The sequence below is a fragment of the Mucilaginibacter sediminis genome (assembly GCF_051903035.1).
Taxonomy (GTDB): Bacteria; Bacteroidota; Bacteroidia; order Sphingobacteriales; family Sphingobacteriaceae; genus Mucilaginibacter.
On the sequence record NZ_CP170602.1, the window covers coordinates 5,648,880 to 5,764,222 of the forward strand.

84 protein-coding genes (2 of these 84 cut by a window edge) are annotated in these 115,343 nt (G+C 42.5%); 39 read left to right on the forward strand and 45 right to left on the reverse strand.

Features of this window, described 5'->3' with window-relative positions; genetic code table 11:
• Positions 1-707 carry the 5' portion of an SDR family NAD(P)-dependent oxidoreductase gene (locus ACFGVS_RS23400; RefSeq protein ID WP_439695785.1) on the reverse strand. 262 nt of this gene lie to the left of the window's left edge, so the window shows 707 of its 969 coding nt (coding positions 1-707); the start codon lies at positions 705-707; its stop codon lies beyond the left edge, outside the window.
• A gap of 247 nt (positions 708-954) precedes the next feature.
• Between ACFGVS_RS23400 and ACFGVS_RS23405 the strand changes: the two genes are divergently transcribed.
• From ACFGVS_RS23405 to ACFGVS_RS23415, 3 genes are all read left to right on the forward strand, one after another.
• Positions 955-2,136, forward strand: coding sequence for a formimidoylglutamase (locus ACFGVS_RS23405; protein WP_439695786.1), 1,182 nt, complete (start codon positions 955-957; stop codon positions 2,134-2,136).
• A gap of 56 nt (positions 2,137-2,192) precedes the next feature.
• Complete coding sequence (locus tag ACFGVS_RS23410) at positions 2,193-3,365, forward strand: redoxin domain-containing protein (protein ID WP_439695787.1); 1,173 nt, start codon at positions 2,193-2,195, stop codon at positions 3,363-3,365.
• A gap of 172 nt (positions 3,366-3,537) precedes the next feature.
• Positions 3,538-4,671: a redoxin domain-containing protein gene (locus tag ACFGVS_RS23415; RefSeq protein ID WP_439695788.1), complete on the forward strand. Its 1,134-nt coding sequence runs from the start codon at positions 3,538-3,540 to the stop codon at positions 4,669-4,671.
• A gap of 96 nt (positions 4,672-4,767) precedes the next feature.
• On the opposite strand, the gene purD is transcribed toward ACFGVS_RS23415, so the two are convergent.
• The gene (gene purD, locus ACFGVS_RS23420; RefSeq protein WP_439695789.1) at positions 4,768-6,042 is read right to left on the reverse strand and encodes a phosphoribosylamine--glycine ligase; all 1,275 of its coding nucleotides are present in this window, start codon (positions 6,040-6,042) and stop codon (positions 4,768-4,770) included.
• A 449-nt stretch (positions 6,043-6,491) separates the two neighbouring features.
• Between purD and ACFGVS_RS23425 the strand changes: the two genes are divergently transcribed.
• Positions 6,492-8,225: a discoidin domain-containing protein gene (locus ACFGVS_RS23425; RefSeq protein ID WP_439695790.1), complete on the forward strand. Its 1,734-nt coding sequence runs from the start codon at positions 6,492-6,494 to the stop codon at positions 8,223-8,225.
• Between the two features lie 477 nt (positions 8,226-8,702).
• Positions 8,703-8,951 carry a 4a-hydroxytetrahydrobiopterin dehydratase gene (locus ACFGVS_RS23430; protein WP_274211333.1) on the forward strand — a complete coding sequence of 83 codons (249 nt, stop codon included), beginning with the start codon at positions 8,703-8,705 and terminating at the stop codon, positions 8,949-8,951.
• Positions 8,952-9,619: 668 nt separating this feature from the next.
• Here the strand turns inward: ACFGVS_RS23430 and ACFGVS_RS23435 are convergent.
• From ACFGVS_RS23435 to ACFGVS_RS23445, 3 genes are all read right to left on the reverse strand, one after another.
• Complete coding sequence (locus tag ACFGVS_RS23435) at positions 9,620-10,228, reverse strand: murein L,D-transpeptidase catalytic domain-containing protein (RefSeq protein WP_439695791.1); 609 nt, start codon at positions 10,226-10,228, stop codon at positions 9,620-9,622.
• A 599-nt stretch (positions 10,229-10,827) separates the two neighbouring features.
• The gene (locus tag ACFGVS_RS23440; RefSeq protein ID WP_439695792.1) at positions 10,828-11,694 is read right to left on the reverse strand and encodes a Rid family detoxifying hydrolase; all 867 of its coding nucleotides are present in this window, start codon (positions 11,692-11,694) and stop codon (positions 10,828-10,830) included.
• 366 nt (positions 11,695-12,060) lie between these two features.
• Positions 12,061-12,303, reverse strand: a complete 243-nt coding sequence (locus tag ACFGVS_RS23445; protein WP_439695793.1) for a hypothetical protein — start codon at positions 12,301-12,303, stop codon at positions 12,061-12,063.
• Between the two features lie 734 nt (positions 12,304-13,037).
• Between ACFGVS_RS23445 and ACFGVS_RS23450 the strand changes: the two genes are divergently transcribed.
• Positions 13,038-14,786, forward strand: a complete 1,749-nt coding sequence (locus ACFGVS_RS23450; RefSeq protein WP_439695794.1) for a response regulator — start codon at positions 13,038-13,040, stop codon at positions 14,784-14,786.
• A gap of 294 nt (positions 14,787-15,080) precedes the next feature.
• On the opposite strand, the gene ACFGVS_RS23455 is transcribed toward ACFGVS_RS23450, so the two are convergent.
• From ACFGVS_RS23455 to ACFGVS_RS23475, 5 genes are all read right to left on the reverse strand, one after another.
• Positions 15,081-15,584, reverse strand: coding sequence for a hypothetical protein (locus ACFGVS_RS23455; protein ID WP_439695795.1), 504 nt, complete (start codon positions 15,582-15,584; stop codon positions 15,081-15,083).
• A 446-nt stretch (positions 15,585-16,030) separates the two neighbouring features.
• Complete coding sequence (locus tag ACFGVS_RS23460) at positions 16,031-19,195, reverse strand: SIR2 family protein (RefSeq protein ID WP_439695796.1); 3,165 nt, start codon at positions 19,193-19,195, stop codon at positions 16,031-16,033.
• Between the two features lie 1,331 nt (positions 19,196-20,526).
• On the reverse strand, positions 20,527-20,691 hold the full coding sequence (locus tag ACFGVS_RS23465; RefSeq protein WP_439695797.1) for a hypothetical protein: 165 nt from the start codon (positions 20,689-20,691) through the stop codon (positions 20,527-20,529).
• 40 nt (positions 20,692-20,731) lie between these two features.
• The gene (locus ACFGVS_RS23470; protein WP_439695798.1) at positions 20,732-21,181 is read right to left on the reverse strand and encodes a DUF6934 family protein; all 450 of its coding nucleotides are present in this window, start codon (positions 21,179-21,181) and stop codon (positions 20,732-20,734) included.
• 1,589 nt (positions 21,182-22,770) lie between these two features.
• On the reverse strand, positions 22,771-23,046 hold the full coding sequence (locus ACFGVS_RS23475; protein ID WP_439695799.1) for a hypothetical protein: 276 nt from the start codon (positions 23,044-23,046) through the stop codon (positions 22,771-22,773).
• 233 nt (positions 23,047-23,279) lie between these two features.
• Here ACFGVS_RS23475 and ACFGVS_RS23480 point away from each other — a divergent pair, with 233 nt between their 5' ends.
• Entirely contained in the window at positions 23,280-24,233 is a 954-nt protein-coding gene (locus ACFGVS_RS23480) for a hypothetical protein (protein ID WP_439695800.1), read from the forward strand.
• A 106-nt stretch (positions 24,234-24,339) separates the two neighbouring features.
• Here ACFGVS_RS23480 and ACFGVS_RS23485 read toward each other — a convergent pair whose 3' ends face one another.
• Together ACFGVS_RS23485 and ACFGVS_RS23490 are read right to left on the reverse strand one after the other, a co-directional pair.
• Entirely contained in the window at positions 24,340-26,037 is a 1,698-nt protein-coding gene (locus tag ACFGVS_RS23485; protein ID WP_439695801.1) for a GH39 family glycosyl hydrolase, read from the reverse strand.
• Positions 26,038-26,127: 90 nt separating this feature from the next.
• Complete coding sequence (locus tag ACFGVS_RS23490; protein WP_439695802.1) at positions 26,128-26,808, reverse strand: GNAT family N-acetyltransferase; 681 nt, start codon at positions 26,806-26,808, stop codon at positions 26,128-26,130.
• A gap of 65 nt (positions 26,809-26,873) precedes the next feature.
• Between ACFGVS_RS23490 and ACFGVS_RS23495 the strand changes: the two genes are divergently transcribed.
• The 12 genes from ACFGVS_RS23495 (at position 26,874) to ACFGVS_RS23550 (ending at position 48,465) form a co-directional block, all read left to right on the forward strand.
• On the forward strand, positions 26,874-27,503 hold the full coding sequence (locus tag ACFGVS_RS23495; protein WP_439695803.1) for a hypothetical protein: 630 nt from the start codon (positions 26,874-26,876) through the stop codon (positions 27,501-27,503).
• Between the two features lie 208 nt (positions 27,504-27,711).
• Positions 27,712-27,996, forward strand: a complete 285-nt coding sequence (locus tag ACFGVS_RS23500) for a hypothetical protein (RefSeq protein ID WP_439695804.1) — start codon at positions 27,712-27,714, stop codon at positions 27,994-27,996.
• A gap of 281 nt (positions 27,997-28,277) precedes the next feature.
• Complete coding sequence (locus ACFGVS_RS23505) at positions 28,278-28,796, forward strand: RNA polymerase sigma-70 factor (RefSeq protein WP_439695805.1); 519 nt, start codon at positions 28,278-28,280, stop codon at positions 28,794-28,796.
• A 196-nt stretch (positions 28,797-28,992) separates the two neighbouring features.
• The gene (locus ACFGVS_RS23510; RefSeq protein ID WP_439695806.1) at positions 28,993-30,087 is read left to right on the forward strand and encodes a S41 family peptidase; all 1,095 of its coding nucleotides are present in this window, start codon (positions 28,993-28,995) and stop codon (positions 30,085-30,087) included.
• 44 nt (positions 30,088-30,131) lie between these two features.
• Positions 30,132-31,244, forward strand: coding sequence for a helix-turn-helix domain-containing protein (locus ACFGVS_RS23515; protein WP_439695807.1), 1,113 nt, complete (start codon positions 30,132-30,134; stop codon positions 31,242-31,244).
• 225 nt (positions 31,245-31,469) lie between these two features.
• Positions 31,470-32,552 (forward strand): FecR family protein, encoded by a 1,083-nt coding sequence (locus ACFGVS_RS23520; RefSeq protein WP_439695808.1) that lies wholly within the window; start codon positions 31,470-31,472, stop codon positions 32,550-32,552.
• Between the two features lie 189 nt (positions 32,553-32,741).
• Positions 32,742-36,113, forward strand: coding sequence for a TonB-dependent receptor (locus ACFGVS_RS23525; protein ID WP_439695809.1), 3,372 nt, complete (start codon positions 32,742-32,744; stop codon positions 36,111-36,113).
• Positions 36,114-36,117: 4 nt separating this feature from the next.
• Complete coding sequence (locus ACFGVS_RS23530; RefSeq protein ID WP_439695810.1) at positions 36,118-37,593, forward strand: RagB/SusD family nutrient uptake outer membrane protein; 1,476 nt, start codon at positions 36,118-36,120, stop codon at positions 37,591-37,593.
• 113 nt (positions 37,594-37,706) lie between these two features.
• Entirely contained in the window at positions 37,707-39,905 is a 2,199-nt protein-coding gene (locus ACFGVS_RS23535) for an alpha-N-acetylglucosaminidase (protein WP_439695811.1), read from the forward strand.
• Positions 39,906-40,638: 733 nt separating this feature from the next.
• Positions 40,639-43,584 carry a beta-galactosidase gene (locus ACFGVS_RS23540; RefSeq protein ID WP_439695812.1) on the forward strand — a complete coding sequence of 982 codons (2,946 nt, stop codon included), beginning with the start codon at positions 40,639-40,641 and terminating at the stop codon, positions 43,582-43,584.
• Between the two features lie 190 nt (positions 43,585-43,774).
• Positions 43,775-44,902 (forward strand): acyltransferase family protein, encoded by a 1,128-nt coding sequence (locus ACFGVS_RS23545; RefSeq protein ID WP_439695813.1) that lies wholly within the window; start codon positions 43,775-43,777, stop codon positions 44,900-44,902.
• A 248-nt stretch (positions 44,903-45,150) separates the two neighbouring features.
• On the forward strand, positions 45,151-48,465 hold the full coding sequence (locus ACFGVS_RS23550) for a GH92 family glycosyl hydrolase (RefSeq protein WP_439695814.1): 3,315 nt from the start codon (positions 45,151-45,153) through the stop codon (positions 48,463-48,465).
• On the opposite strand, the gene ACFGVS_RS23555 is transcribed toward ACFGVS_RS23550, so the two are convergent.
• The gene (locus tag ACFGVS_RS23555; RefSeq protein ID WP_439695815.1) at positions 48,462-49,466 is read right to left on the reverse strand and encodes a LacI family DNA-binding transcriptional regulator; all 1,005 of its coding nucleotides are present in this window, start codon (positions 49,464-49,466) and stop codon (positions 48,462-48,464) included. The genes ACFGVS_RS23550 and ACFGVS_RS23555 overlap by 4 nt on opposite strands.
• A gap of 201 nt (positions 49,467-49,667) precedes the next feature.
• Here ACFGVS_RS23555 and ACFGVS_RS23560 point away from each other — a divergent pair, with 201 nt between their 5' ends.
• The 3 genes from ACFGVS_RS23560 (at position 49,668) to ACFGVS_RS23570 (ending at position 53,208) form a co-directional block, all read left to right on the forward strand.
• Positions 49,668-51,197, forward strand: a complete 1,530-nt coding sequence (locus tag ACFGVS_RS23560; protein ID WP_439695816.1) for a glycoside hydrolase family 28 protein — start codon at positions 49,668-49,670, stop codon at positions 51,195-51,197.
• Between the two features lie 275 nt (positions 51,198-51,472).
• Positions 51,473-52,342: an inositol oxygenase family protein gene (locus ACFGVS_RS23565; RefSeq protein ID WP_090643896.1), complete on the forward strand. Its 870-nt coding sequence runs from the start codon at positions 51,473-51,475 to the stop codon at positions 52,340-52,342.
• 269 nt (positions 52,343-52,611) lie between these two features.
• The gene (locus ACFGVS_RS23570) at positions 52,612-53,208 is read left to right on the forward strand and encodes an RNA polymerase sigma factor (protein WP_439695817.1); all 597 of its coding nucleotides are present in this window, start codon (positions 52,612-52,614) and stop codon (positions 53,206-53,208) included.
• Positions 53,209-53,621: 413 nt separating this feature from the next.
• On the opposite strand, the gene ACFGVS_RS23575 is transcribed toward ACFGVS_RS23570, so the two are convergent.
• The gene (locus ACFGVS_RS23575; protein WP_439695818.1) at positions 53,622-54,911 is read right to left on the reverse strand and encodes a serine hydrolase domain-containing protein; all 1,290 of its coding nucleotides are present in this window, start codon (positions 54,909-54,911) and stop codon (positions 53,622-53,624) included.
• 256 nt (positions 54,912-55,167) lie between these two features.
• Here ACFGVS_RS23575 and ACFGVS_RS23580 point away from each other — a divergent pair, with 256 nt between their 5' ends.
• The 8 genes from ACFGVS_RS23580 to ACFGVS_RS23615 all read left to right on the forward strand — a co-directional run bounded on the left by ACFGVS_RS23580 (position 55,168) and on the right by ACFGVS_RS23615 (position 72,645).
• Complete coding sequence (locus ACFGVS_RS23580) at positions 55,168-56,169, forward strand: FecR family protein (RefSeq protein ID WP_439695819.1); 1,002 nt, start codon at positions 55,168-55,170, stop codon at positions 56,167-56,169.
• Positions 56,170-56,376: 207 nt separating this feature from the next.
• Complete coding sequence (locus ACFGVS_RS23585) at positions 56,377-59,694, forward strand: SusC/RagA family TonB-linked outer membrane protein (RefSeq protein ID WP_090641967.1); 3,318 nt, start codon at positions 56,377-56,379, stop codon at positions 59,692-59,694.
• A 20-nt stretch (positions 59,695-59,714) separates the two neighbouring features.
• Positions 59,715-61,307, forward strand: coding sequence for a RagB/SusD family nutrient uptake outer membrane protein (locus tag ACFGVS_RS23590; protein WP_090641971.1), 1,593 nt, complete (start codon positions 59,715-59,717; stop codon positions 61,305-61,307).
• 85 nt (positions 61,308-61,392) lie between these two features.
• On the forward strand, positions 61,393-63,612 hold the full coding sequence (locus ACFGVS_RS23595) for an alpha-N-acetylglucosaminidase (protein WP_439695820.1): 2,220 nt from the start codon (positions 61,393-61,395) through the stop codon (positions 63,610-63,612).
• 18 nt (positions 63,613-63,630) lie between these two features.
• Positions 63,631-64,830: an acyltransferase family protein gene (locus tag ACFGVS_RS23600; RefSeq protein ID WP_439695821.1), complete on the forward strand. Its 1,200-nt coding sequence runs from the start codon at positions 63,631-63,633 to the stop codon at positions 64,828-64,830.
• A gap of 52 nt (positions 64,831-64,882) precedes the next feature.
• Positions 64,883-67,168 carry a GH92 family glycosyl hydrolase gene (locus ACFGVS_RS23605; protein WP_439695822.1) on the forward strand — a complete coding sequence of 762 codons (2,286 nt, stop codon included), beginning with the start codon at positions 64,883-64,885 and terminating at the stop codon, positions 67,166-67,168.
• Positions 67,169-68,303: 1,135 nt separating this feature from the next.
• Entirely contained in the window at positions 68,304-70,958 is a 2,655-nt protein-coding gene (locus tag ACFGVS_RS23610; protein WP_439695823.1) for a family 78 glycoside hydrolase catalytic domain, read from the forward strand.
• A gap of 244 nt (positions 70,959-71,202) precedes the next feature.
• Entirely contained in the window at positions 71,203-72,645 is a 1,443-nt protein-coding gene (locus ACFGVS_RS23615) for an arabinose isomerase (RefSeq protein WP_439695824.1), read from the forward strand.
• Positions 72,646-72,768: 123 nt separating this feature from the next.
• Here the strand turns inward: ACFGVS_RS23615 and ACFGVS_RS23620 are convergent, their stop codons facing one another.
• The 6 genes from ACFGVS_RS23620 to ACFGVS_RS23645 form a co-directional block, all read right to left on the reverse strand.
• Positions 72,769-74,316: an FAD-dependent monooxygenase gene (locus tag ACFGVS_RS23620; RefSeq protein ID WP_439695825.1), complete on the reverse strand. Its 1,548-nt coding sequence runs from the start codon at positions 74,314-74,316 to the stop codon at positions 72,769-72,771.
• Between the two features lie 41 nt (positions 74,317-74,357).
• On the reverse strand, positions 74,358-75,176 hold the full coding sequence (locus tag ACFGVS_RS23625; RefSeq protein ID WP_439695826.1) for a helix-turn-helix domain-containing protein: 819 nt from the start codon (positions 75,174-75,176) through the stop codon (positions 74,358-74,360).
• A 141-nt stretch (positions 75,177-75,317) separates the two neighbouring features.
• A complete protein-coding gene (locus ACFGVS_RS23630; RefSeq protein WP_439695827.1) occupies positions 75,318-76,052 on the reverse strand; it encodes a pirin family protein in 735 nt (244 codons plus the stop codon).
• Between the two features lie 68 nt (positions 76,053-76,120).
• Positions 76,121-76,723 (reverse strand): isochorismatase family protein, encoded by a 603-nt coding sequence (locus tag ACFGVS_RS23635; protein ID WP_439695828.1) that lies wholly within the window; start codon positions 76,721-76,723, stop codon positions 76,121-76,123.
• A gap of 142 nt (positions 76,724-76,865) precedes the next feature.
• The gene (locus ACFGVS_RS23640; protein WP_090641999.1) at positions 76,866-77,447 is read right to left on the reverse strand and encodes a Crp/Fnr family transcriptional regulator; all 582 of its coding nucleotides are present in this window, start codon (positions 77,445-77,447) and stop codon (positions 76,866-76,868) included.
• 651 nt (positions 77,448-78,098) lie between these two features.
• Positions 78,099-78,995: a LysR family transcriptional regulator gene (locus ACFGVS_RS23645; protein ID WP_439695829.1), complete on the reverse strand. Its 897-nt coding sequence runs from the start codon at positions 78,993-78,995 to the stop codon at positions 78,099-78,101.
• A gap of 109 nt (positions 78,996-79,104) precedes the next feature.
• On the opposite strand from ACFGVS_RS23645, the gene ACFGVS_RS23650 reads away from it, so the two are divergent.
• Complete coding sequence (locus tag ACFGVS_RS23650; RefSeq protein WP_439695830.1) at positions 79,105-79,656, forward strand: hypothetical protein; 552 nt, start codon at positions 79,105-79,107, stop codon at positions 79,654-79,656.
• Positions 79,657-80,339: 683 nt separating this feature from the next.
• Complete coding sequence (locus tag ACFGVS_RS23655) at positions 80,340-80,867, forward strand: DUF1016 N-terminal domain-containing protein (protein WP_439695831.1); 528 nt, start codon at positions 80,340-80,342, stop codon at positions 80,865-80,867.
• A gap of 653 nt (positions 80,868-81,520) precedes the next feature.
• Here the strand turns inward: ACFGVS_RS23655 and ACFGVS_RS23660 are convergent.
• The 4 genes from ACFGVS_RS23660 to ACFGVS_RS23675 form a co-directional block, all read right to left on the reverse strand.
• Positions 81,521-82,069, reverse strand: a complete 549-nt coding sequence (locus tag ACFGVS_RS23660) for a hypothetical protein (RefSeq protein ID WP_439695832.1) — start codon at positions 82,067-82,069, stop codon at positions 81,521-81,523.
• Between the two features lie 187 nt (positions 82,070-82,256).
• Complete coding sequence (locus ACFGVS_RS23665; RefSeq protein ID WP_439695833.1) at positions 82,257-82,691, reverse strand: hypothetical protein; 435 nt, start codon at positions 82,689-82,691, stop codon at positions 82,257-82,259.
• 205 nt (positions 82,692-82,896) lie between these two features.
• Positions 82,897-84,777, reverse strand: coding sequence for a metallophosphoesterase family protein (locus ACFGVS_RS23670; protein WP_439695834.1), 1,881 nt, complete (start codon positions 84,775-84,777; stop codon positions 82,897-82,899).
• On the reverse strand, positions 84,767-87,535 hold the full coding sequence (locus ACFGVS_RS23675; protein WP_439695835.1) for a hypothetical protein: 2,769 nt from the start codon (positions 87,533-87,535) through the stop codon (positions 84,767-84,769). Before ACFGVS_RS23675 ends, ACFGVS_RS23670 begins: the two co-directional genes overlap by 11 nt.
• An 834-nt stretch (positions 87,536-88,369) precedes the next feature.
• Between ACFGVS_RS23675 and ACFGVS_RS23680 the strand changes: the two genes are divergently transcribed.
• The 3 genes from ACFGVS_RS23680 to ACFGVS_RS23690 are packed head-to-tail and all read left to right on the forward strand — an operon-like array spanning position 88,370 to position 91,459.
• A complete protein-coding gene (locus tag ACFGVS_RS23680; protein WP_439695836.1) occupies positions 88,370-88,906 on the forward strand; it encodes a hypothetical protein in 537 nt (178 codons plus the stop codon).
• Positions 88,878-90,131: a hypothetical protein gene (locus ACFGVS_RS23685; RefSeq protein WP_439695837.1), complete on the forward strand. Its 1,254-nt coding sequence runs from the start codon at positions 88,878-88,880 to the stop codon at positions 90,129-90,131. Before ACFGVS_RS23680 ends, ACFGVS_RS23685 begins: the two co-directional genes overlap by 29 nt.
• Positions 90,128-91,459 (forward strand): hypothetical protein, encoded by a 1,332-nt coding sequence (locus ACFGVS_RS23690; protein ID WP_439695838.1) that lies wholly within the window; start codon positions 90,128-90,130, stop codon positions 91,457-91,459. Before ACFGVS_RS23685 ends, ACFGVS_RS23690 begins: the two co-directional genes overlap by 4 nt.
• A 239-nt stretch (positions 91,460-91,698) precedes the next feature.
• Here the strand turns inward: ACFGVS_RS23690 and ACFGVS_RS23695 are convergent, their stop codons facing one another.
• Positions 91,699-94,551, reverse strand: coding sequence for an SMEK domain-containing protein (locus ACFGVS_RS23695; protein WP_439695839.1), 2,853 nt, complete (start codon positions 94,549-94,551; stop codon positions 91,699-91,701).
• A 130-nt stretch (positions 94,552-94,681) separates the two neighbouring features.
• On the opposite strand from ACFGVS_RS23695, the gene ACFGVS_RS23700 reads away from it, so the two are divergent.
• A complete protein-coding gene (locus ACFGVS_RS23700) occupies positions 94,682-96,070 on the forward strand; it encodes a caspase family protein (protein ID WP_439695840.1) in 1,389 nt (462 codons plus the stop codon).
• A 409-nt stretch (positions 96,071-96,479) separates the two neighbouring features.
• A complete protein-coding gene (locus ACFGVS_RS23705) occupies positions 96,480-98,618 on the forward strand; it encodes a KAP family P-loop NTPase fold protein (RefSeq protein WP_439695841.1) in 2,139 nt (712 codons plus the stop codon).
• 37 nt (positions 98,619-98,655) lie between these two features.
• On the opposite strand, the gene ACFGVS_RS23710 is transcribed toward ACFGVS_RS23705, so the two are convergent.
• The 9 genes from ACFGVS_RS23710 to ACFGVS_RS23750 form a co-directional block, all read right to left on the reverse strand.
• Positions 98,656-99,744 (reverse strand): hypothetical protein, encoded by a 1,089-nt coding sequence (locus tag ACFGVS_RS23710; protein ID WP_439695842.1) that lies wholly within the window; start codon positions 99,742-99,744, stop codon positions 98,656-98,658.
• Positions 99,745-99,766: 22 nt separating this feature from the next.
• The gene (locus tag ACFGVS_RS23715; RefSeq protein WP_439695843.1) at positions 99,767-100,774 is read right to left on the reverse strand and encodes a hypothetical protein; all 1,008 of its coding nucleotides are present in this window, start codon (positions 100,772-100,774) and stop codon (positions 99,767-99,769) included.
• 12 nt (positions 100,775-100,786) lie between these two features.
• Complete coding sequence (locus ACFGVS_RS23720) at positions 100,787-102,103, reverse strand: hypothetical protein (RefSeq protein ID WP_439695844.1); 1,317 nt, start codon at positions 102,101-102,103, stop codon at positions 100,787-100,789.
• Positions 102,104-102,177: 74 nt separating this feature from the next.
• Positions 102,178-102,741, reverse strand: a complete 564-nt coding sequence (locus ACFGVS_RS23725) for a hypothetical protein (RefSeq protein ID WP_439695845.1) — start codon at positions 102,739-102,741, stop codon at positions 102,178-102,180.
• Positions 102,742-103,594: 853 nt separating this feature from the next.
• The gene (locus ACFGVS_RS23730; protein WP_439695846.1) at positions 103,595-103,969 is read right to left on the reverse strand and encodes a hypothetical protein; all 375 of its coding nucleotides are present in this window, start codon (positions 103,967-103,969) and stop codon (positions 103,595-103,597) included.
• 61 nt (positions 103,970-104,030) lie between these two features.
• Positions 104,031-105,098 (reverse strand): DUF932 domain-containing protein, encoded by a 1,068-nt coding sequence (locus ACFGVS_RS23735; RefSeq protein WP_439695847.1) that lies wholly within the window; start codon positions 105,096-105,098, stop codon positions 104,031-104,033.
• A gap of 5 nt (positions 105,099-105,103) precedes the next feature.
• Positions 105,104-105,271, reverse strand: a complete 168-nt coding sequence (locus tag ACFGVS_RS23740; protein WP_439695848.1) for a hypothetical protein — start codon at positions 105,269-105,271, stop codon at positions 105,104-105,106.
• 4 nt (positions 105,272-105,275) lie between these two features.
• Entirely contained in the window at positions 105,276-105,410 is a 135-nt protein-coding gene (locus tag ACFGVS_RS23745) for a hypothetical protein (RefSeq protein WP_439695849.1), read from the reverse strand.
• 70 nt (positions 105,411-105,480) lie between these two features.
• The gene (locus tag ACFGVS_RS23750) at positions 105,481-106,020 is read right to left on the reverse strand and encodes a hypothetical protein (protein ID WP_439695850.1); all 540 of its coding nucleotides are present in this window, start codon (positions 106,018-106,020) and stop codon (positions 105,481-105,483) included.
• 517 nt (positions 106,021-106,537) lie between these two features.
• Between ACFGVS_RS23750 and ACFGVS_RS23755 the strand changes: the two genes are divergently transcribed.
• The gene (locus ACFGVS_RS23755; protein WP_439695851.1) at positions 106,538-107,224 is read left to right on the forward strand and encodes a hypothetical protein; all 687 of its coding nucleotides are present in this window, start codon (positions 106,538-106,540) and stop codon (positions 107,222-107,224) included.
• 52 nt (positions 107,225-107,276) lie between these two features.
• Complete coding sequence (locus tag ACFGVS_RS23760) at positions 107,277-107,582, forward strand: hypothetical protein (protein WP_439695852.1); 306 nt, start codon at positions 107,277-107,279, stop codon at positions 107,580-107,582.
• Between the two features lie 53 nt (positions 107,583-107,635).
• Here ACFGVS_RS23760 and ACFGVS_RS23765 read toward each other — a convergent pair whose 3' ends face one another.
• From ACFGVS_RS23765 to ACFGVS_RS23815, 11 genes are all read right to left on the reverse strand, one after another.
• A complete protein-coding gene (locus tag ACFGVS_RS23765; RefSeq protein ID WP_439695853.1) occupies positions 107,636-107,812 on the reverse strand; it encodes a histone H1 in 177 nt (58 codons plus the stop codon).
• Between the two features lie 60 nt (positions 107,813-107,872).
• Entirely contained in the window at positions 107,873-108,862 is a 990-nt protein-coding gene (locus tag ACFGVS_RS23770; RefSeq protein WP_439695854.1) for a hypothetical protein, read from the reverse strand.
• 24 nt (positions 108,863-108,886) lie between these two features.
• Entirely contained in the window at positions 108,887-109,954 is a 1,068-nt protein-coding gene (gene traM / locus ACFGVS_RS23775; RefSeq protein WP_439695855.1) for a conjugative transposon protein TraM, read from the reverse strand.
• 36 nt (positions 109,955-109,990) lie between these two features.
• Complete coding sequence (locus ACFGVS_RS23780; protein ID WP_439695856.1) at positions 109,991-110,212, reverse strand: hypothetical protein; 222 nt, start codon at positions 110,210-110,212, stop codon at positions 109,991-109,993.
• The gene (gene traK, locus ACFGVS_RS23785) at positions 110,209-110,835 is read right to left on the reverse strand and encodes a conjugative transposon protein TraK (RefSeq protein WP_439695857.1); all 627 of its coding nucleotides are present in this window, start codon (positions 110,833-110,835) and stop codon (positions 110,209-110,211) included. The genes ACFGVS_RS23780 and traK overlap by 4 nt, the downstream gene beginning before the upstream one ends.
• A 56-nt stretch (positions 110,836-110,891) precedes the next feature.
• On the reverse strand, positions 110,892-112,109 hold the full coding sequence (gene traJ, locus ACFGVS_RS23790) for a conjugative transposon protein TraJ (RefSeq protein ID WP_439695858.1): 1,218 nt from the start codon (positions 112,107-112,109) through the stop codon (positions 110,892-110,894).
• Positions 112,110-112,119: 10 nt separating this feature from the next.
• Positions 112,120-112,767, reverse strand: coding sequence for a TerB family tellurite resistance protein (locus ACFGVS_RS23795; protein WP_439695859.1), 648 nt, complete (start codon positions 112,765-112,767; stop codon positions 112,120-112,122).
• Positions 112,764-113,438: a hypothetical protein gene (locus ACFGVS_RS23800; protein WP_439695860.1), complete on the reverse strand. Its 675-nt coding sequence runs from the start codon at positions 113,436-113,438 to the stop codon at positions 112,764-112,766. The genes ACFGVS_RS23795 and ACFGVS_RS23800 overlap by 4 nt, the downstream gene beginning before the upstream one ends.
• Positions 113,425-114,117 (reverse strand): conjugal transfer protein TraI, encoded by a 693-nt coding sequence (locus ACFGVS_RS23805; RefSeq protein ID WP_439695861.1) that lies wholly within the window; start codon positions 114,115-114,117, stop codon positions 113,425-113,427. The genes ACFGVS_RS23800 and ACFGVS_RS23805 overlap by 14 nt, the downstream gene beginning before the upstream one ends.
• A gap of 62 nt (positions 114,118-114,179) precedes the next feature.
• Positions 114,180-114,560 carry a hypothetical protein gene (locus ACFGVS_RS23810; protein WP_439695862.1) on the reverse strand — a complete coding sequence of 127 codons (381 nt, stop codon included), beginning with the start codon at positions 114,558-114,560 and terminating at the stop codon, positions 114,180-114,182.
• A gap of 71 nt (positions 114,561-114,631) precedes the next feature.
• Positions 114,632-115,343: the final stretch of a TraG family conjugative transposon ATPase gene (locus ACFGVS_RS23815; protein ID WP_439695863.1), read on the reverse strand. Its footprint extends 1,754 nt past the window's final position; the window shows 712 of its 2,466 coding nt (coding positions 1,755-2,466); its start codon lies beyond the right edge, outside the window; its stop codon occupies positions 114,632-114,634.

The following is a 115,343-nucleotide window of genomic DNA, read 5'->3' on the forward strand; positions in this document are numbered from 1 at the left end:
GATTGATAGGTGCGATTTTCGGCGCTGATAATGTAGCGCTCGGCGGTGATATCGCTGTTCATGAGGCCAACCATACATTTGGCTACATCTGCTACATCAACAAAGCCAATGGTGCCGGCAGTGTAAAATTTAAGCCCCTTACGGATGGTTTCAAACAAAGCACCGCTACCAACTTTGCCCGCGCTTGCCCCAATAATAAGCGATGGATTTACAATTACAGCATCCAAACCTTCGGCAATACCGCGCCATACTTCCATCTCGCTTTCCAGCTTTGATATGGCATAACCATCATTTTCTGTTGATTGCTCCAGGTGGTGGTTTTCGGTAGTAAGATCGCCGGGTTTGGCCAGGCCGATGGCGGCTATCGAGCTTACGTGCACTATTCGTATGCTCTTTTCGGCACATAAATTAACCAGGTTGGCCGTGCCGGTCACATTAGTATTGATCATCGCCTTTTTATCAGCTGATTTCAATGATACCCATGCCGCACAATGATAAACCTGGGTTACGCCAGCCAAGGCATTTTCCAAAGCAAAAATATCAAGTATGTCGGCCTCAACCCATTCAATTTTCGATTGAAAAGGAGCAAGCAACGCCGGTATATTTGAAGTAGCCCGTTTGGTGCAACGAATGTTTGAGCCAGATGTAACCAGCAGTTTCGCCAGTTCTGCCCCGAGAAAACCTGTTGCGCCAGTAATTAGAATCATATATGCGGATTTCAGATGTGCAAATATGTTCATAAATGTGCAGATTTCAGATGTGCAGATATGCAGATGAAGAATTTTGATTTATGAGTGCCTGTTTGGTTTGTTATTCGTCAATTCTACTCATTCATTAATTCTGAAAATTCAGTTCAGACAAAAAATGTTCACCTGAAATCTGCCCGTCAATCATTTGCACATCTGCCCGTCAATCTGCACATTTGCACATCTGCATATTTGCACATTAAACATTATGTCCTTAGCTGATTTTTTTAAACCCATCGATCTGAAAAAGATCACTCCTAAAAAGGGCTACTATACCAGTCAGCTTGGCGATAAAATTGTGCATTATTCTGTCGATTTTCCCGACCTGGAAGAGAAAACCGACCTGGCCATCATTGGCGTTATGGACGACCGTAATGCTACCGATAACCAGGGCTGCGCCCTTGGCCCCGACTATATCCGCGAAAAACTTTACCAGCTTAATGAAGGTGGCTATAACTTAAAAATTGCCGACCTGGGCAATATCGCAGCAGGCGCATCAGTTACCGATACCTACTTTGCGCTTAAAACCGTGGTATCCGAACTGGTAAAAAAAGATATTATCCCCATTATTTTAGGTGGCGGGCAGGATTTAACTTACGCCCAATACCTGGGTTACGAGGATTTGGAACAGAAGGTTGACCTGGTGGTAGTAGATGCCCGTTTTGACCTTGATGAGGACGAAACCCCGGCCGGATTGGAAACAACATCGCAATCATACCTCAACAAAATATTTTTGCACGAGCCTAATTACCTTTTTAATTTTAGCAACCTGGGGTACCAAACTTATTTTGCCAGCCAGGAAAGTTTGCGGGTGATGGATAAGCTTTATTTTGATGTACACCGCCTTGGCGAACTAAGCGGCAACATTGCTGTAACCGAGCCCGCCATTCGCAACGCCAGTATGGTAAGCTTTGATGTGGGGGCCATCCGATCGGCCGATGCTGCAGGCAACGCCAATGCTACCCCCAACGGCTTTAACGGGCAGGAGGCCTGCCAGCTATGCCGGTACGCCGGTTTTAACGATAAGCTAAGCTCGATAGGTTTTTACGAGTTTAACCCGGCCTACGATAGTAACGGCCAAACGGCTATGTTGCTGGCGCAGATGATTTGGTATTTTATTGATGGGTTTTACGGCCGTAAGCGCGATTTTCCGCTCAATCCAAAATCGCAATACCTTATTTACAAAACCAGCCTGAAGCATGAAGACCAGGAGGTTGTATTTGTAAAAAGCAAAAAATCCGACCGCTGGTGGATGCAGGTGCCCTACCCAACAGGGGGCTCAAAAAACGAACGCTTTCACCTGGTGCCCTGCAGTTATGCCGACTATAAAACGGCCACATCCGGCGAGTTGCCCGACCTTTGGTGGCGCACTTATCAAAAATTAAACTGATAATTGCAATTATAGCAGCATTTTAACGTTATCAATCCTTATAGTTTTTAACACTGATGAAGAAAATATTTTTTTTAATTATAACCTTATTACCGGCCATTGCATATGCCCAAAGTACCGATACCTTTACTATAAATGGTAAATTGGGTAATATAGGCGCGCCTGCAAAAGTTTATTTATCGTATCAGCTGGGCGCCAACAGCGTTATTGATTCGGCCGATATTGTAAATGGTGTTTTTAGTTTTAAAGGTTCGATGCTAAACCCGGTTAATGCCACGCTGGTGGTTGATTACAAAGGCCTGGGAATAGAGAAGTTTACCCAGCAATATAGCGATGGCCGGGCATTATCAAAAAATGCCGATAACCTTAACTTTTTTATTGATAAAGGCACGCTGACTATTACCAGTAAAGATTCTGTTTCAAAAGCGCAGATAACCGGCTCGCAGCTTAACCTTGATAATATTAAACTACAGGCCCAGCTGAAAAGTATCAACCTGCGCGGTGAGCATTTGATGGCCGAAGTGAAGGCCGCTACACCTGAGCAACAAAAGTCGCCCGCATTTCAGAGTGCTATACAAAGTAAGTATAAAGCATTGCAAACGCTGCAAAGCTATACCTTAAAAAGCTTTATAACCGATAATCCTAATAGTTACCTAAGCCTGCTGGCTTTAAGTTCGGTAGGTGGCCCGGCTCCTGATCCCGGTGAAATTGAGCCTTTGTACAACTCGCTTTCGGCCGATGTAAGAAATACCGAAGCAGGTAAAGTGATGAAAGCGCAGCTTGATGCCCTGAGGGTTACGGCAATAGGTGCCACAGCGCCCGATTTTGTGCAAAATGACGTGAATGGTACGCCGGTTAAACTTTCGTCATTCAGGGGCAAATATGTTTTGCTTGATTTTTGGGCTTCGTGGTGCGGACCCTGCCGCCAGGAAAATCCTAACGTGGTGCGTAACTATAATAAGTATAAAACCAAAAACTTTACCATTGTTGGCGTATCGTTAGACAGGGCCGACAGCAAATCGGCCTGGCTTGCGGCTATCAAAAGCGACGGATTGGACTGGACCCAGGTATCTGACCTTAAGTATTGGAATAACGCTGCCGCGGCCCTTTATTCGGTAACCTCCATCCCACAAAACTACCTGATTGGCCCCGATGGAAAGATCATCGCCAAAAATCTTCGTGGCGAAGACCTTGATGCCAAGCTGGCTGAGCTTTTTGGGAAGATATAGGTTGGTGAGTGGTGAATAGTGAGTGGTTGATTAGGTTATTCTATGAGCTAATGCAGCTATAATCGCAAAGTTCGGCAACATTTGAGTAAATTCAAAACAATGTAACTTTTTGTTGACTATAAGTAATATATAGTTTTTACATATTATATTGCAGTTTAAACTTTATCGCTTTATGAAAAAGATAATATTATTTGCGTTAACTACTTGGCCTGCTATCGTTTTTGCCCAGGATAACAAGTATGATATACAAGGTAAAATAGGTGATTTTAATGCTCCTGCCAAAATGTACCTGGAATACAGGTTCCCGAAGGGTAAACCCATTTATGATTCATGTACCGTGGTTAATGGTAAATTCCATTTTGCAGGCTCGGTTGGTGCAGCACCACTTAACGCTTATTTATTGTTTAACTCAAAAGGTACCGGCACGGGTAAGGCCGATGGCTATCGGGCCATTTATCTTGAACCTGGCTTAATTAATGTAAACGCTGTGGATAAAATTGAAAACGCCACAGTCGACGGCCCTAAAACCAACCAGGAAAACGAAAAGTATCAGCTGTTACAAAAGCCTGTAAACGATGCTTACACTGCTTTGGAGGAAAAGCAGAAAGCAGCTACGGCTGAGCAAAAAGCATCTCCGGAATATCTCAAAAAAGAGAAAGCTGATGAAAAAGCGATAGACAATTTAAGCGCGGCGACAGATAAAAAATTCATCCAGGAAAACCCTAACTCAATCATCAGCCTGAATGCGCTTGAAACTTTGGCCTACAGTGCCGATTATGTTGATCTTAAACCTTTATATGACGCCCTAACGCCTGCTGTAAAAAGTACCGACGCAGGTAAGGCATTAGGCGAGAGGATGCCTAAGCTTAAGGCTGTAGCCCTGGGCGCTGTTGCACCGGAATTTGCCGAGGCTGATACCAGCGGAAAAGTTATCAACCTGTCTTCATTCCGCGGGCAATATGTTTTGATTGATTTTTGGGCATCATGGTGTGGCCCCTGCCGCAGGGAAAACCCCAATGTGGTAAAAGCTTATAACCATTACAAAGGTCAAAAATTTACCATCCTGGGCGTATCGCTTGATAAGCCAAATGCTAAAGACAAATGGTTGGCTGCCATTCACAAAGATGGCCTAACCTGGACCCACGTTTCTGACCTTAAATTCTGGGATAGCAAAGCGGCGGGTTTATACGCTGTTCGTGGCATCCCACAAAACTTTCTGTTAGATCCCAACGGAAAAATAATTGCCAAAAACCTGCGCGGCGACGACCTGGAAGATAAACTTGCCGAGATTTTTGGGAAAATATAGTTTGGTGAGTGGTTGATTGAGTTAGATAAGGTTGATTAAGTTAGCCAGGTAAAAACCCAATCAACCACTCACTTAATCAACCTAATCAACTGCCCTCTAAAGAAGGTCAAATCCAATGTCTTTCCTGAAGTACATGCCGTCGTAATAAATACGGCTGGCATCGGCTGTGGCTTGTTGAAGGGCGTTAAACATGTTGTCTTGCAGAGTAGTTATTGCCAAAACTCGGCCGCCTGTGGTAATCACGTTTTCGCCGTCAAGGCTGGTGCCTGCGTGAAATACTATACTGTCGCGCACGTTTTCGGTGCCGGTTATTACTTTGTTTTTTAGGTATTCGCCGGGATAGCCGCCTGCTACCATAACCACGGTGGCGGCAGTTTTCGGCGAAATAATCAGCTCTTTTTCGTTAAGGTTACCTTCGGCTACGCCTTGCAGCAGGTCAACAAAATCGCTGTCAATACGGCGCATTACGCTTTCTGTCTCCGGGTCGCCCATGCGGCAGTTGTATTCTATCACCCAGGGTTCGCCATCTTTATTCATCAGGCCTATAAAAATGAAGCCTTTGTATGGGATGCCATCTTTTTTCAAACCCTCTACCGTTGGGATGATAACTAAATCTTCAACCTTTTTAATATAGGCGGCATCTGCAAACGGTACGGGCGAGATTGAACCCATGCCGCCGGTGTTCAGCCCTGTATCGCCTTCGCCAATACGTTTATAGTCTTTAGCTTCGGGAAGTATTTTGTAGTTGCTGCCATCTGTCATCACAAAAACAGATAGTTCAATGCCTTGTAAAAACTGCTCAATAACCACGCTCGAGCTGGCATCACCAAATTTGGCTTCGGCCAGCATCTGGGTAAGCTCCAGTTGGGCTTCTTCAAGCGAGGTGCAGATAAGCACACCTTTTCCGGCGGCCAGGCCATCAGCTTTAAGTACAACGGGAAGGCCGGCGGTGGCCAGGTAAGTAAGACCCTCTTGCAAAGTATCTTTAGTGAAAGTTTTATAAGCAGCCGTAGGGATGTTATGCCTTTGCATAAACTGCTTGCTGAAATCCTTACTGCCCTCTAATTGGGCTGCTTCCTGTTGGGGGCCTACAACGGGTATATTTTTTAATTGCTCGTCGGCCAAAAAGAAATCATGAACGCCTTTTACCAGTGGCTCCTCGGGGCCTACCAGTACCAAGTTGATGCCTTGTTCCAATACCAGTGCCTTAATGCCCTCAAAATCGGTAACCTTAATGTTAACGTTGGTGCCGTACTGGTGAGTGCCGGCATTGCCGGGGGCTATAAAAAGCTTTTCACATTTAGGGCTTTGCGCAATTTTCCAGGCGAAGGCACTTTCCCTTCCGCCCGAACCGAGGATCAGGATATTCATGGGGGCAAAGATAGTTTTTTTGGATGAGTAGCATTACTATGGGTGTTCGCTTTTTTGAGTGGATACAGGTGGTGTTCGGGCTTTGTTTGTTAATTTGTTGTTTTACAGTTGTTTAGGCGTTCGGGTTGTTTAAGGTGCAAAAATAACTTTTGTTGATAATCAATTAGTTATGTATTTTGGTTTAGTTTGCCCCGAACACCTGTTTTGAATAAAATTTCGAATTTTCCGGGCAACATTACGGTGCGATGTTTGGTACCTGCCGACTCCCGAAATGAACCCAATGGGCACCCGCTGACCCCCGGTAATACACCGCAGTATACCTGCAATCACCCTATCGGCACTGCCAGAAAAAAAATATTTTTGCGTATTGACGGGAATAAAATATTGAGATATATTTACGTTAAATAGCAGCCGCGCTACCTCGTGTTAATAACCTGCCAACCTTTATCATGAGTAAAATTTTGCGCATATTGCTTCTAATAATTGCTACTTTATTTGCGGGCTGCAACAAAGATGTAGTAGAAATAAACACAAAATCTACAATTACGTCTAACAGCCAAAGCCTGAAAATATCGCCGGTACATACCGATATTCCTGTTGTGAGCATTTCGGCATCATCAACCTATCCTACGTGGGACGCATCAAATGCAATTGACAGTAATACTGCTACCAGCTGGAGCTCGGCCAGGCATTTAAGTTCAAATGGTGTGGAGTTTGTTCAATTTTATTTTAGCGGAGCCGTTGATATAAATTACGTGAAGCTTACCCCAAGGTACGGCAGCAATAATGCAGGCTTATGCTTCCCCTTAAATTTTACAATTTATTATTACACGGGTTCATCATGGGTGGCGGCAAAGGCGTTCACTAATTTTGCTAATCCGCAAAAAAGCGATAACTATGATTTGCCGGTGACCATACCGCTGCCGGTTACTGTGCATGCCAGCGGCATAAAAATAGAAGTTACCGGGCTACGCGCCGATGGCCCCAACTATTATTTCCAGCTGGCGGAAGTTGCCGCGGGATTTGATGACGGCTTCAATCATTTTAAATGGACCGGCAATGATAACGCGGTCAGGCAAAACCGGATTAATAACGCCGGTTCGGACTCATTTAATCCCGACCGCATTTTCAATTGGACACAAGACGACCGCGACCCCATAATCCGGGGCACAACCAACGCTATTAATCCTAATATTTATGCGCCAAACATAGTTTATAACGGCGGCAACTGGCATATTTATTATGGTGGCTGGGACAATACATCTGCAAAAAACGACCGGATATTTACAACGGTTACTTATGACGATTTTTTAACTTTTGGCACCCATACCTTAGTGATTGGCAATGGCGACAGGCGCCATGTAAACAACGAAACTGTATTAAAGAAGCCAGATGGCAGCTGGCTGATGTATTATACTTCGTTAGCTCAAAACTCGGTTGCCAACAAGCCCAGCTTTGCAACCTCGACCGATGGCATTGCCTGGGCCCCAAATACCGGCTCGGGCAATGCCTTTTTAAATATGGCCAATTACCCTAACTGGGCCACTGCTGATGTAAACGGATCAAATGTTGCCTATCTTGAAAACGGCATCTATCATTTGTATTTTAATGATTTTGCAACCAGGCCCAAAGCGGTCCATCATGCGGTAAGTACCGATGGGATAAATTTCAATTACACCGGCGATGCGCTGGCCGAGAATCTTGTTGCACAGGACGTAAAAGCCTTTACGTACAACAATGCCACTTACTATTTAATGGGAATGCACCATAACCGGCAGGAATTAAGATACAGCCTAAGCAACAGCCTTACCAGTTTTCCGGCCAGCAGCTTTTTGCTGGGCAATTACAATGCAGCCGATTTATATATTGTGTCGATGGGGTTTGTAACCAATGCCAACAGGTTATACGGCATTATTTATGGCGCAGGGCCTACCGGCGATTTGAGCCACAATTCGTTACACGCCAGGTGGCTTACAAAAAAAATAATTTTTATAAGCGACAGAACAAACGCCCGCTGGGGCGATATTGAAAGAGCGCACGGGCCCAACCAGGTTGTACTATACATGAGTACCGTGATGGAAACCGGCCGCTTTTATGTTTACGATACCGACGGCACCACCCTGCTGTATACCAGCCCGCAGGTTACTATGCGGTCGGGTGATGTGTGGACGTATAATCAATAATTGATTAGTGGTTTTTCCTTTTTTATGTTTATTTTAAGGACGACCTTTTTCACCGCCTTGCACATGATGATCATTGTAGCCTTTATTTTTGTCAAAATCGGCTCGAAGCGCGTTATCGGGGGCTTCACCAGTTTTTTGCTTTGTTTATTTTTAGCGCCGGCAGGCTGGTATCTTGTTTTGTCATCAAGGCGATTGGATGACCAGGTGTCAGACGCTACGTTGATAATTGCGTTTAGTCCGGTAAAAAAGGAAGTATAATTTGCTGCAGAAATACCTTCTGATAGAAGGTGTTGTTATTTATACCGAAGTAAATAGATTTATTTGCCACATCAAATAGTTCAATGCCCACCATCCTGCCTCGGGGCTTTTTTCAGGTAGCCCGCATGGCGCAGTTGAATGATTAAGATTAGATACTTATCAGATATAAATAAAACACGATGTTATTTCGCCTGTTAAACAGAGGGAGGTAAAATAAAAATGATGTGGCAGGAAATTGATAACAAGCTTTACAGGGCATTTAAATTTAAAGATTTTTCGGAAGCATTTTCTTTTATGACCCGGGTGGCCTTGCTGGCCGAATCGAATAATCATCACCCCACCTGGAAAAATGAATGGAATAAAGTTGAAATCTGGCTGTCGACCCACGACCAGGGAGATATCGTTACTGATAAGGATAGATCGTTAGCCTCCTCTATTGATAAAATATTGGAAGGTGTTTCGGTTTAAGGTTTTTGTATTCTGCGAGATCCTTTTGCAGATGAATCTATCAGAATGCCGGTTACAAAATAGTTCATAGCCCGGTACGCGGCCTCAGGGTCCTTTTTTCAAAGAGACCCTGACGGGACATAAGAGCCCCTCAAAGCAATTGAGCGTTTTCAAACCCGTAGGGGTATAACATTTGTAGAAAAGATAGAAAAATAATGCCCGTGCCGTAGGTACGGAACTTATGTGGCGTACCTACGGCACGCAAAAATGTTAAATTACGATTGCTACAAATGTTTTGCTCCGATGGAGCAGCCTGTCATTTTCTTAACTTAATAGCTTGAAGGAGAGGAACCAGAGGGAGGATGCCTGTTGTATTGAAATAGTTCATCGCCTTGCATGCGGCCTAAGGGGCTTTTTTCAAAGAGACCCTGAGAGGACATAACTTCGGTGTTGGACATTCGAAATTCAGTGTTCGATATTATTTTCACTTTTATCCCCTCAGGTGCTCTCGCAGAGGAACCTGAAGGAGAATTCCTATCGTATAAAAATAGTTCATAGCCCGGTATGTGGCCTCGGGGTCCTTTTTCAAAGAGGCCCTGAGAGGACATAAAGTTGAATTTTTTACCTTTTGACTTAGTACTTAAGACTTTGGGCTAAATACAATCCGGCAATTTATCGTTGACACGTCACTAACTATATATCCACATCAGCATCCGTTTTTTTTGCTTCCTGATCAGCGCATCGACAATTTTAAGGGTGTTGTTTGATATGGCGGGGCAGCCCCAGCCTTCGGGCGTACCGTTGGGATATACATCGGCCTCGGCAACTTTTTCCCAGGAGTGGAATACGATTTGCCTGATCAATGCATTATTATTGGTGCTCTCCAACCCGGTTAAAAAGTATTTTACGTGGATGCCCCAGGCGCTGTAAGCCCGGCCATTAATCTGGTATTTTCCCAGGGCGGTACAATGGCTGCCATCACTGTTGCTGAAAACGGGTTTATCCTTTGTCCACACGCCCGACCATGGTGCACTGGCACAGCCATGGCTTACCAGGCCGGTAATCATGGTATCGTTTTTGCGAAAATCCCAAACCATAAAGCGCTTAACGCCCGAGTGTAGGCTCATGTCTATCAAAATACAGTAACGGGTATTGTAGCCTTTCTGTTTGCAAAAAGCAAGGCTTTGTTTGGCCTTTTGCCTGGTACGGTTAACGTCGATATGCGGGGCAGCAGCGTTAGCGGCTGCGGTTAACAGCAGGAACTGCAATAGGGCGAGGAATTTAAGATAAGGTTTCACCGGTAATTAATAAATATTGTGATGATGTGAAACGTTTGAAAGAAGCGATTAGTATTCAGGGGGTGCGTTTTAAATTTTCCGGGCCTTTTGGCCTCTCAGGTTCTCTCAGAGAGGAACCTGAGGGAATGGATGCCTGATGTGTAAAAATAGTCCATAGCCCGGTACGCGACCTCAGGGTCCTTTTTCAAAGAGATCCTGAGAGGACACAAGCGATTAAGCATTTTCAATCCCGTAGGGGTATAAGATTTGTAGAAAAGATAGAAAAATAATGCCCGTGCCGTAGGTACGGAACTTATGTGGCGTACCTACGGCACGCAAAAATGTTAAATTACGATTGCTACAAATGTTTTGCTCCGATGGAGCAGCCTGTCAATTTATTAACTTAATAGCTTGAAGGAGAGGAACCAGAGGGAGGATGCCTGTTGTATTGAAATAGTTCATCGCCTTGCATGCGGCCTAAGGGGCTTTTTTCAAAGAGACCCTGAGAGGACATAACTTCGGTGTTGGATATTCGAAATTCAGTGTTCGATATTATTTTACTTCTGTTTTTCCTTAACTTAATAGCATTAAAGAGACCCTGAGGGGACATCATGCAATAATTAGTTATTAAAGCCTGCAACCGCCGCAATCTCAATCTGTGCCTGGCGTGGTAACTCCTTAACGGCTATGCAAACCCTGGCCGGGAATTTATGGTGAAAATATTTGCTGTAAACAGTGTTGGCAGCAGCGTAGTTATCCATGCTGGTAAGGTAGATGGTTACATTGACCAGGTCCTGGTAGTTAAGTTTATTTTTACGCAATACCTTGCCAAGGTTTTCCATTACCTGTGTTGCTTCTGCTTCAAATCCGTTGCTTACCAGTGTGCCGGTGTTATCAATTCCAATCTGCCCGGATATATACAATGCATCGCCGTAAATATAAGCATCAGAAAAGGGCAGGCCTGTTTTAGTTTCGCCGGATTTAGCCTTCCCATTATTCTGTTGTTGAATTTCTGTACCTTTCCTGTCAACCTGCACCCAGTATTCAACTATTTTTCCGTTGTAAACCCTGTAAACTGCGCTTCCTATTTCAGTTACAGGCAGCCCTGTAGATTTAAATTCGTCCACATCCCCAATTTGATTACCGGTTTGTTTCCAGCGGGCATAAACTTTGTCGTTACCGGCAATAAGTTCGGTAATTTCAAATTGGTAACGGCCATAGCTTTGCAGGAATTCATTGACATGCTGCCTGTAGTTTTCCGGTGTCCTGACAACGGTCTCCGGGTGCTCTGCATTAAGCTGATGTGCTTTTACCGAATCTGCCATAAATTCTGCAGCCCTTTCGGGTGATTTTCCGGAACGGACGATTTCTAAAAAATCCCTTACTGTTTTTTCTGATTGTTGTGTAGTGCTCATAGTTGTATTTTGTGCTTTGCTGCCAAAGGATATTGCCAATAAAAGCAATAGCGTAATGGTGTAGTTTTTCATGATCCTGAGTTTAAATTAACGCAACAAATTTGAGCAAATATTTAAAAGCATAACAGATACAGTTTTTGCTTATTTGAGCATAACAGATTGGTTTTTGAAGCATAAAGTGCGGGAGAGGATGCGCCTGTACGTTGAGATGGCTCATTCACCTGGCATGCGGCCTCAGGGTCCTTTTTCAAAGAGACCCTGAGGGGACAAAAGGACAAATAATATCGAACACTGAATTTCGAATGTCCAACGCCGAATTTTTCCTTCATTATTCGATATTGGACATTCGGTGTTCGATATTAAACCGACCTTAATTCCTTAACTTAATAGCATTAAAAAGGGCCCGGGCGACAAAATTGTTTTGAGTGCTATCTATTATCAAACAGCCGTAATCAGCGCAGCTCCGGCTTCGTCGATGTGTACGCGGCAATCGGCAATAGAAATATGGTGTTTGAATTTGCCTATGGGTTCAATCCAATCGCGCGAGGTAAAAACAGGGGCCTGGATGTTTACGGATTCTACCAGGATCTCTTGGCCATCCAGCACCAGCCGCCAGCATTTGTCATGGCCGTTGCTTTCGGTATTAAAACGGATTTGGGCAAGGTTAACTTGTATATTCATTGTCAATAGGGGTATTGTAAATAATGATGTAGAAACGCCTGGCTTTAAGGATTATTATTTTGACGGATGGGGCGTTACCAAATTGTTACAAAATCTTGTTTACAGCCTCCGCAGCTCAAAATTCAACATATCATGGTAGGCGCAAAGGATTTATCGGGAACCTTTGTATTGGTAATGAATAGCTGATAGATCCTTCGTACTTACCTATGGCAAATTGAAAGGCGGAAGTCATCCTGAACTTGTTTCAGGATCCCATAGGACAGGTAGCCGACATGTTGTACACCTTGCATTTGGGGTGCTAAAACAAGCATGACATTGGGGGATTAAATCGTTGTCATTCCTCCTTCATAATTTACCTAAATTTGATAACTACCCACGACATATTGGGTTTTAGACAAACATTGGCTTTGAACGCCGGCTACGACTCACCCCGGCTACGCTACGCTGGCCGACCCTCTCTCCGGCTTACGCCGCAAAGAGGGTGAAGCTCAATTTTGGTTTTTCACCCCTCTATGCGACGCAGTCGGAGAGAGGGCAGACGGGCGCAGCCTCGTCGGGGTGAGTCGTCGCAGCCATGCCCATTCCCATTACAATTTTTCAAGAATATATAAGTACTTTTACAAAGTCAAATACTTGTTACGTACTGTTGTAAGTGCTTCACTTACAACAGGTAAAATTCTTTTGGCAAAATACAAACATCACATTTAATCAAAGCAGCAGGCCTGCTTACCCCTATGGATAAAATTACCGATAAATACCATCAGCCGGTTAATGCGGGCGCTACGCGCCAGGATCTTTTGTTTGATTTAAAGGAAGTATCCAAACGCACTTACCAGCTGGGGCTTTCGGCCTTGTCGCTGGGGGTGTTTTTGTCGGTTTATGATGCCTTTATCGGCATGTATGTGTCGTCATTTTTGCTGGCTTGCTTTTGCCTGGCTATTTTAATGTTTGTGGTATTAAAATGGCAGGATGCAATTAAAGACCTTACCATCTCCATATTTTCGGTCATCTGCGGGTTGTTGGTGTGCCTGGTGCTGCTTGAAGGCTTGCAAACCGACCAGTACCTCTTCTTTTTCCCTGCCCTGATAGCCGTACCGCTGGTTGTCGACCTGAAGCATAAGCACGCCAAAAAGCCCGGCATTTTTGTGGGTATCATGATTTTTGCTTTTGTTGCCTGTATTGTTATTGGCAATTACGTACCTCCGCTGGCCAGTTTTACACCCGGCCAGGCAGCGCGGCTGGCCCTGGTTAACCGCTTTACGGCGCTTGGCTCAACTATTGTGCTGGCGGCGTTGTACACGTTTTTCGAAAAAAAGTATATCGAAGAGATTGTTACCCAAAGCAACCGGGTTATCAATACCAAAACCCAGTTCCTGGCCACTATGGGGCACGAGCTACGCACCCCCTTAAACGGCATCATCGGTATTGTAAACCTGCTGAAACAGGAAAACTCGGCCACGCGCCAGGCCGAGTATATCAGCATCCTCCAAAACTCGGCCGACCATATGCTGCAGCAGGTAAATGATATCCTCGATTTTAACAAGATAGAAGCCGGCAAACTGGAACTGCACCCCGTCACCATAAATTTAAGCAACTTTTTGCTCAACGTATGCCTGCCCTTTAAAGTGCTATCGGCAAACAGCAATGTGGAGGTACTGGCCGAGATTGACCGGCAACTGGATACCCTGGTACTGGCCGACGATATGCGCCTTACGCAGGTGCTCAACAATATTTTTGCCAACGCCCTTAAATTTACCGGCAACGGCTACGTAAAGCTAAAAGCCACCTGCCTTAAAAAAACCGACAAGCAAATAGCCGTCGACTTTGTGATTGAAGATACCGGCATCGGCATTGATAAGGCCGACCAGGAAAAGATTTTTGAGGGCTTTTGGCAGGTGTACCACGAAGGCACCCGCGAGCTTACCGGCACCGGCCTGGGCCTTACCATTTGCAACCGCATATTGCAGATGATGGGGTCCAAACTATCGCTCGAGAGCGAAAAAGGCATGGGCAGCAAGTTTTCGTTCGGTTTAACGTTTAGCATTGCCGATGCGGCGCCGCTTCCTATACCGCTAAAGCCCGCAGCAGGCAACGGCGACCTTAAACTGCTAAGGGTACTACTGGCCGAGGACAATAAAATAAACATGATGGTAGCCAAAAAGGCCCTCACCAGCTTTGGCGCCACGGTTGATGCCGCCTACGATGGCATGGAAGCCCTGGCCCGGCTGGAAGATTTCCCCCACTATGATGTGGTACTGCTCGACCTGGAAATGCCGGTAATGAACGGCTACGAAGCCGTGTTCGAAATTAAAAAGAAATACCCGCAGGTACCCGTTATCGCCTTCACCGCCTCGCTGGTAGACCAAAAAATGCTTGCCGACCTGCTGGCCAGCGGCTTTAACGATTGCATCCTGAAACCCTTCAACCCGCAGCAGCTATCAACCGTTATTAAAAAACATACGGGGATTAAGGAAGGGGTGTAGGGTGATTTCGGATGTCGGATGTTCGATTTCGGATTTTTTATTTTAGGATTTAAGAGAGCCTGGCCCGTGCGATTCCCTCCCCTGGGAGGGTAGGGAGGGGTTTCTCCACCCTGCAAATCCCAGTGTTATCACTAAACAAAAACGGTGTCATTTCGAACGAACCAGAAGGGGCTTGCGCGCAAGAGGTGAGGAGAAATCTTTAACGCCCTGCATTCCGATAGGCTGGTTGTGATGCAGGGGGGCACACTCCGGTATTACCGGGGCGGCAGCGGGAATACTTACGGTAGCGATGGGTTAATCTGTTTTTTGTAATGTAGCATATACCTCCAGTAATTTATCCAGCTCGGCCTTTGATTTGCAACTGCCAAAGGCGTGTATGTATGCAGGCCAGTCGGTGCCGCTGTTGCTTTTGGTAATTAGTTGAACCTGGTATTTACCGTTGCAATCATTAAGCGTCCAATTCTCATTGTTGCCAAACAAGTAAGCTTTGGTTTTCTGCTCTTTACAACTGTCATTTGCGGCAGGGAACATGGCAGGGTTGTTACCCATATAAAAGCCGCCTTCAAACCCTGTTCTATTGGTAGTATCGGCGGGATAAAAGTAATAAACCGAAAAATCTGGACCCTTACTTTTTTTAATGATATAACCAGCCGGCAACCCGATGCTGTATTTTAATCCGGGTATTTGTTTCGTGGTCAACGTTTTTTTAAAGGCGTTATCGGGCAATTTATGAGCGCCGGGTTTGCAGGCAATTAATGTAAATAATAGATAAATAATTGTGATTTGGTACTGCTTCATTTTGTTTAGGTATACAAAGCCAAGTTAATGTAAATTATGGATAGCCCGGTTGCCGAGGGAGACAAATTACCTGTCGCTGGCCATTTGTTTTCTGTCCCCTCAGGTTCTATCAATGAGGAACTTAAGGGACGATGCCCGTTGTATCCAAATAATTCATCGCCTGGTATGCCGCCTCAGGGTCCTTTTTCAAAGAGACCCCGAGGGGACAAAAGGGAGTGGTAATATCGAATAATGAATTTTGAATGTCCAACATCGAAGTTTTTCTTTCATTATTCGATGTTGGGCGTTCGGTGTTCGATATTTAAATCCTCCTTTTTCTGTCCCCTCGGGTTCTCTCAACGAGGAACCTGGGGGACGATGCCCGTTGTGTTCAAATAATTCATCCATCGTATGCCGCTCAGGGTTCTTTTTCAAAAGGAGACGAGGGAACAAAAATCGAAACTTTTCTAAGATTCTATTTTTTCTATCAATTCTGCTCTTATTCCTTTGATAAAAAAATGTAACTTAATTTTAAATTGATCACCAGCTTTTGGATGAAATTTTAAATACGATTCTTTCATAAGTCTACATCTCAATTGCAACTCTGAAACCTTCAAGTTTGTAAATCCACGTTGCGTATTGAAAATTAAGCCTGTGAAAATGCTTTGAGACCCATCTTCCTCAATCCACAATTCATGTAAATCAGGATTAAATGAAGTATCCATTGAAAATATATTTTGTACATTTTCATCTGCATAATTAAAATTGCGATTGTAAGATTCCGCTATGTACGAGTAAAAATAATACCTGAGGGTTTCATACTTGCGAAAATCGTATCCTCCTTTTACTAGTTTAAAGAACTTAGATCTATTATCGAATACATTTAAATTTCTTCCATAGTATTTAAAAAGCAACTTGGCAACCTCATCATTATGGGTCAAGCTTTCAAGTTCCGCTATAAGCTTAATTGATTCGTTTGTTTTTTCTTTTTCTTGTAAATAGTTATACTTTAAAACTAATGAATAAGGTCGCGTTTCTTCACTTTCATATAATTCGTCTAAATATTCTTGCATAGAAGTATTTGACGGACTGGCTGCTGTTTCTAAATGTTTATAGTACTTATATTTGAGTTTAAAAATTCTGTCAACATTTTCATAGACTGCATTTACAGCCCAATCCAATAACTCTTGAATTTTAATATGTAGTAATAAAAGATCGTTTCGCTCGGAATCTATGTTATTTAACACCCATAATTCTAAGTTAATATAGTCAATATAACTGAAGGAACTTCCTGGATCATCTAAACGTTTTATTTCGAATAATTCTCTCGCTTCTTCAATATTAACAATTGTATTGGGATAGTTATTTTGATCAAAATATAGCTTAGCCAGTTCATAATGTAAAACAGCTCTTCTGTGAATCAATTTGCTATTACGGTAATCTAAAAAACCCTCGGCAAATCTGATTTTTTCGATGCCTTTTTTTATTGCAGACATGTTCTTTCTAAGCTGCAAATTAATTGCGTAATAGAGCACAAAATGTGGATTGCTCTCAAATATTTTATCTGCTATATCAAAGAGTCTATTTATTTTCTCGTGAGATAAAACATGGTCATCTCTAATTGCTTTTATGAGATTTACAAAAAGTTGTGCATTAAAATCATTATCTACTAGGTTTTCGACTACCCTCTTTATTTTATCGTTCAGCTGATCTTGCGTTTTTAATATTTTTTTTATCAAATGTTGAGATATGATTGAATGCCGTGTTCTAAAGTATAAGTCGGGTGTTAGCGCGGTATCCAGATATTCTTGTATGATAATACCCTTTGAATCATATTTTAGCACCTCATTGTCGAAGTCTGTCCAGTTTTTAGAAACTAAGCGCATCAATAGTCCTGACGGCATAAGTAATTTATATTGATACAGAATTGACGTATATAAAAATGCGTCTTTTGCCGTTTTAGATAATTGATGATAGGCACTTAGAATTATATCCTCAAAACTATTATTTGTAATTAAGGATATTAAAGATATAAATGTGTCGCCGCCAAAATCTGATGTTATTTGATTTACAATTTTCTTTTTCTCCGAAACATCGCGGAAATGAACCAAGTTCAATTGATCGAGTTTGCTTACCAATTCTGTTGCCTCAATGTTGTTTATTTTAGAATCAACGTTAATGATATGTGTATTTTTGTATTGGTAGTTTTTAAAAAATCTAGTTAATATATTTTCTCTTATGGAAACAATAAAATAAATATTAAACATTGAAAATTGTTCAATACTAACTTTATTTCTGAAGTCCATTAATTCTTTAAAGCTACTGTCAATCTCAATTTCGGAATATGTAATAAAAATTAGCTTGGCGAAAGTCAATGAGAATAATTCACCAATATCTTGCGGGCGTAGTAAAGAAAGATCCTGAAATTCAAAAGCCACGCAGCTAATTGTTGCATCCGTAGTTAGACTATGTAATAGCCTATAAGCAAATGTTGACTTACCGGTGCCAAAACTTCCTGTTAGAAATATTACAGGTACTATTTTTTCATGATTTTTATTTATCAAGTCTAATACCTCTCGTTTCACCGTGTCAAGTTTTCCTGATTTTACGACATCAATGTTTTTTCTAACGATGTCGTACGACGGCCGCTCTCCTTGATAGAATTGTACCGGATTAGCTGCAGGCAATCTTGATGTGTCACTTAATTGAATTATATTATTACCTAAAGCAAGTTTAAGTTTAGAGGGTAGGCTAATACTTTCGTTATTGATATTCTTAAATGCAATTGACTTTCTACTTACGATTGTAGCCGCGTTCTCCTCCTCCCAAATTTTGTATTTCTCTAATAGTGTTTGTACGTCCTGTTTAATTACAAAAATCCCCTGTTCTTTTAAGAAGTCGAGTCGTCCAAGTTGAATAAAGGGATCGAAGCAGATTATTGGCTTTTTGTATCTGTAATTAAAGCTATCGAAATATTTAAGAATATAATTAGAAACATGGTCTGTGAACGAGTAACCAATCGTCATGAATTTGGCATCTGGTGGCAAATCTGACAGTGGCTTTAGCGTAGCGTTGTAAAATTTTTTGGACGATAGGAAGTCTTTACTGGAGAATACTAAAGGGTACTTGTTTTTATTGCTAATGCAGCCATTTAGTTTTGTGTACCTAATATGTGAATTCGTCAGTTGGGTATGTGTTTCTGAGACATTACGAACAACTTTGACTTTTCTGTTCTCATGTGTTGTATTTTCGATTTCGTCGAAAGCCCGCTCTAATATTAAATCAACATTCGTTGTTATAATTTGATTCCAATTTGCTCCTGCGATAATTTTATGTGACTCTGTAGGGGTAAGCTTGTTCAAAACCGAAACTATATAATTATCGAAATCTTCTCGATTAAATTTGGGGTTGGCACTTATAATATCTGTAAATTCAATTAGATCAGATATGCCCAAACTTACACCGAGTTTGTCTTCGTAATAATCAATGAGCGAGCGCCCAAGAAATTGCATTTCCGTTACTGATGCGCCCGCCCCTAAAAATAAGGTAACGTCGCCCTTTTTTATCGAGGGGAATAAGTCATCGTGTAAATATCTACGTAAATCTTCGTTATCGTCTAAAATGTGATCCATGTTTAAGGTCTTAGTAAAATTGGCGACCTCAATGTATGAAATAGTTAATGATAAAGCCTAATATAAAAATAAAGATGTTAAGCTAGGCCTTTGCTGGTTTTCCAAACCGCACTTTGTTGGAGTTGCCCTCTAACAAACTCGTTACCCTTTATGTTGTAGCAGGAAACCGATGCATCATCCGCAGTGGCATAAAATCGGGTCGGCGAACATTTAAAACCTCCAGCCTATTGATGTTGTTACCGGCCAGTATACGGACAGCCAACACACACACATACAAATATTAAAGTCATTTCACATGCCGATTTTGTTGGCGACAACGCCAACAAAGTGCAAACAGTTGATATGACGTTAATAATCAATGATTTGAGGTAAATATCATTCATATTAATCAACATTCTCGAGAATTACTAACATGTGTTTAATTCATTGATTATCAGCATTTAAAAACTAAACCTAATAAATTGCTAACATTTAAACATTAACATTCCCCTCTAAATCGTTAAACGAAAGATATTTTGATAAAATATCAATACACTATGTTGATGGATTTAGTTTTACATAGACTTAATCATCCAGTATCTTTACAAATAGAAAAGGAGCCGTAAAGCCCCTTAACTGCAAAACTGAAGGTCAGCCAGCAAAGCTGATTGAAGTACAGACTAAACATATCACAGCAAATGTTATGGTGAATCTGGGAAACCTCAAAGGTCTGAACTTTGAGGTTTCTTTTATTAGTCAAACTTACCCTATCGTTATCACTTATCCAAGGGAAGTTTTAATTGGGTTGTTAACGGCTACTAACCATTTGCAGATGCAATTGTTAATCATATTGCAATAATCGCAATACCCTCGATTTTGGCGCAAATGTTGCGAGGCAGCCTGCAAATTAGGCTACTTGTGCCTTTATAGTCGAAAGCATATCGTGAAGCCCAGGTTTGGCCAATGCCAAGGTTTCTTGCTAAAACATTTTAGCACTATAGCCATCTTTTGAAAGACCAATACACCCCTTAATAACCTGCACGAAGATCAGTACAGCTTGTATGTAGTTTAGCCCCTACGCAAAGTTCGGCGGCTGATATGTCACCCTTTCAGGGCTGTGTAGCCGGATTGTTTTTGAGTACGGCGCTTGTTTAGTACAAGACATCGTTTAAAAGAAATCCGTCTATTACTGCCGAACGGGAATTTTCAGAATATAATTAATGGTAATGATTAGATTAGAATATACTTATCCGTCAGACAGATCGATAGGTTTGCTATAATTACAAATGCCACTAAAAAGAGAAAAGGCCGGATTAAATATCCAGCCTTTAATTTATAAACCGTCAAATACGCTATTTCTTTTTTTTGCCCGGCAAACCAATCCTTTGAATGGTCTTGGTGGCTTCCTCGACCTTTTTTACCACGAAAGGATCATTAGCATGACTTTTAACCTGGTCGCTGACAGTACCGGCACCAAATCCTTTTTTTACAGATAAGCTATTTGTTATCGTTGCCATTTTATTTCCTTTTCTTCTTTAGTTATCCAAATTTAATCAATTATATACGCTTTACCAAAAAAGCATCATAATTATAACTGTTGGGTTCAAAATCCCACCAGTCGTTATCTTTAAGTCCGTACACCTCAAAATCTATACTGATTTCTTGCCATAAGCTTGTTATACCCATTTGATAAAGCCTTGTACGGGACGGCGTACTGCCTTTGGCATAGATGTAATGGTTACCATGATGGTTACAAAACTCCGCAATAGTGTTGGCTACAGTGGCCAATACTATATCTCTGTCCTGATTATTACTAATTACGGTATCGTCCAATTCTCCGGTATCGGTATTTAGATCGCCAAATGCTAAATTATAAATAGCCGGGTTGGTATTTGGGATACGGGAAAAAGTAACCATTTTACTAACTCGTCCATTGGGCCCCTCGCTATAAAATTCATAATCATGATAATCATTACTGTTAAAATATTGATAGCGTTCTAAATTCATTTTATGGCATTCCGTAAATAATCGGTTTTAAAAATAATATTATTTAGCCGGTTTCTTTGTAACTGTAGCTTTGCTCTTTATTTTTTTAAGCTACCCTATTTTAGCACAAGGTATGCGCGGCTGCTTGCAGGTTAAGTCACTTGTAACAGCCCTCCCGCGGCCATGAGCGGGCCGGTGTTGTAGTTTCTACAAAGTGTTTTCGTAACCCACAAAACGTGAAGTAAAGCATAGCACTGGCTTAGTGACATATTTTGCTAAATCGTTCCCCCGAAAGCAAATAGTTCATTAACCCCTCCCTGCCTTTGCCCGCATTGCTATCGCGCCCCTCCCGTGGGGAGGGAATTGGGAAAAGAGCCTTTGGGATTCGAAAGGGCATCGTGTTCCTCAAAGTGTCGGCAGAACAGCTTCGGGCGAAAACGGGCAAAACAATGCGGGGTGGTGCGGCTGCAGGGCATAGGAAGTTTTTGCATGCGCGCGGGAAAAGGAGCCTCGGGGCAAAATAATTCCAGCCCAGGTTTTGCCCGTTTTGCAGGGCAGAGGCCAGGAGCGCTAAGCATTTCTGGTGACTTGAATTATTCGCTGTCGTTTGTTTTTTATAGGTGCTCATTATCTCGCTACGCTCGGTCTTTTGGTCCTTTTTGTTTCAAGACAAAAAGGACTAGGCCCTCCCGCGGCCATGAGCGGGCCGGTGTTGTAGTTTCTACGAAGTAATTTCGTAACCCACAAAACATGACGCGGAGCAAACAATAGTCTTTGTTTTGCTAAATCGTTCCCCGGAAAGCAAATAGTTCATTAACCCCTCCCTGCTTTTGCCCGCATTGCTATCGCGCCCCTCCCAAGGGAGGGAATTGGGGAAAAAGCCTTTGGGATTCGAAAAAGTTCTCGTGATCCCCAAAGTGTCAGCAGAACAGCTTCGGGCGAAAACGGGCAAAACAATGTGGGGCTGTGCGGCTGTAGGGCATAGGAAGTTTTTGCATGCGCGTAGGGGAAAGTGCGTCGGGGCAAAATAATTCCAGCCCAGGTTTTGCCCGTTTTGCAGGGCAAAGGCCAAGAGCGCCGAGAAGCATTTCTGCTGACTTGAATTTTTTGGTCCTTTTTGTTTCAAGACAAAAAGGACTAGGCCCTCCCGCGGCCATGAGCGGGCCGGTGTTGTAATTTCTACAAAGTATTTTCGTAACCCACAAAACATGAAGTATAGCGATGTTGCTGGCGAAATGACATGGTTTTTGTTTTGCTAAATCGTTCCCCCGGAAAGCAAATAGTTCATTGACTCCTCCCTGCCTTTGCCCGCATTGCTATCGCGCCCCTTTAGGGACCTACTGTGTGTACACATCTTTAAAACAAAAGAAAATGTCATTTCGAACGAGGTACGAGGAGAAATCCTATACGTCATGCATTCAACCACGCAAGTTTGCAAGCATGACGTATAGGATTTCTCCTCACGCCAACGCTCAATGCCCGCCCCAGTTCGTTCGAAATGACATTTTTCTATTTGTTGATAAGTTTCCAAAAGATGTGTACACACGGTAGCCCGGCGGGAGGGAATTGGGAAAAGCAAATTCGGAATTCCCGGATTTTACAATTTATAATCACATAGAATTATATACCCCGCAGCCTGCGTTAGGGATGGCAGCGGATACCGGCCCGGCGCCTAAGGCCGGTGTAGTATGAGCGTACAGCCCGGGCCCCGTTTCTACCAACGGGGGCAACGCCCATATGATTTTTTTTATGGTGTAAGTTTGGTGCCATAACGGTGCCGGTTTGGTGCTGCGGCGGGTTGGTTTGGGATGTTTCGGGGGTGCCGGAGGTGGGGCAGAAGTGTTGCTATTTTGGGCTTTTTCCTGTTTTAAGTGTGAAAATAACACTTAATAACCTGCCAAAAACTGGTCGTTTTTTAAGGAAATTACCGGTTTGAATTTGTGTGCTATTTTTGTGTTTTTTTGGGAACTTTTTGAAACTTTTTTGGATATTTCTACACCATTTTAAAGCTTTTTGTATCGTACATAAAAATCGGGGCGATGGAGGGTTTTTAAAACCAACGCCGGTTTTGCCCGGCTATTTTGTTATATTAGCGTCGCAACTATTTTAACCATTGCCCTTGAAAAACAAGCTGATTTTTGTACTGGTACTCCTGCTGGCATGCACGGCCGCCCATGCCAGTAAGCCACACGCCGATACGGTGAAAACCGGGGTGTACATTACCAGTATTCATGACATTAACTTTAAGGATAAAGAGTACACCATTGACCTTTGGCTGTGGCTTAAATACAAAAACCGCGACTTTGATTTTGTGCAAAACCTGGAGGTACCGCAGGCCAAAACGGTTACTAAATCGTTTTCTACCATCGATTCGTCGGGTAGCAAGGTGTACCTGCTCATGAAACTGCAATGTGTAATGAAGGATTCCTGGGCCATTAATAATTTCCCTTTTGATAAGCAGAAACTGCGCTTCTCGATAGAGAATTCGCAGTTTGATTCGCACTCGCTGATATTTGTGCCCGATACGCTGGGCAAACATTTCGACCCCCGTTTTACCCTGCGCGGCTGGCGTGTTGACAGCCTGGGCATAGCCGCCGGCATTAAGAAATACGAAACCGGCTTTGGCGATACCACATTGGCCAAACCCCATACCGAATACAGCAACTTTAAAGTTACCCTAAAAATTGCCCGCGACGCGATGGGCCTGTTTTGGAAGATGTTCCTGGGTATGTATGTGGCCTTCCTGATAGCGTATATGTGTTTTTATATCCACACCGATAGCATCGATTCGCGGTTTGGGCTTAGTGTGGGCGCACTGTTTGCGGTAATTGGTAACAAATACATCATCGATTCGTCGCTGCCCGAGTCGACTACTTTTACGCTGGTGGATACGCTGCATGGCACAACGCTGTTTTTTATACTCTGCATTATTATTTGCACCGCGTACTCGTTACGGCTGATTAAAAAAGAGCAGGAGGCCAAAGCCAAACGTTTTGATTTTATATGCGCACAGGTGCTGCTGGCGGTTTACCTGCTATTGAATGGCTGGTTTATATACGGTGCTATTGATTGAAGTTCTGCATCTTGAGTCCGAAGTTCTAAGTCTTGAGTTCTAAGTCTTAAGTCAGGAAAGTCTTTTTTGACTTAAGACTTAGAACTCAAGACTTCAGACTCAAAACTTACTCCCAGTTTAACTTCAACAGTGCTACACCTTGCCGGGGCAGGGTAATGGTGGTATTTAAAAGCCCGGCTTTAACCTGCACTTTTTGGGGTTTGCCGACGGTTTGCAATTGCCCGGCCTGTTCCAGCTGTTTCACCTGGCCGGGCGTGGGGTTTTGCGGCGATCCCATTTTTTTCCATACCTCGTAGGAGTTACTGTGCTGGTTATCAATTTGGTATTGTACAAGGGTTGCGGTGCGCGCGGGCAGGTTGGTGAGTGTTATGCTTACCGGTTGGCCCTCGGCCTGGATATCATCGTCGTGGTAATTCCACACCATTACGGTTGCCTGTTTTTTGCCTTTGGCGGCCAGCGCGCCAATATCGGTGTTGGCCCCCCTCAGGCCCGAGTCGATAACGGCGGTAAGCGGGTGCATCTGGCTGGCATTAACTTTAAGCCGTTTGCCCTGCATCATCCCAAACATCCGGAACACGTTAAGTACCGGCTTATCAACCCCGTTGGTAGCCAAATCCCTGAACCCATAAAACCAGGGCTGGTTTTCAAACTCAAACGACCAGGATACCGCCCCCATAAAGTTAACGCCCAACGAGTCGGCCAGTAAGTATTTGCGTGCAAACGAGGCCGCCGTATAGCTGGAATACATGGTGCCGTTGCGGTATGCGTTGGATGGATTGGTGGCCATACCACAGGCCGCGCAGCCTTCCGGGTCAGATTCGCCGATAACAATGGGAATGTTTTTGGTTTGCGGGTACGATGCCACTATTTTAAAACCCTCGCGGATATCGCGCATCTGCGGGGCCATATTCATGCGTACGTGGCCATTAACCAACGTAGGCTGCCCCTTGGCATGAAAGGAAATAACATCCAACGGCGAGCCTGTTTTGCCGGTGGCATAGTTGGTGCCGGTGAGGCAATGTTCAATAAATGCCCTCAAAAACTTCATCCCGCTCTGGCTCGATCCGCCTGCTATTTCGGGGCCGCCAATTTTGGCGGTAGGTAAAGCCCTGCGCAGGCCCTGGGCCGCGTAATCATACATCTTAAAAAACTCGGGCATAGTGCCTTTCCAATAGCTAATGTTGGGCTCGTTCCATACTTCCCAGTACCAGCTTTCTACTTCTTTTTTGCCATAGCGGGCAACCGAGTGTTTTACCCACTGGTATATCAGTTCTTCCCATTTGTTGTAATCTTTAGGCGGATAGGCCCAGCCGGTGTAAATGTCATTATAGTCATCGCCAGGTTTCCAGTGATGGCGGTAAGGCTCGGGATGGGTGGATAGGGCCTGGGGCATAAAGCCTATCTGGGCGTAGGGTTTCATGCCCAGTTTAATGTAAGTATCAAATATGCTATCAACCAGGTGCCAGTTGTAAACGGGTTTCCCCTCAGCATCTTCAGTATACGCATTAGTCGATCCCCACTTGAGGGCGGCCTCGCCATCGCCGGTGGTAAGCAGGTTATGTACCCGCATGTGCACCGGTGTGGGGCTTAAAGCGGCCAGGTGGGCAAGCAGTTTGCGGCCATCTTTCATGTAGGTGTAGTTGGGCTCATCGTGCCCAAACCATGCCCAAACGGGGCTCATGTTGCCGGTTTCGGCCTTTAAATCTATGTTAATAATGGCGGTTTGCTGCTGTGCGCAAATGCACTGGCTTTTTAGCAGCAATGTAAGTAAGCTTAAAAGCGCAAATCTTGTTTTAATTTTCATGGCTGGCATGTATGGGTTTATTATCGGGAATAACAAACATAGTACATTACTTGTAATTTACACACTTAATTAACAAAAGTTTTACGTTGATTAATTCTTGACTATTGCGCAGATATTCATTGCAGTACGGGTCACAAAGCCCAGTTTTTCATATACTTTAATGGCATTTGTGTTGCTTTGCAGCACATGTAAAAACGGGATTCCGCCTGCTTCTTTAATCAACCGTACCTGGTGCATAATAAGGCGGCTGGCGTAACCCTTCCCCAGGTGATCGGGGTGATTGCAAACGGCGCTTACTTCCATATAGGGTAAAGGCTGTAACCTGCGCCCGGCCATGGCCGCCAGTTCACCGCCAATAAAAATGCCAAAATAGTTGCCAAAATCGATAGTCCGGTCAAAAAAGGGACCCGGATTTGTTAGTTTGGTGAGCGCCAGCATGGCGGGTATATGCCCGTCATTTAACAGGGTAAAGGCAATGTCGGTAATTGCCGGCGGCGTAGCGTTTTGATACACCATTTGCAGGCATTTCATGGGGTTTACTACTTTCCACGGATGGGGTATTTCGTAGTCTCCGGGGCTGAAAACAGCAACCGTGCGTTTGGGTTGAACAATATCGTAAAGGGCAGCAAAGTTTTCGGGCGTGTTTTGTATCATCCCGGCAAAAGGCGATACGTCAGGCAAAAAACATTTAACCGTATCCGTACCTTCGGCAAGGTTTTGATTGCCGGTGATTGAGGCGTTCCAGGCAGGATTATCAAGCGGGTGTTCCATTGATGTAAATGTAGTTATTGGTAATAAACATATATTTATCGAAAATTAAAAGGCACGCCATTTAAGTGAATCAGTTTAGTGTAAAATTTCAGGACAGGATAAATAACTTTTTTGATTCAGCAACATCTGCCGGAGAAAATACCGGGCTTTTAATCGATGTGCTTGAATATGCAAATGCCGATCCCCATCGCTTTAAAAAAGAGATAAAAGAATTGCAGTTTGGCTCCATGCTATCATCGCCATTGCCTGTTGTTTTGGAGGCCCTTGCCGTTGATACCGCGAATTGGGGCGAATTTTACGTAGATGTTTTAAGCGATATATTTGAAAAGGCCCGAGAAGTTAAAAAGCCGAAGGAGGTATTGGGTTATTTAATGGAGTTTTATTATATCGAAAATGATCTACTGCCTTTTAATCAAAAGATTGTAGATATATTGATGCGGGAGATGGAAACTGAAATAGTGGAGATAAAAATTGCTGTTATCAACACCCTGGCAAACTATATTTTAAACCCATCTATTAAAAATAAAGAGTTAATTAATACGGTTCTGTTCCAAAGCCTGAATGATCGGAATTGGAAGGTCAGATGTTTTACTTATGAACTTTTAAGCATAGAAAACATCCTGCCCCAAGGGCAACGTTTATCTGTTAAAGACCAGTTGCTGAAATTGGTTTTCGGCTCACCATCTGCCGTCTGAGTATTTTTGTTGTTAGCGAAAATGATGCAGTCTTTTTTACAATGTACTGAAAGCCAAACAATCGTTACCTATCTATCCATATTTCAAATTAAAAAATGTAACTAATTGATTAATAATGTATTTTTCATGAATTTGGTTTAATTTTTGTTGCATACAACGTAACAAAACATTCTAAGTTTACGTCTATTATCTGTAAAAATGATCGATCATGAAAAACAATAAAATAAAACTTAATAATCAACTCACCAGCAGGGTGATAGACCTGCATAACCAGGGTTACACCGACGATTTTTTGCCCGTAAAAGATGAATTCTTTTGCCTTCAAAACAGCGAAAACTTTTCGCCTGCCGATTTAAACATCCAGGTAATTGACCAGTGTTTTGATCAATTCAGCAATACGTATAAATATATCCATACTATTGAAACCACCACCGGCAACAAGGGTTTGTTAATGGCCGATTTGATGTTTGCTGATATGGAAGTGGTAAGTTAACATGCATGCCCGTATAATGATGGGATTCATTGCGGTTAAAATCAGTTCTCACTTTAAAGAACACCGGCCTGTTTAAATTTAAACAGGTGGGTAAGGGGCGTTTATACTGCTGCAATAACGGCCCCGCGCTGCTCTAATTTCTACATTGATAAATTACTTAAAACGATTTTTTCTGATCCGGCTTAAATTGTTAAAATTGCAGTACTGAAAGCGTTACATTTATACTGCTAAACAGGCAATTTCATATACTGAGAAAATTAACCGGTTTGAGTATACAGGATTTGATCAGACGTATCCAGATTAATCAAGATGAATCTGCATTTAATGAACTTTACAGGCAACTGTTTGGTAGGTTGTTTCAGTTTGCCTATTCGTTTTTAGGAGACAAGGAACCTGCGGAGGAAATTGTTAATGATATATTTGTTAATGTTTGGTTAAGGCGTAAAGATGTGGGCAAGGTGCTCAATATCCAGGTATACCTTTATGTTACTGTAAAAAATGCCTGTTTAAATTATATAAGGGGCACTTCATCAAAACAACTTAAAGAAGTAAACATAGCCGAAGCGTATTATTTCCACCTATCGGTTGATCCGGCTCAACTGCTCATTAGTAAAGAATTGCAGGCAGTGCTTTTAACGGCTGTTGATAGCTTGCCCCCGCGTTGCAAGCTCATTTTTAAAATGGTTAAGCAGGATGGCCTGTCCTGCAAAGAAGTGGCAGCCATCCTCGGCCTATCCGACAAAACCGTATTTGCACAACTGGCCATCGCGCTAAAAAAGCTCGAAAGTATCCTGTTATAGGCCTCTTCACCCGGTTTTTTTTGTAAATGGCATAAGCCGAGTTTACACCTTTTACATTATAAGACTTTACACATCAGGACATTTGTTATCAGGCAATCGTTCACCACTCAAATCGGGATTTGAGCGTTATACTAATTGGAATTCGTCAGGAACTCTTGCAATTTTGGTCCCTTAGAAAGATCCCAGGATAAACCTTATGAAAAAAATTGTATTCACCTCGTTATTGCTGATCGCGTATGGTTTGCCCGTACAGGCGCAGGATAAAGCAACTCAAAAAATGGGCGCTGCTGAACGTAAAGCAGTGATCGACACGCTCGTCGTCAAAGTCAATGCTCTTTATGTCTATGAGGACGTCGCTAAAAAAATGGCCACAGCGATCCGGCAACATCAGCAGCACCATGACTACGATACGATAACCAGCCGCGAGGTGCTTGCTAAAAGATTAACCGCAGACCTGCATGCCATCGCTGGTGACGGGCATTTAGGTGTAGAAGCTTCGGCTACGCTGATCATCGAGGAAAAACCTGAAGCGCCGTCGCAGGAAGCTACCGATGCCTTCCGTAAAACCTGGGCACGCAGTAATTTTAATTTCAAAAAGGTGGAGCTGCTGGACGGCAATATCGGCTTGTTACAGGTGGACTCCTTTTTTCCCTCGGACTGGATCAAGGACCTGGCCCTGTCTTCCATGACATTCCTCGCTAACTCAGACGCCATTATCATCGATATCCGTAAAAATCACGGTTTTGCCGACGGCGGTTTTTTGATTGCGAGTTATTTCTTCAATGATCCGGTACACTGGAACGATAATTATGACCGCGATGCCAGGACGCTGCGGCAGTCGTGGACCTTACCGGTGGTTCCCGGTGTAAAGCTGGCCGACAAGGAGGTTTATATACTGGTCAGCAAGGACTGCTTTTCTGCATCGGAAGATTTCGCGTATAATATGCAGGCCCTCGGCCGCGCAAAAGTCGTCGGGGAGGTCACTGGCGGCGGGGCGCACCCTACCAAACCCTACAAGATAGGCACTTATTTCCTGGCCGATATTCCATTTGCTTACAGCGTAAACCCTGTTACACACACCGATTGGGAAGGCAAAGGTGTACAGCCGGATGTACAGGTACCCGCGGACGAGGCGCTGCTCACTGCGCAGCTCATGGCGATCAAAGCCCTGGTCAAAAAAATACCTGCCGGAACTGACCGTACCGCCGGGCTCCAAAAAGTGATCGCGCAAAAAGAGCAGGAACTGGGTCTACTCAAAGCAAAAAAGCAGAGAGCCGTAGAAACTTTTTGAGTGTGCTGCCCATTGCTTAGCTTTACGCTAAGATTCAGCCAGCCATGGGTATTCACTTTAATCTTTTTAATATTGTCCTGCTTTTTGGCATCGTACAAGGGGTGATTATCAGTTTCACCCTATTGTTTCCCGGAAAAGATCACCGGCAGGCTAAATATTTCCTCGCGGCTTTCCTGCTGGCGCTGGCCTATAATAGCTTTGGTACCTTTTGCTGGAGTTCCGGGCTCAGCCTTCCCTGGTTTTATCTTTTTGACCGGAGTTTCCCTTATACGTTTATTTTCACGACCGGGCCCAGCTTATACCTTTATGTCAAGACGATCACAGGCGCCGAAAAAATACCGGCAAAAGTTATATTGAAAAACTATTTGCCCGCTATCGCAGACCTGGGCCTGCGGTTGGCTTTAATGAGCTACGGCCTAAAAAAGACCAATCATCTTTACCACCCGGCGGCCCTCATCCTGATGGTCGTTATTTTCTGGGCTTACCTGCTATCGGCAATTCGCCTGTTCAGGCACTCGTCATTGCAGATGCCAACGGCAGAACAATTTCAGTTAGCCTCCTGGACCAAAATATTCCTGGCCGTTTTGATGGGTGTCGCATCGCTTTGGGCAGTGACGATCTTCGGCACAGTGCTGTTCCAATTGCGCACACTGGCGTATTTTGAACCCATTGAAGTCCTTTTGGTCATCTTTGTTTACTGGATAGGGTTGAGAAGTTATCATTGCGCAAGGGTTGTATATATCCAGGCTCAACATGCCGTCAAAGCGACTGCAGATAAACTGACCATGGAAGATGCGGAGGTTTATATCAACTTGTTAAAAAATGCCATGGAGACCGACCGCTTATATCTTGACCCTGCACTGTCGGTCAGCAAACTTGCCGATATATTGAAACTCAATGTCAAATTGCTGTCGGCTGTTTTGAATGGGCATCTGAACAAAGGATTCAACACCTTTGTCAACGAATATCGCGTGAATGACGTCAAACAACAACTGCTTCAACCAGCCTATGACCACCTGACCAATCTGGGTATTGCTTTGAATTGCGGATTTAAGTCGGAGGCAACCTTTCATCGTGTCTTTAAAGAGATTACCGGCATGTCTCCGTCCGCATTCCGGAAAAACAACCATCAACATGCCGCTGACAGTTTAACTTAATCAATCCAGATTTAGCAATAATAAGCTAAACCTAACCAGATGTACGCGGAACACTTGGTCCCGTCTGGTTATGATGTCCAAAATGTTAGCAGTGTAAAGTCTTCTGATGTAGAAAGTGTAAATTCACCTTATGTTATTTACATTTTTGGTGCGGTTAAAATTTATTTCAAATTCTTTTAGGAAAATCGCGGTTGCCAGGTGTCCTTACACCAGATCGACTAAATTATGGGAAAATCAAGGTTTATTGAGCTGATGGCTAAAAGTATGGACGGATCGGCCAATAAGGAAGAGTTGGATGAACTCGAACTATTTTTAAAACAACACCCCGGATATAAAAAAATTCAGCAGGTAACCGATGCCTTAACAGGTACACTTAATAACAACGACGAAATTTTGCCCACAACCATAAACAGTAAGCTGGATGAGTTATGGGTTAAAATAAAAGATTCTGAAGAAACAGAAACCGAAATTTTTGCAGGCAATGTACGGCCATTTAACTGGAGGTGGATTGGCGCGGCTGCGGCTGTCGCCGTGCTCGGTTTGTTTGGCTTTTTGTTTTATAGCCAGCGGGCCAACCAGCAACTTAACGCCGCTGTAACAAAAAAAATTGACGTGCCTTTTGGCAAAATGATGCAGGTTACTTTATCAGATGGTACCAAAGTGAAGCTGAATGCGGGCAGTCATTTTTCGTACCCTTCGGTTTTCGAGGCCGGGCAAAGGGAGGTTAATTTAGAAGGTGAGGGCTTTTTTGAAGTGACCAAAAATCCGAAGAAACCATTTTTGGTGCACACCGCCGGCTTTACGGTAAAAGTTTTAGGTACAGTATTTAACGTAAAAGCTTACCGCGATGATAAAACTACCGAAACTACTTTATTAAAAGGAAAGGTGCAGGTTGAGCTGGCCGATGACCCGGAAAAGAAGATCATTTTATCGCCGCATGAAAAACTGACCATTAATAACCCGGCACAAATTGTACCTAATCAATTTGCTAAGGCTACTGTTGCCAAGATAAAATATGAAGTAGCCACGTTACCGGTTGTAAGCAATGATGTGTATGCAGAAAATGCGTGGATAGACCACAAAATAATGTTTGCCAATAATGATTTTGAAGATGTTGCCCGGCAAATGGAACGCAAATACAACGTAAAAATAGTTTTTGCAGACGAAGCACTTAAAAAAGAGCAGATAAGCGGCGTGCTTGAAAATGAAAGCCTGGATACTGCCCTGAATTTCCTGAGACAAATTGTGCCGTTGCAATCAAAAATTGATGGTAGTACGGTGTACTTATCCTATAAGAACAAAAAATAAAACAACATAACTAATATTAACTTAACAGCAGCACATGAAGAGAAACAATTACTTATCAGATTCCTGAAAACCCATAAATAAACAAGGGAAGAGGTGCAACTCTTCCCCGCAAAAATCTGGGATTTATCATTGTGAGTAAGCGAGTTGGAACCGAGCTTACTCTATCCATTAATTTTCAAAACAAATGTAATGAAAAAAACAAGAAGGGCATTTGCCATTCCGGGTGCCCCCGTATGCCTTAAAGTTATTTTGCTAATGAAAGCAGTTTTCTTGCTAATCCTGGTTACCTGCATGCAGGTTTCGGCCAGTGTTTATTCACAACAGAAATTTACACTCAGCATTAAGCAAACCGAGGTAAGTACTATACTTGCCAAAATTCAAAAACAAAGCGATTACCGTTTCTTTTACAACTATGCCGCCATAAAAAAACTGGGCAAGGTTGATCTGGACGTTAAAAACGCTTCTATCGAACAAGTGTTGAGCTCGCTTATGGATAATAAGCTGCCCTACAAAATGGCCGATGATCACGTAGTGATCATATCAACAGCCGAAACCACTAATACCCTTTTGCTTGTAAAAGGAAAAGTGGTTGATGGCAAAGGCGAACCGCTCATTGGCGTAAACATAAGGCTGCAGGGTACCAACCTTGGGGTAACAACTGATATTAACGGTAACTTCGTAATAAATGCCCCGGTTAACGGTGTATTGGAGTTTAGTTATATAGGCTTCGAGAAAAAGATAGTGACCGTAACCGGCGATCAGGCCTTGTCTATCACGCTTGTTGCCCTGCCATCTGCTTTAACTGAAGTTGTTGTAGTAGGTTATGGTACCAGTAAAAAAGTAGATGTAACCGGTTCTGTAGCCAGCATTAAAGGTACTGATATTCAAAACTTGCCGGTGGCATCAGCTGCACAGGCTTTGGATGGCCGCGCCAGTGGTGTAAACATTGTGCGTAACGATGGTTCGCCGGGTGCTGCGCCAAGTATCAGGATCCGTGGTACGGGTACTATTAATGATGCCAACCCCCTTATTGTTATTGACGGCGTACCAACCAGCAACGCCGATGCGTTAAGTGATATTAACCCTAATGATATTGCATCTGTCGAAATATTAAAGGATGCATCCTCAAGTGCTATTTATGGTACAAGGGCTGCAAATGGTGTGGTGCTGGTTACTACCAAGAAGGGTACTTACAATCAAAAGCTATCAACATCGGTTAATTTTTACAACGGTTTTCAAAATACAACCAAATACATTAAGCTGCTTACCGCTCCTGATTTGTACAAATTGAAAAGAGAGCGGTATACCAATGATGGTGCTACTATAGATGCGCCATGGACCGATACCTATTATGCAACTCAGCGTACTGATTGGCAGCATGCCATTATGGGTACAGGGCATGTAACCAATGGCGATGTAAGTTTACAAGGTGGTAACGATGTATCTAATTATTATCTTTCGCAATCAATTTATAACGAAGACGGTATCATCGACAAAACCAACTTTAAACGCTACGTTACCCGTATCAATTCTGAACATAAAATAACCCCATGGTTTAAGCTGGGCGAGAATGTGCAGTTATCTTACGGCAATCAAAATGGATTTGATAATAACAACTCGCAAACAGGTTTAATTTTCTCGGCTTTACGGTTTAACCCCGCTATACCCCTGGTTAATCCCGATGGTACATACGGAACATCAAAAGCTTATGCCAACCAGTTAGGTGATATTAACAGCCCTTATGCCACCATTCAGGAGGCCGATAAGTACACAAAAAAATATCGTGTACTGGCTAACGCGTTTGCTGAAATTTCATTTTTAAAGGAATTGAAACTGCGTGTTAACTATGCGTTTGACGGCTCGCTAATACGCAATTACAACTTTAATGTTGCCGATGTTAACCAGACAAGGCCAAACCAAACATCTACCCTTACACAAAGCGAGGAGGAAGTATCGTCTCAGCTGCTCGAATCATTCTTAACCTACGATAAGGTTTTCGGTAAAAGCCACGTAACCTTTACTGGTGGCTATTCTTATCAAAACTTTAAAGACTACGGCTTTACAGCGCAAAGAGTTGGCTATGATGATACCGACCCCGATCAAAGAGTACTTAACCAGGGTGCCCTTCAGCTTAACTCAAATATAATACCACAGCCAACATCTCTTCAGTCGGGTTTTGCAAGGCTGTTTTATGATTACGACAGCAGGTTTCTGGCAACGATAACTTTCCGCGCGGATGGATCTTCAAAATTTGCCCCCGGTAACCAGTGGGGTTATTTTCCGGCCTTTTCATTGGGATGGAGGCTGTCTAACGAGCAATTTATTAAAAACATAACCTGGATAAGCAATCTTAAATTAACCGGTGGTTATGGCGAACTCGGAAATCAGAATGTTAGCCCCTACCAATACTTAAGTTTATTAAAAATAGGAAGCACCTACGAAAACAATGGCTACGCATTTGGCGGCTCGGGAGTAAGTGGTGCCGCAGTTACCAGCATTGCCAACCCCGATATTACCTGGGAAAGGGCTGCCATGACCAACATTGCACTTGATGCCGGTTTTTTAAATAACCAGTTAAATACTACTGTAACGTGGTTTAATAAAAACACCAAAGATATGCTGATATCGCCTCCGGTAGTAGGCACATCAGGTTCGGTAGCAATCCCTAACCAAAATATTGGCACCATGAATAACAAAGGTGTTGAGGTTGAGGTTAATTACCAGGGCGGCGATGATAAATTAAAATACTCGTTTGGCGCAAATGCATCTTTCATTAAAAACAAGGTAACCCAGTTAAATGGCGAAGGCACGTTTATAGGTTCTACTGTTTACGGCCGCTCAAGCCAGGAAATTTCACGTACTTACCAGGGCCAGTCGATAGCGTCGTTCTATGGCTGGAAAACAGATGGATTATATCAAACCCAGGCCGAGATAGACAATGATCCCGCGCTTAAAAATGATTCGCGCAAAAGCTCGATTAGGCCTGGCGACGTTAAATTTCTGGATTTAAACAGAGATGGTTTAATTGATGGTAACGACCGCGCCAACCTGGGCAATCCTAACCCGAATGTTACAGCAGGTGTCCAGGGCAGTATATCGTACAAAGGGTTTGATTTATCGGCCAATTTTACCGGTGTATTTGGCGTAAGCTTATACAATGCAGATAGGATGCAGGGCATCGATCCAACTTATCCGTTTAACCTGTATGCCGAAGATTTAGGTCGCTGGACAGGCGCCGGTACAAGCAATACCATTCCCCGTTTATCGCTTGACCGTGCTAATGATAACTACCGCACATCCGATCTGTTTGTAGAAAGCGGTAATTATTTCAGCCTTAAAAACGTCACGTTGGGCTATACTTTACCTTTAACATGGTCTAAAAAAGCCGCCCTTAAAAGTGTAAAATTGTACGCTTCCGGGCAAAATGTCTTTATGATAACCAAATACAAAGGCTATACACCCGAGTTAGGTTATACCAACGGCAACCTGCAGCGCGGCGTTGATGTGGCTCAGTACCCATCGGTACGTACAATTACATTCGGTGTAACAGTTAAATTATAAAATCATGAAATCGAACAAAATATTATATATAGCAATAGCACTGGCTTTATTTAACAGCAGCTGTAAAAAAGCACTCGATTTAAAGCAGCAGGGGGTTTATACCTCTGATAATTATTTCAGAAATGAAACAGATGCCGTTACCGCCATTAATGGGATATACAGCATTTTACCTGAAGAAGATTATATTGGCCATGCCGAATGTACATTTGATGTACCATCTGACGATTACTGGCGCTCGGGCGACCACGGCGAAGATGAAGGCATTGAAAATTTAACTTACGATGCTTCAAACGCGGCTATCAGGTACCCCTGGAAATGGCGCTACGAAGAAATAAACCGCGCTACCAATTGCATTATCAATATCCCTAAAATCACCGCTATATCTGCCGATATTAAAAATCGCAGCATGGGCGAGGCTTATTTTTTAAGAGCGTTTGGCTACTGGCGCGGAATGTTAATTCATGGCGATGTACCAATTATCACAGAGGATGATTACTCGAAACAATTATTTAACGTTCCCAAATCGCCGATTGAAGAAGTTCGTAAACAAATAGAAAGCGATTTGCTGAAAGCTGTTGACCTGCTGCCGGAAAGTTACGATGCTTCAAATCTCGGCCGGGTAAGTAAAGGCACAGCATTGGGGCTTTTAACCAAGCTTTACATGAACTGGGAAAAACTTCCCGAGGCTATTGCAACCGGGCAAAAGGTAATATCCAATTCGCATTACGCATTGGCTCCCAATTACACCGATAACTTCACCCGTGCAAATGAAACCAGCACCGAAATGCTTTTTTCTATCCAGGCGGTACAAAACGTGTTACCAAATGATTTTACGGTTTACTATATCCCAAGGCCATGGGGCGGTTACGGCTTTAGCCAGCCGTTACAGGGATTGGTAAATGAGTTTGAAGCTAATGATCCACGTAAAGCTGCAACTGTATTAAGTGTTGGCGACAAAGTTGATCTTGGTGATGGCAAAGGCTTAACTACCTTTACCGCTGATCTGTCGGCAACCGGGTTCGCATTTAAAAAATACGCAGTATTTAACACGTTCGCCGATGGTGGCGGTGTTGATCATAGTTTTGCTGTACCTTTAATGCGGTCGGCCGATATTTACCTGCTGGTAGCCGAAGCTCTTATACGTACACAAGGTGCCGGCGCGGGCGATGTGCTGATAAACCAGATAAGGCACCGGGCTTCGCCATTGTTGCCACCTGTTGTAGGTGCAGGTATGACACAGTTAATACATGAGCGCCGTGTTGAACTTGCCGGTGAAGGCGAGCGCCATCAGGATTTAATGCGTTGGGACAAGAAAAACATTGTTGATATAGCCGCCATATACAACAAAGCGGTATCAAAAGCACCTATCGACCAGTCGAAAACAGTGACTTTTGTTCGCCCTAAAAATTATTATTTCCCGCTGCCGCAGGTAGAAATTGATAAGAGTAAAGGCGTTTTAGTACAAAATCCAAACTTTTAAGTAAAATGATCTATTAAATGCCGGTAGCCAGCAATAATTTGTTAAGTCAATTTGTGTTGGTCACCGGCATTTTTATTCTATAAAAACCCAAACAAACAGAACCAGCTTAAATAATGAAAAAAGGTTTATTGATACTTATTGTTACCGTTTTTAGCTTAAACACCTATGCCCAGGTTGATCAGAAAGCATCGTATGAGTTTATTGAACGTATCATCCCCGGCAAATCAGGCGCGTTCCTGGTTGAGCCAATAACGGCAGATAACAATAAAGATGCGTTTGAGCTGGATAGCCGCGATGGTAAAATAGTTTTACGTGGTAACAATGGGCTATCTGTAGCTGCAGCTTTAAATTATTACCTTAAAACCTACTGCTTTTGCGATATAGGCTGGAATGGTACTAATTTAAACCTGCCTGCAAACCTGCCCGGGGTAACCGCCAAAATTCATAAAACCACGCCGTATCAATACCGCTATTATCTTAACTACTGCACATTTAATTATACCATGGCCTGGTGGGACTGGGCCCGCTGGCAAAAAGAAATTGACTGGATGGCGCTCAACGGTATCAACATGCCTTTGGCCATTACCGGCGAAGAAGCCATTTGGCAGGATGTATACAAAAGCATGGGCTTTACCGATAAAGAACTGGACGCATTTTTTTGCGGGCCGGCCTATTTTTCCTGGTTTTGGATGGGCAACATTGATGCCTGGGGCGGCCCGCTGCCACAGCATTGGATGGATAGCCACAGGGCACTGCAAAAAAAGATCCTGGAGCGCGAACGTTCATTCGGCATGAAACCTGTATTGTCGTCATTTACCGGCCACGTACCGCCGTCGTTTAAAGACAGGTTCCCGAAAGCCAAAGTAAAAAGAACAAACTGGGATGCAGGCTTTCCTGATGTATTCATTCTTGATCCTGATGATGAACTTTTTGAAACCATCGGCAAAAAATATATCGAAGCTCAAAACAAGGAGTTTGGTACCGACCATTTATACTCGGCCGATACTTTTAACGAGAATGTACCACCCACCAATGATTCAACCTACCTGGATGGCATGAGCAAAAAAGTATTCCGCTCCATGACTGCCGCCGACCCAAAAGCGGTTTGGGTAATGCAGGGCTGGATGTTTCATTACAACAATAAATTCTGGCAGCCGCAACAAATAAAAGCCTTGCTGAACGCGGTACCTAACGACCAGATGATTGTACTTGATTTGTACAGCGATTCGCACCCGGTATGGAATCGTACCGAAGCTTACTACGGCAAGCCCTGGATTTGGAGTATGCTGCAAAATTTTGGCGGCAACATCAGCCTGTTTGGCCGCATGCGCCACGTAGCTGCTGATCCGGCCATCGCCCTGCATGATCCTGAATCAAAAAACATGGTAGGCATAGGCATAACCCCTGAAGGCATTGAGCAAAACCCGGCCCTGTTTGCCCTGATGCTGGAGAATGTATGGCGCGATACCCCTATTGATGCCGATGCCTGGGTAAATAATTATGCCCACAGGCGCTACGGGCAAACAAATGCCAATGCATCCGAAGCATGGCATATATTACTGAACACGGTTTACAGCAGCGGCCTGAGCGAGGGCGGCCCCGAATCAATCATTGTGGCCAGGCCAACGATGCAGAAAACTATCGATAGGGTTTTAACCAAGCTGAGCTATGATCCCCTAAAGCTGGCCAAAGCCTGGGAGCTATTGGTAAATGCCGCCGATAGCCTGAAACAAAGCGACGGCTATCAATACGATGTAATTGACGTAACCCGGCAGGTGCTGGCCAACTATGCGTCGCCATTGCAGCAAAAAATGGCATCGGCCTATAAAAGCGGCGATAAGGAAGCCTTTAAACAATACAGCACCGCCTTTTTACAGCTGATGGATGACATGGACGATTTGCTGAGTACCCGCAAAGATTTTTTATTGGGCAAATGGATTAACGAGGCCAGGGCCAACGGCATCACCGAAAAAGAAAAGAATTTGTATGAACTAAACTCCCGCGACCTGGTAACCCTTTGGGGCGATAAAGAAAGCGGATTGAGCGAATACTCCAACAGGCAATGGGCGGGCTTAATAAAAGGCTATTACAAACAACGCTGGGAACTATACTTTAGCCAGCTAAACAAAGCCATGGCCACAGGCGCCGCCTTTGATGCCAAAGCATTTGACGCCCAGGTAAAAAACTGGGAATGGCAATGGGTAAACAAACACGATAACGCCTATACCGATGTTGCTAAAGGCGACGGGGTACAAAAGGCGAAGGCGCTGTTTGCAAAGTATAATAGTTTGGTGTTGCAGGCGACGTATTGATAAAGTAGGTTATTTTCCATCTGTCATAATGAGTGGTAAAATCCATTGATTAGGAAGGAAAAGTGACGACTATCGCATGGCGGCCAAGACTCACCCGGCGAGGCTGCGCCCGCCACCTCTCTTCACCTGCGGTGGAAAGAGGAACTTGAACGCTAATACCAATACATTAGAAAATAAATAAATAATATAATAAATTTTCAAACCCCTCTTTCCGGCGAAGCCGAAGAGAGGGTGGCGGGCGCAGCCTCGCCGGGTGAGTCTTAGCCAGTGTTCAAAGCCGAGCGTGTCGGTGAAGATGCCTGTGGGGACACAGGCATCGGGAAAAGAATGACGTATGTTGCAGGCGGCGACGACTCACCCCGAACATCGCTACGCTCGTTCTGCCCCTCTCTCCGACTGCGTCGCATAGAGGGGCTAAAAAAGAAAAAGGTAAGAAAATAAAAATGAGCTTCACCCTCTTTGCGGCTTTAGCCGGAGAGAGGGTCGGCCAGCGCAGCGTAGCCGGGGTGAGTCGTCGCCTGCGTTCAAAGCCGGGCGTATCAATAATAATGACTGTTGGGTCACTGTCATCGGAAAAAATATCTCCGTGTCATTTCGAACGAGGAACGAGGAGAAATCTTATAAGCCCTGTAAACCGAATATGCATATAGAATGCGGCTCGTATAAGATTTCTCCTTCGTCGAAATGACATGGTTGTTTTATAATTTATAACAACAATCAGGTTTTCGTAACTATGATGAAACATCACATCCTTTTAGCTATCTTACTATCAGTAACCATTACCACTGCTCGCGGTCAGGATAGCAACGATCACATTTTCCCGCCATCTGCAGCGGCTAAACCCTATATCAATTTTGATAGTAAAGGTTTTTTAGTAAATGGTAAACGTACGTTCATTGTATCAGCTGGGTTAGAGTATGCCCGTATCCCTCACCAACTTTGGCACGATAGGTTGCTGCGTATTAAACGTGCGGGATTTAATTGTATTGAAATTTACACCATCTGGAACTTTCATGAAGCCCAGGAAGGCAAATTTGATTTTACCGGCGACCGCGATCTGAACCTATTTTTAAAACAAGTTAACGACTTAGGCATGTACGCCATTGTACGCGTTGGCCCGTATTACTGTGCCGAATGGGATAATGGCGGCTACCCCATCTGGCTTAAGTTTAAAAAGGGCCTGAGTGTTCGGGAAGATAATCCCTTGTTTGAAAAATATGTCGACAGGTTTTTTGATCACCTTTTACCTATCGTGATGAATAACCAGGTAAACAAAGGGGGGCCGGTAATACTGGTGCAGTTGGAGAATGAGCATCCCAAAGGATGGGGTACCGTGATGCCCGATGGCTATTTTAAACATTTGCAAACCAAGGCGCTGAGTATGGGCCTGCAGGTGCCTTACTTTTTTAGCGGCCTGCACCACGCCAGCGATCCGGCAGGCGATGGCAAGCTGGATGACGCTGCGCGACCAAACCCATGGTTTTCTACCGAGTTTTGGAGCGTATGGTATTCGCAATACGGCGCCAAACCGGGCGACGACCAGCTTTACGACAGGCGCACCTGGAAAATCATCGCCAACGGCGGCAATGGGTATAACTATTACATGGCACACGGCGGATCGAACTTTGGGTACACTAATAACGACGAAGACGCGGCATCATACGATTACGGCGCAGCTATTGGCCAGGCAGGCGATTTAAGGCCAATATACTATGCCTTTAAACGGGCTGCCTGGTTTAGCCGTAGTTTTGAAGAGGTGCTGGAAAATAGTGTAAACAACAGTGACGCTTACAGCAATATAGTTTCGGAACCTGCCTTAAAAGTGAGCGCACGTAGAAGCCCAGCCGGTGCGATTATATTTTTGGATAACACGGGACAGCAACCCATAACCACATCATTGGATATTGCTGATAAAAACCTGACTGATAAAAAGGTAAGCGTTTTGCCCGGCGAGATATATCCCTTAGTCCATAACTATAAACTGACAGATGAGGCTACCCTCAATTGGGCGCTGACAAGGGTGTTTGCCATTGTAAGACAGGGTAATACCACTACGGTTATTACGGATGCCGAAGTCGGATCGCCCTTGTCTTTATATTTTAAAACCCAGGGCAAGGCATCAACAGAAAACCCAAATGTAAAAATCAATGGCGAAAATGTAAGCATCAACCTAACTATGCCCTCCATTACCCAGCCATTAGCGTATAGCTTTAAAGCCGGTACGCAAACCATCCGTGTGCTGGCCATGAACAGGCAGCTAACAGATAAAACCTATATCGATAAACCGCACAATACCCCCTACATTATATGTGGTGCGGATTATGTAGGAAAAATTGATATTAATGATCAGCCTTTTTCCGCTGATATAGAGCAGCCATTATTAAAAGATAAAAAAGACCCGGTTTGGATTTACACGGCTCAAAAAACGGTGCTTTTAAACCAGATTCCATCAACAACAGTCAATCAACCCAAAACAATAGCACTCAGCAATTGGGAATTTAAAAATGCATCGGGTGCGTCTGCCGTAAATTATAACGCGGATAAATGGCTATCCTCAAAGAAGCCTGTACCGATGGGAGCCGACGGCGATGTAACTGCCGATGCCTGGTACCGTACTACACTCATAACCCCGGTTGCAGGTAAATACACCTTGCAGGTAAAAGGTGGCGGCAGAGGGCAGGCTTTTGTTGACGGTAAGCCTGCTGCTAAATGGAAACTGAATGATGGGGAGCTAACACTCGATCTGAAAAAAGGTAAACATACCCTTGCTATTTTTGCGGCGCATGATGGTAGGGACAAACTGGCAGCTTATCTTGGGCCGATCGATGAGGTGGACAGTAAAGGTGTGTTTGGTGTGGCGCTCATCAAAAAAGGAGGTCCGTTTATCAGCGAGTTAAGCAACTGGTATTTTGCCAGGGCCAATAAAATAAGCGATGTTAAACAAGGGCCACCGGCGTTTGATACCACTATATTTAAACCGTATAAAATAAACACCGATGTTTTTAATTTAAAGGAAGGGTACGGCTGGTTTACTACAATTATACCACAACAGCCCGCAGGCACATCAAAAATCACCCTGCAGTTTAAAAGTGTGGACGAAAATGCTACGGTATTTATTAATGGCAAACAGGTATTTAAACACGATGGCTGGAACCAGCCTTTTGAAGTTGATATTGCAGATGCATCTGCTTTAAAAGCACCTATCCGGCTTGCTGTGTTTATAGAAAACTACTCTAACGAGGGCGGCATTGATCAGCCTGTAAAAATTGATGCCATTGGCGACGCGCCGGCCGTAACCGGCTGGAAAATGAAAGGCGGCCCCGGCGATGCGCTGGCTGTAAAAGGCTGGCAAAAATTTACCGGCAAGGTTAAAACCAATGCCCCTGCGTTTTACCGGTCAGCCTTTACCGTACCACGGGCAAAAGGAAAGACCTTTATCTGGCGGTTTGAGCCAAAAGGGCTGGGGCATGGCTCGGTATGGGTTAACGGGCATAACATTGGGCGGTACCCGGAGAAGATATCCATTACCAGTTTATACATCCCCGAATGCTGGCTAAAAACAGGCCCGAATCAATTGGTGATTTATGATGAAGATGGAAAACAACCCGGTGATACAATGATTGTGGCCGAACAGGAAGCAGGCCGCACTATAATACAAATAAATACAGATATTAAATAATCAATGAGTATTCGTTATTTGGTTTTAAATTCCACTCTTGAGAGGGGGCGGGCAGGAATGGTGTAATGGCAGGGGTGTGTTTGAACGCGCGATAACACACCCCTGCCCCTCTCGAGAGGGGAACCCACTGCACCGGGCCGTTTGAACCAAATAGCAAAATAGCATATAGTCAATAAATAATCAATACAACATGGCAATAAGTACTGAAAGGTTTACCGCATTAGATATTTTTAGGGGGATGACCATCTGTTTCATGATCATTGTAAATGCCCCCGGTTCGGGCGCGGATGTATGGACACCGCTCGACCACGCCCCATGGATAGGTTTCACACCAACCGACCTTGTTTTTCCGTCGTTCCTGTTTGCGGTGGGTAATGCCTTAAGCTTCTCTAAAAAGAAGTTTGAATCGGATGCCGCCTTTATAAGCAAAATATTTAAGCGTACGGTTATCATCTTTTTATTGGGCTACCTCATGTACTGGTTCCCGTTCTTCCATCGCGTTGCCGATGGCTGGGCTTTTAACCCGCTAAGCCATACCCGCATTATGGGCGTGTTGCAGCGAATAGCCTTATGTTACTTTTTTGGCGCTTTGATTGTTCACTATTGCTCTCAAAAAACAGCGGTTATCATATCGGGTTTACTGCTTATTGGCTACTGGCTGTTTTTAATGCTATTTGGCGAGGCAGGAAAAGAATATACCATGTTGGGCAATGCGGGTACTAAACTGGATATTGTGTTGTTGGGCAACGATCATTTATACCACGACAAAGGCGGCCCCATAGCTTTTGACCCCGAGGGCTTGTTGAGCACATTAACCGGGATAGTAAATGTGATAGGCGGTTTTTTAGCGGGCGCGTTCATCCAGCGTAAAGGTAAAACTTACGAAACCGTGGCCAAGCTCATGATGTTTGGCGGGTTGCTTATTGTATCGGCTTTGTTCCTTGGCCAGTTTTTCCCGATAGCCAAAAAACTGTGGACAAGCACCTTTTCGCTCCTCACCATCGGTATCGACCTGGCCATATTGGGCCTGCTGATATTTGTTATCGAAATAGAAAAAGTAAAACGCGGCACCAACTTTTTCCTCATCCTGGGGCGTAATTCATTAGCCATCTACCTGCTATCTGAATTGCTGCTTACCGTTTTTCAAACCATATGGGTAGCCCCCAAACTGAGTTTTTACGATTGGATAAACCAGGTATTTTACCAGCGGGTGTTCCCCGGCGCACTGGGCACATTGGTATTTGCCATTTGCTACATGATGCTGTGCTGGCTGGTGGCTTATGTATTGGATAAGAGGAAGATATATATTAAAATATGATAATGTTAAAAGCATTAGGATCTTATTGGAGAATGGTATTATACGGAGATAAAATGTCTATCCAGCCGTTACTTCAAGCAATTGAGGCTGGGAACTATGAGGGGACAAATGGCAAACCGGCGAAAGACTTACGAAGTTTTAAAAACTTCGTAAGTCTGGGATATTCCTATAAATCACATTTTCAACCGTCATTGCGAGGTACGAAGCAATCCCGAACTATTCAGGGTGGGCCTGCAAGTCCGCTTAGCATGTCGGGGATTGCTTCGTACCTCGCAATGACGGTTAGTTTGTTTAACTCAAAACATTTTTTTAAGTTATTTTTTTCTTTAACCGCCGTTTTAACCGTCCTTCTAACCCAAACCGCCCAGGCCCAACAAGCAAACCATCTTCCATACGTAAACCCTTTCATCGGCACTGCCCAAAGCAATGTGCTCACCAAATGGGGCAGCGAAGGAGGCACTTATCCCGGCGCTGTTGCGCCATCGGGTTTCATGCAGTTAAGTCCCGAAACCAGGTTTGGGAAGGGCTATAACTATGGGGATAGTTCCATTTGTTATTTCAGCTGCTTCGGTCATATGAGCGGCTTTCCAGAGGGCTCAGCCGGCAGGTTTTATGTGATGCCCATTAACACGGCAGGTGAGTTTGAGCCGCAGAAATACAGCCGAAAGTTTTCGCATAATCACGAATCCGCAACTCCCGGCTACTACAAGGTGATGTTTGATGACGACCACAGCACCACCGAGGCAACAGCTACAACCCGTACGGGCATGTTCCGCTTTACGTTTGCTGCCGGTTCATCACCTCAGTTATTTATCGGCGAAGCCGGCGAGATCAGAGTCATATCTTCCAAAATATTGCATGCGGCAAACGGTAATATGGTCATCAACTTTACCGAAGCGTTTACCTCAAAAAAGCAGGTTAAAGGCGGTTGGGTATTCAGTTTTGCAGCTGCGGTAAATGGCACTAAAACTATTGGGCTTAAACTAAGCGCTTCGGCCGTTGGTTACGCAAGTGCCCAAAAAAATATCGATACGGAAATTGGTACATCGTCTTTTGATCAGCTGCGTAAACTTACTGCTGATGAGTGGCAGAAAAAACTGGCCGTTGTTGAAGTAACCGACAGCAACTATGCAAATAAAACCGTTTTTTATACCGCCCTGTATCATTCGCTTTTAATCCCCTGGGTTATCGACGATGTGGATGGCCGTTACCGGGGGGCAGATGATAAAATTCACCAAAAAACAGGCAATCACCAATATGGGGCCTTCTCACCCTGGGATACTTTCCGCTCCCTGCACCCCTTGCTTACCCTGCTTTACCCGGATAAGCAGCAGGATGTAATTTTATCTATGCTGGATATTTACAAACAAACCGGTCACCTGCCAACCGAATCGATGACGGGTAACCATGCTATACCCATTATTGTGGATAGCTACCTGAAAGGGATTACCGGTTTTGATAAACAGTTGGCTTATACCGCCATGAAAAAAAGTGTACTGGAGCCGCCGTTTATCCAGCCCGACATGGAGATCTTTAATCAAAAAGGTTATATCCCCTTTACCCGGTCCGAGTCGGTTACCCGCACGGTTGAGTATGCTTATGACGATTGGGCTTTATCGCAATTTGCCAAAAATGTTGTTCATAGTGACGAAGACTACCGGCTTTTGGCAAACCGCGGCTACAGCTACCGCAATCTTTTAAATAACGATCAACTATTACTATTGCCCCGCAACGATGATGAATTTAAATTACAGCCGGGCATGTCGGGTTATAAAGAGGGGGATAAGTGGGTGTATTCCTACTTCGTGCCCCAAAACATTAACGATCTTATTAACCTCACGGGCGGCACCGACCAATTTGCCCGCCGGCTTGATTCGGCGCTTAGCAACAATGTGATCCTGTTTGATAACGAGACTGTGTTCCATTTGCCTTACCTTTTTAATCAGGCAGGTAAACCGGCTTTAACCCAAAAATGGTTAAGGCAAATTATGCTGCATCGTTTTAGCAACAGCCCCGGCGGCTTACCCGGTAATGACGACCTGGGCTCAACCTCCAGCTGGTATATTTTTAGTGCCATGGGTATTTACCCCGTTTGCCCCGGCAGGCCTTACTACGCTATCGGCACGCCCTTGTTTAAATCGGTTACACTGCATCTGCCAAACGGAAAACGGTTTAGCATAAATAATAAAGCGGCATCAATTAAGGACGGCTATATAAAGGCCTTAACCGTTAACGGTAAACCCTGGCAACAGCTAACCCTGCCGCATTCAGTATTAACGGCAGGCGGTTCAATGGGTTTTGATTTAACGCATAAGGCGGGCAATTGGCCAAAGGATAACAACCCTGTTGAGTTATCCGAAACAAAACAAAGCCCTGGTTTTAAAATGTTGAATTGGTCCGTTTCAAAAAACAGCATCGCGCCCGATGAACCTTTTACCGTTCATTTTTCAATCAGCAACGCGGGAGCTACCGGGGTTAAAACTGTTACGCTATTGGTAAATGGCAAACCATATGCTCGCAAAAACTGTATGGTAGTTTCGGGTGGTACTCAAAAAGATTCGCTGGTATGCCGGCTTTATCCCATCAGGAAAACGGAGCTTAAATTGGAGGGGCTGCCTCCGGTTGTGGTTGACGTAAAACTGTCGCCAAATCCGCCGGTGCATCCCTTTAAAATTACAGACCTTGCCGCTACCGCAATGCTTAAAGTTAATGAGCCGCAGCGCCTCGCTTATGTTGTCCAAAATATTGGAGGCATAAAGCAGACTTTTAACATCCCCATAACAAAAAACGACACCTTAATTTTTACCGATACCGTTGTTTTGGAACCCGGCGAAAAAAAGGTGATCGGGCATGTACTGCCGGGTGCTTCAAAAGGGTTCCAAAGGATATTGGCAGGTGATCAAAAGGTGGTTTACAAGGTGTACCAGGACAACACAGAATCACTTTTGCTTGATCTTTCTCCCATAGATTATTCCGCTAATAGTTCAGTAAAAGACAACTCCGGGTTTCAAAATAACGGGCAAATAGTTATCACCCAAAATACAAAAAACAGCGGCAGGCTCGGGTTTAATGAGCACACTTTTGTTGAGGTTCCCAGCACTCCCGCCCTTGATAATATGGGCGAAACCATCACCATGATGGGCTGGGTATACCCCACCGGGAACGAAAAAGGATTGGTGGATATGATAACCAAAGGCGATAGCCATGTTTTGCAGGTAACTGATCACCAAACGCTTACTTTTTTTGCAGGCGGCTGGGGTCGTGGCGATTGTACCGTTAACCTGCCCGCCAACTGGAATAACCATTGGCACCACATTGCCGGGGTGTGTACAGGTAAAACACTCTACCTGTACATCGATGGTGTATTGGCGGGGACCACCGTGATGGAAACCACCGCAAACCTATCGGTAACCAACAAATGGACTTTAGGCAGGAATGAAGAATTTCCGTCTGAAAGAATTTTTCACGGATATATGGATAAGGTAAAAGTGTTTAAAGCGGCTTTAACAGCCGGTGAAGTGTCGGAGATAGTAAAGAAAGAAAAACCTGATCAGAATCGTTAAAACCCCGTCGATTCCCTTTTTATTATGGTTGATTTAAGTACCAGCGTTTCGTTCGGTTCAAAATACTTTTTGTTCAATATTTTAAAAAGGATGTTTGCGGCTTCTTTGCCCATCTCAAAAGCTGGCTGTGTAATTGTGCTGAGTGAGGGGTTTAAAAGCGGCGCGGTTTTGAGGTTCGAAAAGCTTATTATTTTAATGTCCCGCGGGATATTCAGGTTAAGATCCTTACAGGCGTAATAACATGGCAGGGCCAGATTTTCAATGGAGGTAATAATGCCGTCGGGTTTTTCGTTAGCGAGCAGTTTTTTTATCAGCTGATAGTTTTCATCTTCATTGTTGGTGTCATGTACAATTAATGCATCGTTTTTGGCAATATGGTTGTCGTTTAACGCTGCGCAATATCCTGCAAACCGTTTTTTTCCTGTAGATAGGTTATTTAAGGCCATAAGGTAGGCAATTTTCCTGCACCCGCGTTCAATTAAATGGCAGGTAGCGCTATAAGTGCTTTCGTAATCATCTGTAGTTACCTTTACGGCGTCTATATCTTCATTTACCCTGTCAAAAAAAACAACCGGCAGCTGGTTAATAATATCCTTAAAATTTTGATCGTTATTGGTTTCACTCGCTACCGAAATAAGGATGCCGTCAACGCGTCCACTCAGCAAACGGCGCATAAAGGCCATTTCCAAATCGCTGTTTTCGTGCGTTTGGTATATTAAAACATGGTATTCATGCTGGCGTGCTATTTCTTCGATGCCATTGATGGCCTGCGAAAAAAAATTATTGGTTACTTCAGGAATAATTACGGCAATGGTTTTTGTTTTGTGGCTCCTTAAATTACTGGCGGCCGGGTTGGGCTCATAGTTTAATTGTTTAGCCAGTTCCAAAACCTTCTTTTTGGTTTCGGGGCTTATTTCATGACTGTCCCGCAGCGCCCTTGATACTGTGGCGGTTGATAAATTTAGCGCTAAAGCGAGTTCTTTTAAATTAATGTTACCCATTGCGGATACCTTTTTATAACGGTATAATTTTACTAATATAAAGGAGTTTATGCAAACGTTTACGTAAATAAATGGATGCCGTTGCCCCAAACTAAAGTAAAAGTTTAACAACTTAGGTGCCTGATGTAAAAATAAACCCCTGTCGTGTGGCATACACAGGGATAATAAACCTGCTTAATTTTTCTTTATCGATAGTTTATCATGAAAATATTTTCTTTTTTGGCTTTGCTTGCAATGCCTTTTGCCGGTTATGCGCAGCAAAAAGTTTTTAAAATAACTGATTATGGCGCTAAAGCCGATGGTATTACCAATAACACCGTAAGCATTCAAAAGGCTATTGACAATGCAAACGCACAAGGCGGCGGTATAGTGCATGTTCCGGCAGGGAAGTTTTTAACGGGGGTTATCAACTTAAAGTCAAACGTTACACTAAACCTGGCAGCCAACGCAGTATTGCTGGGGAGCGCAAAACGGATTGATTATGGCGAAGGGCATGCTTCGCCATTAATATTTGCCAAAGATCAGCAGCACATTGGTATCACCGGTAAAGGAACAATTGACGGCAACGGCGACGAATTGCTGAAAGACCTTTTCGCGATGCTGAAGGCCGGGAAATTGCGCGATTCGTTGTGGCAAAGAACTAATCCCTGGGGGCAGGTCCAACCCGAAGAACCCAACCGCCCCAAGCTAATCGGCTTTTATAACTGCGCTGGTATACAGGTAAAAGGTATAACTATTCAAAATGGCCTGGTGTGGATACAGGATTATCGGGAGTGCCACGATATGGTTATCGACAGCATTAAAGTAATAAGCAACACCTACTGGAATAATGACGGCATAGACCTGGTAGATTGTAAAAACGTAAAGCTCACCAACAGTTTTTTTAATGCCGACGATGATGGCATCTGCCTGAAATCGAGCAGCCGGAACAGCTGCTGCGAAAATATATATGTAGCCAATTGTACCATACGCTCAAGCGCCAGCGGTATTAAATTTGGCACTGCTTCATGGGGGGGCTTTAAAAAAATTACCATAAAGGATATTAAAATTTATGATACCTACCGCTCGGCAATTGCCCTGGAGTGTGTTGATGGCGGCGTGATGGAAGATATTGACATTAGTAACATTAATGCCGTTAATACAGGTAACGCAATTTTTATACGTCTTGGCCATCGCAATAAAGATACGGTAGTAAGCAGGATTAATGGCATCCGTATAAGCAACGTAACTGTTGATGTGCCCAAAGGAAAACCCGATAAAGGATACCCAATGGAAGGGCCCGAAGTTAAAGGCAGGCACAACCCCTTCCCATCATCAATTGCCGGTTTACCGGGGCATCCTGTTCAAAATGTAACCCTGCAGAATATCAAAATAGTATATCATGGCGATGCCAGTAAAACTGTTGCCCGTGTAAGTTTAGATTCATTGACCAGGATACCCGAAAATCCGCGTGATTACCCTGAGTTTTCAATGTTTGGCGAATTGCCCGCCTGGGGTTTTTATGCCCGCCATGCGGCAGGGGTAAGCTTTAAAAATGTAACACTTAGCTGCGCCGGGCGCGATTTTAGGGCTGCCTGCGTGTTTGAAGATATTGATGGGCTTACCCTTAACTCGCTCAAAATACCGCAGGTTAAATCATTACCCGTAATAGCGCTTTTTGGCGTTACTAAATCGGTAATGCAAAATATTTTGATGCCCGGAAGCGCTAAAAATAAGGTACTTACAAAATAGGTAAAAGGTTGATGTACGTAATCGTTTACGTAAATAAATACCCCCAATTATGTAAAACCGATGTTTTTTTTAGTGAATTTTAAAACATTATAAAGCTAAACTGTGCCTTTAAGCGCAGCTCATTTTAAAATTTATTTATTGGATTACCTGTTTATGAACAGCCTGCTGGAGTTTTTACTCCACAGTTTCCGGGGGTAGCGATAAGTATAATTTAGAGTTCAATAGATGAGGGCTTTACCAATGTTTAATAATTAATTGTTTGAATGGTTTACGATATGGAAAAGTTAACTGAAAAAGAAATTTCGCCGCTGCCAAGTTTGGATGTTTGGGAAGATGATGTATTAAGCAGATACCCCGAGCCTGGTACCGCTAAAGCCAAAGAGGAGTTTAGGGTTTATAACGATGCCGAAGACAACCCGGTAAGGGAGTTTTACAGGCTTAACCATACCTACCAAACCTATGGTAACGTTTTAGCAAAAAAGGCTAATTTTTTACAGTTTGATAAAATGGAAATGCCATGGTGGTCGGCAATGGAATATTTGAATACGCTGGTTGATGAATCCGACCCGGATATTTCGCTCGATCAGTTACAACACTTACTGCAAACATCTGAGGCTATTCGTGCCGATGGTCATCCCGATTGGTTTGTACTAACCGGCTTTATTCACGATTTGGGCAAGGTGCTTTGCCTTTTTGGCGAACCGCAATGGAACGTAGTAGGCGACTCGTTCCCCGTGGGGTGCAAGTTTTCGGATAAGATAGTTTACCCTGAATTTTTTGCGGCCAACCCTGATAGCACTGATGAGCGCTATAATACCAAATATGGTGTTTACACCCACCAATGCGGGTTAGATAACGTGCACATGTCATGGGGGCACGATGAATATCTGTACCACATTACCAAAGATTATTTGCCCGAAGAAGCGTTGTATATGATCCGTTATCACTCCTTTTACTCGCAACACCGCGAGAAGGCTTACGATCATTTGCTGAACGCGCATGACCAGGAGATGTTTAAATGGGTTGATAAATTTAACCCGTATGACCTGTACTCAAAAAGCCCAAAACCACCGGTAGTATCGGAGTTAAAGCCTTATTACGAGGATTTGATTGCCAAATATTTGCCGGCTACAGTTAAATTGTAATTAATGTACCCCTATAACAACGAGTTTTTTTGATTTATTTGATTTTAGCCTGTTTGCTTAACCTGTAAAAAGCAATGCCTTTTTACAGGTTAAGCTTAAAACAGGCCATCTTAAAAAAAGCAGCAATCGTGCTTTTGAAGTTATTGCTGAAAAATTAAATAGATTATCAAAAAAGCCGGTGTGGGGCACATTTGTTGGTAAATAAATATTTGTACTTTTCACAATAATTTTTGCTTGTTGATTAATGATTAAATAGTTACCCGTTTGTTATGAATATGGATGCAGATAAAGATTTAGTGCTTCGCCTACACGATGATGACATCGGCGCATTTGATCTGCTTTATCAAAAGTATCACCAGGCCATTTATCGTAATATTTACAAACTCACTAAGGATGATGATATCTCCTGCGATATTTTACAGGATATTTTCATTGCACTATGGGAAAAACGCGCCGAAATTAATGCCGATCAATCTGTAAGTGGCTGGCTTTTTGTGCTGAGTTTTAACAAATCGATATCATATTTACGTAAAAAGCTGCGGGAAGCTACGGTTGTTAATACGATGCCTTTTGCCGAATTTGAGCAGGAGGATAACAACGTGCATTTAATTGACGATCAATATTATTTATTGCACCAGGCTATTAACCAGTTATCGCCCCAGCGTAAAAAAGTTTTTACACTTTGCAAGTTAGAAGGGAAAACTTACGAGGAGGCTGCCGAAAAACTGAACATATCTAAACATACCGTTAAAGAATATCTCGGGCATGCGGTTGCTGCCGTTAAAAACCATATCCATGAACACCAGGCCGAGTGGAAAACCGCCGGCGTATTGCTGGCGTGTTATTGGATTGGTATCGACCATTAATTTCGATCTATGAAATATAGTTTGGCAGGCAAAATTAACAGAGCCTGCCTCTCACAAATTAAAGCAGAATCCACAAAGTGAATGTTGTACAAAACAGCATCAAAACTCTTTTTCTTTGTGGGCAAACAGTACAAATTTACACGCTTCTTTTTAAATATCAAAACAGCCCTTTATTTATGCATAAACAGGTAAAAATAAGGTAATTAGTATGTAGTTTTCAGCAATAAATGCGCAATTTATTGACACAAAAAGTACATTTATTGACACAAAAATAAAATGAAGATTTTCACTTAAAAGTTCAAAAAAAACAGCCCGAAAAACCGGGTATTTTACACTTTAAAATACCTGTTTGTCAGTTATGCCGTATAATGGTACTGTTTTAATAGACCTTTATGAGACATTCCAGCCACCCGCTACGGGCGGTGCAATTCATACACATCATCCACGTCCTGCAGCAATAACCGCTTGCCGCCATCATCAAAATAAAAGAAAAAGCCGAAAGGTTTGTTCCAGAACTCGTTTGGTGAGATCGCGGTCAATTCAAAATCCTTGCCTTTGACCGAAATCAGCAGTTTGCCTTTATCTAAACGGTTAGCAACCTGCATGCCGGAAGGCGCACTATAGGTGCCAGTAAAAGCACTTAACCGGGTGCTATCGAGTTGGACGCTTTGGAAGGTTTCCAGCGTATCGGAGATATGGAAGCAGGCTTTAAAAATGTGATCGAGGATGCGAGCTTTCGGGAATACTTCGCCGTTTGTGCAATATGCAATGGCCAAACCTTCCTTTGGATAATATTGCATCGAGCTGCCAAAACCTTCGGTCTTGCCGTTATGGCCAAAACCGGGATTTAACGCATCACCGTAAGGAAAAAGGCCTTTACCATATCCGTCCCGCATGGTTTTCATGATCGCCAGGCTGCCGGCACTAATCAGTTTGCCGCTGAAAAGTGCGGTGATAAAGCTGCAGAGGTCCCGCGGCGTGGAAATGAGTGCGCCCGCTCCGCCAAAGTTATCGAGGCAAACGGCGCGGTCGGGCTTCCAGTTACTGTCAAAATATTTATAAGAGGTCGCTTCGCCAGGCATAAATCCAACTTTTTCACCATAATAGGTATGCTTTAATCCCAGTGGCCGGATGATCTGGTTGGTCACTACGTTTTGATAGGGCTGGCCGTATAATTTCTCAGCGATGTAACCCAGCAGCAAGTAATTGGAATTATTATAATCTGCTTTAGCATCCGGTTCAAAATCCGGCTTTTGCCTGCTGATCATTTCCAGCAGTTCAGCATGCGTTTTAGGCTGGTCTTTCCAAGTATCAAAATCGGTGTTATTCGTGAAGTTCGCTAATCCGCTTCGGTGCCCCAGCAGTTGGGCGATGGTGACCTTATCCGCATTAGGCAGACCCGGAAAGAAAAGGCTTAAACGATCGGAAAGCGTTAAACGACGGGCATCGATCAACTGGTAAGTGAGGATTGCCGTGAATACCTTGGTGATCGAGCCGATACGATATTCAGTGGATGGGTTCTGATCCTTGCCAAAGGAACGCTGGTAAATCATTTTACCGTTTTGAGTGATCGCCAGGCTTCCTATCGCCAGGTCACCTGTGCTGAGATAGTGAAACAGGCTGTCCAGGCGCGCACGATCTATTTGGGCCTTTGTTAAAATCGGAATAAGTAAAATAATAGCAAATAAAGACAGGCGTTTCATGCTGTATGGTTTAACGGTGAGACAATCTATGCCTCGTACAAGTTACAGATAATTGGCTAACTGTAACCGAATAAGAGTTTGCTGTCGTAATCACCAGAATGTTTTTTCGCCAACAAAAGTACCGTCAAGATTTATGAAAACAGCATCTGCAAACTACATAATTGACACTATTTGTAATTTTTGATTTTTTTTTAAATTATTTACAAAACCATCCCCCCGTTTTAAACCTCCCGACGTATTTATATAAAAATTGCTCGTGGAAACCATTGTTCAACGTTTAGAAAGGCTTTATAAAACTGATATCCTGACCCAGGACGACAAGCGCTGGCTTGCCGAATACCTGAAGGGAGATATCTCGGAGTTATATCTTATAGCCCTTGATGGTTTCAGTAAAGACGTGCTGGAACAAAAACTCACTCTTAGCGATCAGGCATCCAGCCAAATATTAAAAAACATCCACCAACGTATAACTAAACCGCCTGGACAGGCGTTTCCCATAAGGCGTTTATTAGTAAAAATGGCCATTGCGGCATCTGTTGCCACTGTTTTTTGTACCGGCTACTTATTCAGAAAACAATTGGATAATTGGATAGACCCGGTTAAGTACCAGGAGACGGTAGCCCTAAACGGCGAAATAAAACTGATTAGTTTATCTGATGGCACTACCATATGCCTTAATGCGGGCAGCCGGTTAAGCTATCCAGATAAGTTCAAACAAAATACAAGGGAAGTGACCCTTACAGGCGAAGCTTTTTTTAAAGTAGCGCATAATAGCGCTAAGCCATTTATCATCCATTCGGGCAAAATTACAACCACAGTTTTAGGTACCAGCTTTAATGTTAAAGCTTATAAAGAAGATAAAGCAATTAAAGTAACCGTGGTAAGTGGTAAGGTGGGGATATTAAACACAAAAGCAAAACAGCCTGCCGTTTTGCTTACACCTAATATGCAGTTGGTATATTCCAAGACTGATGAAACACTGGTTGCAAAAAAAATTGACGATGCCTTATCGGTAATTAGCTGGCAGGAGGGTAAACTACAATATCATAATACACCATTGTCTGATGTTCTGGCCGATGTTCAGCGCAAATATAACGTAACGATCAAGGCCGATAAAAATCTGCTCAACTGCACTTTGTATGCCGATTTTAACAATATGCCATTGCAAAAAGTATTAAAGCTGATAGAAGCACTTATAAATGCCCGCTTTAAAAAGGAAGGCAGCATCTATACCTTAAAAGGTAAGGGATGTAACTAAAACACCAATTGTATAAAACAAATAATGTTTGACACCTAAATAAAAGCTATGAGTTAAAACCCAGGGAAAGAGAAAATGATCCTCCAAAATGGCCGGGCCAGTTTTGGAGGAATAAAATGCCAAAGATTTATTAATGGAGCATGCAGGAGGCCTCAAGAACCATAGCACGTTCCAGCTTGACCTATAACACTTTAATATAGCAAAAATATGAAAAAAACCATACCCGAAAGATTCTTTCGAGCCATAACACTCGTTATGAAAATTAATGCGATTATTTTATTAGTTGTCTGCTCGCTATCGTCCATTGCTATGGCCGATAACTCATACGGACAAAGCGTACTGGAAAAGCCAGTTACCCTTAAGTTGAAAAAAATGCCGCTTTCTGATGCGCTTGAACGCATTTCGGCAAATACGGGTGTACGGATTATGTACACCGGTAAAAATATAGAAAGTGATGTTAAAGTAACGCTGACAGCGCGAAATGAGAAGCTGGAAGCCGTTTTAAAGAAGGTTTTGCTGGACAACCAGTTTACCTACACTGAAGTTGAAGGCAGCTTATTGGTTAAGCCTGCACCAAAGCCACCGGTAGAGAAAAAAGAGGAATTGCCACCGCCTACCATTATTACAGGTACCGTTGTTGATGATAAAGGACTGCCGCTTATAGGTGTTTCGGTAAAAATTGCAGGCCTTTCAACAGGAGCTGTTACAGATGTAGACGGTAAGTTTAAGGTACAGGTTGCCAACGAAAATGCGGTGTTGGTATTCTCCTACATCGGTTTTGATACGCAAAGAATAACCGTGGGGTCGCAAACCGTTTTAAAGGTTACTTTGGTGCCTTCGGCCAATTCATTATCAACCGTAGTAGTTGTAGGTTACGGTACCACAACCAAAAAGGAGCTAACCAGCGCCATTGCTACGGTTAAGGCCGAGCAATTTAACGCCGGTGTGGTATCAAGTCCTGCCGACTTGCTGGAAGGTAAAGTAGCCGGTTTAAATATTACCAATGATGGTAACCCCAATGGAAAAGCTTCTGTTACCCTCCGTGGGCCATCATCAATAAGAACAGGCGACGCTTCGGTACCATTTTATGTGATAGACGGTGTACCCGGAGCCGATTTTAACTTGCTTGCTCCATCGGATATTGCTTCGATTGATGTGCTAAAAGATGCCTCTGCTGCTGCAATTTACGGAACCAGGGCTACCAATGGTGTAATTATAGTAACTACCAAAAAAGCCAAAGCCGGGCAGATGAGGATGACTTACAATGGTTATGGCGCATTTGAAAAAGTATCTAACCAGTTTGATGTAGCCAGCGCCGACCAGCTGAGGGCCTACGTAAAAGCTAACGGGCAAAGTTTTACCCCCGCAAATGATAATGGCGGAAATACCGACTGGCAAAAAGCGGTTGAACGCAACACTGGTTTTTCGCAAAACCATAACCTGTCTTTTGGTGGCGGTACCGATAAAACTACTTACAACGGAAGCTTAAATTATCTTGACAACCAGGGTATTGTAAAAAGCAGCGGTTTAAAACGTATTACGGGCAGGCTTAATATTACCCAAAAAGCGCTGAACGATAAATTGAAACTGGATTTTTCATTGAGCAATGCGGTTACCAATTCAAACCTGTTGGTTAATGATATTCCGTTGTCAAGTGCAAATGGTCAAAGCCCCGGATTGTTTAAGTCAATAGTTCAGTATTTGCCTACCCGTACCATTTATAATGCCGATGGTACATTTTATAACGACCCTACTTTAAAACTGGGTTATAACCCGGTTGGGCTTATCACCAATGATACCTACAAACAAAAAGTGAGCTTGTTGTTGGGTAATGTGCGCGGTGAGTTGATATTACCTGCCGGTTTGCTTTACAATTTTAACTTAGCTTACCAGGAAACAAATACCGATAACAATACCTATTACAATTCGGCATCGGAGCTTGCTCCCGGCCTTAACGGTAAAGCTATCCGGTCGACTTATACAGACACCAAAAAGCTGTTTGAAAACTATTTAACTTACTCACATAACTGGAATGAAAAGCACACCTTCAAAGCGTTGTTTGGTTATTCAATAGATCAAACCACAAAGGGTGACGGTTTCCAGTCAACTAATCAAAACTTCATTTCTGATGCAACCGGCTACAGTAACCTGGCCTTAGGTACGCCTGCCGCCGGTTACCGGGTTGATTACGGTAGTGTTAACCAGGAAACTTTACGCCTGATATCATTTTACTCCCGCCTAAATTACAGTTACCTGGGTAAATACCTTTTGCAGGCATCATTACGCCGTGACGGATCAAACGCTTTTGGTACCAACAACCGCTGGGGATATTTCCCGGCTGCATCGGCTGCATGGCGCGTGATCGACGAGGGTTTCATGAAATCGCAATCGCTGTTTGATGATCTAAAACTGAGGGTTGGATATGGTAAAACAGGTAATTCATTAGGTTTCTCGCCTTATACACCAATAACGCTTTACGGTACTACAGGTAGTTTTTATTACAACGGTGCATACATAGGTGCTATAGGTGTTATACAAAACCCCAATCCCGATTTGAAGTGGGAAAGTACAGCCACGCTTAACGGTGGTATCGATTTCTCTATACTAAAAGGTAGGTTGGGTGGCTCGGTTGATATCTACAATAAAAAAACAACCGACATGATCACTACCGTTCCGGTATCACTGATCAATAACTTCGTATCTACCAAAGTAGAAAACGTAGGCAGCATGTCTAACAAAGGTGTCGAGATTGCCCTTAATGGTACACCTATCAAATCAAAAGACTTTACCTGGAGCAGCTACGGCAATATTTCATTCAACAAAAATAAGATCACATCACTCGCCCCAAATCTTTCTAAAATATATGTGGGCGATCCTGAAGGACCCGGACAAAGCGGTATAAAAGTATCTATTATTGAAGCCGGCTATCCGCTTGGCGAGTTTTATACGCTGAAATACCTTGGCCGTACAAACGGCGTATCCACATTTTTAGGTGCCAACGGTCAGTCAACCACAACACCTACAAGTGCCGATCAAACTTATGCGGGTAATGCACAGCCAACCTATACATTTGGTTTGGGTAACGATTTTACGTATAAAAACTTCAGCCTTAATTTCTTTTTCAGAGGTCAGGGTGGTAACAAAATCATGAACGCATCTTTGGCCAGCTTTAACCAGCCAACCCAGGCTTCGGCACATGGCGTGCCTACTTTAACATTGAGTGAGCCAGGTACCGATGTTAACGCCAACTTGTATTCAACACGTTATCTTGAAAGTGGCGCGTTTATCAGGTTAAGTAATGCAACACTTGCTTACAAATTTAATGTTGCAGGTAATTATGTACATGGCATCCGTTTGTATGTTACTGGTACCAACTTATTTATTATCACCAAATACAAAGGGGTTGATCCCGAGTTGAATTTGAACATCGATAACCAGGCAAGCGGCCAGTTTATCGGCGTTGATAGTAATAATTTCTATCCAAAAACAAGGAGCTTCCTTGCAGGTATACAAGTTGATTTATAATAACCATTAACCTAACTGACATGAATAATTTAAAAAGATATATAAAACCTGGCCTTATTGCCATGGTTGTGGGCGCTATTTACCTTTCGGGTTGTACAAAATTAGATATTACGCCTAAATCAGCACTTACCCCATCTATTTTCCCAACTACCCCGGCGCAGTATGTAGCAGCCACCGGGCCTATTTATACCTCGTTCCGCGGGGCGCCGGGCAGGCAGTACTGGTTATTGCAAAATTTAAGTACCGATGAAAATGTGCTGGTAGCGCGTGGAGGCAACTGGCTTGACGGAGGTACCTATTCGACCGTGAACCTGCATACGGTAACACCTGATAACGGTATGACAGAAACATGCTGGCAGTGGGGTTACGGAACCATAAGTTTATGTAACCAGGTATTGTCGTTATTTGACGCTACACCGGCAAGTGATGCTAAAAAGCAAACCGTTGCCGAAATTAAAACTATGCGGGCATTATCTTACTTTTATTTGATGGACCTTTTTGGAAATGTGCCTATCAGCAAAAAGTTTGGGGATACCACCAACCTGGGAACTCAGCCAAGGGCAGCTGTGTTTGCATTTATAGAAAGCGAATTACTCGCGCAGATTCCGGATCTGAGCGCTACATCCGGCGTAACAACCTACGGCAGACCAACCAAAGGTTTAGCTTATGCCATACTTGCAAAAATGTACCTTAATGCCCAATATTACATTGGCACAGCAAGGTACCAGGATGCGGTTACCATGTGCGATAATGTCATAAAACTGGGCCAGTATTCTTTAGATGCCGATTATTTGGGCATGTTTAAACCAAATAACGGTCCGCAAATCAAAGATTTTATTTTTGCAGTGCCTTATGATGGCGTGCAGGCGCAAGGCCAATATTATGCCCGCTGGACAATTAACCCTAATTTGAAAAATAAATATAAAATGCCGTACACGCCCGATGGGCCGGTATATACATACAAAGAGTACTATGCTTTGTTTAACGATGATAATGACATCCGTAAAAAACAATACCTGGTTGGCAAGCAGTACAACAATGATGGCACGCCTATAAATATTACGACAACCAACATTGGGCTTGACGCCAGTTATAGCGGTCCTAACCCCAACGCTACGGTTGTACACCAACTGGAGTTTACGCCCGATATTGTTTGGAAAAACCCTGCCACTTTTGATATCGGTAACGACGAACTTGCTAACGAAGAAGGCTACAGGAACAACAAATTTTATCCGGACAGCTTAAATACAGATCGTAACCAAGGTAACGATGTGCCTATGTTTAGGTATGCCGACGTGTTGCTGGAGAAAGCCGAAGCCATTTTAAGAGGGGCAACTGCAACCAACGGCGATTCGCCTTTATCATTGGTTAACCAGGTTAGGGCACGTGCAAAGGCTTCGCCAATGGCGGCTGTTACCTTGCAGGATATTTTAGATGAGCGCGGCCGTGAGCTGGCGATGGAAATGTGGCGCCGGAACGATATGATCCGTTTTGGACAGTTCGAGAAATCATGGGGTATCAAAACCGATGCAAATCCCGCAAAACGTATTTTCCCGATACCAAGACCCGAAATGCAGTTAAATCCAAAACTGGTTCAAAACCCAGGTTATTGAGCAGTATGTTTAGTAATAAATACAGGCCGTACACCGGCCTGTATTTGTTTTTTACCGTCTTTTGTTTTTAATATAATTACTTAATATGTTGTTGAACAAATTGCCTGCAAAGCTTTTTTTTGCCCTGCTTGTTATTTTAATTTTTACCGGAAGGGTAGCAAATGCCCAGGTTAACAAGAATGCATCATATGCGTTAATTGGCCGCGTTATACCCAAAGCAGCAGCACATTTTAAGGTAGAAGAAATCCCGGCGATAAATGGCAAAGATGCGTTTGAAATAGAAAGCATTAACAACAAAATTGTATTAAGGGGTAATAACGGTGTCGCGATAGCATCGGCATTATATTATTATTTAACCGAATACTGCCACTGCCAGGTAACCTGGAATGGCACCAATTTAAACCTGCCCGCAAAATTACCCGCGGTAACCACTAAAATTCGTAAAAACACACCCTACCAATACCGGTACTACTTAAACTATTGCACGTACAACTATAGTATGAGCTGGTGGGATTGGAAACGATGGGAGAAAGAAATTGACTGGATGGCTTTGCATGGCATTGATATGCCGCTTGCACTAACCGGGCAGGAGTATACCTGGTACCAGGTTTATAAGGATATGGGGTTTACAGATAATGATTTGAAGTCATTTTTCTGCGGCCCGGCTTATTTTTCATGGTTTTGGATGGGCAACCTGGATGGCTGGGGCGGCCCGCTGCCGGTAAGCTGGATGACAAACTACCGCGATTTGCAGCAAAAAATATTAAAGCGCGAAAGAGCGCTTGGCATGAAGCCCGTTTTACAATCATTTACCGGCCATGTACCCGCCGCGTTTATGACACGCTTCCCCAAATCAAAACTGAAAAAGACTAACTGGAACAATGGTTTTGGCGATACCTATATATTGGACACCCACGACCCAATGTTTGACTTAATTGGCCGTAAGTTTTTAGAAACCCAAACCCGCTTATACGGCACCGATCATCTATACTCGGCCGATACCTTTAATGAAAATGAGCCGCCAACGGACGATCCTGCTTATTTATCGGCTCTAAGTTCAAGGGTTTACCAGGCCATGAGCAGCGCCGACCCGAAAGCCGTATGGGTAATGCAGGGCTGGCTTTTTTACAGCGACCGCAAATTCTGGAAAACGCCGCAGATAAAAGCTTTGCTTCAAGCCGTGCCCAACGATCACATGATTATGCTTGATTTGGCAACCGAGATTGAACCCGTTTGGAAGCGTACCGAAGCCTATTACGGCAAGCCCTGGATCTGGAACATGCTGCATAATTTTGGCGGCAATATCGGGATGTTCGGCAGGATAGAAGGTGTGGCAAACGGTCCCGCGCTGGCCCTTAAAGATACCGCATCGGGCAAGCTGGCAGGCATTGGCCTTACCATGGAAGGCATTGAACAAAACCCCGTGTTGTATGAACTAATGACCAGCAACACCTGGCAAAGCGAACCCATTAACCTGGATAACTGGCTTCGGTCATACATTTTAAACCGCTACGGAAGTGTAAACGAACATACAATCAAAGCATGGCAGGTATTAAAAGAAACCGCTTATAACGGTAAAGATATCCGCGATGCCTCGGAGTCGATCATAACAGGTAGGCCAACGTTTGATTCGGCAGCAGTGTGGACGAGGACTAAGCTAAATTATCAGCGTAAAGACTTACTACCCGCCTGGGACGAACTGATGAAAGCAATACCTGCAAACAGGAAGAGCGATGGTTTTCAGTACGACCTGGTTGATTTATCGAGACAGGTGTTGGCAAACTATGCCCGGCCATTGCAGCAAAAATGGGCAAGGGCTTACGAGGATAAAAACATAACCGACTTTGATAAATACAGCAGTCAGTATCTTCAGTTAATAACCGATATGGATGCGCTTTTGGCAACACGTAAAGATTTTTTATTAGGCCCATGGCTTGCCGATGCCCGTAAGTGCGGAACTACCCTGGCCGAAAAGGCAATTTATGAACGGAATGCCCGCAACCTGGTTACCCTTTGGGGCGACGAAAAAAGCCCGCTTCATGAATACTCCTGCCGCCAATGGAGCGGCTTGCTCAATGATTTTTATAAAGTACGCTGGCAAAAGTTTTTTACAGAGGCCAAAGCCGCGTTGAAAGCCGGAAAGCCGATGGATGCGGCAACATTTGATAAAACTATAAGCGCCTGGGAGTGGAACTGGGTAAATATGCAAAAGCCCTACCCGGTAACCACAAAGGGCAGCAGCATATTGCTGGCCCAGCAATTATATAAAAAGTACCGCACCAAAATAGGGGCAGACTTAAAATAACATTAATATTTAAGGCATATGGCCAATGCACCAATTGTATCTGATCCTTTAATAAATACCGGCAACGATAAAAATACGCCAGTAAAGTTACCCCGCTTACTATCGTTAGATGCGCTGCGTGGCTTTGATATGTTTTGGATAATGAGTGGCGAAGGGGTGATACACGCCCTGGCGAAAGCAACCAACTGGCCGGTTTTACTGTGGATGTCGGGCCAGTTACACCATACCGATTGGAATGGGATTACATTTTATGATATGATCTTTCCGCTGTTTTTGTTTATAGCCGGTGTGTCTATGCCGTACTCTATGCACAATAAAATGATGAAGGCCGGTGTGAGTGATGCGCAGTTTTTGCCTAAAGCCGATAAACGGAGCATCTATTTATCCATGCTCCGCCGTACCGTGATACTGCTTTTTTTAGGGGTGATTGTTAACGGCCTTTTTAAGTGGAACGGTTACGAGCAAACGCGCTTTGCAAGCGTGTTGGGGCGCATTGGCCTGGCCTGGTTTTTTGCAGGCCTCATTTATTTGAATTTTAATACCCGGCAGCAACTTGTTTGGTTTGCGGTGTTACTGTTAGGCTATTGGGCTGCTATGATGCTTATTCCGGTGCCGGGTTATGGCACAGGGGTTTTAACCATGAATGGCAGCCTGGAATCATATGTCGATCGTTTACTACTTCCCGGCCGGTTACATGATAAAGTACATGATCCCGAAGGGGTGTTATCAACCATCCCGGCAATTGGCACAGCCATGCTGGGCATCTTTACCGGTCAGTTTTTAAAATACCAGTCGGTAAAATGGCCCATGTGGAAAAAGGGCGTGGCTTTGTTTGTGGCCGGACTGATACTAATTGCCATCGGCTCCGTATGGAATTTAACCTTCCCTATCAATAAACGCCTCTGGACAAGCTCATTTGTTTTGTTTGTGGGTGGATGGAGCCTGGTTTTCCTGTCGGTATTTTATCTGATTATCGATGTGGCGGGCTATCGCAAATGGGCTTTTCCTTTTGTGCTTATCGGGGTAAATTCAATCTTTATTTACCTGGCATCCGAAGGCATGATCGATTTTCAGCATACCGCCCATTACTTTTTTGGCGGACTGATCCAGTACGTATCGCCACTGTGGCAAGCGGTATGGCAAGCTATAAGCATAGTGATTGTACAGCTTGCACTACTATACTTTTTATATCGCAATAAAATATTTTTAAAAATATAACAATTCATTTCAAAAAAGTCTCCCCTGCCGGGGGAGATTTAGAGGGGGCTATATGATACTATTTAAAGTGCAGCGTTTATATTTTACTTTATTGCTATTGGCTGGCTCAGCGGCTGCATTTGCGCAGGACGTTGTTAAATATGTACAGCCACTGGCCGGTACCGCTGTTGCCACAACGGCATCTGCAATAAAGCACGGTTCGGGCTATGCCGCATCGCAGGCTAATACTATCCCTGCTGTAACCACACCATTCGCCATGACGCAGTGGACACCGGAAACCCAGGCAACTGAAAATAAGTGTGTACCACCGTATTTATATAAAGACAGCCTGTTTTACGGGCTGCGCGGCTCGCATTGGTTAAGTGGTTCATGTACGCAGGATTACGGCAGCTTTACCATTATGCCTCTTACCGGTACGTTGAAAACCAAAGGGTACGAAACGCCTTTTAAACATGCCGATGAACTGTTAACCCCGTATTTATACCAGGTTAAATTGGCCCAATATAGCTTGCATGCCGCCGTAACTGCTACCCCGCGTTGCGGTATGATGCAGTTTACCATGGGTAAGGCAGATAGCCTTTATTTACTGATTACGCCCAACAGCGACAGGCACGAAGGCTATGTACAGGTGGATGCCCAACGCGGAGAAATATACGGCTACAACCCGGCGCATCGCATTTACCAGGGATGGGGCAAAAGCGCGGGTTTTAATGGCTTTTTTGTAATCCGGTTTGAAAAACAGGCCGATCGCGCGGGGACTTTTACCGGGGAGAAGATTTTATCGGCCACAAGCCTGAAAGACATGCCAGGTTTAGGCGCATTTGCTGGTTTTAAAATGAACAAAGGCGACAAGCTGGTGATCCGTATAGGAACATCATTTACCAGCCTGGATGGCGCCCGTAGGAATTTACAGGCAGAAATGCCCGGGTTTGATTTTGACAAAGCAGTTGTAACCTGTAAGGAGGTTTGGCAAAAAACCTTAAGTCAAATTAGTGTAGCTACCGATAACCTGAAGGATAAAAATATTTTTTACACGGCCTATTACCATACCATGCAGCAACCCCGCCTGTTTAGCGATGTGGATGGCAAGTACCCGATGTTTGCAACCGGTTATAAAAATGCAAAGCTGGCAAAGGGCAACTATTACGATGATTTTTCGATGTGGGATATTTACCGTGCCGAAATTCCCTTGCATGAAATACTGAAACCTGCTTTTGTAAATGACCTGGTACGCTCGCTGATTATTAAAGGCAGGCAAGGGGGGTGGATGCCTATATTCCCCTGCTGGAACAATTATACATCAGAAATGATAGGCGACCATACAGCCTCGGTTATCAGCTCCGCGTATCTTAAGGGCATCCGCGATTATGATATAAACGAAGCATATGGTTTATTGCGGCACAACGCATTTGACATACCGGCCAATAAAGCCGATTATGTAGAAGGCAAAGGCCGCCGTGCCCTGGACAGCTATTTAAAATATCACTACATACCGCTGGAAGATAGCGTACCCGATGCCTTCCATAAAAAAGAGCAGGTTAGCCGTACGATGGAGTATGCTTATGATGATTATGCCTTATCGCAATTCGCTCGGAAATTAGGTAAAACAGCAGATTATAAATCATTGATGAGGCGGGCCGGCTACTATAAAAATGTATTTGACCCGGCAACAGGCATGGTACGGGGCCGCTACGCCAATGGCAATTGGATAACGGATTACAACCCCGACAAAAAAGAAAGCTATATTACCGAGGGCACGCCCCGCCAATACACATTTTACGCACCCCAGGATATTCCGGGTCTTGCAAAACTAATGGGCGGCCCTGCCAAACTGGAATCGGCTTTGGATAGCTTGTTTTTGAAAAAAGAATACTGGCACGGCAATGAGCCGGGGCACCAGATTCCGTTTATGTACAATTACACTGCAGCGCCCTGGAAAACCCAGCAGCAGGTTCGCGAAATACTTGCAACAGAATATAGTGATGGTCCGGGCGGCCTTGGTGGCAATGACGATGCCGGGCAAATGTCGGCCTGGTACATGTTTGCATCCATGGGTTTTTACCCCGTAAACCCGGTATCGGGCCAATTTGCATTATGTTCGCCCATTTTTGATAAGGTGATATTGAAGCTGCCCAACGGGAAAAGCACAACCATAACCTGCCACAAGAAAAGTAAAAATTCAGCATACATTTACCAGGTTAAGCGGAACGGGAAACTAAGCCTGAGTAATTATATCAGCTATAAAGAGATCATGAACGGCGGCAGCCTGGAATTTTTTATGCAGGATAACCCGGACGCTAAATGGGCGACACAACCTCAATATCAGCCTGGCCGGTAAAACTTGAATAAGGGTAAGTCAAATAAAAATAGACAACGACCTTATTCACCAATAAAAAGGGCAAATTGCGTTTAAGAATTCATGATCAACTATATTGTGCTATATAGGCATCAATGGTATCAAGTTATTAGATTTTTCGCGCAAAGTCGCAAAAGAAAAATACGCAAATCACTTTGCGTCTCTGCATCGTTGCGCGAATTAAATCTTATAAATTTAAAACGCGATTTCCTGCACAGCTAATAAGTTTTGGCTTAATGCCGCCAAGCTAAATTATGCAACAACTTTATTCTTCAATAAAAAGGGCTCTATGATGTTTTGTATGGTTGTTCGATTTCAATTAGCTTTTACATAATTATTTCTAAGGGCCATAGGCCCGACACATATTGTAGCCACGGGTTTCAACCCGTGGATGATTGGCCAAAGGACAGCGAGAGTGCCATCGGCACGGCCCATATTTTGGGGTAAATCCACGTATTTCAATTTTGCTCAAACGATATATACGCATTGCTCATATGGGTCGAACCTACGACTCTCAATCGTTTTCTTCGTTTCTGTCCCCGGGTTAAAACCCGGGGCTACAAGATTGGCCGAGGCTATGCCTCTGATTCGTGTAGAACAAGCTCGGACGTGTCAACAAAGAATATCTTTAGAAACTAATCAGTAACCGCATCTGTGTTACCTATACAATCCGACTTAAAATAATAAAAGGGATACCCGATTTTTGAATTGCTCTAAAATTTACTCCCTGTCGTACCGCCTCAAAAGGAGCATCATTATTGAACAGCGAATAGCTATACAAAAGCTCTCTGTCTTGCAGGACAGAAAGGGACGGTTATCATATCTGCTTAATTTAATTTTGATTAACCATTTATAATCTATCGAATTGCCAGGTTGGCAACCAATGATAAAATATTGTTGAATACGTATTGTTTCGAGTGATTGTAATTGAATTGTTTTGGCTTTTAACAACCGGTTATGCCCTTTGTGGCGAGTGAACCAATAAAGCCTGTGATAACCCATTTGCTTCTGAAGGATAAAGATGAAGTTGGAAAACAAACTATGCCAGCATGGCCGCTAACCGGGCTATCCCGGTTTTTGATGGTCGACTTTAGACAATAAAAACATTAACCTATATATGAGAATAACCCTTGCCACGGCCTGTTTTTTATTAGTATGCAAAATTGGTACAGCACAGGTAACCGCCACCAATCTTTTAACCGAAGATCAGAAAAATCCCATCAGCATTGATGCCCGCAATCCCCGGTTTAGCTGGCAGCTGGCCGCAAATGGCAACAAGGCCAATAGCCAGGCTGCTTACGAGGTGCAGGTAAATGCTATTGATGCGGAAGGTGGCAAGCCCGTTAGTTTATGGTCAACCGGTAAGGTGTTATCAAGCCAAACGTTGTATGTGCCATACGGGGGCAAAACTTTGCAATCGGGGCATAGTTATTCATGGAAGGTAAGGACCTGGGACATCAGCGGCAAACAATCCGCCTGGAGCGAACCTGCCTTGTGGACGATGGGGCTATTATCACCGGCCGACTGGCAGGCAAAATGGATAGGCCCTTCAACTCCCGATGCAGTGAATGGCCCTGTCCCGTTATTAAGGACGGGGTTTTTGTTAAACAAACAGGTTAGCAAGGCAACCGCCTATATCACATCCCACGGGTTTTATGAGGCTCAGATCAATGGCAAAAAGGTGGGTGATGCCTACCTGACACCCGGGTGGACAAGCTACAACAAAAGGCTGCAATACCAGGCTTATGATATTAAAGATCTTTTAAAATCGGGTGATAATGCTATTGGAGTGTCGCTTGGCAGTGGCTGGTACCGCAGCCCGCTGGGTCCGTACAATCCACGGCCGGATTTTTATGGGAAAACCCTTGCGCTTTTGCTGCAAATTAAAATAGTTTACACCGATGGCACCGAAAAGCTGATTGTATCCGACGAAAGCTGGAAGTCATCAACCGGCGCCCTGCGCTTTGCCGAAATTTACGATGGATGTATCCTGGATACCCGGCTTGCCCGGCAGGGTTGGTCGGAGGCCGGTTTTAACGACCGGGATTGGCAGGGTGTAAATGTACAGACCCTGGATAAAAACAACTTGGTTGCCACCATCAATGAACCGGTTAGGCAGCATGAAATATTTAAGCCTGTTAAAATCATCACCACCCCCCGCGGCGAAAAAGTGATCGATTTTGGTCAAAACCTGGTAGGTTGGGTAAAAGTTACCGTTCAGGGCCATGCCGGCGATTCCATTATGATATCGCACGCCGAGGTATTAGATAAGGCAGGCAATTTTTATACCGAAAACCTGCGCGCTGCCAAAGCGCAAAATATTTACATTTTAAAGGATAACAGCAAACAAACTTTCGAGCCGCAGTTTACCTGGCAGGGTTTCAGGTATATTAAGGTGGCAGGCATTAAAGGCGAATTAAACCCCGCCGATTTTACCGGGATAGCCTTATATTCAGACATGAAGGTGACGGGGAGTTTTGCATGCTCAAACCCATCGCTTAACCAATTACAGCACAATATTCAATGGGGGCAAAGGGGGAATTTTTTAGATGTGCCTACTGATTGCCCGCAACGCGATGAACGGCTGGGCTGGACGGGGGACGCGCAGGTTTTTTCGCGCACGGCATCGTACAACATGAACGTGCACAACTTTTTTACCAAGTGGCTTAAAGATGTGGCAGCCGACCAGTACCCCAGCGGAAGTATCCCTTACATCATCCCCGATGTTTTTACTAACGGCAATAATGAAGTTGGCGGCAGTACCGGCTGGGGCGATGTATCAATCATTGTACCGTGGACGGTGTACTCGGCTTATGGTGATAAACAGGTTTTGGAAAATCAGAACGCGAGTATGAAAGCCTGGGTTAAGTACATTGAAAAGCAAACCAAAAACGACCTTTGGGTTACCGGAAATCATTTCGGCGACTGGCTGTTTTACAGCGTTAACAACGACAGGGACGGTACATCTGCCATAACCAATAAATATTTAATAGCCCAGTGTTTCTATGCCCACTCAACACAGCTTTTACTTAACAGCGCCAAAATTCTGAACAAAAAGGCCGACGAGCAGTATTATACGCAATTATTGCAAAGGATAAAAAATGCCTTTATAAACGAATACGTTACGCCAAATGGGTTGATATCATCTGATACACAAACAGCCTACGTGCTGGCGCTTGAGTTTGACATGCTACCTGTAGCCCTAAGGCAACAAGCTGCCGAACGGCTGGTTAAAAATATAAAGCAGTATGATTATCACCTTACAACCGGCTTTTTAGGTACCCCATACCTTTGCGATGCCCTCAGCAAGTTTGGTCATGCCGATGTGGCTTACAGGTTGTTGTTACAGGATACCTATCCGTCGTGGTTATACCCCATAAAGGCTGGGGCCACAACCATTTGGGAAAGATGGGATGGCATCAGGACCGATGGCAGCTTCGAGGAATCGTCTATGAACTCCTACAACCATTACGCTTATGGCGCTATTGGCGATTGGATGTATCAAAACATAGCCGGCATACAGGCAGGAGAGGCGGGTTATAAAAAAATAATCATTAAGCCTGCAATAGGCGGAGGCCTAACCTGGGCCGAGGGTAATTATGATTGCCCGTACGGACACATTAGCAGTAAGTGGAAAATAGAAGGCGGCAAGCTTGATATGACGGTTACCATCCCACAAAACACAACCGCAGATATTTTTGTGCCCGACGCGTTGGGTAAAACCTATCAAAAGTTTTCTGTTCAGGGCGGCGATTATCATTTTCAGCGATGAATGTTAATTGTGTTATCAAATAGGATGGTTATGGAGGTGATTGGTTATGTTTGATTTACCAGTTAAAATTTACTTGAACAAGGTAACAATATATCATTTTTCTGTCCGGGCCGCCATGTTTCAATGCAATTTAAGCAGGCTTTATAAGCGGTTTGAATTTTATTCAAAAAAGTGTTTAACGGTATTATTTATCTGGTTAATCAAGCTTTAACTGAAAATTCCATAAATTAAAAAGATAAAGAGGATGACTGATAAAAAATACAAACTTGCACTTAAGGTTGGCTTGTTTGGTATAGGCTTGCAGGCATATTGGGAACAATTTGAAGGGCTTGAAAAACGCCTTGCGGGCTACGTTGATTTGGTGGCCGCCAAGCTAAATAGCTACGGTGCCGAAATTGTAAACCTTGGGTTGGTAGATACTCCTGAAAAAGCATTTGAGTCGGGCAGTCGCTTTCGGCGCGAGGAGGTTGATTTGGTATTTTTATATGTTACTACTTACGCCCTGTCATCTACAGTACTTCCTGTTGTAAGCAAAGCTAAGGTGCCGGTTATTGTACTGAACCTGGCCCCCGGGGCAGCTATTGATTATTCAACGTTTAACCAAATGAACAACCGCACCGCCATGACAGGCGAGTGGCTTGCCTTTTGTTCGGCTTGCCCGGTGCCCGAAATTGCCAATGTATTCAGGCGGTCAAATATTCCTTTTTACCAGGTTACAGGCATGTTAAACAACGATCCCAACGTTTGGGATGAAGTAGAAGAATGGATAGCCGCTGCTAAGGTTGCCCACATGATGTACTACAACAGGATGGGGGTAATGGGTAATTATTATAGCGGCATGCTGGATATTTACGCAAACCTAACCTTGCAATGTGCAACATTTGGCGGTCATATTGAAGTTATCGAGGTTGATGAGTTGTCTGGTTTAAGGCTGGTAGTTACGGAACACGAGGCAAAGAAAAAAATTGAAGAGTTTTACAACAGGTTTGATGTACAAGCCGATTGCCCTGCCGGTGAGATAAGACGGACCGCCGTAACCGCAGTAGCACTTGACAAACTGGTTGAAAAGCATAAGCTGGGATCGCTGGCCTATTACCACAAAGGCACAGGTAACGTGCAAAATGAAGATACCATGAGTTCGGTTATCTTGGGAACATCATTACTTACGGCAAGTGGTATTCCGGTGGCCGGCGAATATGAAATAAAGAATGCACAGGCCATGAAGATTATGGATGGCTTTGGAGCCGGAGGTTCATTTACCGAATATTATGCTATGGATTTTACGGATGATGTGGTTTTAATGGGGCATGATGGCCCTTGCCACCCGGCGATTGCTGAAGGCAAGATAAAGGTAAAGCCCTTACAGGTTTACCATGGTAAGGTTGGCAGCGGATTATCGGTGGAGATGTCTGTTAAATACGGCCCTGTTACCCTATTATCCGTTATCGAAACTATCGATGGGAAGGTGCAGTTACTTATTGCAGAGGCCGAATCTGTTGCCGGCCCAATACTGGAAATCGGCAACACCAACAGCCGCTATAAATTTCCTATTGGGGCCAGGGGATTTGTAGAGGCCTGGAACTCGCATGGCCCGGCACACCATTGTGCTGTGGGCAAAGGGCATATCGCTTCAAAAATTGAAAAATTAGCAAAACTGCTGAATATACAGGCGGTTAAAGTGTGCTGATTAGTTTTCGTATGACAGGTAATTAGCGATTATGCAGGTGCATGATTTTTTTCATACGTGCGGGCGTATGAGATCAGCAGCCAGTATGTGTCCTACAGATAAGGGCAAGTGTATACTAATCCTTTAGTTACCAACAAACCAACGCGCGAAGGCTTTTTGCAGCTCGCTGTAATCCAGGTTGCCCTCACAAGCCCACGCGATAATCCCATCCGGGCGTATCAGCGCGGCGCTTACACCTAATCGCTCTTTTGTGTTGCCAGAGATGTACTTCATCCGGTTGCTATATCGGTCAGCTAAAGATTTAAGCGCAGTGTTGGCATCAAAATCCAGCAGTATTCCCATGCCATCGTGCATAAGCTCGCCAATTTTTGTACCATCCCCCAGCTCAAAGTTGGGAACACTGTAGCCTGCCAGGGGGTGATGACCGCCAAGATCATAGTGGGTGGAAACACCCCAAACGCGCCCTGCAAAATAGGTGGCACCATCACGTGTATTCATCAGTTCGCGCATAATTGCTTGTAGCGCGCGGGCTCCCGGGCTTGGTTTCATGATAGCAACCTGCGCGCGCGACCAATCCAAAACCTGTGCGCCAATTGGGTGCCGTTCGGTATTATAACTGTTCAGCAGGCCTTCTGGCACTTTATTCTGGATAGTTGCAGCAAGTTTCCAGCCCAGGTTCATGGCATCGCCCAGCCCAAGGTTAAGCCCCTGGCCTCCCAACGGCGAATGAATGTGAGCGGCATCGCCGGCCAAAAGTATCCGTCCGTTGCGGTAGGTTGTGGCCTGTCGTGCCCTGTCGGTCCACGTGGTTGCTATATGCAGGGCATTGATGGTAACATCGGTATCCGAAATACGACGTAACACCTCCTGCACGTGTTCACGGGTTATTGGTTTTTCTGAGCCATGAAATGCCCCGCCATCAAAATCCTGTATCATTAGGTAACCTGGCTGAGATTGGAGGTACATGCCCCTGGGCGTCACGTTCCGGCCCGGCTTTAACTTTTCAGGATTCGCAATGTCAACCCGGGTTGTGTAGCCGGTAAATTCAGGCTCGGTGCCCGCAAATTCAAAACCGCCCAACTTGCGAACAACGCTACGGCTTCCATCGCAACCTACCAGCCATTTACCTTGAAAAGATTGGCCGCCAGACTGAACAGTTACTCGGTCTTCGGTTTGATGAATGTCAGTAACGGCAAGGCCACGCTTGAGTTCTACGCCAAGAGTCTCGGCGCGATGGGCCAGTACAGTTTCAAGCTCCGCCATTTCAGAAATTAAGCTGGTATCTGTCGAGCCGGGCAGACGATTCGTAAATTGAGTGTTGTCGATATCGCCTTCATGAAACGGAATGCCGGCAAAATGCCCCACCTGTCGCCGTAACCCTTGCGCGGCATTTTGATGAGGATTTTTAAGGCGCTTGTGTACCTCAAGTTCCTGTAGCAGCCCGCGCCGGTACAGCGCTTCGATAGTAGGTGCCGAGAGCCCCCGGATCCCGAATGGCAATTGTTTTAGTGGTGAGTGCGGGTTCTCGGCTTTTTCCAGTATCAATACCGAACGTTTGGCCAGGGCCAATTCGCAGGCCAGGAACAGGCCTACAGGCCCGGCACCGGAAATGATCACGTCGTAGATGGAATTATTTTGTGCTGATTTATCGCCTTCAAGTGTAACTTTCATATGGAATGATTTGATACACAAAATTCAGCAATGCCGCTGTTTCAGGCTTGTACAAACGCGACAAAATCGTTGCCTACAGGAGGCTTCCCTTGCTTTGCTTTCCGAGCGAAGGCGGCTGGCGTACTGCCGCTGTACCGCTTAAACTCGCGGCTTAGGTGAGATTGATCTGTATAACCGAGCTCATGGGCTAAACCGGCGAGGTTGATATCCGGGTAAAGCCATAATTGGTTACGTACCTGCTCAAAACGCATTAAACCGGACACATCTTTAACAGTGTGGCCAGACGACTGCTTAAAGTTCCGTTCCAGCGTACGAACGGTGGCATGGGCCGCTGCCGCTACCTGGCGTACCGGCATGGTACCCTTTGCTTTGCTCATAGCAACTCCTGCTTTAAATAGCATACTGTTGGCTGCAACCGCCGACCGGGCATTAAGGAAATATTGTTTTATCATGGACAGTGCTTCATCTATCCTGCCGGCTTCAATGCCTTTTTTTAACGTAGGGTGAAGCTGCGCAATAGGATGCTCAAACATGTGCACACCGCCTTTAACCGCCTGCAGCCCAAGTAAATCGAACACCGTCCAGGGAAAGCACCTGATGGCAATAATTTCCAGGCGGTTTTTGGCGTAAAAAACAACAGGCTGGTTGAGCAGGCCCATCATGAACGGGGATGGCAATGGCTGCAAGCTGCCATCCCGGGCAATGCTGCAACCGTTCCCGAAATGAAAAATAATTTCGGCATAGCCATCGGGTTGTACTTCAAAATCAGATAGCTGTTCCCCGAAGTCTCTGCTGTTGTACCAAAAACATTTTATGGAATCTTGTAGCTCTTCGGGAGGCGCAAATTCTTGGTGCTGCATATGGAAAGATAGTGTATTTTATTTTGCATAAAATACAGGAATTTAAACTGAAAATAAGACACCTGTCATTGTTCAGCCCGTCATTGTGTTTTTTCTAAAGAGCACCCTGCGTATACCTGATGATCTTTAGGTTAGACTTCATTATCTTTGATTCCCGCTATACATACCGCCTTTAAAAATTTCTCCTTCTTCATCTGTTACAAACAATACCAATTCAGCATCTTTAGGTGCTGTAATTACAATATGTTCGTCTTTGAACACAATGGCCTCCTTTTTTTTCAGATCGATACTTTCATTCACCCGGATTGCTCCCTGAAATACATACAGTAATGCCGTAAGGCCATTTTTAGGTAATTCGGGTATTTCTGAGCTACTGCCGCCCAGCAGCTTCATATCATACAGCCAGGTTTGGCTGCTGAACTGAAAAGTTGTTGCTGAAGTGGGAGAGGCAAGTAACCTCCATTTATTTTCGCTGTGGATAGTTTCCAGATCAAGAAAGACCACTTCGGGCTGCAAATCCTTTTTGCCGGGACGGATAAATATCTGTAGCCCTTCCAATGGCTCGCTTTCACCAATTATTTTTTCTTCATGGTAAAATGACTTACCGGCTTTCATCAGCATCAGTGTTTTTTTGCCAATCATTTTTACAAAACCTTCAGAGTCGCTGTGCTCTGCTTTTCCGATCCTGAAATAGGAAAGTATTTCGTCATTGATATGCGGATGCATCTTAATAACTGTGTTTCCGTGAATCTCGGGATGGTCAATCCTGCCGATACTGCCAATGCCGGTATCTGTATTTGAAACAGCTAAGCCAGGGTACAGTATTTTGATGGGGCCGTTACCGACAAACAGGGAATTGCTTATTTTTTGTAACATAAGTCATTTTTTAAGGGATCAGGATAATGAGATAGCATTGTCCTGATCCTGATTGTTATCATTTAATTTCAGGCAAACTGCCCAACCTTTGACATAACTTCTTCAAAAAGAATCGGCAATACTTTCTGCCCTTCTTCTGTAGCCCAGTTATGTACCATTTCTGATATCAGCTGGTTAATTGTTGTTGTCCTCACGCCTTTGCTTTCCCAGGTTTGCTGAGCTATATCATCGGCAATTTGAGAAGGGGAGCCACCGGCGTCGATGACTACCTGAACGTTAAATCCTTCTTCCTGCATGGAGATAGAAGGCCAAACGATACAAACATCATTAGTAAGGCCTGCCATAATAACATTTTTCCTGCCGTTGGCGGCCTTCAATACCGCTGCTTTGTAAGCCTCGTCATCCCAGGCATTAGTAATTCCGGCCCTTTTTACACGATCAGCATATTCTTCGGGAAGCAGGTCTTGTAAATCCTGTAGTAAAGGGCCTTGGGCATGGTCTTCCTGGCTGCTTGTAAGTACAACGGGGATATTAAGTGCCTTAGCCAATCTCGCCAATGCCCTTGTTCTGCTTATTATCATTTCGTGTGGTCTGTTTGCACAAAAATTAAGTGTACCTACCTGATGATCCACCAATAACATTACTGTATCATCCTTTTTGAATTGTTTCATTTTCTGAAGTTTTAATTGTTTACAAAATCTTTTTTACTGATTTATAAAACAAAGTTAGCGGGCCGGAAAAAGAAGAACGATGACATTTGTCATTAAAGAAAATTGGATCAGTGGAAGGACGAATATTAGCAGGAGATAGCTGTTATTTTTTTACTAATTTACTGCGAACCCGGCTAAGCGTTTCTTTATTTATACCTAAATAGGAGGCAATAGTATGTTGCGGAAAACGCTGCACAAATTCCGGGTAGTTTTTTAACAGTTCTTCATACCGCTCTTTAGCAGGTAAAGTAATGGAGTAATTTAATCTTTTTTGTGAAGCGATGAAATTGCTTTGATTCATTTGCCAAAACATTTCTTTGATGGCTGGAATGTTCAAAATTTGCAATAAACCGTCATGTTTTAAAGTCAGTAACTCAGTATCCTCCCAGGCGTCAATATTATAAACAGAAGGGGTTTTCATCAAAAAACTTTCACGGTCAACCATCCACCAGTTTTCAATAGCTAATTGTATAATGTGCTCGGTGCCATTTGAATCGATGCTATATAGCCTCATGGCACCTTTTAGGATAAAGCCGGTATACTGACAGACGTGCCCCTGCTCTAAGAACATTTGTTTCCTTTTTAAAGCCTTTGGAAAAAAAGAATTTTTGATCAATTCCTCCTCCGCACTTGTAAGTGGGGATTCGCTATAGCGATGTATATAGTTAAATAGCGACTCATACATAATGGCCAAACGTTTGATTAAAATTAAAAAAATGTTTTAAGAAGCCGAACAACAAACAGGTGACTTCAATCCGCACATCATAAGAATACCTTCTCCTATATGTTCCACATAACAAATTGTTAAAAATGTTAAAGCAATTTGATTTTTTTTCGCTGCTTTTTTTCTTTGCATCGTCAGCTTTTAAACATTGAACCAATTATCGAAAAAGCATTTTTTGAAAGCTATTATTAAACATTTTAGTTGTTAGATCAAGTTACCCCAATTCACCATCACCCGTTTTAGCGTAGTACGCCTTTTTACATTTCTTTTGGTATTCTTTCATTGATGAGATCATTTGCAAAACTGACAACAGAACAATTATTTGGGCAAAAAAAGATAGTGAACAACATAGAACCGTTAAAGGAAAACGAAGAATTAAGTTGATTGTGATACGGGTAGGTAGAGATTAGCGGTTAGTTAAATAAATACATTTATGTTTTAGGTACATGAGCAGGAACGAGGTTGGTATTCAATTAAAAAAAATAGAAAGCAGATTGGAAAAGGAGAAACCTTCAAATACGCATTTCAAGGGGGTTTTTTGCCTTAGTACCGGAAGATAAAAGATCTTCGATTGATTTTCAATTATAGTTGTTTGTCCAATAGGTCATTTTATTAAGATTGTTGAACATGATAATCCTTCGCGTGATGGATTAATAGCTGCGCCAGTAATCGCGCTGCTTTTTTGCGATATTGACCTGCCGGCCAGGAAATAGTAGCCAATCGGGTCATGCCCTCGCCTGTAATTTTAAGCGCTTTTAATTCGGGATAGTTAAAAATCGACGAACCCATTAATATCGTGGCCCACCGACCGCTATCTACCAATTGTAAAAGTGTATTGATATCATTTACTTCCATCTTGATATCAGGTATTAAATGATGATCGCTCAATAATAGATCGAGATAATTGCGGATGCTATATCCCCTGGTAGGCAATAGCAAAGGCAAACCATCTAATTGTTTAATGTTGATTTGCTTTCTATTGCCCATCGGGTGGCTTTTGTGAACTACAAGGGCCAGGCAGGAAGAAAACAGGCGTTCAATTTCAAACCCTTCGCCTTTCTCGCCCTGGGAAAAAGATAACATCATATCAATATGACCATGGTTAAGCTTGTCCAGTAAATCCTGAGTAGTGCCAAAGATGATTGTTATGCTGATTTTTGGACATTCTTGTGAAAAGTCGAGTATAGCTTTTGTTAACAAATCCATTAATCCGTAAGTTACGCCGATGGACAAAGTTCCCGTATTCAGATTCATCAAATCCTTCAGCATATCCTTGCCATCACTGGCATCTTTCGCTGTCTTGAGGGCATAAGGCAAAAACGTTCTACCTGCCTCTGTGAGCCGCACCCGCTTTGCAATTCGGTCAAACAAAGGTATTCCCAGTTCATCTTCTAATTGTTTGATTTGTTGAGATAGCGTGCTTTGTGTAATAAATAATGCACCCGAAGCTTCAGTGAAATTTTGTAATTCGGCGGCTTTGATAAAGTATTTCAATTGACGAAGTTCCATCTTTAAAAATATCAAAAATAATCGGTTTTGCCGATCAAGTATATCGAAAATAAGAGTTTAGACGATTAACAAATTTCGGTGACCTTTGAATTATTAAACAAAAAAGATTATGGAAATTCAACAAACTACCGAAAACGCGCTTTCTCACTCAACTGTAAAAGCGATTATTAACGCGCCAATTGAAAAAGTAAACATTGCAGATTGGTTATTCAATCTCCCTGATGAAGAATATCAAAGGTGCTCCACAGCTCATATCGCTGCCGGTTTTACCCGCACTTTAGCTGGCGAGCCCATGTCAATTAATGTAGAAACAATTGGTAACGCGCTCATCATCCAGCATTATGTGGCTACCGAGTACAAGGCGGATTATTGCCGTATGTTATCGGTTTCTGATACGATCACTGCCAATGGCCGTAGTAAAGTTCAGGTGTTATGGGAACTTAGAGTCACCAAATTGGACGATCAAACCTGTGAATATACCAACGAAATTCATGCAACAGCTACACCTGAGTTTTTTGAATTTATGAAGGTGCACAATGTTACTTTAGCACAGGCGGCTCATGATCGTCAGGTTGCATCTGACGCTCATAATCACGAAGAAACTCCTCTGTTTGCAAAAAGCATCGAAAAGAAAGCCCTTACCGGCAGTTATGGTATTTGATTCAATAGCTAACAAAAATGAAATCAAAACTGATCAGATTGGTGAACATGCCGGAAGGCATACCGCAGGCCAATGACTTCAGGCTCGAAGAGGAGGAGCTTCAATCAATGACCAATGGTCAGTTGTGAGAATAGAACAAACATTTAGCAAGGATAATTTTGATGAGACATCGAACTATTAAAGGCGAAGAATAACAAGTTAATTGATTGAAATACAGTTTAGTATAAATGATGGGTATTTGGTTTCGAAAGTATCCTTGCTTTTGATACTGATGTAGTACATAACTTGGTATTGTGTTGATTTACAGAATGATATGAATTGATGAAAAAGCAGCGGCCTTGAAATATGCATTTCAAGGCCGCCTTCTGTCTTAGTGGGGTCGAGGGGTAAAAGTTCTAACTTTCACATCGATATAGAGGCAGTAATGGATGCCAAGAGCATAGATCAATATAATTTCCTTTCTAACAAGTCTTTCCAAACAATAAACCCTTTATGATCATTTATGTAATCATGTACGACCCGACTAAATTGTTCAGGATTAGTTTCAAGATATTGCTGTCTTGTCGTGCAGATTTGCCCGAGCCCCGTCTATCTTAATTTGCCATGACTTTGTTAGTGTCCGGCTTTCTTTATTACAGCCTCTATTTTTGTACTTTTGCGATTGAACCATAATTCTTCCTACAATGCTAATTAACCAATCTGTCATAGCTGATATTCAAGCGATTATTCATGATGCTAAAGACAAGGCGATTAGGTTGGTTGACCATGAGCGTACGTTAATGTATTGGCAAATAGGGCAACGCATTTTCGAGGAGGAACAACAAGGGAAAGACCGGGCGGATTATGGCAATTACCTCACTAAATTTATTGCTGATCAATTAGAGCCGGAGTATGGCAGTGGGTTTTCAAAACGTCAAATAGAATTATTTCGTCAGTTTTACCGCACATTCCCAATTGCGAATGCACTGCGTTCGCAATTGGGCTGGACACATTACAAGATATTACTGCGTGTTGATAGTCAAGATAAAATCGACTTCTACATAGCAGAGTCGATAAAAAACAACTGGACCACTCGCCAGTTAGAAAGACAAATTCATAGTAGTCTATGGGAACGGCTGTTAATGAGTAACGACAGGGACAGTATATTAGCTGTAGCACGAAATGAAAAGCAACCATCCGATGCTAAAGAAATCATTAAAGACCCCATGTAATTAGCTGCACCTGCGTCAACCGGATAACTGCTGAAGAAAATTTGCCCATAAGTATAGACGAGAGCAATTTTTTCGGTGTAATTTTTGTTTCTTTCATGTATCAAATAAAGCAAAATTGATGATTTAATATGCTATTTGCGCCGGCAGTGTTTTAGCTGATATTATACTTGACTTCCTATACATCATGGCAAGGAATCATAACAAAAATGAGAATAGGCAAAATGCGCTTAACCTTAAGGAGAGTTTGAACCTTGAAGAAACAGCGTAAATACACCTTTCAGTCCATCTTTTAGACTATATTGTATAAGGGTCCAAAGATTTTTTTGGGAAATTTCGAACTAAGAATGTCCGACCGTAAAACTCTGGCTAATAGATATCTATTGGCATAAAAAAAGGAAACAACCACGAAGTGGTGTTTCCTTAAGTAGCCGAAAGTGAAAGATTTTCGACCGGATTTGTGGAAGATTTGGAGCGTTTAAGCCGAATTCATAAACTAATCGAGAATTCGTAAATCTTTTGCTTACGTGAAAGTGCTTTTAATCGATTCCATAAAAGTTGAACTTTCAATCGATTGATAAAAACTAAAGGGTGTTCGAATTTCCTAAACCCCGCAGAAAAAGTTGAGTAGTACCCTAAACTACTTGCTTGCTTATTTATCGTTTAATGAGCTTGTCGGTGTAGACGGCATAGTTGATGGCGAACTTTGCGGATTTATCGGTCCAGTGTTCGGAATCGCCGCCATAGGCGGGGCTGAACCAGCCTCCGAGTTTGGGTATTTTAAATTCGGCGACGACGGCAAGGTGTCCCCAGTTCTCGTTTAGTCCGGAGTGTGCATATTTTGAATAAATGCGGGAATATTCCCAAGATAAGGCAAAGGATTCGCATAGGAAGAACCTTGCTCTTGCGCTTGCGACATAACGCTGGCGTTCAGTGGTGTCGCTTTGATGGCTGGCCCAGGCACTGTTACTGCTTATGGTGATTTGACCTTTATTTTTAAGAAATGGAAAGGGAAATCCGGCAGCAGTCCAAAGTCCGATCCTGTCTTTAAAGAGGCTGTCGCCTTTCAGGTAGCCGGACGCTGCGCGGTCAGAAGCGCCGAGGCCGATATCCCAGCGGGTAGCATTCCATGTATCATTGGCAAATTCATCCCTTATTTTCTGTACTTCGGCTGATTTTGCTGCCAGGTCAACGCGTTGTTGCAATTGTGCAGCGGTTTCGGTTTGGCCTGCAGTGGATAAATCACAGATAATTGACCTCAGTTGACCGATTTTATACTGACCACCTTTAGTGCTTATCCTGTGGCTTTTAGTGAAATAAAGTGAATTGGCGAATAGGGGGCAACGAAATTGGTTTTTCCACCAGCGGCTTATACAGATTTATTAATAATAGTTAATGATAAAAAAGTGACGCATAACCATAGTGGCTGTGCTCAAGATTGGATTCATTGTGGCCGACATATCGGAAAGCATCTTTCTTAAGTACATATTGCGGCTCTGCACCTTTAGTCCGTTCAGTTTCCGGTGTGTAGTTCTTTAGAATATTGTTTACTGCACGATAAAAATTCTGAAAACCGTAGAACCAATTATATCTTTCATACGAGGATACATCGGAAAAGTCAAACAGATCATTTTCAGGAGAATATTCAGAACAAGCAATCGCTTGCTTTTGAACGTCGTCAATTCGAGCAAGAAATTCACGTGCCTGCTGCTCAAGTTCAGCGTAAGGTGTATCAGCATTTAATGATCGCTCCCTAAAGAAGTCGAAAATAAGTTCATACGCATGGTTGCGGTTTAAAGAACTTTCACGATTTAGTTTTACTGTCATAACACTCATTTGACGGTTAGGTTAAAAACACAGCTCACAGATTAATGTTTTTGAAAATGCAAAGATAGAGATGTTTATAGCATATTTACTATACTGAACATCAATTATTTGCAAGATAAATGTCATTGTCTGGCGGCAGTGTTTGATTTTTCTTATAAATTATTTAATTTGACTTATCTTATATTGTTTTGTTACTCGATCCCGATCAGTTTACAATGAAATTTGGCAAAGTATTCCGCCAAAGATTTTCAGCCACCCAAAACGGTAAAATCGTATTAACGAGCCTGCATTCACGGAAAATCTCGAAGACCGGGTCAAGTTTTGAGGATGTTTCAAATTCATCTTCAAAACTGTTGAAATACTCGTGACGCATCACATCGAACATATCATCTGCAAGTGTAACGCGTTGTTCCAGTTGTTGCCAACGGTCAACCTGCAGGTAAACTTCTGCAGCATCGGGGCTCAGTTCACTTAAATCCGCATCATCCACAAATATATCCGGTACCAAAAATCGGATCACTAGGTTTTTGTCCGAAATCATTTCCATCAAGCGACGTAGCAACGCAAAAAACTCCGGACTCCGGAAATATTTATACGCCGAACCGGCTAAAGCGAAAAAGCATAGCTCTTTGTGCTGATCTCGTTCCAGTAAAAATGCCCTCATAGCAGCTGTCGTTTCTAATTGCCGCGCACTTTGCACAGGGTTAGCATTATCCCACAACCGGTTCAGAACGTTTTGAATAGCGTGCTGATCCGTCTTCTTAAACATCATCTCGATATGTTCCGCTCTGTCAGGATGCAATAAGTACCTATCTCCCGTTTTCTTTAAACGATATTGTTGTTCGCGGGATTTACGGGCCATGATATCATGCCAGTTCACTGCCGGGCCGTTATCCAAGTAAAAGTATTTATCCTGTTCAACAAGTACGCGCTCCGGCTCGATATGTAGCACTGAAAACCACCCGTTAGCTAAGTTCACTTTGTAATTTTGGTTATCGAATAAAAAACAACCGCTTTTTAAAAGCAGGCAACTTGCGGAGCGAAGTTCGCTTTTAATCTCCTTGGGAACGTGCTCATGACCGGTAAGCACCAAATTACTCATCTTCAACAATGATTGCATACGATTCGCATTTTCGCGGGTATCATCCCTAAAAGAATACAATTCGTCCCATTTCAACCAGTTAAACGGATGATGCATACAAGTTATTACAAAATATTCACTATACATAGTCTGATGAGTAGTTAATTCATCAAACTCAAACATATTGATACCTGTGATCTGGTTGTTATATTCACTAATAAACTCTTTCTTTCGCAGGGTTTTTTTAAGTTGTTCTTGCGTATTGTAGCGGATTTGCTCGCCAATGGTAGGAAATTTAGCTGGATCTTTACTATTAACCAAGCCAATAAGCCAGCCACTGTCATGAGATTCAAGCTCCGCTAAAATATGGTTGAATCTTCCGCCAAGAGAAAACCAAGCAGTGTTCAGCAAATTTATGATCATTCGATTCTGGTGATCGATAAGATATCCAAATAGGCGATTTTGTCGATACATGGGGGAAATGTATAGCGTCGCGGATTCATTCAGCTCGAAATACTGTTTATAACGGCCCCCATCATAGTCCATTACGTATTCCAGCAGAAACTTGCTGTAATCACTGAACAGTTTCTCGAACTTGTTGAAATGTTGTTTCAGAAACAATGATCGGTCCTGATCTTGTTCAATAAGGGGTATGATGCCTTCCAGATATGTTTTAAGAAAATCGGTTTTAGACCAATCTACATCGTGATTTCCGGGGATCACCACCACTTTCGGTTTATCAACAACTGTGGCAAATAAGTCAAGAAGCGGTTTCAAAAATTCCTTGAACATGAGCTCATAATCGGCCATTATCCCTGCCTGGGCGAGATCACCGGTCAGGAAAATATACCGGAAAACCTCACCCTCATTAAGACGGGTACTTATCTTACTTAAAAACTGGCTGAAATAATTTTTCAACTCACCGCTTTGGGCCAAAACGTCCTTATAGGTTTGGGAAAAATGGATATCGCTAATCCATAAAATACTAACACGGTTATTTTCCATCTTTGCCAGCCAACATATTTAAAATAAAATTCTTTTTACGCTTTTGCGAAAAATCCCATATATCGCTAAGCATTGTACAACTTAGCCGAAAATACTCTTGAATAGATTCTGTATCGTCAAAGAAGAGTCCCCCGGTTTGGTCCACAGCATACAAATGATCACTGGCCCCTTCGACAAAGCTTCGTAGCGGTTTCCCGTTTTTCCAATTGCGTCTAAGAAATACGATCTTACGATTGCGGGCAAAAATGGTTTCTAAACCATGCAGGATATACCATTGCAGATATATGGCGGAATCCGTTTCAACCATATTTGCTGCATCACCGCTATCTAAAGCGGCATAGGCATCCACAAAGCGAGTGAGCCTTTCTAAAAACTTCATGTCGTTGTTATCGCTTTGATACCTTTTTTGAATTTTATTTAGAAAGTTAGCCCCGTTATCATATTGTCCTCCGGGAATGTTCAAACCGGTCATCATCTTTTCCAGCGCGAGATCAAGAACAGAGATGACGTAATTCATTATTTCTGAACAAAGTCCAACCGGACCCATGAAAGCAAGCAATTCTTGCACCGCCGCATACGTTTTTTCAAAATTGCGATCCCATAATGTGTAAAGTTCCGGCAAAGGACAGGTCAACAAATTTTTATCATGCCCGAAAAAAGCGTTTATAAAAATTATTCTAAACAAGTCGAATCTGAAACTTTCTTCATTAAGGATACCTGTTTCATCATAAAGAGAGGTGTTCTGGAGGTTGTACGTCCAAAACCAGTACTGATAAAGTTCAAAGCGGTTAACATACGTTACAACGAAACGTGTCGCGTCATTTAGCAGGTAGCTTATTTTGACCTGATTATGAGCGATCAAATTTTTAAGCATATCGTTATCAATCGCATACCGCCTCATGTCATCTTCATATTTTGTAATAACCCTGCGATTGGTTCTGTCGCCAAGATAAAGGAAGTTTATTACCTCCTTGGTTAAGGTTGCGAAGACAAATTCCGGCGATGTCAGATGATGAACATAATAGTTGATAGTGACATAATTAGATACGGTATCTTTTAGATTAAGCGCAATAATCGGCCCATAGAAGTAAGGGTCTTTGTAAAACAGATTTCCCACCTCAATCGCTACCGAACTAAATGCAGACAGTAACTGCTGCAAGGAACTGTTAAAATCAAGATCAAAGTCGTTAATATCCTCAAACTGATAACCGTTCAGCATGCGGATATTGTAGCCCTCCTGAAAAATGCCGATCAGATGCATCAAAGCATGCTCGATCTCCGCCATGTTTAGTTCGGGATAATGAGCGTTCGGCGTTTCAAACTTGTTACTAAGCTTATCACCCATTTCGTTGATGTAACGCATCAGGTAAGATATAAATAGCTTGAAATCAAGGAAGTAGGGAAATAAAATAATATCCTGAATTCCGTTATTGTAGTTGGAGAATATTTTCAGGATTTTCGATCTGATTTGCCGTGAAATTTTTAACGACTTCAACTTACGATCAAGTTTACTGAACTCCTCGATCGTAACTGCTTTTTTTACCAGCTTTTGGTGCAGGTCCAATATTTTACGGGGCGGCGCATTTTGAATTCTCCCGTCCTTAAACTGAACTCGTGTTTTTATCTTTCGTACATGGTTGTACAGTTCAGAAGTTGGGTCTTGTTTGAAAATGAATCTCAGTAGTTTAACGTTAAAACTAGCTTCATTACATTGACTGCGGACATAATAATCGTTTTTGCCTGCTAACAGGAATCTGTTGTCAAGATCAAATAGCTCCGATGCGTTCCGTTCTAAAAAACGCATTAAAAAAGCCATATGACCGGGCTTTACCTGCCACTCGACTTCGGTTGTCAGTTCAATGGTTTTGGCATAGAAATCTTTGAGGTAGCTATCGTCATCGGGACAATCAACGAGATCGGCGTTTACCCCAAAATAGCTTTGCGTGTCTGAGAATATGTTAGCACTCGAAATTTCTTCCTGGGTATGCTCACCTTTAAAAATCCCCGTGTATAATGAATCTTTTACTATTTGTTCTGCGCCTGTTAACGCAGAAACCGTACTCCTCCTCAATAATTTGAGGACATTTGAAATATGTAATGGGTCATCTGCAAAAATCAGTACGGAAAGCTCAAACCATGAAAATGACTGCATGATTAAAAATTCTACTGGTGCTACATTGCGGATCTGCCTGTTGTATCCTTTAATCAGATCTTCTACATGTTCGATAGCCTGCCTTAAAAAATTGTTTCCGTTCCCTATCAGAAAGCCGTTATTAAGTTTAAGGTTTGTTATACTAAGAAAATATTTACGCTCTTCGCCGCCAAGCTTTTTTGCGAAAAATCGGCGAAGGTCCTTTTCTCCGGGATAGGTAATCCCTGACGAACTTTGAAAAGTATGCGGCGCAAAAAGATCGATACCTTTCTTTTCTGTTAATAACAATTGCGGTTCGAAAACGCGTTGGGCGAATTTAAAATTATCTATGAGCGATATGTAAGCAACGTCGTAATTACCCAAAAGGTAATAGCGCATTGGATTATACAACACTGGTGTTGTCGAATCACCTGGCCCGTTCCAATAACTATTCTTATTTTCATCATTTAAATACTTGGTTGCATTCTTACGATATTCGCCATAAAAGTCATGAACGATGCATTCATTAAAAACTTTTTCTTGGCGCTGTGGTACTGTGGCAAGTACGATGTGTAGGGTAAGAGAACTGTAATCAGCGCTTTTTTGTGTAATCGTTTGAGTTGACAAGACTTTTGTGCTAGGTTTATAATAGCGAATATAATAATATCTTAATGTTATATAAACACAATGTTCATAAAATTATTTGACTGTAGAAGTTGTTGCTTTGGCAGGTGATGCAGCAGAGTGAGGGCATTAAAAATAAGCGACGTATTTGCCCTTGAATAAAAACACCTTTTACGTATCTTCCGTGAGATAGCCGATATGCGGCGTAGCCAGCACATTATCCAGCTTGCGTAAAATATTGACAATTAGTTGTTTATAAAAAAAACGCGAGCGAGATCGAACGGATGGTAGATAAGAATTTTACCGGTTAATTAATTGATATACAGTTATTTATAAAATATATTTTATAGCCGATAGTGAAAGATTTTCAACTCGTTTTGTGGAAGATTTGGAGCGTTTAAGCCGTATTGATAAACTTATCGAGAATTCGTAAATCTTATGCTTATATAATAGTGGTTTTAAATCGGTTGATAAAAGCGAATAATAAATATGAGGATTCCGAAGACCCTGACCAGATCGTCTGTGCTTTTGGAAGACCGTTTTGTATAAATTAATATAATCAAAATGTACCAAAATCACCAACCCTGTATTTTCGGAATGAGATAGTCGCCAATGGTGCCAGAAGGTCCAATATGATTGTCGTAATCTCGAAAATGCAAGTAGTTTATTCTTGGTTTTATCCAGGCCAAGCTTAGTAGTCCGCCACTCTTTTTTTTAAGATCACATAAATTCTAAAATATTTGGTTCCTTAAATACTTTAGAATTTATTTATATAACCTATTGATAATCTGAAACTAAGTGATTATTTTTAGATATTAAAAACTAAATCTTTTCATAATGAGAAATCAAAAAAAAATCGCCTCGGCTCTACTGTTATTTTCCCTGTGTTATGCAATTCCTTGTGTTGCGCAAATTAAAATGAAGGAAGTAAAATGTCAAAGCGGAGAAACAGTTTTTGTTCCAAAGAATCCTGATAAAGCTTATCAATTTTTTGCTAAACAAACCGATTTAAGTCTGAAAGCAACAATCTCCATATTAGATAAGGTAAAATTGACTGATATAGATCTTGGTACCAAAACGCAGATTACCAAACTTCGGCAGGATCTGGATAATTACAGTTCCAGGACAGAAGATCTTATCAAAGCGGCAGTGATAGGTTATGCCATGACCCCCTGCGACACCTCAATTAGAAAAGTTTATTTTGACTTATTAGCAAATATGGCGAAAGAAAATGCCGCTTTGGAAGAAATGAAGACCAAGTTAAATCAAGTTGTAACTTCCGGGAACGCTGCAGGAATTGATGATGCACAGGTTAAAAAAGTAATAGCTGATTATCAAAATAAAAATGGTGAAAAAATGTTTGAGAAAAAGTAGCTGGTTGCTGCTGATCTTAATATCACCTCAAACAATATATTCTCAGACAAAAAAATATGAGGACGACGTAATTAACCATTATTTCGATGCGTTCAGAAAAACTATTAACGAACATATTTCGCCTTTTCTGACGAAAAAAGAAAAGAATATTTTAAACGCGGTAAAAATTCAGATTGATACAGCCGGAAGTGGAAATTATACGATTAATTCCAATTCCGATAACCAAACGATTACCATCAGCACAAATTTATTGAGAATGCTTACGCGATTTTCTGTTGCGCAGGTGATCGATCTTGATACATTAAGTTTTAACAGAAAAAGGTTTAGTGGATTTTATTTGTCGGTATACCCATTTCTGTCATCAGGCATTTACCCGGAAGACGCTGCGGAGATCAGCGAAGATAAAAAATCAATTCTTTTCAAATTTTGTGGCACCGCAGACTTTCAATGGATGATTGAGGGCAAATGCCTTTTTTTATATCTGCACGAACTCGCTCATCAATTTCAGGGCGTATCAGAACAACTGAAAACAATAAACGAGTCGAGTGAATCCGACTCTTCGAAAGCCGCAAAACGTCTTGCGCTGGAGACCGATGCTGATACATATGCTGTTGATAAGATCATGAGGATGAATTTAGATCCGAGGGAATACGCCGATGCTCTGACATTTTTCACTTTTGTAAAAGAAAGAAAATTTTCTACAGTAGAGGATGTCGTATTTAGACAAATAAATTATTACAATTTTTGCTTGTGGGGGCTGCAATGTGAGCGCACGAAGCAGGATGAACTTTGTATGAGCCTGGCAACACATTCTAAAAGCCTTACTCGATTATTTGGATTTTATAGTCAACTGCATTCGGTTGCCAGCCTCAAGAAGATCGAGCAAAAAGCAATATCCTCACATGATTTAGGTTCCATCTATAATTTGGGCGATTTTTACCTTGGAGGTACAAGTTTGCATAATGAAAAACTGGACTCCGCACTTTATTTTTATTCGTTAGGTGCATCCTTAAAAAAGCCGGGAACTGCCCTTTCAATGCAAGATTCAAAACGTTTCGATCAGGAATATGAATATTGTTGTTTACTCAGTGGGAAAATATATGAGTTGAAACAAAACGATATCCGGCAAGCGATTAGCTTTTATAAGAAAGCCAGTGACATATCCTTAATGTTTTCTAAAGAATTCTACGACGCGTTAATATTAAAATTATTAAAAAAGTTATGAAAATTAACAAGCTTATTTCTTTTTCGTTGCCATTGATAGTGACGTTTGTCTGCTCTAATCATTTTTCATCCCGAGCGCAGGTTATTCAGAATCCAGCACTTCAGGAAAAACCGCACTTTATATACTACGATGATTCGGTTGCAACATATTTTAATGATGCAATGAAGGATATAAAACGGAAAGTTAAAACGGTTTTGCCTTCGAAATATATTCCGTATCTCAATAGAGTGAAGGTAATTTTAGACACCGTCGGCTTTGGTTTGCAGCTGAACAGTGATTCAAAGAAACACACTATTACTTATAATTGGGGAGTATTCAAGACACTGACCAGAGATCAGCTGGCTTATGAGATCAGTAATCCAAAAGAAATGACTGATAACCTCATGGAGATACCATGTGTTACAAATTTTGAAAGACCTTATTTTTATAAATTTTATTCGGATTACCTCAGTAAGATGACTGATAATATTGATATAGCTATACAGGCAGAATTAGATACTGAAAAAACAGAACAATTGGACTGTTTGCAACAAGCTCCAGATTTCAGATGGATATATAAGCGTAGAATTGTTTATACATTTCTTCATGAATTTTATCACCAGATTCAAAATTACACCGATGTGCTTTCCAAATTAAATAATTCTACAACAATTAGTTATGATGAAAAAAGAAAGATAATCGAGAAGTATGAGGAGGCTGCTGATGCCTTTGTTTTTCGGATAGCTCCTAAACTACGTCTGCGCCCAACAAATTATAGTGAGATACCATTTCTTTTCAGAATTTTTAAGGAACGGCAATTTGACACGGCGATTGACCTTATGAAAAGGCAGAAAGTATACTTTGAACTACTGGAAAAAAATTGTCCGGTTATGCTTTCCAAGCAGGGCTATGATTGTGCTGCCTTGGCTCGTGAAGTCAAATTGCAGCAAAATGATATTGACAATGAGAATTTTGAGGTCGCACGTGAAAAGACATCCTATGATTTGCGTTTTGAAGCAATGAAAAATGAAAATTTACAGCAGTTGTTTGATACAGGAAAATCGTTTTTGGTCAGAAATACTTTGGTTATTAAAAACATTGACAGCGCCTTATATTATTTTACAAAAACAAGTGAAATCGGTTCCAGGATGCCCTCTGAAAAGGCCAACGTTACTAATAGAAGGATTTATGAATTATCTTCGCTTATCGCCGGGAAAATCTTAGAATTGAACAAAAACGATAAAGACTGCTTAACTTTTTACAACAGAGCTAAAAACATCCATTATTATTTTAAAGAGGACTTCTATGCAAGTCTTATTAGTAGGATAGATGTAAACAAGCGGCATTAAATCGCCCTTTTTAATTTGAATACTATTTCTAATCATCATAAACAAAACAAATACTAAGTTTAAACGGGAATAGGTGTTTAAGAAAATTCTTTAAACCTTGAAAAAATATAAGGATTAAACATTATTCTTCGCCGGAAAGATTTTCGGGCGAAGCTGGTCTGCTTACGGGGAATACACGGTGGCGTTACAGATCAAATAAAGTAACCGGAATATAATCCAGACAATTTTTTAGTTTTCCGTCATTTTTTTTTGTAGTCTTTGTAGAACTCAGTGTAAAACTTTGGCTCAGCAACTTGGTTTTTCTTTCGGAAAGGTTTAGTAAGTGTTTGCAGGAAATCCCGATATCCTGAAATAGGTAAGCCATTTAAAAATATGGTATATGGTTCAATAATTTTTTTTGTCAGTAATTGATGATTAATTGACTTTCGAATTGTTGCTTGTGACAGCCCAGCTGCTTTTAGCTTATTGTATTGCTCATAACCTTTATCCGGTGTCGCCGATAAGAAAAAGCTAATAATCCAATTAAAAACTGCGTTCCCAAAGAAAATTGGCTGACCTAAATTTGAGAAATAAATTGGCGCTAGACTCTCAGGGCCAAATTTCTGAACAAATGTTTTCATTAACGACAGGTACTTTTCTTCTGTATCTACTGTTTTGAAATAACGAAGTAAAAAGAGCTCCGGAGATTCCTCAATATCTGTTAACGTTGCGGCCAATGCAATAAACTCATCGTTAATTATGGGGTTAGAGAATTCATAAGCAAAGTGGACTAATCGTTCGACAGAAATTTGATTATTTTGCAATAAACCTTCAAAAGCTCTTAAGAACGCATTTCGGAATCGTGGGATAAAATAAATATTAGACAAATGGGCAAGCAATACACCCCTGTGCTCAACTTTACTTTCTTTTAAAGGGAAGTAATCATCAAAGCACCTTTTGATTGCTAATGAAATTAAAGTATGACTAATTTTCTCATTAACATTTGTTAAGTATCTGAGAAGCTGCAAGAAGAATAGCAGTGCGTCGTTGCTATTTTTCTCTAACTGTGTTTCGATGATTTTGGCCATCGCCCTTGAGTCAATCAGGTTGCTATCGATTTTACAGATTAGTAATTCTAAAACAACCGTCCAAGAAGACAATCCTACGTTTCTATCTAGAATTTCATTGAATCGACGTTGATTTTGTCCTATATAATATTGGCTGAAAATATAATATGCGGTGAAATATTCAAGAAAAGTTTTGTGGGTGAACTTGTTTTCAAAATATATCGAACGCAATTTCGCAAAATCCAAGAATTCAATCGCAGCTTTTTCCGCTTCATGTTCATCTTCAATATCCCCGTTAGTCATCAGATATTGTTTAACATGTCGTTGAACTGTGATGCTATCTAGTTTTTTATTGGAATTATCGAACTGCCAAAAGGCTATCGAAGAAAACACAGATGTCTTATTACTAATCTGCAAATTAATTCTAAGTTTTTTCTCTTTTTCGTCCCTATGTTCAACAATTGTATTGGTGCAGCCTTCGTATATACTAAGTTTGTTAGTTGGCAATTCGAGTTCATTACGGTAAAGAATAAGAATTAGAGATAATAACAAAGGATTATATTTAAGTTCGTTGTCTACATGTTTTAGCTGGGACAGACAACCCGCAATTTCTTTTTTTCTAACTTCATTATTAGACTCCTCCTGTTTATACCATTTATGGACATAATCTTCAAGTTGTTCTTCATTGAAATTACGAACCTCTAATTCCTGGAATTTACTAAAAGATACCTCCTCATAGGATTCATATCGGCTAGTAACAACAACTCGGGCATCAGGATAAGTAGATACAAAGTTTTCAATTTCGTTTCGGACATTAACCCGTTCCTGAATGTCAAAAATTTCATCAATCCCATCAAAAAAAATTAGGCAAGAAAAAAAAGTTAGAATTTTCAACATTCTTTCCAATGATATATTAGTCTGGTATTCCGTTGCCAAAATTTGGACCATGAATTCCGCAAAACTTCCTCCTTGTCCAACTTTTGCTAGGTTGTATTTATGCAGTTCAATACGGAAAGGGAGGTAGCGGTATATATCATTATTATCAAAAATACTTTCATCATTTTCTAGGATTTTACAAATGGCGTACTTGACTATAGAAGATTTGCCAGCTCCAGGATTACCTAGGATTACCAAATGTTTATCTAAGCTGAAAAGATTCTCAAATTTCTGAGAATCGTAGGGTTTGGAATAGTTAAACTTATAGGTTAGAAAAGAGTCGTGGCTATTTTTGGCATCACTATCAAATAATTTTTTAATTATTTCAGCGCCAATCAATTTACTATGACCTATATCTTCAAATTTAGATATTTTGTCGATATAATTAAATTGGTGATTCGCTTTTCTAAAAAAACCATCACTGAACAACGGCGGGACAAATAATTCATAAAGCTCAACCTCCCGCGGCCTTTTGCTTACTGAAAGGCCGAAAAAGTTTAGACGGGTAAAATTATTAATGCATTTTTCTTTGTAAGATGCCCGGAAGGTTTCAAAGTTGGTATAATTAAAGTCTCCTGCAATTTTCAAGTCCGAAAATTGAACTTCCAACAATTCATTGATACGTTGAAAAAGATGAACATCGTTCAAGCTTTTTATCAACCCATACAGATCTGTTGCATCCAAGATATGACTCGCAGTATCAAACTGAAATCGACCTTTAAGTATTACGTCAACGGCCTCTTGTGAATAGCTGTTTTGCTTTTCAGTTAGAATGTATATATATATCCGCTTTACTCTCTTTTGAAGTCCAGATTTTATGAACTGGGTAAGTGTCGATTTAATTTTTTCCAAAGATCTTGTCGATGTAACTTGGATACCTGTTAGGCTTAATTCATCATCTATTAGATCCAGACTTTCAAAATTTTTCTTTTCGGAATCATTGGCGTTTCTGAACTTCGCCTCAAATACAATATTAAAAATGGGGATTATAATATTTTCAGCATGTTGATTGATATCGTATTCCGAATTAGCGGTTGCTATCTTTACTTGTAGCTGAAACCGAGCGAGGTAATCACGTATAGAAACGAGTAGTTTATTGTGGTTTGACATTTTAGGTGCAATAAGGAGGCTTATAATGCAATAAGCGTAAAAATATATATTTGCTCAAAGACTGACAACTGTTATTACTCCTTATTAGTACACTATTATCTATTATTAATCATCTTTTTTAGATTTGCTTATGTCGGGAAAAAGATTTGCCATATTAATAGGAATAAACGATTATCATCGTGCCCCATTGCGGTTTTCGGTGAACGACGTTTCGTTGATTAGATCAAAGTTAATTTCTAATTGTAGTTTCGAACCTGATGATATTTTTTCGATAAGTAGTACGGTGGACAAACCGATTGAAAATGTGCAGGAATTGTTGGAAAAAGTATTCAATAATCTTCGGGACGTCGTGCAACCAAACGATTCCATACTATTTTATTTCTCCGGACACGGGAAGGTAATTGACGAATTCTTACTGGAATTTCATGACATTGATGTCAGCTTATCATCAGTGCAAACAAAAATTGATGCTTTAAATAATAAAAATCAGTTTTTTATAATAGATGCTTGCCATGCTGGTGGAGCAGAAGTCAAGGGAGAAGAGATTGAAGCAATAAATCAATTTTACCGTGATAAAATAGCTCAACGTACAGGTGGGCTGCAAATACTTTGCTCCTGTAGCAAAAACCAAATTTCATTAGCTAGACCTGAGCTACAAAATGGAGTATATACCCATTATCTGGCGAAGGCTATAGACAATGCAGCACTTTATGATATAGATTATAGAAGTTTATCTCTTAACCAGATTCATGAATATGCAGTCAAACAACTTGAAATAAGTAAAGAGGAGCAAATCCCTTTTTTAATAACAAGGATGGCCGGATATTTTCCTTTTGCTCATTTAACTGTAAACACGAAATTCAGTAAGCAACTTCAGATTACGGAGATTTTCGAAGAGAATGACATTTACGCATTTATGCAAAATCAAGCATTACAGCTACCAGAGGAATTTGGACGCGATTTCGCACAATTGTTTGCTGAATTAAGTATGAATCTTTTTACACACAATCATTCCAAGAAAATCTCTATTTCTTTCCAAGAAACTACAATTGAAATTCAAGATCATAGCCCAGCAAGCTTTAATCCGTTCACAGCAACGCCGACAGAGATGGGCATGGGGATAAAGGTGTATCAGGTTTTTTTGGAAAAATATGAAGGGAAAGTAATGACGTATTATCAGTCTGGCAACCCGAATATTATCCGCTTCGTTTTTGCTCCCTCTGTTTTTTCTGATCTTCCGCTTAGCCCATGTCATATTTATATATCAGGTATGTTACTAGGTTCCACCACACCGATCAATAAATATGATTTGCCAACATCATGCGAAGAATTAATCATTGATGTTTCTAAGTCTATTACTCCTCTTAGTTTATATCCTAAACTTATCCAAAATCTGTTGTCCAGAACAGAAAGCTCCAAACCATTAATTATTATCAAAATGCATCATGATGACATGTTGCGAAGAAAGGTTTCCAGCATGATCCATCAACAGCATCAGTCGCGTATACTGTTGCTTTAACGCAGCAAATAATATCTCCCATAAGATTACCGTACTTATTGTCTTATCAAAAGAGGGATAGGCTGGACATTCCGGAACCATTGATCACTGCGTTCTGGAAAAAGAGTTCAGTGTGTTCCGTTACACTTTGACCATGTTAAATAGCTGATTTAAAATTTTTGAAACTATTATTCAACAACACAACTCATTGATCTAATTCGCACGGAACAGCCTGGTCAAGTATGACGGAATTTCCAATTTGGGGGAATTGTGGGTATCGGGGCATTTTAAGGCGTAGAAGGCAATTGACACCGCTGTCTAGTTTCTTATAAATCAATGGCAATCACTTTTTTTGTTGGGTTATGTCTTATAAGTTCTTCAAACGTCATCAAGTCATCTTGAAACGTTAGATTTGATTTAACAAAACAATATGGCAGCCATAGATACAGACCAACCTAAAATCAGTGCGGAGCAAGATCGATTTAAACGTTATGATTTTGCGAAACGAATCGCAGGTATTATACAACACAGCCAACTCAATCAATCCCTTGTTGTTGGGCTTTATGGAAAATGGGGGGAGGGTAAAACCTCGGTTATGAATTTTATAAAAGCAGAACTCCCTAAAGAAACTGTTATTGTCAATTTTAATCCGTGGCTATTTAGTGATCAGGAACAGTTAATTAAATCATTTTTGACAAGTGTTGCCTTCGAACTCGGAGAAACCCTTAGCTCAGATAAGGAAAAGATTGGCAAGGCATTAAAAGAATACGGTGAAGTTATAGGCTCGGTAACTAAATACCTCGGCGTTCCTCTTGATGGATTTAAACAGATCGGCGAAAAATTGCAGGAAGTATCAGCCGAAAAATTAAAATCGCGGGTGGATGAAATGATCCGCGATACTGGAAAGCGACTGGTGATTTGCGTTGATGACATCGACCGTTTAGACGTCAAAGAAATTCAATACATTTTCAAGCTCGTAAAATTGGTTGGGGACTTTCCGAACAGCTGCTATATTCTTGCTTTTGATGATGAGTTAATAGCGACTGCACTTGCCCCCCAGTATGGTAATATGCATCAAAAGCATGGATATCAGTTTTTGGAGAAGATCATACAACTCCCTCTGAAAATTCCAAAAGCAACCAGGAAAGCACTAAAAAAATACACCATTGACATGTTAGATCAAGTGTTAAAGGAATTAAAGGTTCAATTTAAACAAAAAGAGGTCAGCAAATTCCGGGATGTGTTTGACGAACATTTTTTGCCATATATAGACAACCCCAGGCTTGCCACACGTTATGCCAATGCCGTTCACTTTGCCCTTCCGATGTTATTGGGGGAAGTAAATCCCGCCGACCTGATGCTTGTAGAGGGACTGAAAATTTTATTCCCGGCATCCTATGATTTCACGCGGCACCATTCGGCGTTCCTTCTGGCAGACTCTTTAAACGAAAGCCACAGGTCATTTTACAAAGGCAATACCAAAGAGCAGGCCCTACAGGTTATTAACGGTTTCTTAACCAGTCAACCGGAAAAAGATCGCGAAGCTGTTAAATCTATCTGGCAAGCACTGTTTCCACAATACCGTTACATGACCGGCAAACATGGTTACACTAATGATAGCCTGATGAAATGGTATAAGGAAATGAGAGTTTGTTCCGGAAAGTATTTTGATAGATATTTTACTTACGCAGTACAAGAAGACGAAATTTCAGATGTGCAATTTGAGCAATTTTTAACAGTGCTTGAAACGGAGGCCACCGGAGATAGCCTAGAGGGATTTTTTCTAACCAATGATGTTGCTGATGTAGTTTTTAAATTAAGAATCTGGGAAAAGGACTTTAGTGTGTCACAATCGAAAAACCTTTCTTTATTGATCGCCAGGCAGAGTAGGGATCTCCCGGTTGAGGCTGGTGCATTTAGCCTATTTACCACACAGGCGGAGGGTGCCAAAATCGTTACGCAACTGATTCATAATCTACCATCAGATGAACGCGCCAGCCATACCAAACTAATTTTTACTGAGGCTAAAGATTTTCCTTTCGTTATGGAGGTTGTTTACCGATTGTTTTACACTTCAGGTAAGCCATCGTTCGACATTTTATCCACAGATGAGCAAACGGCCATGAAATCATTTTTAGTTGAACGGTTTCAATCACTATTTACCGGACATAACTTTTTTGAGATACTGCCGGACACCGAGGCCTGGCGTATTTTAAGCTGGTGGAAAGAACTTGACCCAGCGGGATTACAGAAAGACATTGAATCGGTTCTTAATGATGATGTTGGAAATGCAATCCGCCTCATTAAGGTGTTTACTCCTACTATCACCAGTTGGGGAGGATCTGAAACAAAAACCTTTAAATCAGACTTTGGGAAACTTAGTTACGACAATCTTGCAAAATCAATTGATGTAAAACAAATCTACCAACACCTCACAGCTGACCAGGATTTTGAACGAATAGAGTTTGACCTTGCCAATTTACCAGACCGCGATCCATTGTCAGATGTGGCTCTCGCAAGCATATTTATGCTTTTCTATGAACAAGAAAATTCGATACCTAATTTATAATTAGCGAAATAATAAAACTATAGCCTTAAAAAATTTATTATTCTGGAGGTGTCCAATTAATTTCATTACCATCATCCATTAAAAATACACTTACGATTGAAGTTGGGTCAAAGGTAGTGTCCTTTATTTGACCAGTAATCGGATCGATAGATACCACATTTTTCAAATCCTCCGGATCAAATTGGAATCCAACAATCTCCTGATCATCTTTAACTGATTCCAGACCGCCCATTGCTTTCATTGTCGCACTAACTATACTCTGAGGCATAGTTGGTTCTAAAAATAAAGGAGGAGGAAAGATACATTCTATCTTAGTGTAACATCCGTTCTGCAAATCTGGCAAGCTAAACGGTAAGGGATAACTAAAAACTTGGTTAGCATAATAAAAAATAAAAAAATGCTTTGGGTTTCTGGCAAGTGGTTCTTTTTTACGAAAAATAAATCCATATGGCGATTTTGCCTGTTGTTCAAGGGGTAAATGAAAACAAAGAACGTGAGCAAAACGTAAAAATTCTGGATGAGGTTTCGGATTAACCAATACTTCCAATACCTTTTGATAATCTTTTAACTCATCTTCCTGTAAAGATGCAAATGCAATTTTTAACAATATCCTAAAAACGTTAAAAGGAATATATGACCTTTTCAAATAAGTTATTGTAGTTGTACCTTCCTTGGGGTCAATAACAATAGCGTTATCATTTTCAAATACGCTGGTAATTTTAGTTCCTTTTCTATTTAATAATTCCTCGTTTGCTGCAACAATTTTCCCCGAGCCAGATTTAAATTCCGGAATATTGTTCTTCCTGTTTCGCGTACCTACAATCGTTCGGGTAATACCCAGCCAATTGACGAAGGCACTTTCATACTTTGAAAACAGCGCATTGCAATTATCACATTCGTAATCGCATAGCAAATTATTTTTACCCAATAATTGAGAAATTATATGTGCATCCTGGTCAAACGTCACCTGAGGCCAAGCCTGTCCGCAATATCTGCATTCGCGTTCTTTTGGATATTTCAAGGAAACAGGAGCCAAGTTTTCTATCCCTATAAATCCAAGCGGTTCATAGCACTTAAAAAACTCCTGCATTTGTGGCAAGAATTCAGTGTAGGTATAAAATTTCATTATTAAAAATATAAAATAAACATTAAACTGATCCGTTTCTTCGCGAATCAGGAAGTCTACCAGGATTCCAGTAAAAAATTTTGTTATCTGCAAAGAATGAAATCGGATGCTGGGAAGTTATCGAAGGTGTGCCTTCGGGAGAGAACATCAGGTCAGTCATCTTTAACTCAATCAGTTCCCAAACTTTTTGTTTCAACGCTTTTACGCTATCTGGTACACTACCAACGAAATCGCAATAAAAGTTAGCAATGGTATCGAATCCATTAGATTGCATAACCTGAGAAAATACAAATGCAAATTCCACAGTCCTGGTTTGGTGGATTAATATGTGATTGACCATTGATTTAAAAAGATCATCCGGTAGACTGAACATTCCCGTATTCAATAAGATTATGCCTGCTGACTTAATATTATGCTGATTTTTATAACTTTTTATTTGACTGGAGGCCTTTTTAACCTGATTTTGAATTGTATTCCGGATTTGAGCATGGTATTTCGGCGTTAATTCGCCATAGTCAGCAATTGGATCAAGGTTGATCGTGTGTGCCTCCAAACCACCAAAGATTTTAATGATAGCTTTGCGCCTTTCGTCATCAAATAGTCCTTCCTCCTGAAGGTCCTTTAATTCAATCACAATATCATCAAGTGAGAAATCCGGAGTTTTAGAGGTGGTCTCGGGTATCTTTTTTCCTCCCATTTGTGTGAGCAGGAGTTCAAAATCAATTTCTCCAAAGCGTGGCGTGTTGGCGAAACCCTGCCTGCTTTGCAACTGGTCAACAAGGCAAATAAAGGCGCAACCTGTTTCCCTTGCTATATAAAAAGAATCTAATAACTGGTCGTCGGTCGCGGCGCAAAAATCTTCTGTGATTTGCTGTACCTCTAATTCTGAGCATACGGGATAATCGAATTCGATGGAACGTTCATAACAGTAATCGACATTGCATAACTCCGCCTTAACCAGGAGGAAGCATTTAGCAAAATGGTTATGCTTTTTGTTATAACCCTCATAAATTACACTGTAAATTTCCATTCTTTAAATATATTATTGATCGTTTTCCCGTCTATTTTTTATACTGAAGTTTATCACCATGTCTTTTACAATAATTTCATCAAACTCAAAAAACATCCATTCTTTATCCTTGCGGAATTGGTTGAAAATCTTCCAAAATCCCTGATGGGCGGTTTGATCAGAAAAATCGATCTCATCTTTTCCGGAGAAAGGGATCACAAAAACCATAACAATATGCGCGTAATGAAACTCTCCAACGAGGTATGGAAACCTTTTATCCTTTATTTTTCTTTGGTAATAAAATAAACCTGACCGTTCTTTAAAAAAAGAGTTATCCTGCAATAAGGCGATTAATGGTAATTTTTCAGCATTAAAATCACCATTGATCCAATCCAGGGTACGGCTGAAATGCCGGAGTTGCATCTGCGGAACAACGCTCAGCACAAATTTGCAGAGACAACGATAAACGTCCTGTGGCACAAAACCTTCCTTTAGTCGCAGTTCAACTGGTTCGTTAAAGGGTAAGCCATTTTTACCGGAATCATTAAATTCACCATCGTAAATTATTTTGATTAGTTCATTATCGGCAGACAATTCAAAATTCTCACCCCTCAATTTTTTATAACTGTCTTTTCCTTTTAAACCGTAAATTGCCCTGAAGACACTAAAAAAGGTGATAACAGCCGGTTCTATCGTAATACTAAAACGATCATTACAGGCATCGCATTCCTCAGTCAGAACCACCGATTTATTTCCTAAAGCCTCACTGTAGGCGTGTGCTTTATTTCGAAAAGTAACTTTCGAACCATACCTATTGGTATTTCCCAACGTTTCTGCACAAAAACGGCAAATTCGTTTATCTATAGACCCGGTGCCTATCTTACGACGCTGGTGGCCAAAAAGATGCATATTATAAATCAAAGGAATTGGGCCAAAATCAAGTTCTCCGGGCGCATGATTTACAGGTAGACCTTCCCTGATATGGAGCCGCCGCAAATGGTGGTAGTATTGAAAATAAAGGGCGGTATCGGTTACCTGCCCAAAAACAATCAAAAAGAAACTGTTAGGTAATAATTTCCTGAAAAAATGTTCTACCTGATGTAAAACCGGCAGCTCTTTTTGATTTAAAACGATAAACTGCTGTAATTCTAAAAGAAACTGCTCGGTACACTGCTGAACTGGTTCTAAAATACGCTGCTCTTCCAGATTATCATTTGTTGTAGCGAACAAAGTAGTAAATCCATCTAAAAAATAAACATTAGGGCTTATCGTTAGAAAAATGCTCTCCTGTAATGTCAGAAACGTTAAATTAAATAACCTATCTTCCGGAAAAATGTGGGTGTCAGCCATTAAATGTGGATTACAAATTTCTTGGATTTCTAAAACGCTTAAAATTAATTCGCCAATAATCCTTATTTTGAATACTAGAAAACTGTAGTAATCGAATATTGTTGATTTCCTTTTAGGTCTGGTTTTATGGGATAAATAGTGTCCAACGATGTCACCGTATTTTTAATGATAAACTCGCGCGGGGTTGATATATTATGATATTTACCTTTTGAATCGATAGCGTCATACGATAATTCAACATAGTTAATAATTGGTCTATTTGTTTCCTTCATCTTGTTCCTGGATAAGTAGACCATATAAATTAAATCCATAGGGATTTTAAACTTCAACGTCGCCATATGGCATGCTTGCAGCACCATAGGCAATTCAATACTTCCGCTAGCATCTCTCCATAAATAATCATTTTTAGCAGAGCTTTCTTTAGCTACAAAACTGTATTGAAGCCTCGTAATCATACAATCCCTATTCCCTGAATTTATAAAGCCAATTTGGATATAACCAGTATCCACCTGTAAGTTATCACCCATTTTTCCAACCTGAACAATTCGCGCAGTGAGGTTGTCCTCTACTACAAAATTGCTTAAATAGAGGTTGTAACCACTTACAAATAGGGCAAATACCGATATTATAACCGGCAATGTAATATTAGCCCAAATTTTCTTTTTTGGGGTAGGTTCCGGAGTTGGTTGCTAGGTGTTATTTGATCTTCCATGATTTAGGTTTTGCCTAAGATAAAAAATTATTATAGGTGATATAATACCCAATAAAATATTGGGCATATATTTCCCCCTTTTTATTAAGTTACAGATATCAATATATCTGAAAAGGATGCCGAGGTGACGAGGCAATGCTTTTTGGGGTTTGTGGCGGGAGGCTAATTTGCGTCGTAAAGGCTGGAGTGTGAAATGAAGAAGGAATGGATTTATCCTTGATACTGCGGTTTTCAATTTGATCAGAAACTTTAGTATTTCATCCCGATCCAATCCTGAAAGGAGATCCAGGCTTTTTGCCGGAACGGCATGGCCATAAAACAGTGAATATATTAGAACGGTTTGGTTCGGTTGTTCCATGAATTAAAAAGATGGCTTACAACTCTAAAGATAAGGTTTTAAATGGTCTTAATGCCCGTAAGGGCCGCCCGGGATTTTTGACGATTTTAGCGGTTGTTTAAAGCTATAGAGCAATTGGTATAAGCGACTATAAATGCATAATGATGCTGATTAACCCCACGACTATAAGCAGCGCACCTAACAAATTTACCAGCGTTTCTATAATAGTGGTTAGTAAACCCTTTAAGTAACTGCTGAAGATTTGAACCGCTGCCATACTACGGCGGTTAAACCTGCGCCGTACGATTTGATAGCGGATAAACAAGCCGATTATTAAAAGAATGATACCGTAATGGTTTGAAAAATTGATATGCAAAAATAATTGTGTCATTATCTTAGAATTAGGGTTAAGATTAGCCCCCTTTTCGGGGGCTACGGGCGATTAAGGCAGGATGAATAAGACAATAGCCTGTTTAAATTTTGCGGGACAATCGGGATGTTTGGCGTAGAGGTCAAAACAATTATTGGTGTATATCGCTAAATAGCCATCAAACAATTGCTCTGAAAACAATTTACTGTTAGTTACCAGTTTACGGTTATAGAATTTTGTTTTCTTGGCGACCTCTTCGGCAAGTTGTAGCCAAAAATTAAATTGAAAGGGTTGGCTATCCCAATTTTCGGCTAACTTATCCTTTTGCTCAATGGTTTCTTCTGCGTGTGCTTTAGCAAATGCAATAAAACCTTTCATTTCATTGGGGAAAAGTTGGTGTAAGGTTCTCGCTTTTTCGATGTTCCTATACTGATTAATGGATTTCATAAGAATGGGTATTAATTAATGATGTAAATACAGGGGGACAAAATCCCCCCCCCGTTAAGGATTAATTGAATAATAAAGCATCTGCCCCGTGCTGTGTAAATTCATGGCACAGGTCGAAAGCTGATTGGCTTCTTTGTAATCCTGTACCATACATGATGGATTTAAATTTGGCTTCGTCGTTCTTAAAATTGCGGACGTTCTGAAAATACCCGGTAACCGCGTTAAAAGCCCCAAACACCGTTCCTTTAGTGGTATCTTCCTGTTGGGTCGGGCTGATCATGGCATATTGAAAAACATTATCCACCATGTTGTTAAAATGGCTTGATAATTCATCGTTAGCGCCGTTTTGCACGTTGGTTAATACCTCTTTGCTTGGCGCCATTGCAAGTTGAATCAGTTTTTTAACTTCCCTGTCAGTGATCCGCATCCTTGACCAACGGTTATAAATCGCCTCCAATTCGTCCGCTAAACTGTTTGCGATACCTAACATTTTATGCGCTTCCTTTAGCTTATCGTTCGCACTTGTGGTATGACGTATTTTAATGCAGTTGGTATGGTTGCGCAAAGCAGCGTTAAGCGTGTTGGCGCAAACAATTCTTATTGGTGTAAATGCAATTTGAATACTCCCCAAACCATCATGCGAAGTTGAAAGAAAAAGGTATTTTTCCACGCAATCGTTACGTCCGACTCGGATATAATCAGGCAATTTTGCCGTTATGAAAATCTTAGAGCCATTCGATAAAGCGCCTGCGGTTTCGTATAAAATGCCGTCCTTACCCCCTATAATAGCATCAAAAAAAGTAAAGGCGTTAACGTTCTGCAGGATTTGGTAATCATTACCGACTACGCCCAAAACCTGCTCGGTATCGGTGCGCACGGTAGCGTAAAAATTCGGTACTTCTATTTCGGGAATAATAATATCCGTTTCAGGGTCGCCGTTGTGGTTTGCCGTATCATAAGTAAATAAAGGTCGTTTCTCTACATGATAGTCTAAACAGGCGTGTTTGATTGCTTCCGCACTGGTGGGGTAATCGCTGATGATCTGCCCCAATCCGTGCCACGCTTTTTCCTTAACTGAAAAAAAGCTGTGTTTACCTGTTTGTTCATTGAAATTAATATCGTGTGCCATGATGTTTAAGATTTTAGTTTATAGTCCATAAATTTCAGTTCGTGTATTTTTACCTTTTTGGTGTTGCTGATGGTACAGGTGGCCGTTTGCTGTATCTCGGTAATAGCCTCGTGTACATTCTTATGCTTGGTTTGTATGGTCGCTTTGACCAGTAAGAAAATGGTATCGTACATGATTTTATAAGTTATAATCGTTTGCAAATTGTGCCAGTTCGAATTGAAAACCTGCGGGGTTTTCCTTAGCTAATTGTTCTGCATAACCCTCCCAAAATAGTTGGTTGGTTATCTCGATAAATATTTCTAACATTGCCATAGATTAAGATTAGGAAAGTCTTAAATGACGCCCCCTTTTAATGTTTTGGGTAAAGGGGGCGTTTCCATTTTTAAGCCTGTGGGATAGTGATACCCGCCTCGATTTCTGCCAGTTTATTCACGCAAAGGCTGTTTACATACTGCGCAACCGATTCAATAATTACAGGGTTCTTCGTTACAAATTTGTGGTTGGCATCATCCTCAATAGTCAGTTTGCAGCCCTGGTAATAATTACCGCCCAATTCTTCGGCATCTTTTTCAATGTCTACCTCAAAGGCTTCTAAAGTATTAATGGTATTCAGAAGGTTATCACGTTGCACCATACGTTTATGCAGGATTTTAACCAGTTCCAACGTGCCGTCTAAATTCAATACCGGTTTTTCGGGTTTGGCTTCCGCCTTTACCGGCCCGGCTGGCGGTTGCGCCTGTGGCACGGACGTTACTTCTTTGGCAGGGCTTTGTTGTTCCTGTAGCGGCGTTACTTCTTCTTTGTCCGCACCTGTTGATACTTTGTTAACAGGATTGCCCGCAACAAATTTTTCCACCTTGTCCGCTTTAACGGTGTTAATTCCCTTAACTGCACCGTTGTTGTTTTTTGCATTAGTTTCCATTTTTTTAGATTTTAAATTTTCCGTCCTGCGTACTACCTTTCGGCAGGAGCCATTTCTGGCTTTTTGTTGAGCACCTGTCCTGATTGAGCGGGGATAACAGGCAAGGCTTTTGGAAAAAAAATACTACCCGAGCGTAGCGAGGTGTGGAGATTTTTTTTCCAAAACCCGCAGGGCCTGGCCTTGACTGGAAGCCACGCGGATCAGAAATTTGTTGCTCAAACAGCCTAATTACAGCTTGATCAGTCTTTAAAAATGCTTTATAGGTGGAAGGGAGAAAGTGCTTGCGGTTTGAGCTATGCGATAGCGACGCCCAAAATGTAAGCGCTTTTAAAAAGCGGTGAAGCTGCTGAATGGAGGTACGTGATGAAGCGGCTGGAACCGCTGTCTTTAACCATCGAAAAGGGTAGTATACCTATTTACCACCCTTTTACCACTGTTCGTCATTAAACATTTTCTTTAAATTCGTATAATTCAATCTACAGTTATGAATGAACACATTTTAAAGGTCACCAGTGCAATGTTGGCAGGCGGGCTGTCTGGACGTGAACAGGAGGAAAAAGAGTTTATGGTCATACAGGAATTGTGTGGTGCCAATGCCCCCGAAGATGTAGCACAACTCCTGGACGCGCTCTGCGCATCCGGGACAATTCTATCCATACCGGCAATATTCGGACAATGGGATACCGGCAACGAGGAAACCAAAATGCTATCTGGAATTGCCATCGATCTTATTAAGGCACGGGCCAGAACAAGGGGAAGTATCCTTCCTGATGAATATTTTAAGGCTAAACATTGGAAGCCCGGCTGGAATGGCAGTATAAATGCTTTCCTAAGCTATGTGCATGTTATTGCGGACATCTGTATCAAGGCCGGGCATGACGAAAACGAAGTCAACCGGATCGGTGAAATATTTGCGGAGGAGATGAATATTGACATGTCACCATACGAAACTTTTGCTGATTTTAAGATATGCCAGGCCGGTTGGGATTTAAAGAAAGACTACCAGGTCGTAATGGATAAGATGGCGCAGGAAGAATTGCTGGCCGAAATGGAAGATATGGGCATCGGTGAAAGCATAGTGAGTTTACTTTCCGGCACGTTAATGGACCTGCAATACGATTACGTCATAGCCCGTTTAAAACTGAAAGGCAGCTTAGCATACTATCGTTTTGTCTTTAAGATGGCAGAAAGTCTCAATCAGTAAAGTACGAAGAACTATCCTCAAAATAGACCATTAACCATCTAAAAAACAAATTATGAAAAAGACAGAATTGTATGAATTTCTCGATAGCTGGAACCAATTGGACAAAGCTGAAGGCGATTATAAGCCAATCAATCCTTATCAATTACACGCCATGTTTTTAAGCCCCGGCTTTTACCTGAAATGGTATTTGTCTCCCGATAAATTCGAGGCGCTTGCAAAAGAACTGGAATATGAATTTGAGCCCGGCTATGAAAATAAGATTGCGTTTCAGTATAGTGACCAGCGCGTAGAAATAGAAAAAGGGGTTGAACCGGAATCCCCGGCTTTCTATCCGGCAGAAAATACAGCAACTACCTGAAAAAACAAACAGGCCGTCAGTAACTGACAGCCTGTTTGTCTGGACAAAATTGTTTATGCCCTGCGTTTCAATTCCGAAACCTCGTTTCGGCCCTCTTGCGCAATTGCTTTTATATCCTGTAAAGCTTTGCGCAATCGCACGCCAGCCGCTTTATTACCTTTCAGGTAAAATGAACCGGCGTCTTTTTCTGTTCCCTCTACTAATGCTTTTAATTTTTCAAATGCGTTCATAAGTTTTAATGTCTTAATAAATGGTGTATAAATGGGTTAATTACTGTCAAAATGAAAGGGCTAAATACCCATTTCCTGGCCTTGTGCCTGTTCTTTGGCATTGCTTTTGGATTGTGCTTTTTCCTGCTTTGGCACCTTTAAAAAGTCCTCGCGTTTTTCAGGCGCGCCATTGTTAACCTGGTAAAAGTTAAGGTTGCCGTAACGTGGAACCGCTTCGATGCGCAGTTTAACATCCTTGCCGTCTTTGCCCTCTACAGTTACCACCGGACGGTTACCGTTTTTCAGGTCGGCAACTAACTGTTCCTGTTTTTTAGGATCGGCATCCAGCTTGATCTTATATTCTTCTATGGCTTTTTTGACGTCATAGCCCCAGCCTTCGCTGAACTGCTTAACCTCGTAATTGCCGTATTTATCTTTAGGCTTGTCAAACAGGAATGTTGACCACGCTTTGTACTGCTCGCCGGCACGATTGACCAGATCCTCACGATAAACTGAACGGCCCTGTAAAAGATTGGCAGCCTGGTTAACCGGGAATCCCGCACCTTTTTCCACATAGAAATGGTTGCTGATAGCAGGGCTGTAGTATTCCTTTTGAAAATCCTTGGCCACATAATCAACTTTACCTTCTTTCATGGTGGCTAAAGTAGTTTTGAACGGCAGGTCATTGCCGGTAGCTTTGCCGATAGCCAGTTCGCTTTTCCCTTTTTGTGATTTGAAAAAGTCAATCGCTTCAACCGGACTATCAAATTTTTTCATGCGGTTTTTGTTATCGTCTCCCGGCGAGATGACAATGTATTTCTGATCATTTTCAAGTGGTTTAGCCTTACTCCAGGCCAGGTCATAGCGGTTGAAATAATAGTAATCCGACTGGCCGGACTGCCTGAAATTCAGGGTCGCATCGATCTGTCCCCTATCGGCGGGCAATTGCGCTTTTAACTGGAAATTAGGGAGGTTCTTCTCCATACCAGCTTCCATGTCTTTAATGATCTTTTCATCAAAGCCCAGGGCTTTTAATTCGCCCTTTAAATTCTCCAAATTGTTACGATTCATCGATTGTCGTTTTTAAATGAATAATTACTGTTGATTTTTTCTGGCGTTATCCCGCAGAAGTAGGGGATAACCTGATTTAAGTTTCACCTTAATGCGTTTTACTTTTTTGGAAAGCAAGCCTTTGGCAGCCTCAATGCCTGCACCTGCAGCCTGTACGCCTAACGATTGATCCATGGAAAGAAACTGCATACTTTGCAAGGCATTGCTGCTACCGGTACCAACCGCTCCGCCTAATTCCGCCTCTGGTGCATTGATACCGATCAACGAATCCTTAGCGTCGAACACGGTAAAGTTTACCGGGACTATCGAAGTCCCCAAGCCTATGTTTTTGATCTCCAGATTAAGGCGCTGGTTACTGATAGATGCCAGGCCGTACACCTTGTGGTTCTTAGGTATTACCTGCCCGTTAACAATCACTGTGTCCAGCAAGCGCAATTCGACAACCGCACCCTCGCTAATCTTTTGGTCGTGGGAGATCACAGCGGGTATCGCTTTAAATATGCTGTCGGGCACAATCACATCATCCTTTTTGGGGCTTTGCTTCGCCAGTTCCGGATTTTGGATTTGAAGTATTTTATCCATCATGCCGTTTAACTGCTTCATTTCCGGGTCTTCATCGCCGTTCTGCTGTTGCATGTTCTTCATCAGGGTTTCCAGTTTAGCCACATCTTTGGAAACAGACACATCCGGTGCAGATGATGGCTGCACCGGCGCATAGCTGGTGGGCGCAGGAACCGCAGGCGCGGCGATCTGTTTATTGATAGCCGCCAGTTTTTCGTTGATCTGTTTAGTTTGCAGATCATCGGCAGGATTGAAACCCAACCGCCCAGCCACATCCGCAATAGCATTGCTACCCTTTTTAACTGAATCGCGCTCCGCCTGGTTATAAATATCCATTTTGTCGGTCGGCCCCGTTTTTTTGAACTGCGCTCCAGGCAGTTCGGTATTAATGCCTTTAGAAGCTACTTTAGCCTTGCTATCAATTCCTTTTCCTCCGCCAAGCGCATAAAAGGCGAGTGCAAGGAAAGGCAATAACAACAGTGGCAGGAATAACAAGACCTTTCGCCTGTCCACTCTTTGATTTTGTGTCATAATAGTTTTATTGTTTTTTATTGGTGAATAATTGGGTTATTGAAATGCCTGAATAAGTACGAACAGGCAATAGCTGCCGAAGGCCGCGCAAAACAGGATGAGCAGGCAAAGCCTTGCTTTACCCGATAAGTGGACCGTTTTGCGGTTCAGGTAGTCCGCTGTGCGGCGCTGGTATTTGAGTATGCTGCCTGCAATCCGGCCTGCGACCTGTTCCTGCCTGGCGCTCACCGGTCGCTCTTTTTTCTGGAACAGCTTCATTGTTTTACGGCTTTAGGGTCTACGTCCGTGTTAACCAGGGTTTCCCAATGCTGGATCAAAAAGCCATGCGGGTTATTATCCGTCTGCGTTTTAATATCCCTAACCTGTCCCTGTGTGACCAGTTTGCGGAATACGGTACTTGTTGAACGTACCAGTTTTTCTGTAGCATAGCAGGTAAAACTATAAGGCGAACTGTTTACATCAACCTTAATACTGTCCACTGTAATTTCCTGCGAGATATTCGCCGAGATCAGGTTATTATAGTAACCCTGTTCCCGCAAATTATCATAGGCCTGCTTCGCACTTTCATCTGCTAAATACAGTGCTTTGGTGATACCCGCCTGAATGGCCTTTTCATCGGGCGACAGGTTAAAGAAGTATTGGTGAAAGGATTTGATATGATCTCTTAGCTCCACTGGCAGGTTTAATTTCCGGTCGGATGCCAATGCTTCCAATACTTTACCGTTGTAAAGGATATGTACCCGTTTTTGTGCTTCCTCCACGATGCTGTAGCTTTTCCAGATACAGAAACACATGGTCAGTACATTGGCGCCAATCAAAAACAGGCTGAACCGTTTGATATGCTGAAAAGCTGTATCTATATTTCTGAGTTGTTTGAACATAATTGCCCCCTAACCCCCCGAAGGGGGAATGATTTAATGGTTAATAATTCTGTTGTTTACTTGCCTGCCAGCTTATCCTTTTGGTAATCGTTGCCTTGCCCGGCATTGCGGTATCCTTCAGCGATATCACCGGGTGCGGATAGCAGATTGATTCCACCTCTTGCCATACGTGATCCTGCTGCCATGCCGCCAGATTGGCCGTATTGCATTACTGAAGATGTCGTGCCTGAAATAATAGCCGTTACTTTTTGCAATAAAGCATTGCCGCCACCGGCATGAACGATATAATTGGCCACATTTGGCACCGTGAAATAGCCTACTATTCCAATAACCATAAAAATCATGTACGCGGTATCATTCACAGAAAAGAAGGTATCACCCTGCTGACCGATCTGGTTAATATCTATTTTGAGCATGTTCTCCTGGATCTTACCCAGGATCGCACTGAAGATATTGGCCACCGGCAGCCACATAAATACATTGACATAGCGGGCGAGCCATACCGACAAGGTTTGCTGGAAACCGTCGTAAACCGCAAAGCCAAATACCAGCGGGCCCAAGATGGCTAAGACAATCAGGTAAAACGTGCGGATAGTATTGATACAAAGCGCCGCTGCCGCAAATAAAACCTGCAACACTTCCGAAAGCCATTCCTTGATGGAATTGCGAAAGTTGTAATAGTTCTTATCCGCCCAAAATTTAATATCATTGCCCAAGCCCTCCAACATGCTTTCATCTTCCCGGTTCGGGTCTTTTGGGTGCGTATAACGATACCACTTGTCAGCATCACCGCTGCCTGTTTCCCCCACATACATTCTCCATTGTTCGCTATTCTTTACTGCTTCCTCTTTCTTTTTGAGTAGCGCCGCTACCGCATCATTGGAACTGGTCACCATTCCGGCCGTTGCAGAAACCACCGGCTGCAAAACACCATTCAGAACAGGGATAACCAGGGATTGAAAACCAATGATCGCCAGCCCTAAGGCAAACGGACGTAACAAAGGATAAAAGTCTATGGGCTCGGCATTAGCGATCTGCCGCCATACCCGGGAAGCGATATACCATAATGCCCCAAATCCCGCCAGTCCCTGTGCTACGCCAATCAGCTTACCACAAAGTGGTATCATCTCGTTATAGACGTTATCCAGCACCGGTTGCATCCCGCCAATCGTATCGGCGATGCCTTCGGCATGAGACAAGCAGGGCAATAGTAAAAGCAACAGCAAGCCCCCCAGCCTCCGCCCACTGGCGGAGGAGTTAAGAAATCTTTTCATAGGTTTTGTTTTATTTAAGGTTATAATACTGTTTCATGCCGGTCAAATCCATCTTTTCCCGCTGCCGCTGGTAATCAAGGACACTCGTTTGCCTGTTAAAGGATCGTAGGAAAACCAGCTTGTCATCCGTATCAGCATAGATCCGGTCAATGGCCTTCAAACGTTCATCATCAGACATGCGCAGTTTATTAGCGGTGATCACCAAAGCCAGTTGATCCATATTCGCGCCGCTTTCTTTGAGTAGCTGGCCGTAAACCTTACTCAAATAATCCAGCTCGGAGGCTGAGAAGTTTCCGCCCGAATTAAAGCGCCGGTAAGCGGATTTGTATTCAGCGATTAAAGCGGCCTGCTCATTAATTATATCGGCGATCCGGCCATACTTGCGAACCTCGGGGCTGACCAGCCACAAACCATCCAAAAAAGCTTCGTGCAGCGAGAAATTACCCTGGGCAATGTTCTTTACGGAATTGTAGCCATTGCTTAAAATGGTATAGCCTTTTTTCATGTCCGACAGGATACTTTTGAACTGCGCCAACTTTTCGACATTGAGTAATAATTGCTGTATTTCGTCTGACTGGGCAACCGCAGGCTGGTACGTCAAAGCAGATGAACCGGCAGCCATAGATAATCCAAATAGGATCTTCTTAATTGTTTTCATAATACCTCCTTAACTGTTTTAGAGATTCGATTTTCATCGCTTCGTTGACGGATAAGCAAATTCACCTGGCTGCAAAAACGCTGCGTGAAAGCTGTTTTATCCTGCATGGACAGGTACACTTTATTGAGCCGGGCGATTCGTTCATCGTCTTTCATTTCAACTTTATCCGATGTGATTACCAATAACAATTCGTCCATATCCCCATCGCATTCGGCAAATACTTTATCTTTTACGGAGTTGATATAAGCATGATGATCAGCACTTAGAACCGAACTATTAGTGATGTAGCCAAATGCCTCACTGATATATTCCTGCATGGCCACAATTTCATCGATACGCTTATCCTTTTTAATAACGGGGTTTACCTGTTTGAGCGAACTGATGTACAGGTCATGCAAATGAAATTCACCATTAGTAATATCCTTTATGGTATTCAGGCCCGTGTGAGCGATGTTATACCCACTTTGGAGGAAACTGATATAGACCTGCAAAGCGGCAATTTGCTGGATCAGGTACTTTTTCTGTGTGCTACTCTGGCTCCACCATTCTGCAAACGTCTGCGCATTGGCAGGCTGAAAGCTTAAAATACAAAGCCAAAAGCAAAACCAACCCAATAAAAAAGCTTTAAACTTTCCGCTGACAGCTTTCGGCTTTAAACTAATTGATCTCATACATTTGCTTGACTTGTTTTACTTCTAATTGGGACCTCGACCGCTGGACGCTAAGCGTAATGTTCTGATTATTAAACTCGCGCAGATCACTATAATTGGCATCCATTCGGGTAGCCGCCCCGTTAATCAGTTCCAACCTTTTGGCATCGCTCATCTGCGTTTTAAATGAGTTCACCACGATAAAGATCTGATCAAGGTTTTTGATGCTTTCCTCCAAAATCCCCTTGTAAACACTCTCCATGTGCGTGAGTTCATCCGGCGTAAAATGCTTGTCCTTGTTGAATAAGGCCATTGCCCAATGGTACTCTTTCACAATGGCGGTCTGTGTTTCTGTAAGGTCTTTGATCCGCTGGTAGGTGGCCAGCATCGCCTTTACTTTCACCAACTCATCATAATAGGTGGCATATAGCTTCCGTTGCTTTTCTGTCCAGTCCGAAATTTCGTTGAGCTTTAATTTGGATAACTGGTTTTCTATGGTTTTCTGCGCGTTTTGCAACCAGATCGTATTGTTCTGCAAACGCTGTATCTTCAGGTCAATAGCCTTGATCACTTTCTTAATTGCCGCTTTGATCACCTCGGCTATCGCCACCTGCGCATTGACCCCCGTGGGCAGTGCAACCAGGATAGTCATGGCACTAAGCGGCAATACAACCATATAGGTTCTTAATTTTTTATTCATGAAATATAGTTTTGATAAGCACCTGCCGAAGAAATGCAGGTGCTTATTGGTAAATAATTGGGTTAATGCAACCGCCGGTAGAGCCGTTTACCGACGGTCATACTGTGACTGTCAGGAAAAGCGATAACCTTTCCTTTTCTGCTCTCGGTGAGTATGCTGGTTTTAGGGTCAAGAACCGCTGTCCATTCCTCGGTTTCATGCAGCTGCTTACCAAGCTTGCCATTTACGCTCAATTGGAAACCAGTCTTTCGGTGTAGCAGGTAGGTATTTTCCTTGCCTTGCTCAACGACCAGGGTATCATGCGCGATACTGGCTTCGCTTTGCGCATCGTTAACGTAAGTCCCCGCTATGTCGCCGGATGATAGGCCACTTTTACAAGCATTGAACGATAAGGCAGCTAAGCCTAAAAGGATAAATGATGATGATTTGAATTGCTTTTTCATAGTCTATAATTTGTTTTTTAAAGGATATGAAGAGCCCTTCGGGGTTTTCATATGATTGATGATTAAAAAAATTACAATACACTTTTCCCGCTGCGGATGTCAGCCGCGAGGGCGGCGATCCCCTTGCGGATATCGTCGAACCTCACGGCGTATTCCGTAACTTTCATTTTCTCTTTTTCCTCCGTGGTGTAGGCCAAATACTCCTCTAAACAGAGTTCGTTACGGTAAACATGCATGAATTGCCCGCCCTGGTCAACGAAAATTTCGCGATAGTTTTTGCCTGGCTCATTGGACTTATTGAGCGATAGCAGCATCGTTTTGGCCTTATCTGATAAGCCTAACACTTCCTGAATCTTGTCAAACTTGTTCATGAACTTCCTCATGTCCAGCAGGATCTTGGTATCAGAAAGATTAATAACCGTTTCCTTGATGATTGGCGAACTGATCAGGTCTTCTACCTCCTGGGTAATGAGCGCGGCAATCCCGTTGAACTTGCGGATCGTTTTATAAAGGAATTTTATAAAATGGGCCATACCGGACTTAGCAATGGCAACCCAGGCTTCATCTATCGCCAGGATCTTGCGCTTACCTTTTAGCTTGCGCATCTTGGAAATGAACATTTCCATAATAATGATGGTTACAACCGGGAAAAGAATTTCATGGCTCTTGATATTGTCCAACTCGAACACAATAAAGCGTTCATTCAGTAAGTCAAGGTTCTCCGTAGCGTTCAATAAGTAATCAAATTCACCGCCTTTATAGTATGGATTTAAGACATACATA

Coding starts and splice junctions, on each gene's coding strand:
- ACFGVS_RS23575 (WP_439695818.1), bottom strand. CDS start 54,911: ATGAAACGCCTGTCTTTATTTGCTATTATTTTACTTATTCCGATTTTA.
- ACFGVS_RS23750 (WP_439695850.1), bottom strand. CDS start 106,020: ATGGAAACTAATGCAAAAAACAACAACGGTGCAGTTAAGGGAATTAAC.
- ACFGVS_RS23700 (WP_439695840.1), top strand. CDS start 94,682: ATGTCGGGAAAAAGATTTGCCATATTAATAGGAATAAACGATTATCAT.
- ACFGVS_RS23810 (WP_439695862.1), bottom strand. CDS start 114,560: ATGAAAAAGCAATTCAAATCATCATCATTTATCCTTTTAGGCTTAGCT.
- ACFGVS_RS23640 (WP_090641999.1), bottom strand. CDS start 77,447: ATGTATGAGTCGCTATTTAACTATATACATCGCTATAGCGAATCCCCA.
- ACFGVS_RS23645 (WP_439695829.1), bottom strand. CDS start 78,995: ATGGAACTTCGTCAATTGAAATACTTTATCAAAGCCGCCGAATTACAA.
- ACFGVS_RS23715 (WP_439695843.1), bottom strand. CDS start 100,774: ATGGAAATTTACAGTGTAATTTATGAGGGTTATAACAAAAAGCATAAC.
- ACFGVS_RS23465 (WP_439695797.1), bottom strand. CDS start 20,691: ATGGCAACGATAACAAATAGCTTATCTGTAAAAAAAGGATTTGGTGCC.
- ACFGVS_RS23425 (WP_439695790.1), top strand. CDS start 6,492: ATGAGTAAAATTTTGCGCATATTGCTTCTAATAATTGCTACTTTATTT.
- ACFGVS_RS23720 (WP_439695844.1), bottom strand. CDS start 102,103: ATGGCTGACACCCACATTTTTCCGGAAGATAGGTTATTTAATTTAACG.
- ACFGVS_RS23455 (WP_439695795.1), bottom strand. CDS start 15,584: ATGAAGCAGTACCAAATCACAATTATTTATCTATTATTTACATTAATT.
- ACFGVS_RS23745 (WP_439695849.1), bottom strand. CDS start 105,410: ATGGCAATGTTAGAAATATTTATCGAGATAACCAACCAACTATTTTGG.
- ACFGVS_RS23605 (WP_439695822.1), top strand. CDS start 64,883: ATGATACTATTTAAAGTGCAGCGTTTATATTTTACTTTATTGCTATTG.
- ACFGVS_RS23610 (WP_439695823.1), top strand. CDS start 68,304: ATGAGAATAACCCTTGCCACGGCCTGTTTTTTATTAGTATGCAAAATT.
- ACFGVS_RS23440 (WP_439695792.1), bottom strand. CDS start 11,694: ATGAAAAACTACACCATTACGCTATTGCTTTTATTGGCAATATCCTTT.
- ACFGVS_RS23460 (WP_439695796.1), bottom strand. CDS start 19,195: ATGGATCACATTTTAGACGATAACGAAGATTTACGTAGATATTTACAC.
- ACFGVS_RS23530 (WP_439695810.1), top strand. CDS start 36,118: ATGAAATCGAACAAAATATTATATATAGCAATAGCACTGGCTTTATTT.
- ACFGVS_RS23740 (WP_439695848.1), bottom strand. CDS start 105,271: ATGTACGATACCATTTTCTTACTGGTCAAAGCGACCATACAAACCAAG.
- ACFGVS_RS23515 (WP_439695807.1), top strand. CDS start 30,132: ATGGGTATTCACTTTAATCTTTTTAATATTGTCCTGCTTTTTGGCATC.
- ACFGVS_RS23670 (WP_439695834.1), bottom strand. CDS start 84,777: ATGGAAAATAACCGTGTTAGTATTTTATGGATTAGCGATATCCATTTT.
- ACFGVS_RS23800 (WP_439695860.1), bottom strand. CDS start 113,438: ATGAGATCAATTAGTTTAAAGCCGAAAGCTGTCAGCGGAAAGTTTAAA.
- ACFGVS_RS23615 (WP_439695824.1), top strand. CDS start 71,203: ATGACTGATAAAAAATACAAACTTGCACTTAAGGTTGGCTTGTTTGGT.
- ACFGVS_RS23540 (WP_439695812.1), top strand. CDS start 40,639: ATGATGAAACATCACATCCTTTTAGCTATCTTACTATCAGTAACCATT.
- ACFGVS_RS23520 (WP_439695808.1), top strand. CDS start 31,470: ATGGGAAAATCAAGGTTTATTGAGCTGATGGCTAAAAGTATGGACGGA.
- ACFGVS_RS23430 (WP_274211333.1), top strand. CDS start 8,703: ATGATGTGGCAGGAAATTGATAACAAGCTTTACAGGGCATTTAAATTT.
- ACFGVS_RS23760 (WP_439695852.1), top strand. CDS start 107,277: ATGAAAAAGACAGAATTGTATGAATTTCTCGATAGCTGGAACCAATTG.
- ACFGVS_RS23490 (WP_439695802.1), bottom strand. CDS start 26,808: ATGGAACACCCGCTTGATAATCCTGCCTGGAACGCCTCAATCACCGGC.
- ACFGVS_RS23470 (WP_439695798.1), bottom strand. CDS start 21,181: ATGAATTTAGAACGCTATCAATATTTTAACAGTAATGATTATCATGAT.
- ACFGVS_RS23555 (WP_439695815.1), bottom strand. CDS start 49,466: ATGGGTAACATTAATTTAAAAGAACTCGCTTTAGCGCTAAATTTATCA.
- traK (WP_439695857.1), bottom strand. CDS start 110,835: ATGTTCAAACAACTCAGAAATATAGATACAGCTTTTCAGCATATCAAA.
- ACFGVS_RS23730 (WP_439695846.1), bottom strand. CDS start 103,969: ATGAAATCCATTAATCAGTATAGGAACATCGAAAAAGCGAGAACCTTA.
- ACFGVS_RS23415 (WP_439695788.1), top strand. CDS start 3,538: ATGAAAAAGATAATATTATTTGCGTTAACTACTTGGCCTGCTATCGTT.
- ACFGVS_RS23595 (WP_439695820.1), top strand. CDS start 61,393: ATGTTGTTGAACAAATTGCCTGCAAAGCTTTTTTTTGCCCTGCTTGTT.
- ACFGVS_RS23500 (WP_439695804.1), top strand. CDS start 27,712: ATGAAAAACAATAAAATAAAACTTAATAATCAACTCACCAGCAGGGTG.
- traJ (WP_439695858.1), bottom strand. CDS start 112,109: ATGAAAAGATTTCTTAACTCCTCCGCCAGTGGGCGGAGGCTGGGGGGC.
- ACFGVS_RS23755 (WP_439695851.1), top strand. CDS start 106,538: ATGTTGGCAGGCGGGCTGTCTGGACGTGAACAGGAGGAAAAAGAGTTT.
- ACFGVS_RS23765 (WP_439695853.1), bottom strand. CDS start 107,812: ATGAACGCATTTGAAAAATTAAAAGCATTAGTAGAGGGAACAGAAAAA.
- ACFGVS_RS23710 (WP_439695842.1), bottom strand. CDS start 99,744: ATGAAATTTTATACCTACACTGAATTCTTGCCACAAATGCAGGAGTTT.
- ACFGVS_RS23565 (WP_090643896.1), top strand. CDS start 51,473: ATGGAAAAGTTAACTGAAAAAGAAATTTCGCCGCTGCCAAGTTTGGAT.
- ACFGVS_RS23410 (WP_439695787.1), top strand. CDS start 2,193: ATGAAGAAAATATTTTTTTTAATTATAACCTTATTACCGGCCATTGCA.
- ACFGVS_RS23695 (WP_439695839.1), bottom strand. CDS start 94,551: ATGTCAAACCACAATAAACTACTCGTTTCTATACGTGATTACCTCGCT.
- ACFGVS_RS23685 (WP_439695837.1), top strand. CDS start 88,878: ATGGTGAAAAAATGTTTGAGAAAAAGTAGCTGGTTGCTGCTGATCTTA.
- ACFGVS_RS23680 (WP_439695836.1), top strand. CDS start 88,370: ATGAGAAATCAAAAAAAAATCGCCTCGGCTCTACTGTTATTTTCCCTG.
- ACFGVS_RS23570 (WP_439695817.1), top strand. CDS start 52,612: ATGAATATGGATGCAGATAAAGATTTAGTGCTTCGCCTACACGATGAT.
- ACFGVS_RS23650 (WP_439695830.1), top strand. CDS start 79,105: ATGGAAATTCAACAAACTACCGAAAACGCGCTTTCTCACTCAACTGTA.
- ACFGVS_RS23655 (WP_439695831.1), top strand. CDS start 80,340: ATGCTAATTAACCAATCTGTCATAGCTGATATTCAAGCGATTATTCAT.
- ACFGVS_RS23690 (WP_439695838.1), top strand. CDS start 90,128: ATGAAAATTAACAAGCTTATTTCTTTTTCGTTGCCATTGATAGTGACG.
- ACFGVS_RS23620 (WP_439695825.1), bottom strand. CDS start 74,316: ATGAAAGTTACACTTGAAGGCGATAAATCAGCACAAAATAATTCCATC.
- ACFGVS_RS23485 (WP_439695801.1), bottom strand. CDS start 26,037: ATGAAAATTAAAACAAGATTTGCGCTTTTAAGCTTACTTACATTGCTG.
- ACFGVS_RS23550 (WP_439695814.1), top strand. CDS start 45,151: ATGTCGGGGATTGCTTCGTACCTCGCAATGACGGTTAGTTTGTTTAAC.
- ACFGVS_RS23770 (WP_439695854.1), bottom strand. CDS start 108,862: ATGAATCGTAACAATTTGGAGAATTTAAAGGGCGAATTAAAAGCCCTG.
- ACFGVS_RS23795 (WP_439695859.1), bottom strand. CDS start 112,767: ATGAAAACAATTAAGAAGATCCTATTTGGATTATCTATGGCTGCCGGT.
- ACFGVS_RS23600 (WP_439695821.1), top strand. CDS start 63,631: ATGGCCAATGCACCAATTGTATCTGATCCTTTAATAAATACCGGCAAC.
- ACFGVS_RS23450 (WP_439695794.1), top strand. CDS start 13,038: ATGGATAAAATTACCGATAAATACCATCAGCCGGTTAATGCGGGCGCT.
- ACFGVS_RS23735 (WP_439695847.1), bottom strand. CDS start 105,098: ATGGCACACGATATTAATTTCAATGAACAAACAGGTAAACACAGCTTT.
- traM (WP_439695855.1), bottom strand. CDS start 109,954: ATGACACAAAATCAAAGAGTGGACAGGCGAAAGGTCTTGTTATTCCTG.
- ACFGVS_RS23630 (WP_439695827.1), bottom strand. CDS start 76,052: ATGTTACAAAAAATAAGCAATTCCCTGTTTGTCGGTAACGGCCCCATC.
- ACFGVS_RS23705 (WP_439695841.1), top strand. CDS start 96,480: ATGGCAGCCATAGATACAGACCAACCTAAAATCAGTGCGGAGCAAGAT.
- ACFGVS_RS23535 (WP_439695811.1), top strand. CDS start 37,707: ATGAAAAAAGGTTTATTGATACTTATTGTTACCGTTTTTAGCTTAAAC.
- ACFGVS_RS23590 (WP_090641971.1), top strand. CDS start 59,715: ATGAATAATTTAAAAAGATATATAAAACCTGGCCTTATTGCCATGGTT.
- ACFGVS_RS23780 (WP_439695856.1), bottom strand. CDS start 110,212: ATGAAGCTGTTCCAGAAAAAAGAGCGACCGGTGAGCGCCAGGCAGGAA.
- ACFGVS_RS23665 (WP_439695833.1), bottom strand. CDS start 82,691: ATGACAGTAAAACTAAATCGTGAAAGTTCTTTAAACCGCAACCATGCG.
- ACFGVS_RS23405 (WP_439695786.1), top strand. CDS start 955: ATGTCCTTAGCTGATTTTTTTAAACCCATCGATCTGAAAAAGATCACT.
- ACFGVS_RS23545 (WP_439695813.1), top strand. CDS start 43,775: ATGGCAATAAGTACTGAAAGGTTTACCGCATTAGATATTTTTAGGGGG.
- ACFGVS_RS23635 (WP_439695828.1), bottom strand. CDS start 76,723: ATGAAACAATTCAAAAAGGATGATACAGTAATGTTATTGGTGGATCAT.
- ACFGVS_RS23560 (WP_439695816.1), top strand. CDS start 49,668: ATGAAAATATTTTCTTTTTTGGCTTTGCTTGCAATGCCTTTTGCCGGT.
- ACFGVS_RS23510 (WP_439695806.1), top strand. CDS start 28,993: ATGAAAAAAATTGTATTCACCTCGTTATTGCTGATCGCGTATGGTTTG.
- ACFGVS_RS23585 (WP_090641967.1), top strand. CDS start 56,377: ATGAAAAAAACCATACCCGAAAGATTCTTTCGAGCCATAACACTCGTT.
- purD (WP_439695789.1), bottom strand. CDS start 6,042: ATGAATATCCTGATCCTCGGTTCGGGCGGAAGGGAAAGTGCCTTCGCC.
- ACFGVS_RS23625 (WP_439695826.1), bottom strand. CDS start 75,176: ATGCAGCACCAAGAATTTGCGCCTCCCGAAGAGCTACAAGATTCCATA.
- ACFGVS_RS23805 (WP_439695861.1), bottom strand. CDS start 114,117: ATGAATAAAAAATTAAGAACCTATATGGTTGTATTGCCGCTTAGTGCC.
- ACFGVS_RS23525 (WP_439695809.1), top strand. CDS start 32,742: ATGAAAAAAACAAGAAGGGCATTTGCCATTCCGGGTGCCCCCGTATGC.
- ACFGVS_RS23445 (WP_439695793.1), bottom strand. CDS start 12,303: ATGAATATACAAGTTAACCTTGCCCAAATCCGTTTTAATACCGAAAGC.